The organism is Saccharibacillus endophyticus (assembly GCF_013185185.1).
Lineage (GTDB): Bacteria > Bacillota > Bacilli > Paenibacillales > Paenibacillaceae > Saccharibacillus > Saccharibacillus endophyticus.
The window spans coordinates 345,687-461,029 of record NZ_JAAZWE010000005.1; the positions used below are offsets into that span (position 1 = coordinate 345,687).

Here is a 115,343-nt window from a genome sequence, read left to right on the forward strand (position 1 = left end):
CGGTTCGAAACGGTCTCGCTCCCGGAGGTGGGGTAGTAGAAGGAGGAAAAAATTAAGGGCGAAAGGATAAAATTAAAAGGTCAAAATCAAGTGATAAAAAATAGAGACGTCGAAGATTTAAGTTAGGGATTTTGTCATGATCCAGTCGATCTGTTCGTCATCGCCCATCCAGAAAGAATGTTTGTCTGTCAGGACGAAGCCTTGTTGTTCGTAGAAAAGGACGGCCGAAGTGTTTTTTTCCCAGACGCCTAGCCAGATTTTAGTTTTATGTTGTTGTTCGGCGAGTTCAAAGGCATAGTTCATGAGTTTTTTGCCTAGGCCCATGCGTTTGAACGATCTGCGGACGTAGATGCGTTCGACTTCGAGGCTGTTGTCGCCCATCGGTTCGGATTGTGCGGTGCCGACGTTTACTTTTAGGAATCCGGCTAGCTGGTTGTTATGCGAGATGAAGAAGAAGGAAGAGTTTGGAGTGTTCAGTTCTTGTTGGAGCTTTTTTTCGTCGAATGCCTTTGCTAGGTAGGCGCGCATGTTTTCGGGTTTGTTTTGTGCCGCGAAGGTGTCGTTGAAGGTCTCGATGCCGATGTCGCGGAGGGTTTTCAAATCTTGGATGTCGCATTTTCGGATTGTAGCTGTCATTTTTAGTCTTCCTTTCTGAGCGTGAGAGGGAGCGAGATCGTTTCGACCTGCTCTTCGGTTCTAAACGATCTCGCTCCCGGAGGTTGGGTAGTGTAAAGCGATACTCAGAAATATAGTTTATTTTTATTGCATTTGCAATAAAAATAAACATAAAAAGAACCTGCTGTGGGAAGAAGATGCCAGCGGGTAGGGATGGGTTTAGTTTTATTTATTTCGGCGGTGAATATTCAAAAGCTGCGAGCATGCGGCTTTTTTGAATAGCTTGTGCCTCAAAAAGGCCGATCAAAATATAAACGATAAAGAAGCTAATGCTGGCTGCGTTAAAGCTGGCGATCCAGGCAATGTCCATATAATAAACGCCTCCAATCGGTAATCGGATTCGATACTTGCACGAATCGTCGCATATTGCGGGATTGGACCATGTCCTTCATCTTGGCCCTATCTATAAAGACGCCGAAAACAACCCGGTCCTCACGAAAAAAGCCCTCCCTTGAAAGGGAAGGCTTTAGTTTTACAACTCGAATTTCTAATTACTCCGCCGTCGTTGTTGTGCTTGTCGTAGTCGATGAGCTACTCGATTGCGTACCGCGCGGGCCACGAGTCGAACCGTCGCCCATGCCTCCGCGGCCGAATCCACCCATGCTGCTCGGTCCGGTAGTTACGCCGGACTCGTCGACCCAGGTCGTGGCGTCGCTGGTTGAGAATTCGAACGTCTTATACGTCGTTCCACCGCTATATGTTCCGCCTGTGTACAGCCCGTCAAATTCCGTACCTGTCGACGTGCCGCCGGTCGAAACGGTATACGTTTCGCCTGCTTTCAACGCCGAAGAGCTAACCACGACCGAACTAAACGATTTGGACGGAGCGAAGGTCAGAACGTTGTTGCCCGCCGAGTCTTCCACATGCACAAGCGTTCCTGCACTCAGCGAAGCGGCAAAGGTGATGCCTAGCGAACGTTGGCTCGATGAAGTCGAAGGGGCTTGCGCCATACCCGAGCTTCCGGCTGCGATCAGGGTACCTCCGCTGATTTCGAATGTGCCGTCATAGTCAAGCGGCCCGTTGCCGTTGTCCGTCGGTCCGTTCACGATCACCGTGCCGCCCGTCATATTGACGGAACCGTTGGAATCCAGGCCGTCGCCGCCCGCGTTAACGGTTAGGGTTCCGCCGCTGATATTCAGTTCGGCGTTGCTGGCTTCCATCATACCGCCGCCCATGCCGCCCGGCATCATACCATTGCCTGGCGTCTGCGAAGCGGAAGAAGTTGCGTCCGCCGTGCTCGAAGCTGCGGAATCCGTGCTTGTCGACGCATCGGAAGCCGAAGACGTACTGTTCGTTTCGCCGGACGTCGACGTCGTATCGGTCGTCGCCAGCGTCGGATCGTCGCCCGCCGCATTCACGCCGTCGTCGGAAGCGGTGACGTCGATATCGCCGCCTTTGATATGGATGATAAAGCCTTCCAGCGATTCGTAGCTGTCGGTCACTTCGATCTTGCCGCCGGAGATTTCCAGCACGGCGTCGGCGTGGAAGCCGTCGTCCCCGGTCGCGATATCGAACGTGCCGCCCGTGATATTCACGTTGCCGTTGCTGTGCAAAGCGTCGTCGGCCGCATTGATATGGAAAGTACCTTTGTTGATGACCAATTCCGTACCCGCTTTGAGGGCTTTCATGCTGTCGGACGTCGTTTCTTCCGTCGTCGAGTCATCGCTTGCCGCAGCTGTGCCGGAAGTGTTCCCGGTCGTCGAAGCCGTATTATTTGTCGTCGTGCTTGCAGTCGGAGCGGCAGGCGGCGTCATGGCTGTACCGTCGGTATCCGTCGGAGGCGTCATCGCCGTGCCGTCGGCATTGGTCGGCATCTCGCCCGGCGTCCAGCCTTCCGGCATTTGTCCGCCGAATTCTCCGCCGCCCGGTCCTTCTTCGGTATGCTCCGGTCCGTTTTCGTAACCGCCGCCGGTCACGATGTTGAACGTGCCGCCGTCCACGACGAGCGACGTTTCCGCCTGGATACCGTCGTTGGCCGCCGTGATATTGAACGTGCCGTTCGAGATCGCCACGAAGCCTTTTTCCGTATCGCTGTCGTTGTTGGACTTGATGCCGTCGCCGCCCGCCGTCAGTTTGAACGTGCCGTTTTCGATCACGACGCGGTCTTTGCCGACGATCGCGTCGTCCGCGGCTTTGACCGTGATTTTGCCGTTCACGATATTCAGGTTATCTTTGCTGTGGATGCCGTCTTTATAATTGCCCGTCACGTTCAAAGCGCCCGTACCGTTAATCGTCAAATTCGCTTTGCTGAAAATGGCCGCATCCGGCTCGTCTTCGCCTTCGGCGAACGTATAATCCGAAGCGTCGGTAAACGTGTTGGTGGTTCCTGCCGACAGCGTGACGATCACTTTATCCGCCGATTTCACGTAGAACGGAGACGTCGAATCGTTCGATACCGTCACGCCGCGCAGCACGATATGCACATCGTCCGTATCGGCCGCGTCGACCACGATTTGCCCGTCCGTCAGCTTGCCGCTGATCACGTAAGTACCGGCTTCGGAGATGGTCACCGTGCTGCCCGACGCTTCGGCGCCCGAACCATTGACCGTCGCTTTCGTAGTATTGAGCTTGATTGTCGTATAATCGGTTTTGCTCCATGCGACGTTATAATCCTTCGTTTTCAAAGTTACGAGATCGGATACGCTCAGGTTCGAGACTTTCAGAGCGGAGGCCGTGGACGTGGTGCTTGTTGTCGGAGATGTCGAAGAAGAAGTCGTCGTATTGCTGCCGGTTGCGTTGATCAGATAACCGTTCGAGGCATTCCAGGTCAATCCGGCTGCTGCCGCAGGAACGACGCTCGCCGAGGTCAGCAGCACCGCACCGAGCAGACCGGCTGCCGCCGTTTTTTTGTTGGCCTTAAACTTTTTCGTTTTCGCGACCTTGGTTGCTTTTTTCATGAGAGTTCTCTTCCCTTCTATAGTCGAATATGCCATTGGTTTTAATACTCGGCCGTTACCGGAGGAGCCATCGTCAGCGACAAATCGAGATTGCCGTTGCGGGTCCGGATCGAATCGAGGAATGCTTTTTGGTTGACGCTCTGATCTATCGTGACGGAGTAAACGAGTTCGTACAGGCTGCCGAGTTCGGTGGTGCGGATCTTTTTGAGTTCATGCTGCACGCCGAATTTGCTGAACACTTCTTCGAACGCTTCTTCGTAGCCGAGGTTTTCCGGGATAGTGACTTTGAGCGTTTTTTGCTGCGATTTTTTGACTCCGAATTTGAAGCGGCTGAGCACGAACATCACGACGCAAAGGATTACGGTGAACAGTACCGCGTAGCCGAGCGAGCCGACGCCGCAGGCCAAGCCTGCCGCCATGGTGAACAGGACGTAGGTAATGTCTTTCGGATCGCCCGCCGCGCTGCGGAAGCGAATGATCGAGAACGCGCCGGCCAAGCTGAAAGCGCGGGCTACATTGCTGCCGATCATCAGGATGATGACGGCGACGACGATGGGAAGAACGATCAGCGTGAGGGTAAAGCCTTGCGTATAAGTGGCTTTATTGGTCTTCATATACGTCAGGCTGATGATCAGGCCCAGCACGATCGCCAGGCCGATGGTCACCAGCGCATTGCTTAGAGTCAAGTCGGTAGTACTCGTCGTGGTGCTGTTGAGGATGGAATCAAGCATAAAGCACAGTCTCCTTTTCGGTTGCGCGTTCTATTGTCGGCAGATCGCCGATCGCGTTCAATTGAATATTGGGTTGCAGGTCGGGCATCATTTGTCTGGTTTTCAGCAGCTTTTTGTATTCGTTGCCGTATTTCGAAAAGCTCGTGCGGTACAGTCCGTGCTCGGACAGCATTTTGGACAGCCACGCCGGCACGGTCTTTTCCGCTTTGACTTCCATCAACCATTGACCGGGCTGCATCAACTGCTCGCCGTAATCGCCGCGTTCGAGTTGAACGTCATAGCGTCTGCACCGGATGTTGGTATCGAAGGTGATGCGCAGATCGCGGCTCGTCTTGTCGAACAGTGCTTTGCGGTCGTAAGAGAGATACACTTTCGGGTCCAGGTCGTACAGGCGAAGGAAGTATTCGATCTCGTCCAGCACCTGCGCGTTCATGTAAGGCTGAAATTCCGGCGGTTGTCCGGTGCGGACGAACTCGTAAGCTTCGCTTAGCTTGAGCGCCGTGCGGCGCTTGTTGACCAGTCCGAACACTTTCTTTTTGATTTCAAGATAGACTTTCGCGTCTTCGTTCGGTACGCCGTAAGCCCGTAGGCGAAGTTTTTCCTTGTATTTCGGTTTCGCCAAGCTTTGACGGATTAGCGAATCGTGCGGCGTATCGAAGTACAGATTGCTGATACAATAAAATTCGTTTTTGTTGTATTCGTCTTTCTCCATATATTCCAGCAGCGCCGCGTAAATTTTCTCGTAAGCCGCATGATCCATGAGATACTTGCTCTCGTAACGGTTGAAGACTTCGATTGCCATGTTTCCTCGTTCCTTTCGCGTTGAAGTTGTCGGTGTTCCCTTGCCATGTCTGTATCTTAGGCCCGCAACCTTTAGCGAATCTTAAATAAATCGAGGAGTTTGTAAAATGTCGTTCGGAGTATTTACGCAGAGTTTACAATATAAAAAAAGAACCGGGGTTCCGGTTCTCAGGGTTGTCGATAAAGGCACGTTGGCGAGGGAAGCGAGAAGACTGCGAGAGAAATTCGTTCCGGTCGCATGTTGAAATGGAGAAAAGGAATTAAATTTTAGCGGAATTTTCTCCATTTCAAAGGCGATCGCTATCGCTCCTACACTGAATTTCTCTCTCCGTCTTCTCGCTTCCGGTTACGTTATGCTTTCTAAATACTTTGAGAACTGGATTTTCGGTTCTTTTTTGTTTGGATTGCATTCACTTTGTACAACCCTTGCGCCGATTCAAGTTCGTATTCAACCTCGACGCTCGATTATTTGCCTCTATATTGAAACGAATAGATATGCGTCCTTGTCAGGTCGATGACTTTCTTGATGAAATCTTCCTGCGGCTCCCGGAAATCTCCGGTGATCCAGTTCAGGATCAATCCGTAAAATCCGTACGCCGTGTATCGCTTGAAATAATCCATATCGACGGGGCGGTTATCGATCGTTTCGAAGTCGAATTGTTCCATATAGATTTTCAAAAAGGTCTGCGGGATGGCGGTATGTATGCCGGGCAGGGTATCTTCGTATTTGATCAGTTCGAAAAAGTCGCGATGTTCGTGGATGTAGCTCAGGATATTGAACGAAGGCGCGTCAAGAGCAGCCGAATTTACCCAGTGTCCGGGAACGTACGGCTTGCCGACCGAATCTTCCAAGCCTTGAAGCATCACATGGAGCAAATCTTCCGCCAAACCCGGCTTGTCCGGATATTGAACGTAAAAGGTACTGCGGTTATAAGCAGCCGTGTCAACGATATCCCTCACAGTTACAGCGTGGTATCCTTTGGACTTGATCAGCTTGACCAAAGCCTCTTGAAGATGTTCTTTAGTCCGATTACGGCGAGGAGACGCCGCATTTCGCACTTCCGTCATGATTATTCTCCTTCCGGCAAGACACTTGGGTCGCATCTGTCTATTAATCAGACATTTGCCTTCATATTAATGATTGTTATCGGAAATCATCGGAGTAAACTTAAATTGTGAACAAAAACGCACAATTATAATTTCACTCATTTATTATACGGGAGGCATTCATAATGGGAAAACTACAGAATAAAGTCGCGTTGATTACAGGCGGAGCGTCGGGGATCGGAGCCGCGACCGCGCGCTTGTTCGTGCAGGAAGGCGCCAAAGTCGTACTGGCCGACCTGAACGAGGAAAAAGGCAAAGCGTTCGAAACCGAACTCAAATCGCAGGGTGCCGAGGCCGTATTCGTCAAAGCCAATATCACCAGCGAAGAAGAAGTAGCAAGCCTGTTCAAACAAGCGATCGAAGCGTTCGGCAAAGTGGATATCGTGTTCAACAATGCCGGAATCGGACGCGTGCAGCCTACCCACGAATTGGATTACTCGGAATGGCGCAACACGGTCAACGTCGATCTCGACGGCGTATTCCTCGTTGCCCGAGAATCTATCCGCGAAATGCTCAAAGCCGGCGGCGGCACGATCGTGAACACCGCTTCCATGTACGGCTGGGTCGGCTCGCCCGGATCGGCAGCCTACAACGCAGCCAAAGGCGGCGTCATCAACCTGACCCGCTCCCTGGCGCTGGAGTATGCAGACCAAAACATTCGCGTGAACGCCCTCTGCCCAGGCTTTATCGATACGCCGATCATTCCGGAAGAAAACAAAAAAGAACTGGCTTCGATGACGCCGATGAAACGCCTCGGCCAAGCCGACGAAATGGCGACAGCCGTCCTGTTCCTGGCAAGCGACGATTCTTCCTACATGACCGGCGGCAGCCTGATCGTAGACGGCGGATATACCGCGCAATAATTAAACAGTTCAACATCCAAAATCACTCTACCTTTTCAAAAAAACGCTCTCCAACTGGAGAACGTCAACAGGTTGAGAAACTCCAACGTAGCTAGAAGCGAGAAGACGGAGAGAAAAATTCAGTTCAAGACGCCTTTGAACTTGGAAAATACCATTATAAAATTCCAATCCCTTTTTCCAAGTGAGACAGCGAATTGCGAAGCATTTCGAAGAAATGCACTTCGGGAGCCTACGCTTGCAATTTTTCTCGCAGTCTTCTCGCTTCCCCCGCCAACGTAACTTTCTCGCCCCCGACGTTCTCCCACCGGAGAGCGTCTTTTTTGCGTTTAACCTCGCCGCATCAAAACCTTAAGGTTCATTAAAGCCTTTCCCGATATAATGAAGACAATCGACAAACGAAACTTAAACAGAGGGTGACTATAGACATGCGAATCCTGATCGTGGAAGACGAACTGCATCTGGCGGAAGCCCTGTCTCAAATTTTGAAAAAGAACAATTACTCGGTCGACGTGGTGCACGACGGCGAAGACGGTTTGGATTACGCGCTCAGCGGTATTTACGATCTGCTGCTGCTCGACATCATGCTTCCGGGCATGGACGGCATCAGCATTTTGAAAACCGTACGGAGCAAAGGCATGGCCGTCCCGGTCATCCTGCTGACGGCCAAAGGCGAGATTCCGGACAAAATCGCGGGGCTGGATCACGGGGCGGACGATTACGTGGCGAAGCCTTTTTCCTCGGACGAGCTGCTGGCAAGAATCCGTGCGGCGATGCGGCGAAAAGGCGAAGTGATGCCGGAAGACGCGCTCAAGTTCGGCGATCTGGAGCTAAACGCGACCAATCCGAAGCTGACCGTGCGCGGCAAAGAAATCAAGCTGAATCCGAAAGAAAGCGAACTGCTGGAGCTGCTGATCGTGCGCAAACAAGCGGTAACGTCGAAAGAGCAGATCATCGAAAAGCTGTGGGGATTCGACTCGGAGGCGGAGCATAACAACGTGGAGGTCTATATCTCGTTTTTGCGTAAAAAACTGAACTTCCTCGGCTCGGAAACGCGCATCACCACGATTCGGAGCGTTGGCTACGTGCTGGAGGAGGGCAAAGCGTAATGGGCGGCTTGAATATGAAAGGCATGCCGATGAATCCCCTGTTTAAAAAGCTGCGCAACCGATTCCTTATCGTCAATCTGGTCACGATCGTCATCATCATGCTGGTCGCCTTCGCCACGATTTATACCATTACTTATCGGCAGGTTCACGACGAGATCGGCATGGATCTGGAGCGCACGACGAATATGTACCGCAGCGGATTAAACGGGACGATGCCGGGCAGCGGAAATACGGGCGGCAACGGCTCGGGCTCGCAAAACGGCGGCTTCGATCGGGGCGAGCCTCCGATGAACGGCTTCGGCGGAAATAACGCGCCGGAGCGCTCGGTCTCGTTCATGCTGCTGACCGACGCTTCGGGTGCGCTGATCGATACGGAATCGCGTTTCAGCATGACGGAAGACGACTATGCCCAAGCGCTTGCGCAGGCGGTCGCCGACGGCAAAGACAGCGGCGGCTTCACGCTCAGCAACAGCCGTTGGACGTTCCAAAAGATGCAGACGGAAGACGGAACGATGTACGTATTTATCGACACGACGTCCCGCGAAGAGATTTTGACCACGCTGATCTACGCATTCCTCGCCGTAGGACTGGCGATGTTGGTCGTCTTGTTCTTTTTCAGCCGATTCTTCGCCAACCGCTCGATCGAGCCGGTGCGCGAAGCGTTCGAGAAGCAGAAGCAATTTATCGGAGATGCCTCCCACGAGTTGAAAACGCCGCTTGCGGTCATCAACACCAACGCGGACGTGCTGCTGGCGAACCGGGACGAGACGATCCGCAGTCAGGAAAAGTGGCTGCGTTATATCAAGTCCGAGACGGAACGCATGGCGAAGCTGACAGGCGACCTGCTTTACCTGACCGAGATGGACGATTCCCGCTCGAATATGGTTCAGGCTCGTTTCGATCTGAGCGATGCGGTGGAGAACGTCATGCTGACGATGGAAGCCGTTGTTTTCGAAAAGGATCTGACGCTCGACTACGAAATCGAACCCGCGCTCGGTATCGCGGGCAGCCGCGAGCAGATCGTGCAGGTCACGATGATCCTGCTGGACAACGCGATCAAATACGCGAATGCGCAGGGCCGGATCGACGTATCGCTGAAGCAGGAACACGGCGAAATCGCGTTGTCGGTAAGCAACACGGGCGAAGGCATTCCCGCCGAGCACCTGCCGCGGGTATTCGACCGCTTTTACCGCACCGACCAATCGCGTACCCGCTCGCAGGGCGGACACGGGCTGGGACTTGCGATCGCGCGTTCGATCGTGGAGCAAAACAAAGGCCGGATCTCGGCGAAAAGCACGGTCGGCGAAAAGACGACGTTTACCGTGCAGTTTCCGGCTTGATCGACAACACGGACATATACCGAAAAAGACATCCTCGAAACAAAATGTTGCAAGCCTCATACTCTGCCCCGGTTGCGCGATCAATCCGCAATCCGAGAGGGAACGACGAGAGCTTGCAGCATTTTTTATATCTATTCGGGTACTCGCTGTTTATTCCGCAATCAAACGCGGACTCTTTGTACCTGTTACGGCACCGTTTTTACCCAATACCGCCGACCCGTCACCGTTTGCGGCAAAGTCGAAAGCATAACCGTAGTTTGCAGGCGCCCGGAACGATTCAAGCTGCTCTGCCGTGAATACGCCGGAGATGTACGTGTACTCGACCTTCTCCAGATTGCCTTGATACGTCCAAGCTTGAGCATAATCGATGTCGTAGCCGAGTGACTGGAGACGCTTCAGCTCTGCGGCTCCTTCGGCGCTTTGTTCATCGATCGGTGATCCGTTTTTGAACAGCGTCACCGCAACCTGTACCTTCGTGCTTGGAGCGGTCCGTTCGTCAATCGCCTGCTGCACGCTGCCTGTCGAGAAGAACTTGCCGTTCTCCGGAGCTGCATAAAGACCGGCTGCCGGAGCCGTTATCGGTTGTTCATGCGGCAGCACGTCGATGATTCGTTCATCATTCGAGTTCGCTTGATTCGAAGAACTTTTCTCCAAAAACTCCACCGCGTTGTATAAGATCACGGCTGCTTCCGCTCGTGTAATCTCCTGCGTCGGGTCAAAGTTACGCTCGGAATCCAAATCCGCAATGCCGAATACGATCGCCAACTGTACGGAATCCAGATATGCCGGGTTAAGCTTTTCGCCGTCCGCGATATCTTGGGCAACTACGTCGATAGCCGGCATATTGCCTACAGCTTGAAGACCCGTCATCACGTAATCGATATACTGCTCGCGGGTGATCGTTGCCGACGGACTGACCGACTTCGGGATATCGACGCCGTTGTAGTACGCATAACTGAACGCGTTGGCGTACCAAGCGTTTTCTTTGACAGCCGGGAAAAGGGTATTCAGCGCGATCAACGCATCCGTCAAAGGTTTCTCGTCCAGCTTGAACCCGTTGACGATAAGCTGAAGCGCTTCGGCCTGCGTTAATTTCGACTGCGGCGCGAAGGCGGTTTTACTCACGCCGTTGACGATCTTTTTGTCATGCAGCGCGAGAATCTTGTCGTGACCCGCTACGTTTTGCAAATCGCGGAAGTTCGTAGCAGATGCGGCCGAAGCGGCACCGCCTAGGGAAGCAGCAAGCAGGGAAGCGGACAGGACAGTGGTTGCGATTTTTTTATACATGGGAAGTTCCTCCTTGAAGGGGTTGAATGGGTTTGTTTTTGACGTTCTACCCTACAAGACGGAGATTTTATATTTCGGTTATTCTGGCGACAACATTTTATTTGGTTTTCGCTTTCGATTCGGATCGAACGCCGTTTTCTGCCGGCACGGGCGTGCCGTCAGCGTTGGTCGCGAAGCGGAACGCGTAGCCGTATTCGGACGAAGCCGGGAAGTTCTTCAGCTGCTCCGCCGTTAATAGGCCTGCTGCATACAAATAATCAACCTGTCCGCCTTCGCCTTGATACGTCCACGACTCGGCATAACCCACCTGCAATCCCAGCTCTTGAAGCCGCTTCAACTCGCGATGCGTATCGAAGCTGCCTACATTAAGCGGCGTGTCGTCCGCGAACAGATCGATTGCGACAAAATACTTCGTTCTGGAATCCTTGTTCGTCTCGAATGCGTGCCGAACCGAATCGAAATATACGATTTGACCGTTGCCCGGAGTAACCACACTGCTTGAAGGCTCATTTCCGATTGCCCGGTCGACGACCGGCCCGGATGCCGTATAGGTTACATTGCCATCGCGGTTGAACAAGCCGTCGTTGAAAATCAATAGCAATGCCGCCGCTATCAGAACGGAGGATAGTGCAGCTTGCCATAGTAGCCGCCCCTTGTTCCGGTTTCGATCCGCGCGGCCTGTCGGCTGTTCCGCCATAGCCTGCTCCATTCGCTCCAACAATTCATCGTCGACTTCGCCAATCGCTTGGTACAATCGTTCTTCATTATTCACGGCTGCATCCCTTCTTTCTCCAGATACTCTTTCAATTTGCCCCGGGTGCGGAACAGGCTCGCTTTGATATTGTTCTCCTTCACGCCGAACTTCGCCGCGATCTCGGCCAGCGGCATGCTATGCCAATATCGGGCCAGAAAGAGATTGCAGGCACTCTCGGGCAGCGTGCGCAAAAAGTCGTTGATCACGCGTCCGAGTTCCCGATCCAGCACCAGACTTTCCGTATCCGGGCCGCCGGGAATCGCTTCGCTCAATTCTTCGAGAATAGGCGATATTTCGCCGCCGCGCCGTTTGGCCTTTTTGCTGCGGAATTTATCGAGCGACAGATTGCGTACGATACGGCCGACGAAAAACGACAGATTGCCGGGGCGCTGCGGCGGAATGGCGTTCCAGGTACGCAGCCACGTATCGTTGACGCATTCCTCCGCGTCCTCCGTGCTGCGCAGGATATTATAGGAAATGGAATAGCAGTATCGGCCGTATTCTCGCGAAGCTTCGCCGATCGCCGATTCGCTGCGGTGCCAGAATAAATCAATGATTTTCTCGTCTTGCGATTCGCTGATTGAGCTGGATGGACTGTTCAATGTAAGGCTCCTTTCCGGGATTGCGCTCCCTTTATGATTACAGACGAAAATCTTGAAGATTGGTTATGCGAGGATTCGGAAAAAATCCGGACAGCAAAAAGCCGCCTGAAAGGCGGCTGAGGTGTCAGATCGTTAAAATCCTATTCGTTGGAGAAGCTTGGGCGCTGCGGGAGAAATTCGTTCGAGACGCCTTCTCGCTGAATTTCCTCTCCGCTTAACTGCTTCTGATTTTAAAGCGTACTGCCTTCGACCTGTATGTCCAGCTCGAACACTTCCGGCTCTTCGCCTTCAGCGGCACGCTTCAGGGAACTATTTAACAGATTTCCGTCTTCGTCCGTCGTCAGTACGGCTCCGTCAATCGGCGCCGCTTCGCTTATGCCTTCGGCCAGCGTCGATGCGGCGAACGCCATCAACGGACGCAGAATTTCTTGTTCTTGGAATTCGCCGAAGACGAGGGCACCCCAGAGTCGGTTGGCCAGAGCTTGAAGCAGGCGGCGCTCCGTGGGCAGGAAGCCTTCGCCGTAGCGGGTAAAAGCATGCAGGCTCGCTCCGTCCAGATCGTCCAGGGCGTCTCCGGCGAGTTCCATGAGTTCGGCATCGAGTTCTTCCGAACGCGCTTCGTTTTGCAAACGGTCGTTCAGCGCAGTAACGCGGTTGATATAGTAGCTTCGCGGCGTGAAGGTCGGATCTGCCTTTTTGCGTTCCGCGAACTTCACGGAGTCTGCGAAGGCGATATCTCGATCAATGCAGCACTTCTTGTACTTTTTGCCCGAACCGCAGAAGCACGGGTCGTTTCTTCCGATTTTCAATCGACTCTCTCCTTTTTCAACGATAATCTAGTAGCTTGTCTCGCTTAAATCTAGGGTTTGCGATTGAATGAAACGTGCATGGTTCTAGTACGTTTCAGGCAAGCGTAATCCTACATTAATTCGAGACAAGTCACTGGTACCTTATCAACTCTTAATCATAGGATTATGTTCGCTGGGCATAACCTTGCTTTTAGCGTTGATAAGGTACTATTCCGGCTCGGCACTTTCGACGGTCAATTCTTCCGGGGAGGCGGCATGCTCGTACTCGCTCAGCCGCCCTTCGTAGACCAGCATCATGCGCTCGCTCTGACGAAAATCGTCCGGCGTGACGAGCGCGGGCAGCTTGTTCCAGATCTTGATGCCCGACCGATGCAGAATCTCCGCCACGAATTGCGAACAGAAATACGAGTTGCTGAACTCCACCGGCTCTTTGAACGCCACGCCGACGATGCCGAGCAAATTGTACAGATACTTTTCCCGGCTGCGGATAAAAACGTTCAGCACCCGCTTCATTTTCTCGACCTCGCGCTCCGACACCTTCAGTTCGTAGATGACGCAGGTCGTATTCGGATAGCGGCTGAATGTGCCGGTACGAATGTCTTCGCGCACAAAGCCGCCGTCGATCGGATTGTACGGATTTTTCCGGCCGAAGCTGTACAGCTCCGTCAACTCGCGATCGAACGAGATCGAAGCATGATTGTAAGGCGCACGCGTGTAAACCCGGATCATTCGAGTAAACAGCGTGCCGGTATTGGTCAGTAGAATATACACGGATCGTTGATCCGCCATGGTCAATTTCCCCTTCCGCCTGGGCGCAGGGCTGACGAAATACGGCCTTTTTTTTTCGGGTGCATGGATCGCTTCCGCTTCAATGTTACGAACGATCCGCGCGCCGGGCCAAGTTTCATATTGCGCCTTTTTCAATGATTCCCTTATGATAGCATAGTCAAGCGGTCGCGACTGCTATTTTATCCTTAAGTTGGTGATGATGTGTTCAGTTCATATATCGTGCTTTTGATCGTGCTCGCCGTGCTGATTGCCGCGAATCTGGTGTATGTGTTCGTCAGCCGCAAGCAGCCGGGCAAAGACTACTCCTCGATCGGCACGCGCATGAAAACCTGGTGGGGCATGTTCTTCATTTTCTGCCTCGCCACCTTATTTACGCCTGCCGTCTCGCTCGTCTCCTTGATGCTGCTCTGCTTCTTCGCGCTTCAGGAATATTTCTCCATGATCCGAGGCACGCGCAAAGCGGATCGGCGGCTTTTTCTCTGGGCATACCTCGCGATTCCGGTACAGTTCTACTGGATCTACACGGGCTGGTACGGCATGTTCATCGTGTTCATTCCGCTGTACGTGTTTCTCGTGCTCCCGATTCCGCGTCTTTTGGGCAAAGGAACGTTCGGCTTCCTGCGCAGCGTCAGCTCCACCCAATGGGGCCTCATGCTCATGGTATTCGGTCTCAGCCATTTGGCGTATTTCCAGTTCGCGACCCCGGAGTTCGGCGGCGGGCTGGTGCTGTTTCTCGTCGTGTTGACCCAGATCAACGATGTCGTACATACTCTCGCGTCGCTTTATTTCGGAAAAAGAAAGGTCGTGCCGACCGCCAATCCGCAGTTGACCTGGGAAGGATTCGTATGCGCGTTCATCGTCACGACGGGAGCTTCGCTGGCACTGGCCCCGTATCTGACGCCGTTCAGTCCGACCGCCGCGGCCTGGTTTGGCGCGCTGCTCGCCCTTGCGGGATTTTTCGGCAGCCTGACCGTTTCCGTACTGAAACGCGATCTGCTCGTCGGCGACGAAGACAAAGCCTCGACGCTCAAGAAGAGTTACCTCAGCCAAATCGATAGCCTTACCTATACCGCTCCGGTCTTTTTCCACGTGGTACGCTATTTCTTCGAATTTATGTAAAAGGCAAGCTGCATGCGCATGCGTCCGTGAATGGGCTCATGCGCTTTTTTGCGACCTCCGAATCTGTTGCAAAAGTGCCTATTCGATTCTCTTCACCATTTCGTCACATGTACGCCCCTAAGCTTATGTTGCCGGATGCAGCCTCGTTTTTTGCTTTTCCGCATTTCATATCTCTTGTACCGGACTTCCCTCATTGCGATTTCGGATGAATCATAAGACTTTCCGTCTTCCATGAAAGTTGTCGCTTTTTTGCGACGGATCAAACTTCCGCGTTATCCTGCTGCGCAATCTGAATGTAGCGGACAGAAGAAGGTGGATTGAAGTCCATTTTCAAAAAAATATTCACTTTCTTCTCTGCTTATGCGATACAGTCGCATTTTCGCTACACTTTCGGGGTGGTTTTTTCAAAGCTTCATAAGATATTGACGGTACTTTTTGTTCGCGTTATTCTTCAAGTGAAAGTTTTCACTTAATAACTTTTCGCTTAAAGTGAATTATTTCACATTTTAAACTTAACGTTTTTTCCATTCTTATTAAGGAGTGATTGAATATGTCTAAAGTGATTACGGCGTCGCAAGCAGCAGCATTGATTCAGGACGGAGATACGGTGGCCGCGAGCGGATTCGGGCTTTCCTGCTGGGCGGAAGAGATGGGGATCGCGATCGAGGATCGCTTTATGGAAACTGGCGCGCCGCGCAATCTGACGGTAATCCATGCGAGCGCTGTCGGCAACCGCCGCGAGAAAGGCATGAGCCGCCTCGGGCACGAAGGACTCATCAAGCGCTGGATCGGCGGAATCGCGATTGCGTCGCCGGGCATGGCGAAGCTGATCGAAGAGGACAAGTGCGAAGCGTACAATCTCCCGCAAGGCGTCATCACGCAGCTGTTCCGCGAGATTGCCGCCAAGCGGCCGGGCGTTATTACCAAAGTCGGACTGGAGACCTTCGTTGATCCGCGCCTCGAAGGAGGCCGGATGTCGCCGTCTTCCAAAGAAGATCTGGTCAAGGTGATCGAGCTGGAAGGCGAAGAATGGTTGTTCTATAAGACGTTCCCGATTCAGATTGCCTTGATTCGCGGTACAGTCGCTGACGAGAACGGCAACCTGACGCTGGAAAAAGAAGGTCTGCATATGGAAGTGCTGCCGATCGCCCAAGCCGTGCGCAACTCCGGCGGGATCGTGATCGCTCAGGTAGAGACGGTAGCCAAAAACGGCACGCTCAATCCGAAAGACGTCAAAGTGCCCGGCATCCTGATCGATCATCTGGTCGTCGCCAAGCCGGAGAATCATTTCCAGACGGAGAATACCCTGTACAACCCGGCCTTTTCCGGTCAGATCAAAGTTCCGCTCAAAGATATCGAGACGATTCCGCTTGATGAGCGCAAAGTGATCTCCCGCCGCTCTGCTGCTGAACTGGCTCCGAATACCGTGCTGAATCTCGGCGTCGGCATCCCGGTCAATGTCTCGACGGTTGCAGCGGAAGAAGGCGTAAGCGATCAACTTATCTTGACCACGGAAGCAGGCTCGATCGGCGGCGTTCCGGCGGGACTGAAAGACTTCGGCCACGCTTATAACTCCGAAGCGATCGTGGATCACGATTCGCAATTCGACTTTTACGACGGCGGCGGTATCGACCTCTCCGTGTTGGGTCTGGCACAGACGGATCAGTTCGGCAACGTGAATGTCAGCAAATTCGGCACGCGCGTCGCAGGCTGCGGCGGCTTTATCAATATCTCGCAGGCGGCCAAAAAGCTGGTGTTCGCCGGAACCTTTACCGCAGGCGGCCTTGAAGTGAAAGTCGAAGACGGACAGCTCAAGATCGTACAAGAAGGCAAAGCGAAGAAGTTCCTGAAAAACGTCCAACAGGTGACGTTCAGCGGATCGTATGCGGCCAAAGTCGGACAACCTGTCATCTATGTGACGGAACGCGCCGTTTTCGAACTGGTTGAAGGCGTGATGACTTTAACCGAGATCGCACCGGGCATCGACCTGCAGCGCGACATTTTGGATCAGATGGAATTCGCCCCCGCGATCGCCAAAGACCTGAAATCGATGGACCCCGGCATGTTCCGCGAAACCTGGGGCAGCTTGAAATCCATCATCGAAAAACGCCAAGCCGCACAAATTCAGTCCGAAGAGCCTGTCGCCATCGGCTAGATCGGCTAACGCATCCATTCCCCATTCCGAAGGAGAATATAAGCCATGAATTCATCGACCCAACCCAACTTGAACCGCTGGACGATCCTGATCGTCTCCGTTCTGATCAATATCTGCGTCGGCTCCATTTACGCGTTCAGCGTATTCGCTATGCCGCTCAGCAAAGTGTTCGACGCCACCATGCCGCAGATCATGATGGCCTTCACCATCAACGGCGCGATCTCCCCGATTCCGATGATCCTAGGCGGAAAGCTCGTCGACAAAGGCGGCGCGCGGACCGCGATCTTCCTCGGCGGCGCCATGTTCGGCATCGGCTTCATTTTGTCCGGTCTCGCGACCGCGCCGTGGATGCTTTACCTGACTTACGGCGTCATTACCGGGATCGGCCAAGGGATCGTTTACTCGGCGACCATCGGCAACACCGTGAAGCTTTTCCCCGATAAAAGAGGGCTGGCTGCCGGTCTCGTGACCGCAGGCTACGGCGGCGGTACGATCGTGATCGCGCCGATCGCCAACGCCCTGATTACGGGCTCCGGCGTGCAATCCGCCATGATGATGCTCGGCGTCGCTTTCCTGATTGTCATCCTCGGCTGCGGCCTGCTGGTCAAAGCCGCTCCCGTCGGCTATGCGCCGCTGGGATGGACGCCGCCGGTTACAGCCGGACGGCCGGGCGGAATCAACTTCAACTGGCATGAAATCATTCGCAAACCGATCTTCTACGTCATCGCCTGCCTGTTCCTGATCGGCGCATTGTCCGGCATGATGGTGACGGCCAACGCTTCGGTCATCGGTCAAACGATGTTCGGTCTGACTGCGGCCAGCGCCGCCTTGTTCGTCAGCTTATACTCTCTCAGCAACTGCCTCGGCCGGATCGTCTGGGGCGCGGTGTCCGACCGGATCGGACGCACCAAGTGCTTGATGGCGATCTATCTGGTGATCGCGGTCATGATGCTCACGATCGCCCTCTCGTCTTCCGTTGTCGGCTTCGCCGTCGCAATCATCGGCATCGGGCTGTGCTTCGGCGGCACGATGGGCATCTTCCCTTCCATCGTCGGCGAAAAGTTCGGCATGAAGTATTACGGCGTCAACTACGGCGTGACCTTTATCGGCTATTCCGGCGCTGCTTTCTTCGGTCCTCGCATCGCGGGTTCGGTCGCAGCTGCCAACGGCGGCGCGTTCACCAATGCCTTCTATATTGCGCTTGTCATCGCTCTGGTCGGCTTCGCGTTGACTTTCGTCTTCAAGGCGATGGAGAAAAAGACGGCTGCGGCCCCGGTCACCCCGACTCGCGCGGCGTGATTTTGATCCTCGTGCCTTACGCTTTTCTATCGGTATGCTAAAAGAATCTGGCGTTCGAAGCCTGGGAGTTCTCCCGGTTCGAACGCCGCATGCTCCATCCATATTTCAAAATTTCATTTACTTAATTGGAGGAATTACTCATGACTATCACTGAACTGCTCGGCATCCAATACCCGATCTTCCAAGGCGCCATGGCGCAAATTGCACGCGAACCGCTGGTCAGCGCCGTATCGAACGCAGGCGGTCTCGGTATCATCGGCTCCGGCGGCATGAGCGCGGATGTGCTGCGCGAAGAAATCCGCAAGGTGAAAGCCGCTACGGACAAACCTTTTGCCGTCAACCTCATGCTGATGATGCCGAACATCCCCGAGCTGATCGGCGTCATTTTGGAAGAAGGCGTGAAGATCGTGACCACGGGCGCGGGTACGCCTGCTCCGTACATGCCGATTCTCAAAGAAAACGGCTTGACCCTTATCGCCGTGATCCCGTCCGTGAAGATCGCCAAAAAGATGGAAGCTCTCGGCGTGGACGCCGTAGTCGCCGAAGGCACCGAAGCAGGCGGACACGTCGGCGAAACCACAACGATGGCGCTGGTTCCGCAGGTTGTGAGCGCCGTATCCATTCCGGTCGTTGCCGCCGGCGGCGTGGCAGACGGTCGCGGTATTGCGGCGGCCTTCGCATTGGGTGCGCAAGGCGTGCAAGTCGGAACCCGCTTCCTGACCACCTTCGAATGCCCGACCCACGAGAATTTCAAAAAAGCCGTGTTGGACGCCGACGATACCAGCACAACGGTGACCGGACGCAGCATCGGCGGACCGGTTCGCAGCATCAAAAACAGCATGATCGCGGAATTCCTCAAGTTGGAGAACGAACACGCTTCGCGCGAAGAGTTGGAAAAAATCAGCCTGGGTTCCCTGCGCCGCGCCGTATTCGAAGGCGACACCGATCGCGGTTCGGTCATGGCGGGACAAATCGCCGGGCTGTGCAACGAACTGACCAGCGTCGAAGAAATGATCGCCGGCATGTTCGCCGAAGCGCAGCAGCATCTGGATCGCCTGGGCGCGCTGAGCCTTACGCCTAAAACACCTGTACAGGCTTAACGCTTGTAGTTGGAGTTCACTTCTCGCGTACTCCGTTACTTCCTGACCGGGACGACTTCTTTAGGGAAGTCTTCCCGGCTTTGCTTTTCGGCTAATTGCCGTTAAAAAGCACGCTTTACTCAAGCGATTCGGTTATGATACGTATAATCCGCTCTATTCGCCCGTTTGCTTTCCTATTCCGTTGACCTTCTATCGGACGTAGTCAACGTATCATTTCGAGGTGATCCTGTATGAACCGCAGCCAAGACGGCCTTGCGAACGAATATGCCGGCCTGATCGACGGTCAGTCGCCCGGCACGCTTTTTGTTACTGACGCGCGGGGCAATATCCTCATTTCCAATGAATTCACGGCGCTCACGATCGGCATTCCGCTCGAAGAGCTTTTGAAATATAATGTGCAGGATCTGGTGAAAGCCGGCTATTACAGCGATTCGGTCACCATGAAGGCAATCGGGGCCAAAAAGAAAGTCTCGATGGTCATTCGCACGGTGCAAGGCTTCAACGTGATGTCCACCGCTACCCCGATTCTGAACCAGGACGGCGAGGTGCAGCTCGTCGTCACCAGTTCCAATAGTTACCCCGGCGAAGCCGTGCGGGAAGAAACGCCGCCTTCACCCAACGCCAAGCCGCGACGCGGCGCTGTTCGCCTAGATCCGGACACGGCTTCCGGCATCATCGCCGAAAGCCTGGCCATGAAACAAATCATTCAGGTCTGCAATCAGATTGCCTCCTACGACAGCAAGGTGCTGATCCTCGGCGAATCCGGCACGGGCAAAGAAATTATAGCCAAATATATTCATCGCAAAAGCGCAAGATGGAACGGCCCGTTCATCCCGGTCAACTGCGCCGCAATACCGGTCGACTCGTTCGAATACGAATTATTCGGACGCGAGCCGCAGGCAACCGGACGCGCGGACGGTAAAAAAGGACTGGTCGAGCTGGCCGCAGGCGGCGTGCTTTTCCTCGACGAGATCGCGGAAATGCCGCTCGATATGCAAGCCAAGCTGCTGCATGTCCTTGAAAGCAGCGAGCTGCGCCGAATCGGCGGCACAGAGCCGATCCCTGTTCATTGCCGGGTCGTCTGCGCTACGAACCGCGATCTGTGGAGCATGGTGCAGCAAGGACAGTTCCGCGAAGATCTCTATTACCGGATCAACGTGATTCCGATCCATATCCCTCCGCTGCGCAGCCGCAAGCCGGACCTCGTCGGACTGACCTCGAGCTTTATCGCGCACTTCAACGCCGCCTACGGCAAACGGTATATGCTGGGTGCCGACGAATTCCAACGCATCCTCGATCAGCCCTGGCACGGGAATGCGCGCGAGCTGCGCAATTACATCGAGCGGCTGGTCATCACGGGCAGCGTGCAGAGCGATGAGCGAAGCGGCGAGGAAGGGTTGAACGATGCTTTTGCGCTCGATCATTTTATTTCCCGTAACCGCGGGCGTACCGGTTCGTTAAAAGACTTTGCCGCGATCGCGGAAGGTCGTTACATCAAGCAAATGCTGGCCGAGTGCGGCGGGAATGCGGCAGAAGCCGCCAAGCGTCTGGGCGTGGATCGCTCGGTCGTGTATCGGAAACTGAAAAAGATGGAAGAGGTGTTGGGCGATTAAGCTCAGCACCTTTTTATCCGTCTACCCTAGTAGCTTGGCCAACCTTGATCATAGGTTTACGTTTGGCTGAAACGCACACGCTTTAGGTGCGTTTCAGCCGGGCGTAACCTTACATTTAACTTGGTCAAGCTGCCAGCGTCTTCACCAGCCGAACAATCTTACCCGACGTCATCGCGTTCCAGCTCCGGGCCGACTTATCCGTTCCGGGCACGATCGCATCCACATAATAGCCATGCTGATTGCGCAGCGGATAATTGTCCAACCGATCAAACGAATCGTTCACCAACGCCGGAAATTCCGCCCAAAAGTCGTCCGCCTTTCGCCTCTGCGCAGCAGATAAGCGGAAATTCGCATTCACTGCCGACTCCACGTCGAATTGAAAATACATCGTGCCTTGCCGCATCATCTCGGCAAAAGCCTCACGCTCGCGGATCATCGAGACATCATCTTTCAACACGGGAAAAGGCCCTGCGATCTTCGGCACTTCAACCTCCGAAAGTCGCTCCATGAAGGCGGCGAATTCGGCTTTTTTCGACGGATCAGGCGGCGAGTATTCGTAATAGTCCGGCGCCAATTCGTTCAGCAGTCGCAGCCGTTCCTCATGCGTTGTCTCCGATTCATCGAATGACAAGACCCATTTCGCCGTAGGCTCGAGCTTTTTTAACGCAAGAAACGCTTCGCCACCCCGTTCACTTTGATAATCGATGTCACGCATTATTCGCCTCCTTTTTTCGTACGCCAATGGAGTCATTCCCGTTTTCAACCGATTACAGCGTTCCCCAATACACTTCCGTTTCATAGTCAAAAGAAATCCGTCCGTCCTTCGCGGTCTGATCGAAGATTCGACGCAGTTCCTCCATCATCGGCGCGTAGTTTTCTTGATCCGGCGAAGGCACATAGGAAGAAGAATTCAAGCGGCCGCTGACTCCTTCGAAGTCGAACAACTGATGATTCGGGAACTTGGCTAATGTCATGTTGTTTTTTTCGAAAAACGACTGCAATTCCGCCGTCTCGACGTTGGTCGTGTTCCGATGGTTAACCTTGCTGTAGTCCGTCCCGTACGTCAGCAGCATTTGCTCGTAGGCTTCAAGGAAAGGCGTGCCCGATGTGAGACGGTTGTTCCAAATCAGAATGACGGGACTGCCGGGCTTTAGAATTCGTTTGAACTCGGCATGCGCCGCTTCCCGGTCGAACCAGTGGAAAGCCTGCGCGCATACAATGGCTCCGACGCTCGCGTCCGGCAGTCCGGTATGTTCGGCCGGAGCGGCAAGCGCGCGAAATGCGAGATTACCGCCCAATTCCTTTTCCGCCGCTCCCCGCATGTCGTCGTTCGGTTCGACGGCGATCACCTGACTGCCGCGATCAAGCAATAAACGCGAAAAGATACCGGTTCCTGCTCCGATATCCGCGATTTCGTTTACGCCGTTCAGTCCTACCTCTTCATACAAATAATCCATTGCCGCCTGCGGGTAGTCCGGACGGTATTTGACGTAGGCGTCTACCCGAGCGGAAAAGCGCTGTTTGCTGTCCATGATTTGTTTCCTCCTTTAGTTTTGTTTCACTAAATGAAACTAAGTTTCGTTTTATCATCATTATACAGGAGAAAACCAGCTTACCGCAACGCAATTACAACCAACCCGCTACCGCACTATATGCAAGCATCAGTGCCATAACGGTGTTGAACGCTCGTTCATGCCGCATGAGGAAAGGCTGAAATAACGCGCCAAACGCCGCCCACGATCCGGAAGAAAACAAGGCGATCACCCCAAGCAGCGCCGATACGCCGAGCAGTTGCAGCAGCGAAGGAGCATGCGGCATGACGAACGTCGATACAGCCGTGATCGCGTACAGCAGCAGCTTGGGATTGACGAATTGAAGCCAAAAACCGGCGCGAAGCGAATAGGCCAGACGAATTCCTTTTTCCGTGCCGCTGCCTGTGCTTCGATAAATTTTCCGCGCCAGCCACAACATATATCCGGTTCCGAGCACACCCATCATGATCCGAACGCCGGGAATCCATTGATACAGCGCCAGATTCAGCAGACATGCCAACAACGTAACGCCAAAACAACCGGCCGATACTCCCGTCACAAAAGCGGTCATTCGACGAAATCCCAATCTTCGTGCTCCGTCTAAAGCCATTAGATTGTTAGGCCCTGGCGTAAAGCTGGCCGCAATCGCATATGAAACCAAAGCAAAAAAAGACATCTGCCCACCCCTTTGTATGCTATAATTTAACAAATTGTACGCTTTAACGTACTTTTGTTTTACACTATAGCCTTGTACGCTAAAAAGTTCAATATAGACTTTTTAACGCACAATATAAAAGGAGTGGGTTTCTATTGGAATCGATCAATCTGATCCTGAGCCAAAATCTCAAAAACCTGCGCGCCGAACGCAAACTTAGTCTGGATAAGCTCGCCGAGCTTACCGGAATCAGCAAAACGATGCTCGGCCAAATCGAACGCGGCGAATCCAGCCCGTCGCTTACGACCGTCTGGAAAATCGCGAACGGCCTAAAGGTCTCTTTCACCTCCCTGATCGTCGAACCGCCCGCAGATGCCGTGGTCGTACGCCGCCAAGCCATCCAAGCCTTAGAAGACCCGGAGCGCAAATACCGACTGTATCCCGTATTCCCCTACGACGCCGAACGCGGTTTCGAAGTCTACACCGTCGAGATCGACCCGGGCGGCGAATTAGGATCCGACCCGCACCGCGAAGGAACCGAAGAACTGATTACGCTGTTCGCAGGAACACTGGAACTTGAAATAGCCGGAGAACCCTACACCTTGCAAACCGGCGACGCCATCCGCTTCCGCGCCGACCGCCCCCACCGCTACCGCAACCCGGGACCCGACCCGGTAAAATTGAGCATGACGATCCGTTATCGGGATTAAGGTGAAGCAAGGCAAAATAAGCGAAGACGAAGAATCGTCAAACGCAAAAAAGACAGAAGCGAATAAGATCCGCTCTGCCCCATATTTATCTCTATCGTTATCTTTGCCTTTTCTTTTACCTACCCACCTCCAAGAAAACACCTATTCAATGAGGAGCCCCAGCGGAGGGAGAAATTCAGCGAAAGACGCCTTTGAACATGTAAAGTCGGAGACTTTATATGTGAAACAGCGTCTTCAAGCATTTCGAAGAAATGCACTTCGGAAGCATACGCTGGCAATTTTTCCCGCAGCGCCTCACCGAGCAGGCTTTTTCTTCTCCCTCACACTCAGGATCACGCCAAGAATAACGATACTCCCTCCAATCCAATCCCCCGGCCGCAGCGTCTCGCCCAAAACCGCGATTGACAGTGCCACGCCGAAGATCGGCACGAGATTCATCAGCGCCATCGCCGTTCCCGCCGTCAGTCCCCGCAGCCCGTAATTGTACAGCATGAACGCCGCCACCGAGCAGAACAAGCCCAGGTAGAGCAGCATCCACATCGACTCCGTCGTCGGCATCTGCCATTTGTCTTTTTCGATCAACGCGAGCGGAATAAAAGCAATCGTGCCCGCAATCGTCTGGTAAAAGGACACCGTCACCATCGAGTAGCGGCCGACCACCTTGCGCGTCGCGAAGTTGTACACCGCGAATACGAAGCCCGCAGCGATCAGCAGCAGATTTCCGATCAGCGCATGCTCTCCGCCTTCGCTGCCGCCCCCGCCGGAAATCCGATATACCCCGAAGATCGCCATAGCGATCCCGATTCCGCGCATCCATGAAATCTTCGTCCGGTAAAACATAAATTCCAGCAGCGCCGTAATCGCCGGGTACGAAGCGACAATCAACGCGGCGCTCGACGCCGTCGTCATCTCTACCCCTATATTTTCCAAAGCGAAATACATCGTGGTTCCAAGCAAGCCGCTCAATGCCATCATCCCGAGGTCTTTGGGAGCGGGAAGCGTGAACTCGCGCTGCAGCAGCATGATTCCGCCCAAAATCACCGACGCGATCGCGAATCTCGCGGCGCCCAAGGTCAACGGCGGGAACGAAGCATAAGCGATCTTGGTTCCGACGAATGATGTGCTCCATAACAGAATTGCAATTAACGCGGCAATCAGGTAAAGCGTTCGTGCATGACGAATGCCGGTCTTCGCGCCTGAAATGCGTTTGGGTGTATCGGTCTTTCTATGTTCCTGCGTGATCGTTCCCACTGCTATACCTCCATTTGCGCGATGCATCATCGTTTTTATATAGTCGCTACTTTTGTAGTCACTAGTATACAGATATAACATCGACGCTATACGGTGTCAAGGCAGGTGTGGGATAATACAAGGAAAAGACCGCCGAAAGGCGAGGCTTTCGGGTCGTGATCGCATGACTGCGGCTGCAAAAGAACAGGGAGGTTCACCGATGAAACCCGAAATCGTTAAACTGCTGCAAGATCTGAACTTTACCGAATACGAAGCGAAGGCTTACCTTGCGCTTTTGGATAAATCTCCGCTGTCGGGGTATGCCGTGTCTTTGGGCTCCGGCGTGCCGCGCTCCAAAATTTACGAGGTGCTCGGCGGATTGGTCGATCGCGGGGAGGTATTGGTCAGCCATGAAGAACCTTCGCTGTATACCCCGCTGCCGCCGCAGGAATTGATCCGTTTGAAAAAGCGCCGCGCCGAATCTTCGTTCGAAGCGGCGGAGACGGCGCTGGAGCATTATTCGTTCGTGTCCTCCAATCGGGAAAACATCTGGAATATCACCGGTGCGGACGCCATTATCGAACGGGCCGCCGACGCGATCGAACGCGCGGAGCATCGGGTGCTGCTGGAGATTTGGCCGGAAGAAGCGAAGCTGTTGGAAAAAGATCTGCGCGCCGCCGCGAAACGCGGGCTGGACGTGCTGTTGGTCGTGTACGGAGAGTTGTCGGAATTTGATTTCGCTCAGGTCTATCCGCACGATTCGAGCGACGAGATCACGCAGGAATACGGCGGACGCTGGATCGTGGTCAGCGCGGACGACCGCGAGGTCGTGGCGGGGATCGTGTCGCTCGGTGCGGACAGCCGCGCGGCATGGACGCTGCATCCGGGACTGGTCATGCCGATCACCGAAGTGATCGTGCACGACTTGTACATTTACGAGCTGATGCAGGCGCATCGCGAGACGCTGGAAGCGACCTTCGGACCGAACCTGATCGAACTGCGCAAACGCTACAATGCCGGGCCGAACGGCTACAGCATGGCGGCAAGGTTGGGGCTGGGCGGATAACGCGTTCGCTGGTATACTGACTTCGATTGTACTCTCACAAATTTGAAAGAAAGGATACGTGACTCCCATTTCGCATATCGCCCACAAAAAGGTCACTTGGCTTGAACTTTTTTATGACCTGATCTACGTCGCGGCGATCTCGATCACCGCGCATGTGCTGGTCCATTCCCACCATGGCGCCATTCAAGCCGGGACCGTTATCAAGTATTTCCTGATTTTCGTTCCGCTTTGGTGGGCTTGGACCGGATTTACCGTCTACGTCAACCGCTTCGGCAAAGACGATACGGTACAGCGTGTCGCTTACTTCCTGCAGATGGCTTTCGTCATCGTCATGGCCGCCAGCATCAACGAAGACTTTGACGCTTATTACTTGGCGTTCATGCTCGGTTACGTCGGCATCCGTCTGTCGACCGCATTGATGTACATACGCACCTGGCTGGAAAACGACGGCGAGCCGCGCCGTATCGCCCGCTATCTGGGACTGACGTTTCTCGGGGGCGCGCTGGTCAGCTTCTCTTCCGTCCTGATTCCGGGCGACGCCAAATTTTTCGTGCTGTACCTGGGCATCTTCGCGGATATCCTGCTGCCGCTGCTGGCTCGCAAAAAGGTACTCAGCCACCTGCCGGTGCATCATCCGCATTTGCTCGAACGCTACGGACTGGCGACGATCATCCTGCTCGGCGAGCTGATTCTGGTCATCGTCAACGGACTGCGCGAAGGTCATGTCGGCGTCGAATACATGATAGCTGCCGTACTCGGCTTCGCGACGACCGTCTCGATCTGGTGGCATTACTTCGAATCGTCCGAACACATCGCGGAAGAAGATCGCAAAAGCTCGGGGCAATCGATTATTTACGGCCATCTGCTGACCTTCCTGTCGCTGGGCCTGATCGCCAACGTGCTGCATTACGACTTCCACCAAGAACTGACGGTTCGCAACTTCGGCTGGTTGGCGCTGTCCGGTTTCACGTTGTACGTGATCTCGACCGCCGTCATTTTCCTGCCCGGCAAAAGTCGCCTACATATTCGGCAGACGCTGATCCGCACCGCGGTCTTTATCGCGGTCGCCGCAATCGCGCTGCCGCTGCTGCCTTCGACGACGGCCATCTATGCCGCTCTGTTCCTTCTGTTCGCCGGATTTGCGCTGGCGGAAGGCATCGTTCGGAATCGAGGGAAAAGGTCGGTCGCTTAACAAGATCGCATCAATCGGAAAAAATCAACGAAAAAAAGGCCCGGTCGCTGAGACTTGGGCCTTTTTTTATTAAAATCCGTCACGTCCACGTTCTCGAGCGGACAAGCTATAGCGGCAGTTTCACCTCGACCGCATACGTCCCGCCTTCGGCAACGTCGCGGATCACGCCGCCTTCGATCCGCTCCCCGCCGACGTACACTTCCGTCTCGCTTACGCCGTCTTCCCGCTTGATCGCGATACGGAATTCCGCGCCCCGGAACGTCCGCGTCACGGAGACCTCGTTCCACTCCGCAGGAAGCTGCGGCGATACGCGCAGACCGTCCGGCGTTCCCTGAACCCCGAACAATCCGTCGATCAAGCAGCGGTACACCCACGGCACAGTGCCGGTGTTGAACAGCTGGCTGGAACGTCCCGCCGTTCGCGGGAATTGGCGGTACGCGCCCCGGTAATAGTTCGGAATGAATACCGGAAGCTGGCCGCGTTGACGAATGTCCGCTTCGTCCGCGCCCGGCAGCATTTTGCGCAGCAAACGGTAGGCGTTTTCCTTTTCCCCGACCGCGTACAGCGCATAGATATAAAACGCCGCCGCATGATTGTACACCGCGCCGTTTTCCGCCGAGCCCGGATGCTTCTGGGTCACGCGGCCGACGTCTTCGCGCATCGCGGTGTAAGACGGAGCCAGCTTTTCCACGCCGTACGGACTTTCGAGCTGCTCGGCGACCGAACGAATCAGCCGCTCTTTTTTATCCTCGTCCGCCGCGCCGCTGAGCAGCGACCAACCCTGCGGATTGATGAAGATGCGGCCTTCCTCGTCCGCGCTGATGCCGAACGGCACGCCGTCGTCGGTAATGCCGCGCGCGTACCAGTCGCCGTCCCACAGATGGCGGTTGACCGCGCCGTTGATCTCTTCCGCCTGCTGGCGGTAATCCGCCGCTTCCGACGAACGTCCGCTGCGCTCGCAGATATCCGCCCAGACGAGGCACGAATACGCCGTCGCGATGGTCAGCCAGCCGGATACGCCGCGTCCTTTGTAGCCGACCATGTTCATCGGATCGCACCAATCGCCTTGATTGATATAGTTCAATCCGCGCTCGTCGCGATCTCCGATCAGCCACTGCACGGCCAAGTCGATATGCTCGAATACCGTGCCGGACTTTTCCCCGCCGGCATACGTCACTTCTTCGTCCAGCAGCGCGTAATCGTTGGTCTCGTCGAGATACGTGATCAGGCAGACCGGCAGCCACACGCAGTGGTCGGTATGCGGCACCTGATTGATGTACTTCAGCTCGGCGCCTTCGTACAGCACGATGCCGTCCGGCATCGAACCGTCGGGACGCTGCTGCGACAAAGCGGTCAGAAACGCATTGCGCGTGCTGCGCGGATCGATATAGCTCATGCCCATATGATCCTGCAAATAGTTGCGCGTCTGCGGGTCGGTCGACAATCGGTTGGTCACGCCGTGGTAATACATTTGGCGCGGCAGCCAATGGTTGACGAAGTTGTCGAGGTCTTTGTCCGGCGTGTCGATCGTCAGACTTCCGCGTCCTTCCGCCACGTAAGCCGCGTAGTCGCGGGCGGCCGCGTCGAAACCGTATTCGGAATACGCCTGATGTTCCTCCGATCCGCTCTCCGTACCCTCCCCGGTTCCTTTTTCCCCGTCAAAACCGAAATAGCGTTCCCGAATATCCGCGATTTCCGCTTCGTCCTTCGCCGGCCCGAACACGAACCGATACTCCTGCTCCTCGCCCGCTTCCGGCTGGATGCGGTACTGCATGACGGCCGTCGGCATCTCGTAACGCGCGTCGCCGCAGGCAAGCGTGCCCGATTCCAACGCCGACGGACGCATGATGCCGCCTTCCCCTTCGAACGCCTCCTGGCTGACTTCCCACGCCGACGGTTTCTTTTCCGCAAGCAGATACGTTTTGTCCTTGAGGGTTTTGATCTTCGGGTAATCCTGCACTTTCTGATACGGCGTGACCGCGGAGCAGACGATCGCCCCCAGCTCGTCGACATACTCGCCGGACTGGTTCATCCACGACATATAGCCGACGCTGAAATACGGATACAGGCTGATTTTGCGCTTGCGGCTCCCGGTGTTGGTCACCTTGATGCTCCACAGCTCGGCGGCATGGTCCCTCGGGAGCGTCAGCGTCATCTGTATGCGCAGATCCCAATGTCCCAATGTCCAGACGATATCGTGCTTGCCCGCCGCGAACACGAATTTATCCGGCACTTGGCGGGTCGGTTCGTACGGGGCAGAAAATATGTAACCGCTCTCCTCATCCTTAATAAAAAGAAAACGTCCCGGGTGATGCGCGTAATACGGCTGCTCCGGCTGCATGAACGTCTTGGCTTCCAGGTTGGGCGCGTACGAATATTTGGCGGGCTCGGGCTGCATGAACTGGGCGACGGCATAGCCGCGGCAGTTCATATGGATCATCATCTGATTATTCCACAGGAATCCGGACGCCTTCGGCAGCGCGGTCGGACTGGTCAACTCGTAGTACTGCTGGTCTTCGGTAGGTCTGATCATTGCGGAAAACTCCTCTTTTCGACAAAGATTAGCTGCGGCGCTACGGATTACGCAAACGCTTTCGGAAATGAATAGACGCAGCGGCGTTCATAGCGTTTATTATAAAGCAGTTGGCGAAACAAGTGGGCGAAGTTTGTAAAAAGCGTCAAGAAAAGTACGAATTCGGCTCGGGGCAAGGAGTAACCGATGAGGCACAGAGCCGGTTTTCGACACAGTTAAGGCGCTCGGCGAATACGAATTCGGCGGGGCGAAGCCGCTCTTCGTCGCGATCGACTCCGCCCCGCCGTAGCAAAAACAAACTCAAATCCAAAACCCATAAAACACACATCTAAAAACAAATCCAAACCCGAATCCAAAGCAAATGTTGCAGATGTCCATTATTTTCGCACCGGCAGCTGTTTTCACCTTCCGAATGTTGCAGATATCCATCCTTTTCGCGCAGTTAGGCCGTAAACCAGCCTTTCGGCACCGAAATGATGGACTCTCGCAACATTTCTATGCTGTTCCGCCTTTTTACTCGTCGATTGTTGGATTCTTGCAACATTCGTCAGACGCTCCGGCGGCTCCGCTCGCGTAAGCTCCGGCTCCCGCTTGGCGTCAAGCTCCTTTACTCCTCCCTCACGTCCCGCAGAACGTTCGGTACCCGTTGTCCGCCTCCGGCGGAAGCTGCGCGTATTCCGCCTGATCCGCGGAATGATCGTACGGCCGTGCCAGCACCGCCAGCAGGCGGTGCAGCGGGCCGTAATCGCCGCCCTGCGCGGCGGCCGCGAGCGCTTCTTCCACGCGATGATTGCGCGGAACGACCGCGGGATTGTGCGCGCGCATGCGCTCGCGCACCTCTTCCGGCGTATCCGCCTGGCGTCCCAGGCGTTCCTGCCACCGCTCGCGCCAGACGCGATACTCGCCGCTGGCGAGCAGCGCGTCCGCGCCGGGGAACGCGGTCGGCCGTAAACCGCCGTCCGCTTCTTCTCCCGAAGCCCGCGCGGCTTCGTCCGCGCCCGACCCGCTTTCGCCGCCGAGGCCGGCAAAAGCCTCCTCCGCGTTGCCCGCCTCGTCGCCAGCCTGCGCGACGGCGTCCGCGCCGCCCGCTTCCGTCGGCGCGTCGAAGGTCAACCCCACGAACGTATTGCTGTAATCGGCCCGGAACGCCTTCATCAGATCCAGCAGATCGGCGACCAGCTTCTCGTCTTCTTCTTCGCGGCCGGACAGGCCGAGCTTGGCCCGCATGCCGTCGAACCAGATGTTCAGATACAGGCGTTCAAATCCCGCCAGCGTCTGTTCCGCGATCTCCATGCCGCGATCCGCGTCCTCGTCGAACAGCGGAATTAACGTCTCCGCCAAGCGCGACAGGTTCCACAGCGTGATATACGGCTGGTTGCCGTACGCGTAACGGCCTCCGGTGTCGATCGAACTGAACACCGTCGCCGGATCGTAAGCATCCATAAAGGCGCACGGCCCGTAATCGATCGTCTCGCCGCTGATTGCCACATTGTCGGTATTCATGACGCCGTGAATAAAACCGACCAGCATCCAATTCGCTACAAGCTCGGCCTGACGTTCCACCACGCCTCGCAGGAAGCGGGCATAACGGGCTCCGTTTGCAGCCGAAGGTTCTTCCCCCGCTTCGTCAAGCTCCGGATAATGCCGCGCGATCGCGTAATCCGCGAGCTCGCGCAGCGCGTCCACCCCGCCCCACTGCAGCGCGTATTGGAACGTGCCCACGCGCAGATGGCTGGCCGCGACGCGGGTCAATACCGCTCCCGGCAGCGGCGTCTCGCGCCGGATCTGCTCCCCGGTCGTCGCGACGGCCAAACTGCGCGTGGTCGGAATGCCCAAGCCGTACATGGCTTCGCTGATGATATACTCCCGCAGCATCGGGCCGAGCGCGGCGCGTCCGTCTCCTCCGCGCGAAAACGGCGTGCGCCCCGAACCTTTGAGCTGGATATCCACCCGCCGGCCGGAAGGCGTCAAATGTTCGCCGAGCAGCACCGCGCGCCCGTCGCCAAGTCGGTTGAAATTGCCGAACTGATGCCCCGCATAAGCTTGCGCGATCGGCTTCGCGCCTTCCGGCAGTTTGTTTCCGGCAAATACCGCCGCCGCTTCGGGAGTATGCAGCCATTCGATGTCCACTCCCAGCTCCGCGGCTAATTTTTCGTTCAGAATAACGGCTTTCGGCTCCGCCACGGGTACGGGCGGAAGCGAGCTGTAGAACACTTCGGGCAAACGGGCGTAACTATGATCGAAATTCCATCCGGCGGATACGCCGGACGAACCTTTTTCAGACGATTCAGACATCAGGCAAGCCTCCTTGTTCAAAATGTTCCTCTCCCTTAGAGTAGAGGAGAACGAGAGCGATTTCCAGTTTGGCAACATTCGCGTGACTTTAGGAGGAGAACAAGTTGGAAGGAAATCTTCTGATTATCGAGGACGATGCAGGGATCAGCGACATGATCGCCGATTATATGAAGAAAGAAGGCTACCGTTCCACCGTCGTCCGCGAAGGCAGCAGCGCATTGGACGTCTTCCGAGCCGACCGTTACGATCTGGTGCTGCTCGACCTGATGCTGCCCGGAATCGGCGGCATGGACGTGCTTCAGCAGCTTCGGGGCGTCAGCCGCGTACCGATCCTGATCGTGTCGGCCAAAGACAACGAAGTCGAGAAAGCGCTCGGGCTGCGGTTCGGCGCCGATGATTACATCGCCAAGCCTTTTTCCCTGATCGAACTGTCGGCCCGCATTCAAGCTTCGATCCGCCGGGCCACGCAATATTCGATCCCGGAAGGACAAACGAGCGCGCCGCAAGCCGAACCGCAACTGCTGACCCTAGGCGATCTCGTCGTGGACCCGGACAACTTCATCGTACGCAAGCGCGGCGAAGAAGTACGTTTGACGGCCAAAGAATTTCAAATTCTCAAACTGATGCTTCAGCACCCTTCCCGCGTCTATACGAAGGCCATGTTATACGAGCAGGTATGGAACGAAGAATATTACAACGACGATAACGCGATCAACGTCCATATGCGCAGGCTGCGCGAGAAGATCGAAGACGATCCGTCGAATCCCCGCTATATCGTCACGCTGTGGGGCATCGGCTACCGGCTGGGTGAACGGTAATGGCGGAATTATGGTGGATCGGCCTGCTTCCTGCCGGGGTGCTGCTTGCGCTGTATATCGGGGAAAAACTGCGCGTCCGCAAGCTGCGGCGCGACTTGGCCTACATGAACGAAAAGCTGCCGGCGTTCACGGCTTCCGAGCATATGCCGGGACGCGAGCGCTTGCTTGTCGTGACCGGTGAACCGGAACTGCGGGAACTGCTGCAAAACATCAACCTGCTGCTGGATCGGGCGGCGGAGTCGGCATCCGGTTACGTCCGCACCGAACAGGCCATGCGCCGCATGCTGTCCAACGTGTCCCACGATCTCAAGACCCCGCTGACCGTCGTGATGGGCTACGCCGAAGTGTTGGATCGCAGCCCCGAGCTGACCGATGCGGAGCGGCGCGACATGCTGGGCAAAGTGTACCGCAAAACGGTCGAGGTGCATGAGCGCATCAACGCCTTTTTCGATCTGTCCAAGCTGGAGTCCGACGATTACGATCTGCCGCTGTCCCCGGTCGATGCCGCCGAAGCCTGCCGCCAGCGGATCCTCGGCTATTTCGACCTGCTCGCGGATCGAGGCATCGAAGTGCAGCTTGATCTGCCGCCGAAGCCTGCCTGGATCTACGCCAACGCCGACGCGCTCGACCGCATTTTGGACAATCTGCTCTCCAACGCGGTCCGCTACGGCGCGGACGGCGGTTATCTGGGATTACGGCTAGCTTCTTCGGAAAACAGCGTGATCATCGAAGTCATCGACCGGGGCAAAGGCATTCCGGCGTCCGAACAGCTTCGGGTATTCGAACGCATGTATACGCTGGAAGATTCCCGCAACCGCGGTTTTCAGGGCAGCGGTCTGGGCCTTGCGATCGTCAAGCGACTGACGGAACGGATGGACGGCACGGTCACCTTAACGAGCGAACCGGGCATTCGGACTTGCTTTACGCTTGTTTTCCCGGCTTCCTCTTATATTCCGCCAAGCGCAAGCCGCATAGCCGTGCCGGAATAACGACGTAAGAAATAAGTAAGAATCGCGACAGGGAAAAGACAGCCCCGCCCGATAACATGAAGACATGAAGAAAACAAACGACAAGGAGTGAGCAAGGTTATGACGTACACCATACGCACGCAAATGCTCAGCAAAAGTTATCGGTCGGCGGATGTCGTGTCCAATGTCGGAATGACGGTAAAACGGGGCGAAATCTATGGGTTCCTGGGACCGAACGGAGCGGGCAAATCGACCGTGATGAAAATGCTGCTGGGACTGGTTCGACCGACGGGCGGCGAGATCGAATTGTTCGGCGAAAAACTGGTTCCCGGCCGCAACGAACACCTGAAACGAATCGGCCATCTGATCGAGACGCCTGCCTTTTACGACCGCATGACGGCCCGGGAAAATCTGGAGCTGCATGCCGAATACATGGGCTATCACGGCAAAGGAGCGATCGACGAAGCAATGCGCATGGTGCAGCTCGTCGGAACGGACCGCAAGCCGGTCAAGCAGTTCTCGCTCGGCATGAAGCAGCGTCTGGCGATTGCCCGCGCGATCTCGACCCGTCCCGAACTGCTGCTGCTCGACGAGCCGATCAACGGGCTGGACCCGGAAGGCATTCAGTCGATGCGCGGATTGTTCCGCAGGCTGCGCGACGAATGGGGCATCTCGATCCTGATCTCCAGCCATTTGCTGTCCGAGATCGAGCAGATCGCCGACACGATCGGGGTGATCAACGACGGACGATTGCTGCGCGAAGTGTCGCTGGACGACGTGCGGACATCGACGACCGCTTTCGTGGAAATTTCGACGCCGAACGTGGCATTGGCCGCTTACGTATTGACCGAAAAGCTGGGACTGGATCAATTCAAGCAGATGGACGATCATACGCTGCGCGTCTACGACAATCAGGTTTCGCAGGAGACGTTGTCGAAAACGCTCATTTTGAACGACGTGTCCATCGAGTCGATCAACCGCCGTCACCATTCGCTGGAAGAATACTTTTTCGATATGATCAAAGGAGGCGACGAACATGCTGCATCTCGTCAAGCTGGAGCTTAAAAAAGGCGGCCTTCGCGGATACATCCTCGGAGCGTTGATCGCTTACGCGGCGATAGCGGGTTTGCTGATGCTGATGTACTTCGTGAAAGAAGAACCGACAGGATCCACGTTCAAAAATCAGGCGGATATGCTTTCGGCCGTGAATACGCTCGTCGGCGCGACTTTCATCGTCTACGCGTCCGCCTTATTATCGAAGCTGGTGATCAGCGAGTTCAAAGACCGCACCATGACCTTGTTATTCGCTTATCCGGTTAGCCGCAAGCAGTTGATCTTCGCCAAGCTCTCGATCGTATTCGTATGGTGCTTCGTCGCGATCTTGCTCGGAAACGTGCTGCTGGACGCTTTGATGCTGACCGTGAATCATTTCGTCGGCGACTTGGCTTCCGACCTCGGCGCGACGGATCTGGTGCGTCAATTCGGTCATGTGATCCTCCAAGCGATCGGCGCCGCGGGCATGAGCCTGCTGCCGCTCGTGATCGGGCTGCCGCGCCGCTCGGTCGCCGCCACGATCGTATCGTCGATCTTTATCGTCGCGATCGTGTCGTCGAACAACGCCGGATTTTCGCTCAGTTCGATCATCGCGATTCCGCTGTCGCTCGCCGCGATCGGCATCATCGGCGCTTACCTCAGTTTCCGCAATATCGATCAGGTAGACGTAGCCTGAGCCGCAAGGGATGTAGGGTTGAAAAAGAAAGCCTGGACTCTTCGGCGGTCATTCCGCAGTCGAAGAGTTCCAGGTTTTTTTATTGCGAAAGTTTGGGCGAGACGATGCTCTATCCAAGGAGATTCATTCGCCTGCCTTTAACGCGAATGCCTTATTGAGCAGGAAAGGCCGGAAATACCCGTTCAAGTTCGACAGCGGCAGCACTTCGGGCTTCAACGCAATGCCCAGCACCTTTTCCATATACGCGCGGCGTTCCAGGATACGTGCCCAGACCTCCGGGTAAGCCTCGGCCAGCTCGCGGCGCAGCTCTTCGTCCGCGATCGCCACGCCGTCTTCGGCGCTTGCGCCGCCGTAACCGGGCACGGACGGAATGATGTCCATCTGAAGCAGCATGCCGCTCTGCACCGGAATATCCGACTGCGGATAAAAAGGCGACGACAGCCATTCCTCGCCCGCCGTCAGATGTCCGGGATTCAAGTGCCAATGATAGCGGGACTTGGGCAGCACGGACTCGATCGCTTCGTACATCGTGCCTCCGGTCAGTCCGATCGCCAGCTTTTCATACCAGGTCACCGCTGCCCGGTAGTACGGAATCGCGACCGCATCCAGATAATCGGCGACCTCGTCCGGAAGTTCGTCCGCCGAATTCACAACGTACCCGGAGCGGCTGGTCAGCCCTCCCCGATAACCGAGCGTAGCCGAAAATTTATCCCCGACCCGAACAGCCTTGTCGCGCGGGGCGACGACCGCATTCGTGAACCGGTCGCCCGTCGCGCAGATCGTCTGCACGTTGTTCGGCTGACCGTAGACGGCAAGTTCATGGGCCAACTCCATCTCCGTCAGTCCCGGTTCCAGCTTGTCGAGCAGCCGCAGCACGCGATCCGATGCTTGGGAAGCGCCGAATTCGTAGTGCGCGATCTCGTTGGCGTTCATGCGCACGCGCGCGCCGTGATCCGGATCGATAAACAACCCTGTCGCGTTCAACACTCGCCCATGCATGCCCGTGATGTTTTTGACCGCTTCGACAATGAATGAAGGGACGTCGAATAACTGCGTATTGTCGTCCACGGCGCTCGTAAACAGCTTCCATCCGACGATGCCGACCTGCATGCCCGGCTTCACCCCCGCATCGCCCATAAGTTCGATTAGCGTGCGCGAATTTCCCATCGGCTGATTCGGCAGCGAAAAATGCGGAGTATGCACGACTTCCGCGGAAATTCGGCTGTATTGCGCCATGCGCAGCGATTCATTGCCCAGCATCAGCTTGGCCGTGCCGTCCGCTTGCAGCATGAGCACGGATTCTTCGAACCTCGGCTCGTATCCGGTCAGATAGCCGAAGTTGGTCCCGTGTTCGCGATCCGCGTAGATCGCAAGCAAGTGCAGGCCGGCCGCATTCATCCGCTCCAGAATTTTTTGCTTATGCAGCGCCAGCGTGTCGTCGGTCAGGTCGACCGGAGCCGGGGCCGGACGGGTCATCGGTTTCGGGACTTGCGCATAGGTCACGGTCCCGGATAAAAAATGCCGATTTTCTTCGGTCATACGGTCCTCGCCCTCCGTTAGGTATCTCTAGTGATTTGTATCCAACAGAATCTGTGTAGGGAATCGCCTAGATTTTATCACTCCGGGACGGACGGGACAAATTACGGCCGCCGATCATAGCGTGAAGCAGAAGATCGGCGGCCGCAACGCGATCGGCTTCTTCGAACCTTGAAGAACCCTTGTACCGCCGCTTTTTATTTACGGAACGCGGAATTTCTCAAACGGCACGTTCAGCGCTCTTCCCCGCCGTGCCGGATTCGACCCTGGTTTCCCTGGATACCCGGCACACCAGACGCATCAAGCTCCGATGGGCAGTCGGGAAAATGGCGAAGAATACGTCCATCGTTCTCCGCAGCGGCATCGGGCATATGATCGGGCGATTTCGCTCCAGATCCCGAAGGGCGAGAGCGGCAAATTGCTCGGGACTCATCATTTTCTGCTTCGCCATCTGCGCTTGCACTTTGGACGTATCCATATTGATCCCTTGAGCGGCCGCGAAGATCGGCGTATCGACGAACGAAGGACAAAGCGCGCTTACTTTGACGCCGAACGCTTCGGCCTCGTAATGCAGCGAAGTCGTGAGTCCCAGCACGGCATGTTTGGTCGTCGCGTAAGCGGCGGCTGTCGGCGCGGGGCCCAGCGCGGTAGCGGAAGAGGTATTGGCGATATGTCCGAAGCCCTGCTTTTTCATAAGGGGATACGCGGCCTGCACGCCGTTGATAACGCCCCACAGATTCACGTCCACGATTCGGCGCCAGTGCGCTTCGGTCATATCGTACAGCTCGGCATACAAGGAAATCCCCGCGTTATTGAACATATAATCCAACCGTCCGTATTCGTGATACGCCCCGTACACCGCAGCTTCGACCTCCGCATAATCCGTAACGTCCAATTTCAAAAAGCGGGCTGTACCGCCTGCTGCGGCAATCTCTTCGGCCGCCTGTCGGCCTCCCTTCTCGTCGATATCCGCGATGATGACATCCACGCCGCGCCCGGCAAGCTGCTTCGCGATCGCTTTTCCGATTCAGTCGGCTCTGCCGCACTCTTTTTCCCACTCCGGCCATGATACGATCGGAAGCTCCGGTCTCGGTTCGTCCGGCAGCATCGCCAGCAGTTCGATCGAATGGCCGTCGGGATCTTCGAAATAGATCGAAACGGCCGGCATAAACGGAAATACGCTCAGCGGCGCATCGCTTTCCCCGAAAAAGTTCGTCGCGACGATCCCTCGTTCATGCAGCATGTGCCGGGCAGACTCCAACTCATGCAGCTCCACGCGGAACGCGAAATGCTGGCGCTGCACAAGCGGCGACGGATAGTTTTCCCGGATGCCGAGCATCGCTTCGCCCGGGCGTCCGATCCAATAAAACTTCGACTTCCGCGCGGCATCCTCATGCAGCGGAATCAATCCGGGCAGCCGCTCGTAAAAAGCAGCCGAAGCCTCGTAGTTGCTCACGTTGATATGGGTCTCGAACAGTCCTTTGATCATTTTGTTCTCCTCTCCGTTATTCCAAGATCGACGAATCAAATATTTTATAAAAATAAAGAGTGAGGCCGATCTCCGGATTAGCCGCCTGCTTGAGCGTATCCGCGCCGCCGAGCACCATGCCCTGCTTGAGATAAAAGCGGCAGGCCGCGAGGTTGTCGTCCTGCGCTTCCAGCGATAAGCCGAACAATTCCTGCTCGCGCGCCCAACGTTCCGCCTGCTCCATCAGCATCGCGCTCACTCCGCGTCCGCGATGCGAGCCGCGAACGGCGATATTTTCGATATACGCGTAGCGCGTCCAGTCCCGTACCAGACGAATCTGCCCCACGCATTCCGCGCCGTAAAAAGCAAGGAAAATGACCTTCTCGTCATTCCCGATATACGATTCCCAGTCCAAACGATCTTCCGGGAAACAAATAAAGCTCGTCTTGTCGAACATCTCCTCGGCATGCGTCCAGACCCCGTTATGAAAACCCGGAACCAGTCGGCCGAAGATCGGAAACGTCTCGTTCATATCGTTCACGTAAGGGATATGTTCGATGTCGAAACGAACGATTCGGATGCCTTTTGCCTGATGAGTTTCTTCCATGCGATCTCCCCCTGTTTATGCGTTCTGCGTTCCATTATAGGGCAAAAAGAGATAGGATGCCGACGGCGCGTAAAATCTGCTAAATATTTAACTCAAATTTGATTTAAATAGAATTGTTTATTTTAAAATCGTGATATAAGATTGCGGAAGCTGGCGAGCAATATCCGGCCTTGAGTCTATGTTATATACGTATAGAAAAGAGGGATTATGATGAAAAAGATTCAAAAAGCAATCGCGGCCTCCGTATTCGCGGCCGTGGCTGCGGTAGCAGTCGTCGCTCCGGCTTCGGCAAGTTCGATTACCGGCATTAACGGGACCTCTTCGATCGACATTCGTTCGATGGACCTGGAGAGCGCGATGATGGCCGTTCAGCAGCAGCGCGCGAACCTGTTGGAACAACAACTGAAAGATCAGATGCAATCCGTTCAAGACCGCAACGCGCAGCTCGCCATCTTGAACTCGCAGCTGAACGAAGCTCAAGCCAACGGCGACACGGCAACCGCGGAAGCCCGCAAAGCCCAGATCGACGCATTGAGCAGCACCCAGCAGATGGACATGCTTCGCCTGCAATCGCTGAGCAACAAGCGCAACGAAGCTTTCGATGTGATGACGAACTTCATCAAGAAAATGCAGGATTCGAGATCTTCGATTATCGCGAACATGAGATAGGAGGGCGCTGCGGGGAGGTGTAGGACTGAAGGTCAAAACCTTACTCATCTACGCCTTCTATCAATCGAAGCATCCTTTAAACGAGCGAAGTGTCGGACCTTTAGGTCCCTGCTTCGCTTTTTGTCATGCTTTCGTACAGTCACGCTTGCATATAGCTTCAATATGCAAAAACCAGGTTCCCTATACCAAAGGGAACCTGGTTTACTACCTAAAAGCTTTGCAAGAAAGCGGAGGGAGAAATTCAGTGAAAGACGCCTTTGAAGTCGTAAAGCCATGGGCTTTATGACTGAAACAGCGTCTTGAACGAATTTCTCCCGCAGCCGCTTTATGCGAAGCGGATCGAACTTACGGATACTTTGCCGTTCAGCACGAAGTATGCGTTTTGACGGCCGCTTACGCCGTTCAAAGCAATTTCAACGTCCGTCCATTGCTGCGCGCCGCCTTTTTCGACCGAAGCATGGCCGACCAGTTGGCCGTCCGCGCTGCCGAGACGAACGTCGATCGTGCCGCCTGCTTCGCTGGCTGCGCGGATCGTCACGGATTTTGCGCCTGCGCCGAATTCCGCGTCCTGGAACGCGATCCAACCGGAGTCGCCCGCGACTTCGATCGCTCTGCCGCCTTCGTAGCATTCGCCGAGGAACACGCCTTCGTAAGCGTCGTAATTGACGGCTTTAGTTGATTGAGTCAGATCGCGCGGCGGGATGGTTTCGCCGGATACTTGCAGCTCGGTGCTTAGCGGAAGATCATCCGACGACGAACCGACGGAGAGCGTGTATTTCGCGTTTTCGATCACGAAGCGCTCCTGCGTCACGTCCCATACGGCCAGTTCCGACAGCGGAACGCTGAAGGAGACTTCTTGCGACTGCCCGGCAGCGAGTTTGATGCGGCGGAAAGCCAGCAGCTGCTTGAGCGGACGCTTCACGCGGGATTGTTCCACGCGGCCGTAGAGCTGCACGACTTCTTCGCCGTCCGCGTCGCCCGTGTTCGTTACGGTAACGGTCAGATCAATCTTCGTACCTTCCGCAGCCGTTACGCTTGTATCAGCCAGCTTCAGGGCATCGTAGCCGAATGTGGTGTACGACAGGCCATAGCCGAATGGATACAACGGCTCGCCGTCGAAGTAGCGGTAGGTACGGTTGCCCTGGATGATGTCGTAATCCATGAATTCCGGCAGTTGGTCGACGGATTTGTACCATGTCATGCTGACGCGTCCGGCCGGGTTCTCTTCGCCGAACAGGACGTCGGCTACCGCACGGCCCACTTCTTGGCCGGCGTGCGTCGAGTAAAGCACGGAAGGCACGTTTTCGTTGACCCAGTTCAGCGCGTACGGATAGCTGCCGATGACGACGACCACCGTGTTCGGGTTAACCGCCAGCACTTCCTTGATCAGCTGCTCCTGCGATTCCGGCAGCGTGATGTCCGGACGGTCGACGGTTTCTTTGCCGTTGATCAGCGGGTGGTTGCCGACGAATACGACCGCGACTTCCGCGTTGCGGGCCGCTTCGCGCGCGGCTTCGAACTTGTCGGTCACTTTTTCCACTTCGAACGCGTCCGCTTGCAAAGCTTCCGCCGCCGAGTTGTCGAGCGCCGACGTGCCGCCTGCGTCGATCTCGTTCGAAGTCTCTTCCGCGCGGCCGTCGCCGGACAGCAGTTCGCCGTTTTCTCCGACCGTGACCGGCGTGTCTTTCCACGTCGAGAAGGTTACGGAAGAATCATCGCCGTTTTGCGTGCGGGCCAGGAAGACTTCTTTGGTGAACCATTCCCAGATCCGGTTAGCCGATGCTTTGACGATCCGGTCGTCGGTTGTCAGATACAGACCGTTTTCTTCGGCGATCAGCGTCGCGTTGTCCCAACCCCAATCGGTCAGTTCGAAAACGGAAGCCTGTTCGGCCGAATCGGCTGATGCCGCCAGCGGCGATTCTTCTTTTTGCTGGAGCGCGACGTATTTGCCGTTCTTTTTCGACTTGAGTTTGATACGGTCCGTACCGCCGGAGAAGGTTGCTTGGCCGCCTTTGCCCGCCGCTTCCAGCTTTTGCTGGATGCCCGCCAGCGGCGTGATCGCGTAAGGCAGCTCGCCGCTGTACCAGTCGCGATACACGGTTCCGCCCAGCGGTCCGATGACCGCGACTTTGCTCAGCTTGTCCGCTTGCAGCGGCAGCAGCTTTTTGTCGTTTTTGAGCAGCACGACGGCTTTGCGCGCAGCTTCGCGTGCCAGCTCGGCGTGTTCTTTTTTCATGATCACGGACTCGTCGATCGCGGCGTACGGGTTGCCTTCTTCCGGATCGAATTCGCCCAGGCGGAAACGCACTCTGAACGTATTGCGCAGCGCAACGTCAAGATCCGCTTCCGTGATCTGTCCGTCCTTCAGCGCTTCGCGCAGCGAAGATTTCATCAGTTCGCCGTCGTCGGTGAGGCTGTCGATGCCGCCTTCTTTGACGGAGCGGGCGACCGCTTCCGTATGCGAATCCAGGTAGCCGTGATCGCGCACGGTGCCGGACACGTCGAACGCGTCGCTGACGACGAAGCCGTCCATGCCCCATTCTTCTTTCACGATGCCGTTCACGTCCGGATTCAGGTTGGCCGGTACGCCGTTGACCGCGTTGTACGAGGTCATCATCGACTGCGCGCCGCCTTCTTTGAACGGAATTTCGAACGCTTTGAGGTAGTATTCGCGCATGTTGCGCGGATCGATGCTGACCGAAGCGTCGCCGCGGCCCACTTCGTTATTGTTGGCGATAAAGTGCTTCAAGGTGGCAACCGCTTTCAGATACGTCGGATGATCGCCTTGGATGCCTTTTACCAATGCGGAGGAAAGTTTGCCGGCCAGAATCGGATCTTCGCCGTAAGCTTCTTCCGTACGTCCCCAACGAGGGTCCCGCTCCATATCGACGGTAGGCGCCCACAGCGTCAGGCCATTGATCTCCGGATTGCGTTTGTAAAAGCCGCGGGCTTCGTCGCCGATCGCGCTGCCGATCCGCTCCAGCAGCTCTTCGTCCCAGATGTTCGATAGTCCGATCGGCTGCGGGTAACCCGTCGCTTCGCCCAGCCAAGCCATGCCGTGAGCGGCTTCGGTGCCGTGCTTGTAAGGTTTGACGCCCAGACGCTCGACGGCGGCCTGGTATTGAATCATCAGATCGACTTTCTCCTCCAGCGTGAAGCGGGAAACAAGATCGGTTACGCGCTCCTCGAGCGGAAGCGATGTATTTTGAAACGGATAGTTGGTTTCGACAGACATGGTGATCCTCCTTAGAATACGCTTTCTTCTCTACATTTTAAGATAGATGCCCGTTCGCAAACTACCCGGATAATTGGAGGCGTTTTCATACGAAATTCGGGGATCAAATTGATTTCGCATAAATTTCAAAAGCCGTCCTTTTATTGGACGGCTCGTTTTACTGCTCTGATAAACTCTTTCCTATGTCGTTAAAATTCGCTCAATGCATTCTTCGCATATTTTATACGATTTCGGATTTTTCCCAATGACTTCGATATATTCTTTTTCAATCAGGTAATTTAAAGCCTTTGTTGCCTTATATCTCGACAAATTAGATACTTCCAAAAGCTGTTGTAACGGAAAAACATAATCTTCGTCTATAAAAACACTCACGCTAATAAACAAGTTCAGAAGAGCGCGTTCTTCAAGAAGATTCTCCCAATCAGGATGCTTAAAATAACTTCTTATCTTCTTGTATTTCATTAAATTGAGATCCAAGTCCTCGATAACACTTTGTTGTCCTGCCGACAACAAAGTCAGCATGTCAATCAAATAAAAAGTGATTTCTCCTTGATTGGAGGGAACTGCGATTTCTTCTAAAGCTTTATAATATTTTTTCTTATCTTTATTTATGGCGTATGAAAACGTGATAGCCGAATACTTTTCTAAATATTTAGAAAGATAGCTTCCTACAATTAATCTCCCTGTTCTACCGTTCCCATCGTAAAATGGATGAACATATTCATAATAATAATGAGAAATCATATATTTGTATAAAGGAGGATGAGTTTCATCCTTGAGATAATCAACCAAGGCATCAAGCGACTCTATGATTTTCTCCTCAGACCTTACACCAATATGCGTCGTGCTCATACCATCGTTAATCTCCACATACCCCTTTCTAAATAATTGTCCGTCAGGAGTGTTTTCTGTTCCTACTTCGTCAGACACAAAATTATCGTATAGTTCTCTAAAGTGTTTGATGTCTTCAAAAAGAGGAATCTTGTCGATGTACTTATAAGTCTTCATCATCCCTACGAAACGTTTTTCGGTGTGCTTATTCTTTCCGGATTCCGCCAAAGCTTCTTGCAACTCTTTCTTTGTACTACGTATGCCTTCGATTTCGTTATTGCTCTGAGCTTCGTTCACGATGAGTTTTTGAAAATACAATTCGATGACAAAAGCAGGAAGTTGGCCGATCGATGAAGAAATTTTTGAACTGTTTAATAACACTTGACTGTGCAGATTCATAAGTTCGGGAGTATTAACATAGAACAGCTCGTACGATTCCTTCATCACGCTACCTTTGCGAAAACCGTTAATGCTTAACGAAGTCAAATATGTGCCATAACTGTTACGTCTTTTGTAAAACTCGGCTTTGTAAGCATCTGCATCTAATTTATAGCGAAGCTTAGAAAGTTTATCATAAGGCATATTCTCACTCCTCCACTGTTGATTTTCATTTTTTTAATTATACATTGAATTATGCATCTATTTCACTCTTAAAATTCAATTTTTAAAAAACAGACAGCTTTAACACTCTTTATTCTCACACAGGCCGCTCACCCGCTCGAGCCGCCGCTGCGCGCTGCCTTCTGTCGCGAAATAAGCCAGTGCCAACAGCGGAAGCGCGGCGCCGATCATCATCGCCACCTGCCAGCCGCCCGAAGCGAACGCCCAGCCTCCGATTGCCGAGCCGGCCGCGCCTCCGACGAAGAAGATCGCCATGAACAGGCCGTTCAGGCGGCTGCGCGCTTCGGCGCCGAGCGAGAAGATCGCCCGCTGGCTCAGCACCAGATTGGCGGACACGCCTAGGTCGAGCAGCACGGCGGCGGCAACCAGCAGGCCGACGGTGAAGATCGAGCGGTGGTGGACGAACATCGGCAGGAACGCGGAAGCGGCGACCACACCCAAAGCCAATCCCGTCGCGACGTAACTCCACCCCCGGTCAGCCAGTCGGCCCGCGATCGGAGCCGCCGCCGCGCCAGCTACGCCGACGAGCGCGAAGATCGCGATGCCCGTTTGCGAGAAGCCGAAAGCGGGACTTGCGAGCAGCAGGGGAGCCGTCGTCCAGAACAAGCTGAACGACGCGAACAGCAGGGCATGGTACACGGCGCGGCGGCGCAGGACCGGAGTCGACGTCAGCAGGCGGCGCATCGAGAGCAGCAGCTGCGGATACGTCATGCCGGACTCCGGATGCCGTTTAGGCAGGGCGCGAAGCAGGACGAGTGCCAGCAGCAGAATCAGACCGGCCGATACGAAGAAAATGGAACGCCAGCCGAACCAACCGGCGAGCAGGCTGGACAATGGGCGCGCCAGCATGATGCCGAGCAGCAGTCCGCTCATGACGTTGCCGACGACCCGCCCCCGCGACTCTTCCGAAGCCAAATGCGATGCGTACGGAACGAGAATCTGCGCGGCGACGGAACCGAGTCCGATCAGCAGCGCGGCCAATAGGAACAGCGGCGCGCTTCCGGCGACCGCCGATAACGCCAGCGCCGCGACGGTGAAGAACAGCAGCACCGACACCAGCTTCCGGTTTTCTAAAATGTCGCCGAGCGGCACGAGCAGCAGCAAGCCGGCCGCGTAGCCGATCTGCGTCAGCGTCACGATCAGACCGGCCGAACCTGCGGACAGGCCGATCGCTTGGCGGATCGGTTCGACCAGCGGCTGGGCGTAATACAGATTAGCCACGATGATCCCGCAGGCCGCAGCCAGGAACAGCAATAACCAGCCGGGGATTTGTTTTTCGTTTCGCGATCCCGAATCGGGGCTTACTTTCACGTTCATTGTGTTTGTCATTTTCATTCACTCTCCTTCATATTTCGGAACGATCGTTCCGTAATGACCAAAAAAATAGGCTTCGTGCTCCTATTTTCTTTTTTACAGCATACCCAAGAACGTATCGATCATGCTTTCCGCCCGCTCCCGGCTGTTGTTCAGCTTGGCCGCGACGTTGATCCCGTGATTGATCGTGAGCAGCATGTACGCCAGATCCTCGACATTCCGATCCGCCGCGATCTCGCCCGATTCCTGTCCGCGTCTCAGCAGTTCCAGAAAAGCCACCCGGAGCTCGTCGAAATGCGCCCGCATCAGAACATTGATCTCGTCTCCCGGCGAATCGACGTTCACGATCGTGTTCGTCACCAGACAGCCCATCGGCGTGTCTTCGCGGAACGATCCGTCGATATGACGCTCGAAATACTGACGGATGCCTTCTTTGGCCGACTCGGCTTCCAACAGGAACTTCCGTTTTTCCTGGCTGGTCCGCTTGTACAGCTGCGCCGCTTCCAGATACAAGGAATGCTTGTCGGTAAACGTCTCGTACATGCTCGACCGGCTGATGCCCATCGTCTCCAGCAGATCGGCCATGCTCGTGCCGTCGTACCCTTTTTCCCAGAACAGCAGCATCGCCTTATGGAGCACCTGCGCCCGGTCGAATTCTTTGGTCCGCGCCATCGTCATGCCTCCTTTCCTTTTCTTTCCTGAATCCATCATACTCTTTTCGGAACGATTATTCCAGTATTATTTTTTTAAAAAAATCGCAGCAAAAAAAGACCGCCTTTTTACAAAGCGGCCTTCCCGAAAACTTCACATGAGAAAAATTACTCCAACCCTTCCCAACGCCATTCCGTCACTTCCGGCAGGTCGCGGCCTTCTTCCCGGATGTAGCGCGTGTGCTTGTCCAGCATATCTTCCATCTTCCGCACGATCTCCGCGTAACGCTCGTTGTGCGGCAGGGCGGTCACGGCCGTTTTGACGATGCTGAACCGGTCCATTTGATTCAGCACTCTCATGTCGAACGGAGTGGTGATATCGCCGTTTTCCCGGTAACCGTGCGCGTGCAGGTTGCGGTTGGCATGGTCGAAGAACAGGTCCTTGAGCAGTCCTTCGTAACCGTGGAACGCGTACACGACCGGTTTGTCGACGGTGAAAAAGGCCTGGAACGCGTCTTCCGTCAGCCCTCGCGGATCGCGCTTATGATGGCGCAGCTTCAGCAGGTCGACGACGTTGACGCAGCGGATCTTCAGCTCCGGCAGCTGTTGATGAAGGATCTGGATCGCGGCCAACGCTTCGACCGTCGGCTCCGTGCCGGAAGCGGCGATGACGATATCCGGTTCTTCGCCTTTTGTCGCCGTGCTCGCCCAATCGACGATTTTCAGTCCTTGTTCCACCAATTCCGCCGCTTCTTCCGCGCTGAACCACTGCGGACGCGGATGCTTGGACGAGACGACCACGTTGATCCGCTGGCGGTCGTTGGCGATTTTTTCGAATACGGCCAACAGCGTATTGGCGTCGGCCGGCAGATACTCGCGGACCAGCTCCGGCTTTTTGTCCGCCAGATGGGTCAGGATGCCGGGGTCCTGGTGCGTGTAGCCGTTATGATCCTGCTGGAACACGGTCGACGAGCTGATCAGGTTCAGCGCCGGAATATCCGCGCGCCACGGCAGGTCGGACGCTTTGCGCATCCATTTGAAATGCTGGGTGATCATCGAATCGACGACCCTTAGGAACGCTTCATAGCTGGCGAAAAAGCCGTGTCTGCCGCTCAGCACGTACCCTTCCAGCATGCCTTCCGCCTGATGCTCGGACAGCTGCGAATCGATGACCCGGCCCGAATGCGCCATGTCCTCGTCGTTGACCTCGTCGATCTTCGCCACCCACTGCCGCTTCGTGACCTCGAATACGGCGGACAGCCGGTTGGACATCGTCTCGTCGGGCCCGAAAATACGGAAGTTGCGATTCTCCTCGTTCAGCTTCATCACGTCGCGGACGTATTCGCCGAGCACGTGCATATCCTGATCGTCCTGCGCGCCGGGCTTGTCGATCTTCACGGCGTAATCCGCGAGATTCGGCAGCTTCAAATCCCGGATCAACTTTCCCGCGTTGGTGACGGGATTCATCGCCATGCGGCGTTCTCCCCGCGGCAGGATGTCCGCGATCTCCGACTTTAAGCGCCCGTTTTCGTCGAAAAGCTCCTGCGGGCGATAGCTGTTCATCCATTCCGTCAGCGCCGGCGTGTACTGCATATGCTCGCGGTCGGCCGGAATGGGCACCTGATGCGCTCGGAACGAACCTTCGATCGTTAGGCCGTCCCATTTCTCGGGTCCCGTCCAGCCTTTGGGCGTTCGGCAGATCAAGACCGGCCACGCCGGGCGGGACGGGTCTTGGTCTTCACGGGCATAGCGCTGAATATTCCGGATCCGTTCGATCGCCGTATCCATGGCTCCCGCCATCTGCGGATGCAGGATCGCCGGATCGTCGCCTTCGACGAACAGCGGCTCCCAGCCGAGTCCCCGGAAATACTGCTCCAGCTCCTCGTCCGTCTGCCGGCCCATGATCGTCGGATTGCTGATCTTGAATCCGTTCAGATGCAGGATCGGCAGCACGGCCCCGTCATGGATCGGATTGATGAAGCGGTTCGAGAACCACGAAGCTGCCAGAGGCCCGGTTTCCGCTTCTCCGTCCCCGATCACGACCGCCGCGATCAGATCCGGATTGTCGAGAATGGTACCGACGCCGTGCGACAGCGAATAACCCAGCTCGCCGCCTTCATGGATCGATCCCGGCGTTTCCGGCGCGGCATGCGACGCGACTCCGCCGGGAAACGAAAACTGCTTGAACAGCCGCTGCATGCCGCTTTCGTCCTGCGTGATCTTCGGATAAATCTCGGTGTAGCTGCCGTCCAGGTAAGCGTTCGAGACCATCACTTGTCCCCCGTGGCCCGGCCCTTCGATATAGAACATGTTCAGGTCGTATTTGTTGATGACCCGATTGAGGTGCGCGTAAATAAAGTTCTGCCCCGGCACCGTGCCCCAATGGCCGATCGGATGCACCTTCATGTCCTCGTCTTCGATCGGCCGCCTGAGCAGCGGATTGTCTTTGAGATAAATCTGTCCTACCGACAAATAGTTCGCGGCGCGCCAATACGCGTCCAGCTTGTCCAGGTAAGCGGGCGACGAGTAATCTTGTTCGTTTTGCACAGTCTCCGGTTTCATGTTCTTCTCACTCCTCCTCGGATATCCAGCGCGGCTCTTTTTCTGTCTATTCTGTCCGCTCGGCCGATTTCGGCCCACAGAGCCTTTTACCCACGCCGCCCGCCATTTACCGAGTTCTTTTTTACCTTCGCCGTTTAAGCGACGCGAAAAAGCGGCCTTATTAGGGCCGCTGCCAGTCTGTCGAGAAAATCACGTTTGCGTAGGAAGCGAGAAGACTCCGAGAGAAATTCGTTCCGGTCGCGTGTTGAAATCGGGAAAAAGATTGAATTTTAGTGGTGTTTTCCCGATTTCAAAGGCGATCACTGTCGTTCCTTCATTGAATTTCTCTCTCCGTCTTCTCGCTTCCAGCTACGTTGGAACTTTCTCGACACGTTGGCGGCCTTAATAAGGCCGCATGCTTTTTCTTCCGCTTTGCTCTTCGCTCTTAGATTTTCTCTTTTGCCTACCTTAACCCCTAGAAAAAGGCCTTAGGCGGAGGGGGAGTTCGCGTAGGAGCGCTAGCGTTCGCCTTTGCAATTGGGAAGCTTCCTTGTTGAATTACAATCTAGCTTCCCAATTGCAACACGCGACCTGAAGCCTTTCGAAGAAAGACACCTCGGAAGCATACGCTAACGAACTTTCTCGGAGCCGTCCAGCCTTTTTCATCCACCCGCCTGAATGAAAAACTGCGACTGTACATAGTTGTACGTCACTTTCGAGAAATCGAACGGCTGGCCGTTGGTCAGGTAGAAGATGCTCTCCATGACGAACTTGGGGTCGCCTTTTTGGAGGCCCAGATGTCCGGCTTCTTCGGCGTTCAGCTTATCTACGTGCATGTATTGGTCGGAGAAGCCGACTTTGAGACCCAGACCTCCTTTGACGTACTCGAACACGGACTCTTCCACGATCTCGCGGTTCAGGTAGGTGACGATCGATTTGTTGAAATACGACTCTTCCAAGCACAGCGTCTGCTCGTAGATGTACCGGACGCGCTTCACGTAATACACGTCGTCTTCGACCGTCAGGTTGAGGTTGGAGGCGGCTTCGCGGGTCGGCTTGCGGACGTCCAACTCCAGCACTTTCGAACTGAGCTTGAAGCCTTCCAGATCTTTTTTGAAGCCCTGGTTGGAGGTCAAGCTGATATAGCCTTTGCGCTTGTGCCGCCTGACGAAGATCCCGCTGCCCCGCACCTGGAAAATGACGCCTTTGCGCTCCAGCAGTTCCAAGGCTTTGGTCAGCGTGCTTTTGCTGGCGTCGAAACGCGCGATCCATTCTTCGAGCACCGGAAGTTTGTGCCCCTGCTGCAATCCCCGTTCTTCGATATATTGTTCGATTTCGTCCGCGATCTGCTGGTATTTGAGCATCGGCTTATTGTCCTTTTCGTTGGGGGAGTCCCCTGATTTTACCGAAATTATAGCACACTCTTTTTTCGAAAACGGTACAGAAAACCAATTTGACTCTTTTTATTTAATTGTCTGTTCAATCTTATTTTGTTTGGGTACTAATAAATTATACCGGTACAATTATCAGATTGATATTCAGATCGACGGGAGGAATTCCTTTGGCAGCTAGCGTAAGAGATTATCCGAAATTGGCAAAAGACATACTGGACGCCGTCGGCGGCAGCGACAATATTGTAAGCGCTACGCGATGCGCGACAAGACTCCGGTTGGTACTCAAAGAGTCCGGCCCCGAAGCGAAAGAAAAAGTAGCGGCCATGCCCGGCGTTATTACCGTCGTCGAAAACGGCGGGCAATTCCAGGTCGTCATCGGCCAACATGTCGGCGAAGTGTACGAGTCGTTCGCGGGACTCGCGAACCTTGACGCGAACACGGAAGACGACGCGCCGAAAGGCACGATCCTGAACCGCATAATCGCGACCATGTCGGCCGTATTCGCCCCGTTCGTATACATACTGGCGGCCGCAGGCATCCTGCAAGGTCTGCTGATCGTCGCCAACCTGATTTATCCGGCATTCGGACAGACCGGCACCTACGAAGTATTCAGCTTCATCTCCTGGGCGCCGTTCACGTTCCTGCCGATCTTTATCGCCATCACGGCGTCGAAGCACTTCAAGACCAACACGTTCATCGCCGTCGCCAGCTGCGCCGCGCTCGTCAGCCCGGATTGGGCGGGCATCGCGACCCGTATAGCGGACGGCGAAAACTTCCGCTTTATCGGCATCGCGCTGACCGAGACGACGTACACCTCGTCCGTGCTGCCGCCGCTGTTCCTGGTCTGGATCTTGTCTTATTTGGAAAAGTTCCTGAACAAGATCATGCACGAAGTCATCCGTCCGCTGTTCGTGCCGTTCCTGTGCCTCGTCATCATGGTGCCGCTGACCATCGCGCTGATCGGTCCGCTGTCCACGTGGGGCGCCAACGGCATCGCGAACGGCTACAACTTCCTGGCTGAAAACGTGCCTGCGCTCGCCGGAGCGATCGTCGGCGGCTTCTGGCAGGTCATCGTCATCTTCGGCGTTCACTGGGGCGTCACGCCGATGGTACTCGCCAACTTCGAGCAGTACGGACGCGATTCGTTCCAGGCGTACCAGACGATCGCCATCGTGGCTCAGATCGGCGCCGTACTCGGCGTCATCATCAAGACCCGTTCGCAGGAAACGCGCAAAGTCGGCGTATCCGCGGGCATTACCGGCCTTTTCGGCATTACCGAGCCGGCCATCTACGGCATCACGCTCAAGTTCAAGAAACCGATGATCTACGGCTGCATCTCCGGCGCGATCGGCGCGATCGTCGCCAGCTTTTTCAACCCGTATTACTTCGCGTATGCCGGACTGCCGGGTCCTTTGACCATCGTCAACGGCATCAACGAAGGTTATCCGACGTCCGTCTGGGGCATCCTGGTCGGCTGCGCGATCTCGCTGGTGCTGCCGGTGCTGATGATCCTGTTCCTCGGCTACGGCGAAGACGCGACCGAGAAAGCGTCAGCGTTCGCGGGCGGCGACGCCGAGACCGGCAAAGCTGCCGCACGCGGCGGCGTAACTGCGGCCACGGCTCCGCAAACCGTCGACATGCAGAGCGCGCCTGACGCGTCCGCAACTCAAAAAGCGCTGCTGCTCGACGACGAAGCTGTGTTATCTCCGCTGAAAGGCCGCGTGCTTCCGCTGTCCGAAGTACCGGACGAAGCGTTCAGCACGGGAGCGATGGGACCCGGTATCGCGATCGAGCCGGAAGAAGGCAAGCTGTACGCGCCGTTCGACGGCGTGGTTGCCACGACGACGCCGAGCCGCCACGCGATCGGCCTGCGCTCCGAAAGCGGCGTCGAGCTGTTCGTCCATGTCGGCATGGATACGGTGAAGCTCAAAGGACAACCGTTCACGCTGCATGCCGAAGAAGGCCAAGCGTTCAAGAAAGGCGATCTCCTGCTGGAGTTCGACCGGGAAGCGATCCAAAAAGCCGGTATGCCGACCATCACTCCGGTCTTGGTCACCAATGCTTTTGACTACAAAGACGTGATTATCGAAAAGTTGACCTCCAGCACGCTGAGCACCAAGCTGCTGACGGTCGTCAAATAAGGAGGATTTTCATCTATGACTGCTTCTGATTTCAACGAAAAAAAACGAATGCCGGAAGGCTTCCTGTGGGGCGGCGCTCTCGCCGCCCATCAATTCGAAGGCGGCTGGAACGCCGGCGGCAAAGGCCCGAGCGTCGTCGACGTGCTGACGGCGGGCGAACACGGCGTGCCGCGCCGCATCAGCGACAAGGTCGAAGAAAACGAGTTCTATCCCAACCATGAAGCGATCGACTTTTACCACCGTTATAAAGAAGACGTTGCGCTGTTCGCCGAAATGGGCCTCAAAGCGCTCCGCACTTCCATCGGTTGGAGCCGCATCTTCCCGAACGGCGACGAAGAGCAGCCGAACGAAGAAGGTCTGCAATTTTACGACGACCTGTTCGACGAATTGTTGAAACACGGCATAGAGCCGGTTATCACGCTGTCCCACTTCGAGATGCCGCTGCATCTGGCGCGCGAATACGGCGGTTTCCGCAGCCGCAAAGTGGTGAACTTCTTCGTCAAATTCGCCGAAGTCTGCTTCGACCGCTACAAGGACAAGGTCAAATACTGGATGACGTTCAACGAGATCAACAACAAGATGGACGTCCGCAATCCGCTGTTCCTGTGGACCAATTCCGGCGTGATCGTCGAGGAAGGCGAGAACGCCCGCGAAGTGATGTACCGGGCCGGCCACCACGAGCTGCTCGCCAGCGCCTTGTCCGTGATCAAAGGCAAAGCGATTAATCCGGACTTCCTGATCGGAGCAATGGCGTCCCACGTGCCGATCTATCCGTTCTCCTCGAACCCGGAAGACGTGATGCTGGCCGAAGAATCGATGCGCGAGCGCTACTTCTTCCCGGACGTGCAGGTGCGCGGTTATTATCCGAGCTACGCGCTCAAAGAATTCGAACGCGAAGGCATCTCGATCCCGTTCGAAGACGGCGACGCCGAGATCCTCAAGCGCGGCACCGTCGATTACCTGGGCTTCAGCTACTACATGTCCACGACGGTCAAAAGCGACATGCAGGACGATACCGACGGCAAAGTGTTCAATGGAGGACTTGCGAACAGCGTCGAAAATCCGTACATCAAATCGAGCGACTGGGGCTGGGCGATCGACCCGACGGGCCTGCGCTATACGCTGAACCGTTTCTACGACCGCTATCAAATCCCGCTGTTCATCGTGGAAAACGGCTTCGGCGCGGTCGACAATGTCGAAGACGACGGTTCGATCCACGATCCGCAGCGCATCGACTATCTGCGTTCGCATATCGAAGCCGTGAAGCAAGCGGTCCTCTACGACGGCGTCGACCTGATGGGCTACACGCCGTGGGGCATCATCGATATCGTGTCGTTCACGACCGGCGAGATGAAAAAGCGTTACGGCATGATCTACGTCGACCGCGACAATCAAGGCAACGGCTCGATGCAGCGGATGAAAAAGGATTCGTTCGAATGGTACCGCAAGGTCATCGAATCGAACGGGGAAGAACTATAAATCGAACCTGCGAGCAGGAAAACATTTTGAATACGTAAAACGAAAGAAGCTGCCTCCGACCCGGATTGGGATTTGGAGGCAGCTTCTTGTGAATTCGACCGCGTCTACAGGCCAACTTTATTGAAATAACCGCAACAATCCATTTAATTCTCGCCAAACCGGATCATTTACGAAAATAAATGCATAAATCCAGTTGTTTGAGCTAAACGTACACGATTGCACTCAAAAAGAAAAAATTAAATGGAGATATGCAGTTATTCGTTTTCGCAAACACTCATAACGGTCGTCGTATTAACACAAAGCATCTGCCGGCATCTGTTCCTTTTGCTTGACGCCTTGCAGATCGGCCAACAGCTCGTCGACCTCTTCTTCCGTCGTTCCCCAACTTGTACAGAAACGAACGGCGGTATGCTTCTCGTCTACCTTTTCCCACGTCGTGAACGTGTGCTTGGTTCTCAACTCTTCCAGCAAAGCGTTCGGCAGGATCGGGAACTGTTGGTTGGTCGGCGAGTTGTGCAGGAAGCCGCAGCCCAGTTCTTGCAGGCCGCTGCGAAGTTTCATCGCCAGGCTTACCGCGTGACGCGAAATTTCGAAGTACAGGCCGTCTTCGAACAGCGTTTCGAATTGAATGCCGAGCAAGCGTCCCTTCGCCAGAAGACCGCCGCGCTGCTTGATCAGGTAACGGAAATCGCGCTTGAGCGCTTCGTTCATGATCACGACCGCTTCGCCCATCAGCGCGCCCAGCTTGGTGCCGCCGATGTAGAAGACGTCGGTCAGGCGCGCCAGGTCGGCCAGCGTAACGTCGCTTCCTTCGGCCGCCAGCGCGTAACCGAGACGCGCGCCGTCGACGAACAGCGGAAGTCCGTACTGTCGACAAACGGCGCTGAGGTCTTGCAGTTCCGCCAGATTGTAGATCGTGCCGTTCTCCGTCGATTGCGAGATGTAGACCATGCCGGGCTGCACCAGATGTTCTTTGGCTCCGTCGTTCAGATGCGCCTCGTAAGCTTCCCGCACCTGCTCCGCCGTGATCTTGCCGTTTTGATGCGGAAGCGTCAGCACTTTATGTCCCGTCGACTCGATCGCGCCGGTCTCGTGGCCCGCGATATGCCCGGTATCGGCCGACAATACGCCTTGATGCGGACGCAGCAGCGCGGCGATCACGGTCGTGTTCGTCTGCGTGCCGCCGACGAGGAAATGAACGTCCGCGCGGTCCGCTTCGCAAGCCTGACGGATCAGGCCGCGTGCGCGCTCGCAGTGCTCGTCCGTACCGTAGCCGCTGGTCTGTTCCATATTCGTTTCCAACAGTCGCTGCAAAATGCGCGGGTGCGCGCCTTGAGTATAATCACATTCGAATCGGGTCATGGTTGATCTCTCCATTTTCTGTATAAGTCAAAATCCGTTGCTCCTATCATACTCCGTCCGCAGCGTTTTTTGTATATTTATACGAAAATTTTTAAGAAGAATGTTTTCTACCAGTGGACGAATGAACGAAGAAATGAATCAACCAAACCAACAGTTGAGCGACAAAAAGAAAAACAATTATCCATGCACCGCCATACACCGTCCATACATGAAGGACATCCATCCATCCGGGTGCATGATCGCCGAACAGCTTCGCGGCTTCCCGGCCGAAGAAGTAGAACATGCCCAGCGTGAACAGTCTCGACCACTGCGCCGGAGCATACGCGCCGAGTCCTTTTCGCAAGCCGTACCGACGCACGCGCAGGACGGCCCGCACGATTTCCGCACCTTCGACGAGCAGCAGAAGCAGCAGCGCGAACATCCAGATGCCGATCAATACGCCTGCCGGGAACACCGACGACTTCAGCGCGGCCGCTCCCGTGATGGCGACGGCGCCGTACAGAATGCAGTTGCTTTCCGGCCAATCGTCCGCCAGATTCCAGCCGCGGCGGCGATAACGCAGGAACAACAGCGCGACGCCCGCGAGATAGAACAGGATGCCCAGCAGGATCAGCACGCGATAGACCATGTATTCTTTCGCTCCGAACAGCTCGTGCAGCATCAGGCAGACGGATTGCAGCGCGACGGTCGTCAGCAAAATCACGCCGTGCAGTTTGCCCGTCAACCGCAGGCCCGCGATTTCCCCCGCCGCCAGCGACGCCCCGAACAGGTAGAATATCAGCAGTCCCACGTTCAGGATGCCGAGCGCCACCAGCACCGGATGCAGCTGCGGAATATTCAGATGGGCCGCCGTCAGCGCCGCTCCCGTCCCGGCTACCCATGTCCCGATCGCGAAACGCCCGACGGGATCTTTCCAATGGCGGCTTTTGAAGCTGCCGTCCAGCACAGAACCCAGATAACATGTCAGCAGGAACAGCCAGAGCAGCAGCGTGAAGGCGGCGAAGCCGATCGTCCATGCCGAGCCTTTTCCCGCAAAATGGACCAACACGCCCTGCGTGAAGATCGCGAACGCCATAACGGCGGCTCCGTCGGCGGTCGGCACGGCGGGCATGCGAACGAATTTGGCGCACAACGCGGCGAGCAGCAGCAGGATGATCGCGGAGATGACGAACATGGAAACCCCTCCTTTTCGCGTATTCTTATCTTTATATAGAAAGACCGATGCCGCACAATTGAAACATCCTTCCGCATGCGACAAAAACGGCGACCTTCGATTCGAAGGTCGCCGTTTCCGCGAGCGACGTCAAGACTTCAAAGTTTCGCCGGCGTATGCCCGATTCCGGTCAAAAAGACTTTCCACGCGATCGCCAACGTCTGGTCATAAGCCTGACGCGTCTCGTACACCAACTGAATATCCAACCCGTCCATCATCGTCATGCAGGCCACCATGCACTCTTCCGGAGTCAGACGGCCGACTTTCGCTTTGGCGAATAATGCCGTCAGCTCATTCTTCAGCACGGCCAGGTAGCGACGGTATTCGAATAACACGAAATCCCGAACTTCGAGCGGCGTCGTAAAAGAGAACACGAACATCAGGTGCATGCCGGGGCGCGTGAGGTAACGGTTTTTATGCTCGATCATATAGCCGTGCAGCCGCTCTTCCCAAGCCTTGTTCGACGTCTCGCCGAAGAAACTGCGCACGAACGCGATCTCTTCTTCCACGACTTCCCCGTACAGCTCCGTCAACAGTTCCTTTTTGCTTGCAAAATGGTACGCCATCGATTGCTTGCGGATACCCGCTTCTTCTGCGATCTGCGACATCTTCGTTCCCTCGTAACCATGAAGATTGAACTGCGCGATCGCCGCTTCTTTAATCTTTTCCCTGCTCAATGACAACCCTCCGACGGGCCGGATCAGACCCTCTTTTTCCGATTACGGATCGCGTATCCTCCATACAGCAGCAGATAGGCGACCATGACCGCTATGGCTACATCATACACCAGTTCATAGGAAAACGCCGAGGCCAGCAATCCGAGAATCATGGCGCCGCCGCCGATCCCGAGATCGAAAAAATTGAAAAACGAAGCCATCGCGTTCTCGTGCTCGTGTTCGCCCACCCGATTGACGCACCACGTCTGGATCGCCGGGAATACCGCGCCGAAGCCGAGTCCGTACAGTAATGCGGATAAAAGGAACAGCAGCTCGCTTCCGGCTAGTGTGAGCAGCCAAATTCCCGCGATCATGAAGAACGCCGACGGAACGAGCACCGAACCCGGGCCGAGACGATCGAACATTTTACCGGAAATCAGACGCACCAGGAAGCTGGCCGCCGCCACGATGAAAAAGAACCAGGCTACGGATGCAAATCCTTTTTCCGCGGCGTACAACGCAATGAAAGACATGATCGATCCCGCAGCGATGCCGACCAAAAAAATGAGCAGCGACGGGAACAGCACTTTGCGCTCGATCAGTTTGACCTTGGCCTCTCCATGCACGGCTTCCGACTCGGCATCGGTCTGCGGTTTGCGCGAAATGAATGCGGTCATCAGCACGGCGAGCAGCAAAATGAACGCGCCGCCGAAGAACAGATTGTGGAAGTCGTAACGCATCAGAATGGCAGTGCCGATCAGCGGGCCGACCGACACCGCGACCGTCTCGCCTACGCCGAAGTATCCCAATCCCTCGCCGCGGCGCTCTTTCGGAATGCTCGCCGTCGCCAGCGTCGCGAAATACGTCGTCGCCAAGCCGAAGCCCAGACCGTGCAGCACGCGAAATACGAGAATCATCCCGATGCTCGTCGACAGGTAATAAGCGCCCGTCATCAACGCGCAGATCGCCAAGCCGATTAACAGCAGGTATTTCTTGTCGATTTTCGCAGCGAGCTTGGCCGTGAACGGACGAATCAGAATGGCGGAAAACATGAAGATGCCTGTCACCAGTCCGACTTGCGACGCTCCTCCGCCCAGCTTCGACACGAACAGCGGCAGCGTCGGCAGCATCATCTCGAATACCATGAAAAGCAGCGCGTTCGCGACCATAATAAAAATAAAAGAGCGGCTCCACAACCGGGCCGCCGGGGCCGTCAACGCTTTCGTACTCATCTCTACCTCCGATAATGCTTAAATTTGATATGAGACGAATTTTATCTGACCATAGTCAGTTTGTAAAGATTTTTTTAGCGTATATAAACAAATTGAAAATAAAATAGCTGACTATTGTAAGTTTAAGCTCAAAAATAAAAGCCCAACGAAAAATCGTTCGGCTTCGCTTTCCCCTCTTGACTTAAGTCAAGGCTGTATCGTCAGCGATTCTTTACAATAACGCTATAAAAATGACTTTGTAGAGGAGGCTTATATCCATGAATGTACGCACGCCAAAAAACGACACCCCTCGAAGCGCGGCAATCGCTTCGGGAGTCTCGCTGTTGGTGATGGCCGCAGCCGCGGCTTACAGTTACGGATTTGTGCATGATCGGCTTATCGTACCGGACGATTCCGCGGCCACGGCGGCGAATCTCGGCACCTTTTCCGCCTTGTTCCGCACCGGAATTCTCGGTTGGCTGCTGATTATCGTCTGCGACGTCATCGCGGCCTGGGGCTTGTATCGCTTTTTCGAGTCCGTCAATCGCAGCCTGTCGCTGCTTAGCGGGTGGATGCGTCTCGCCTATACCGCCATACTGGGGATTGCGGTTGCTTTTCTGGCATTGGCGCTGTTATCTGCGGAGCATATGACCCCAAACGATGCGTTGGCTGCCGAATCCATTTGGCTGTCATTGCGCGTCTTCGATTTCGTCTGGTCGGTCGGGCTTGTGATCTTCGGACTGCATCTATGGATTACGGGCATGTTGATTTTTCAAGCGCCGACTGCCCCACGCTGGGTGGGTGTGTTACTGCAAGCTGCCGCACTCTCCTATCTGGGCGTGCATTTGTATAAGATTGCCGTGCCGGAAATGAGCCTATGGTTCAGTACGCTGAAAGCGGTGCTAAGCGTCCCGATGGCGTTAGGCGAGTTGAGCCTTGCTTTCTGGCTGCTCCTAAAAGGAGGACGAGCAGCGCCGCAGCCCTCCTCGATCCCTTCCGATTCCGCAAACGCAGAGCTTAAGGCGTCCGAATCCGCTTCTTGATGCGGCTCAACGATTCCGGCGTCATTCCCAAGTAGCTGGCCAATTGATGCTGCGGTACGCGTTCTGTCAAATTCGGACGCTCCCGCAGCATTTTCCGGTACCGTTCCTCCGGCGCAGCCGCGATAAAGGCAGCAAACTCCCGCTGCATCCGCGCCAAATACTCTTCCATCATGAGTCGCACCATGGACTCCAACTGCGCGTGACGCTCGAACATGCCTTTTTCCGCAGCCAGATCTCCCACGACCAATACGCAATTTTCCAGGCAGGTCAGATACCAATTCGAGCCTTTGTCGGGATCACGCCTGTTCATGCTCGCGACGGCCTGTTATTCGGTGTAAAACTCGGACGTATTTTCATTCCCGTCTTCGTCGATCGCATACTGTCTAACGCACCCTCGCAGGACGAAATAACAAGTCGACGACACTTCTCCTTGTTCGACAAGCGTCGTTCCTTTTACATATTGCCGGATATCCAGTTCACGCAGAATATTTTCCCGTTCTTTTGGCCCAAGCGTGGTGAACCGTTCGAGATATTGATTCAGAAGATCCGTCATGCCCGTCCCTCCGCTTCCTTACAAATACCGCTGCAAGTTATCCCAGACGATCTTGTATCCGTTAGCGAACATGTGGATGCCGTCCATCGTATAGGCTTCGTTCAGGTTTCCGCGTTCATCCGTCAGCCCTTGGTTCGCGTCGACATATTCCAACCCGAGCCGTTCGGCGAGCTGCTGAACAGCTTCATTGGCACGGGCGAGCGTCCCGTTGTTGCGACGCGAGAAAAATTCGGCCGCTCCCGCAGGGTCTACGCCAGGGAACTTCGTTTCCGCGTTGACCGGATAATATTTCATCAGCACAATGCGACAATCAGGCAAATGCTCCTGTACCCGCCGCAGAATCTCCTCGTAACGCTCGATCAGACCGTCAATCGCATAATCCGGTTCGCCGAGATCGTTGGTTCCGATATTGATGAACAAACGCGACGGCGCAAGCTCCAAAATACAGGCATCGAGCGAAGCCAGCAGCTCCCGCGTCACGAATCCGGCGACGCCGCGATTGTATACGGTAAACGGCTTGCCGGATGTCTGCTGAAGCTCGTGAATCGGGAAAAATTCCATCAACGAAGAACCCGCGAACACCGTCTGTCCTTTGGCGGCGTAGCGGTTGAGAATGCGGTAAGCGTCAACTTTGCCTTGCTTGTCGGGCGCAAGTTCCGGGTGATCGGCCGGGAGATTCGAGGTCATGGGGAATTCCTCCTTTTGATAGGGAAAACGGAATGTAGAAACGCTTTTATATTCATATTAGAGGAAGGCGAAGCGAATAACCACTCTGCGCGCAAAAGGCCTAGCATGATCCGAAAATCATTCCTTTAATTAATTTTTAGGTAAATCTCAGATCTTCGCAACCTTTTCCGAAAACGGTTCGTCTGGGTAGGCAAGAACGAGAACATAACGATGTTAATCTACTGATCCCACAGGAGGTTCTATCCATGAAAAAGAAATTCGCAGCTTCCCTGATGTCCGTCTCGATCCTGACTGCTTCGCTCGGCGGTTCGATCTTTGCTGCCGCACCTACGACGTTTAAGGATCTGAAGAACGTAGCCGGACAAGAAAAAATCCAATCGCTGCAAGAGCAAGGCATTATCAAGGGCGTAAACGCAAGTTCGTTCGCTCCGAACTCGTCGGTGACGCAAGCTCAAGCGGTGCAGTTCATCTCTAACGGTCTCGGCCTGGTATCGCTTGAACTGCCGGACGTTGACGCATCGCAGACGGCTCATGACCTGTTCCCGGCCGTGAAGAACGACGCTTGGTACGCGGCAGCTTTCCTTGATGCGGCACAGAGCGGCGCAAGCATCCCGACAGACGTCGATCCAACGGCAAAAATCACGCGCGAAGCGTATGTCGACTACCTGATGGATACGCTCAAAACAGCAGGCAACCTGCCGATGATCAATATCCTCGTACCGGAAATCGCGGACGAAGACCAGTTCGATATCATGTCGCTGGGCTCTACTCAACTGGCAATCGCGCTGGAAATCGTACAATTGGACGCCGACAAAAAGTTCCACCCGCAAGAAGAAATCACGCGTGCCGAAGCAGCCGTCATGCTGTATAACGCGATCGATTACATGAACCAACTGAAGCAGCCGATCACGATTTTGCCGATTGAAGAAGACGGCGAAATGCACATCCTGCCGATCAAAGCCGAGTAATCTTCGTTCGCCATGCGCCGAAGAGCAAGCTTGATCGGCAGCGAATCGAAGAACAAGATCGACCGGCAGCCTCTCCATAGCGCTACAGGAAACGCCCGATGCGACCACCCCACCCTCGCATCGGGCGTTTTTTTGTGCGCGTGTCCGTTTTGACTTAAAATATAGGCACATTCTGCGAAAAGGCGGGTTCTTCATGACAAAAAATCGTTCATCCTCGGCGCTCGGCGAATTTATCAAGTCGCGCCGTCAGCGGCTTCAACCTGAAGATTCCGGCATCGATCCGCTTCCGGGACGTCGCCGCACGCCGGGACTTCGCCGGGAAGAAGTCGCGTATCTGGCCAATATGAGCGTCACCTATTACACCTGGTTGGAACAGGGCAAAGACCTCAATCCGTCTCAAGAGATTCTGCTCAACATCGGCCGCGCGCTGAAGCTTGGCGATTCGGAGCAGAACTACCTTTTTTCATTGGCTGAATCTTCGCTGGCTCCCACGCATGTAGCAGATGCCAGAACCGATATTCCGTTATTGCAGGCATTGACCAACCAACTCGCCTACCCGTGCTTTATTACGAACGACAGCACGGATGTGCTCGCATGGAATCGCTCTGCCGAGCTGTTAATGGCGGACTTCGGCAGCGCTTCCGAGCAGGATCGGCACGTACTGGATATGGTGTTTTTGAATCCGGCGTTTCGGGAACGGCTGCTGAACTGGGAGCCGTTTGCCCGTTACACGGCGGCTTGGGTGCGCACGAACTTCGAGCGCAACAAGCATAATCCGCGATATATGGAGCGATTCGAGCGGTTGAGCCGAGACAGCGAAGAGTTCCGGCGCTGCTGGGATCTGTTCGAGGTCAAAGAAAGCCATGTATATCCCATGCATTTCCGTCTGCCCGACGGTCGGCGGTTGGACTTCGATATTCACTCCGCTTCCCACATCGACCAAGATCCGAGCCTGGTCTGGTCAATTCTCGTTCCTGCGCCCGGTACCGATACCGAGCAGCAGCTGAAAGAACTATTGAGGCAGGACGCCGAGTAACAGGTCTCAAGTGGTCAATAGCGGTTAGCGGACCGCGATCCAATGATCCAATCCTGACAACGTACTGCGACTCAGCCTATCAGTGCCGTTACCCGTATCATCCTGCTCTGGTTGGCTTTTGGATGCGGCGTTATGCTGGACAGGAGTTCAATCACGGGAGGATGATACAGATGCAAACTTGGTTCATCACGGGCGCTTCGGGCGGCTTGGCTATTCATTTGACACGCAAACTGCTGGAGCGGGGCGACCGGGTCGCGGCTACGGTGCGCAAAGCCGGAGTCTTGGATGAGTTAAAACATGCGTACGGAGACCGGCTTTGGTCGGCGCATCTGGATTTGACCGACGCGGCGCAGATCGAAGAAGTGGTCACGCGGGCTTTTGCGGAGCTTGGCGCGGTCGACGTATTCGTCAACAACGCGGCTTACGGATTATACGGCGCGATCGAAGAAGCGAGCGACGCGCAGATCGAGCATGAGTTCGATACCAACGTATTGGGTTCGCTTCGCGCCGCCAGAGCCGCCATGCCTTTCCTGAGAAAACAAGGACACGGGCATTTGGTGCAGCTCTCCAGTTCGGCCGGGCATTACTCGATTCCGGGCATGGGGCTGTATTGTTCGACCAAATGGGCGGTAGAAGGCGCTTTTGAAGCCCTCGCCAAAGAAGCCGCGCCGTTCGGTATCCGTTCGACAATGGTCGAGCCGGGCGGTATCCGTACCGGATTCCTCGGCGGCAATGCCGCATACGGCGAACCGATGGAGGTCTATCGCGAACAGGAAGCCGGACGGTTCACCCGCATGATGAAAGGCGAACTGCCCGGCATGGACACGCCCGAAGCGTTCAACCGCGCCGTCGTCGGCGATCCCGAGAAAATGGCGCAGGCGATTATCGACCGCTCGGATGCCGGCGAAGGCCCGCTGCGCCTTACGCTCGGCAGCGACGCGTACGCGGTGATGCGCGAATCGCTGCTGGCGCGGCTGGCGGCATTGGAAGCGCAGAAGGAATTGGCGTATTCTACGGATGCGGACGATGTCGGGGTGTAAAGCCTAGCCATAAAAATAGAGTAAGCAAAAAGCGACCCAGATCTTTCGGGGTCGCTTTTCTCAATGATCGCCATAATGAGTACGAAAAGCATAAAATTCAATCGAAGATTCGGTCAGTCGATAAACAATACGATTCGTATCATCAATCCGCCGACTCCAATATCCCGACAATTCGCCTTTAAGAGGCTCTGGCTTTCCGATTCCTTCATAACCGCCTCGTTCAATATCTTTAATGAGTTGGTTGATTCTTTTTAGTGTTTTACGATCTTGTGTTTGCCAATAAACATAATCTTCCCACGCATAACTTGAAAAAACCAGATTACGCATGATCAGAAATTTCCAAGTCCTTTAAGGTTTTTGTTACTGTATTTCCTTCTTCGATTTGCTTGATGGATTCCTTTAGTCTTCTTATATTGGCCGGATTATAAAAAGCGTCTGTTTGTGTCGTGATATCAAAAGGAATACCGCCTTGACGGATCGACTGACGGATAAAGATATTGACTGCCGTAGTCATGTTCAACCCAAGTTCAGAGAATAGAAGCTCGGCTTCTTTTTTCACTTCCTCGTCTACCCGAATATTAATATTAGCCTGTGCCATACCTTTCCCTCCTTAAATTCGTTTCACCTGTATTATATCAAACAAAAAATTAAAAAGTAATCAAAAATGCGCACAATGAATATACATTGTGCGCATTTTAATCAAATCTTACAAGAAAATTATAATCCTAGCTCACTCCGCCGCTGCCTCGATATCCGCCAGTGCCCAGTGCCCGGACGGAATATCCGGCCAACGGGAAGCGTCGGGGGCGGTCGGCAGCTTACGACCCAATACCCGGTTGAACACCGCCGCCGCTTCGGCGCGGCTCAGGGCGCGATTCGGTTCGAAACGGCCGTCAGGCAGGCCGAGCAGATAACCGGCTTGGCGCGCGCGTGCAATATCGCCTGCTGCCCAGTGATCGGCCGTATCGGTAAACGCCTCCGATTCAAGCCCGGTGTCGCCTACCGCGTTGAGTCCTTTCCAACGTGCCAGCACCGCAGCCAATTCGGCGCGAGTCACCGGACGATTCGGATCGAACGACTCCGTGCCCGTTCCGCGCATCCAACCTGCTTCGCTGGCGGTTTGCACGGCTTCCGCCGCCCAACTTCCCGCTGCTACATCGCGGTAGGCGCTACTGTTCGCAGGCGCGCTGCCGGAAGCCAGCTCGCGTGCATCTTGATTCGTACCTTCTTCCGCGTTGGTGCTTGTGCCTGCAGCAGCGGGGGTTGGGGTACTGGCGGCAGCCTGCCCGCCGCTCAGACGCAGCAGCATGGAAGCCAACTCTGCCCGCGTCACCGACTTGGCCGGACGGAACGTTCCGTCCGGGTAGCCTTGCATATACGAGATTCCGGCCGTAGCCGGATCTTCGCCGTTCGCGCCGTCTGCATTCGGCGCCTCTTCGCCCGGAGGCGTCGGACTCGGCGGCTGAACCGTCCCGTTATCCGCCGGGTTCGAAGGAGCGGGAACCGCAGGCTGCGGCGTTACAGGCGTCGCGGGCGCCGGATTTTGCGGCACCGAAGGCGTCGGATTAGACGGCGCAGGCGTGTTCCCGCCCGGCGAACCGCCATCCTGTCCGCCTCCCCCCGGAGGAGTCGTCGTCTCCAATCCGCGAACGAACGTCAACGTAAAGTCGTCCAGCGTTCCCCATGCTTTCGCGTTGGCCCGGATCGAAGCGCCAACCGTGAGATCGCCTTTTTCCACGCGGATCTCCGCGATCTTCGGCTCGTTCCACTGCGCCCACCCTTTGACCCCGGTCACGGCTTCGCGTTCCTGCCCGCCGCTCGATGCCAACAGCTTCATCTCGCCCTCCGTCACATCGCCGCCTTGAATGGACATGGACAGGTCGTAATATCCCGGCTCCAGTCCTTCCAGCGTTTGTTGCACCCGGAAGTTCACGCCTTCCGACGAGTAGAAATGCAGCGAATAACTGCCCGATTTGGCGTCAGAGGCTTTATTCTGATAAGCCGTATGCGGCACGCTTCCTTCGCCGTAAGTGATTTTCCACATGCTGCGGACATTGTCTTCGAAGCTGCCGTTCAGCAGCAAATTCCGTTTGCGGATCTCTAGCGCAGCTTGTACCGGAATTCCTCCTTCCGCCAACCCTTCGATGACGTATTGACCGGTTCCTTTTTCCACAGCCGCTTGAAGTGCCGCTTGGTTCCAGTTCACGCCGATCAACTTGGTGCTTCCGTCGTTATAGACCGCTTCAACAACGGCAGGCAGCGTCACGGGTTCGCCCGCATTGACCGTCACGCTGACCGGAGAAATCGCATCGACTTTCAGCGGCGCGGTGGCTCCCGTATTCACGTAATTGAACACATTGAGCGAAGCTAAAGGCTTGCCCGTAAAATCGAACAACGCCTGGTTATCGACCGCGCTGCCGCCGAACCACTGACCGGCGTCATGCGGATCGTATTCGGCGGCGAAACTGGATGCCCAACCCGATCCGTCCTGCTCCCACAACTTCCGGTTACTCGCAAGATCCGAAGCCGGACCGACAGGCAACCAGGCCGGTTCCCAGTAGAACACGCCGATTCCGGCCTCGCCGATTTTAGCGACCGCATCGATAACGTTGCGCACCGACGTGGCTTGGCCTTGCACGCTGATCGGGTAATCCAGCTCTTGGCCCGATGCCTGCGGAGCCGAATTGCCGTGCCCGTCGCCGTCTTCCGCCGTGTACGTGTACGACGTTTCCGCGACCATGACCTTTTTGCCCGTCGCGTCCGCGACCTGCTTCAACACGCTGGTCAAGTTGCTAAGCGTGCCGTGCCAGAAAGGATAATAAGAGCTTGCAAATACGTCATAATCGACGCCGTATTTCGTCAATTCCGCGGCGTAGGCCGCATAACGGCCTGCCGATTCGGGATTGGTAAAATGCAGCGCGACGAGGATCGACGAATCGACGTCCCGTACCGCTTTGCTGCCTTGGCTGAACAACGACGCGATCGAAGCCCAATCTTTTTCCCCGACAAAAAATCCGTTCGTTTCGTTGCCGACCTGAACCATGCCCACGTCGACGCCCGCGCTTCGCAACTGCTCCAGACTGCTTTTCGTGTAGTCGTACAAGGCTTGGCCTTTTTGCTCGACGGTGTAGTTCTTCCAAGCCTTCGGTGCCTGCTGCTTGGCCGGGTCGGCCCAGAAATCGGAGTAATGGAAATCGACCAGCACCTTCATCCCGTTATCGGTGGCACGTTTGCCGATTTGGATGGCTTTGGCAAGGTCGTTGTCGCCGCCGCCGTAACCGCGTCCCTGCGAATCGTAAGGATCGTTCCAGACGCGTACCCGCACATAGTTGACGCCGGATCGTTTGAGCGTGGCGAACAGATCGGCTGGCGCTCCTTGTTCGTCCCGGAACACGACGCCGCTTTTCTCAAGCGCGATCACGCTCGATACGTCGACGCCTTTGATAAAGTCAGTGCCTAATCCCTCGACCTTTTGCACGAAAATATCCGCTGGCACGGGCTGGGACGTATCGCTGCCGAGCCGCGTTAAGCGTACGTCGTCCAGATAGCCCCACGCCGCCGCTTTGCCGCTGATCGAAGCGCCGACGGACAATTCATCGACCGGATCGGGCAGCACGAACTTCACGGATACTTTGCCCCAAGCGTTATACCCCGTCGTCGGGATCGCGGCCGATTGTTCCGTTCCCGCAAACAACGTCACATGACCCGCTTCGTCGCCCCCTCCGCCCATCGACTGAGCCGTCAGCTCGTAGCTGCCTGCCGGAAGCTCGTACACGTTCTGACTGACCGTTACAGACTGCTCCGCGGGAGCCGTATCTTTGATCCAATATTTGAAAGCATGACTGCCTTCGGCCGGATTGATCCAGGTATCGTCCGCGTACGCGAAGCGGCTTGGCTCGACCTGATTCCGATCCGACGCCTCTGCATTCCAAGACTGATCGGCCCAAAAATCCGTCTCGAATCCTCCGTTCGCGATCTGCGGCCCGACCGATGAAATCGCCGAATCGGCCTGCGCATTCGCCGGTTGGAACGGCAGGGTGCCGAGAACCGTGACGACAGCCAAAAGCAGCGGCAAAACCCCTTTTTTTCTTCCCATTTCACTCATCTCCCCTCTATGTATGAAGCGTTTACATTTTGACTGTGACCAATATAACAACTGCCGCGGGGGAGACGATACGGGATTATTGCAACATTTCGTGTGTTTCGGAAAGGGATTGCTTATTTCGGCGAGGATCGCTATAATCGTTCATAATTCATGCTGAAGGAGATGGTCGCCGTGCAGGCAATCTTATCGACCCAACTTCATCATCACAAGCAGCGTTAGCACCCCCGAGCAAAAAATCCGGGGCGGGCTAACGCTTCTCGCGTTGGCCTCCCTGCGGCATAGCAAAACGCGCAGGACCAAGAGGTCCTGCGCGTTTTTTTGTTTTCAAAACTTTACGAAGAGAGAGGATGACGATCATGCAAAACGTAAAAGGTACCTATGATTTTTTCGGAAAAGAACAAACGATACGACGAAAGGTAGAGACGACGCTGCGACAACTGTTCGAAGCGTATGACTTTGACGAGATGAACTCCACGACTCTGAATGAACTGGATCTGCTGGCTTCGAAATACGCGGGCGGCGACGAAATTTTGAAAGAAATGTACCAACTGACCGATCAGGGCGAGCGCAAGCTGGGACTGCGTTACGATCTGACCATTCCTTTTGCCAAAGTCATCGCGCTGAACCCCGGCATCGAATTCCCTTACAAACGCTACGAGATCGGCAAAGTGTTCCGCGACGGCCCGGTCAAAAAAGGACGGCTGCGCGAATTTCTGCAATGCGACGCGGACGTGGTGGGGATCGCCGGACCGCAAGCGGAAGCGGAATTGATGCAGTTGGCCGCCGAAGCATTCCGCAGACTGGAGATTCCGGTGATAATTCGCTGGAACAACCGCAAGCTGCTCGGCGAGACGCTGGAATGCCTCGGGGTACCGACAGAGCTGCGTTCGTCCGTCATGCTGACGCTGGACAAGCTCGACAAGATCGGGCGGGACGGGGTACTGCGGGAGTTGGCGGGCAAAGAACTGGCAGCCTCCGTTGCCGAGTCGATCGTTCGCCTGACCGAAGCGCCTGTCGAGACGTTCGAAGACTGGGTGAAAGCCTGCGGCTCGGAAAACGGCGACGGGGCAAACGAAGCTCGTACGCTCGCCCGACTGCTGGAACGCTTGGGACTGGACTCCGTCTGCCGCTTCGATCCTTTTCTCGCGCGCGGGCTTTCGTTCTATACGGGTACGGTCTACGAAATCTTTGATGCTTCCGGAAGCTTCACATCCAGTCTGGGCGGAGGAGGACGGTATGACAACATCATCGAACAGCTCGTGGAACGACCGGATATCGCCTACCCGACCGTCGGCCTCTCGTTCGGGATGGAGTCGATCATGGCGATGCTGGCCGAGCGCGAAACGGAGATCCCGCAGCCGAAAGTTCTGATCGTGCCGATCGGCGGGGACATGATCGCTCCCGTGCTGGAAACAGCCGCGCTGCTGCGGGCAGGAGGCATTCGAACGGCCGTCGAACCGATCGGGCGAAAGTTGAAAAAAACGCTGGCGTCGGCGTCGGTTCGCGGGATTCGCTGGGTCATTCTGATCGGCGAAAACGAAGCGGCGGCAGGACAGGTGCAGCTCAAGGATATGGCGGAAAAAAGCGAGCAGCTGCTCGCCCCGGCGGAAGCGCTGAAACGGATCAGGGATGCCGATTGAGCCTGATCCCGTGCAAGAGGTACAATGATCGGTAGAAAGCGCGCGTCTATCCCGCTGCAAAGGAGATTCCCATCGAAATGAAAGTGACCCTCCGCATGATCGATCGGCAGCTTAGAGTGAAGGGCATCATCATGACGGCCCTGACGAAAAAATCGACCGAAGCCAAATTCATCGCCTCCGCCAAAAGCGCCAAAAAAGCATTGGAGTCCCGCAAAGGCAAAAATATCGACGGCCTGCGCTGCGACGAACAATGGATTCCGGCTCGCGACGGTCGGCAGATCCGCATACGCATCTATCGCCCACTGCATGAAGCCGCAAATATGCCGGGCATCCTGTGGCTGCACGGCGGCGGTTACGCGCTTGGCATTCCGGAACTGAACACCGATATGTACAAAAATCTGATCGCTACCCGAGATTGTGTAATCATCGCACCCGAGTATCGGTTATCAATCGACGCGCCTTACCCGGCGGCGCTGCATGACGCTTACGATGCGCTGCTTTGGATGAAAAACAACGCTACCGCCTTCGGTATCCGCGACGACCAACTGATGGTCGGCGGCGAAAGCGCGGGCGGCGGTCTGAGCGCAGCACTCGCTCTGTACGCCCGCGATCTCGAAGAAGTGAATCTCTCCTTCCAGATGCCGCTGTACCCGATGATCGACGACCGCATGCAGGGCGAATCGGCCAAGAACAACAATGCCCCGATCTGGAACTCCAACTCCAACGAATGGGCATGGAAACTCTACTTGGGCGAACTGTACGGACGCGAAGACGTACCGCCGTACGCCGCAGTCTCCCGCGCAACCGACTACGCCGGCTTGCCTCCTGCCGTCACCTTCGCCGGAAATCTGGAACCTTTCCGCGACGAGACGATTCGGTACGCAGAAAACTTGCGCGCTGCCGGCGTGGCAGCAGAATTCGAACTGTATCCCGGATGTTATCACGCGTTCGACCTGATGTGTCCGAAAGCGGAAGTAAGCAAAAAAGCGACGGCGTTTTTGATGAAAGCATTCGGAGAAGCCGTAGATCGGTATTTCGCACCGCAGCCGATTGCTGCTATCACCGAAAAGAGTAATTGAACAAGCCGCTAAAACAAGATTCTTCGAAATAACGAAGCCTAATTTCGTCATTGCGATCAATAAATTAAAAAGAGCTTTGATTCCTAATGGAATCAAAGCTCTTAATCTGTCTACAAAACAAAACGTAACTGGAAGCGAGAAGACGGAGAGAAAAATTCAGTGAAAAACGCCTTTGAACTTGGAAAACATCCACTTAAATCTTATTCCAGTTTTCCAAGTGAGACAGCGTTTTAAACGAATTTTTCTCGTAGTCTTCTCGCTTCCCCCACCAAAGCAACTTTCGAATCCAGGTTAACTCCGAACCCCCGCAATCTTCTCCAGCCCAAGCGCCTCCGCCGTCGAATCGAAGATCTGTTTGAACAGCTCCGGCTCGTCCGACAACCGCACGCCGTAGGAAGGAATCATCGCCCGAATCTTCTCCTCCCACTGCGGCATCTGCTGCGGGAAACAGCGCTGCATCACTTCCAGCATGACATGCACCGCAGTCGAAGCCCCCGGCGAAGCGCCGAGCAAAGCCGAGACCGAACCGTCCGACGCGCTGACCACTTCCGTACCGAATTGCAGCGTGCCTTTGCCCTGCGGCGTGTCTTTGATCACCTGCACGCGCTGACCGGCAATCACGACTTCCCAGTCCTCGTCTTTCACGTCCGGGATGAACTCGCGCAGCTCCGCGATCCGCTGGGCGTTCGAGAGCATCAACTGCTGAACCAGATACTTGGTCAGGCCCATCTCTTTCGCTCCGGCCGCCAGCATCGTGAACAGGTTGCTCGGCTTGACCGAACCGATCAAGTCCATGTTGGAGCCGGTCTTCAGGAACTTCGGCGTAAAGCCCGCGAACGGGCCGAACAGCAGCGCTTTTTTTCCGTCGATATAACGCGTATCCAAGTGGGGCACGGACATCGGCGGCGCGCCGAGTTTAGCCTTGCCGTACACCTTCGCATGATGCTTTTCCGCGATCGCCTGATTTTTGCAAACCATAAACACGCCGCTGACCGGGAATCCGCCGATATGCTTGGACTCCGGAATGCCCGTCTTTTGCAGCAAAGGAAGACTAGCGCCCCCTGCCCCGATAAACAAGAAGCGCGCCTCGTGATATTCGACCTGATTGTTGTTCAGGTTCTGCACCTTAATGCGCCAGCCGCCGCCTTGCGCTCGCTTGATATCCTTGACCGCGTAACGGTAGTTCACTTCGACGCCGCGCGTTTTGAGATGGTCGAACATCAGGCGCGTCAGCGCGCCGAAATTCACGTCCGTGCCGGAATCGATCTTGGTCGCCGCGACCTTTTCCGACGGTTCCCGGCCCTGCATCATCAGCGGAATCCATTCCTGAAGCTGACGATGGTCCTCGGAATAGTGCATGCCCTGGAACAACGGATTTTCTGAGAGCGCTTTAAATCGCTTGCTTAAAAATTCGACGTCCTTGTCGCCCGATACCCAGCTCATATGCGGAATCGGACGGATGAACTCGCCCGGATTACGCAGCAAACCCTGATTGACCAGATGCGCCCAGAACTGCCGGGACAGCTGGAACTGCTCGTTGATGTTGACGGCTTTCGTGATATCGATCGAACCGTCCGCTTTTTCCGTCGTGTAATTGAGTTCACATAACGCCGCATGGCCCGTACCCGCGTTGTTCCATTCGTTGGAGCTTTCTTCGCCGGCGCTCGCCAATTTCTCGAACGTCTTGATGGTCCAGTCCGGCGACAATTCTTTCAGCAAGGTTCCGAGCGTCGCGCTCATGACTCCGGCCCCGATTAAGATCACGTCTGTTTTCTTCACTACGCTGCTCATAACAAAACCTGCCTTATCCAGTATATTTGCCAAGGGATCAGGCCTGCTCGTCCGTCGCCGGATCGGATGATCCGCAAACGACAGGGCGGCCTGCACGGATGCTGCAAAATTAAGGCCGTGCGAAAGAATCGTCTTATTTTCAAAAAAATCGTGTCTATGTTTACTATAAACCAAAATCCGACCAAATCCTATTGCTTTACGGTATAATAGTGCGCATTCTCTTCCATTGTACACCATTTTCGTCAGCGCCTTGAACGCAATTCCTTTTCAGCCTCATGAATGAAACCGATAGCCGCCGCGCCGCGTATCAGCAGGATAATATCTTGCAGCCGGTCTCGATCTCATGTAATGGGACAAGCTGCGATCCGAAGGAGACTCCCTGAATGATGTTCAAGAAACACAACCGTTCCATCATCCGTTTCGTACTGGCTGCTATCATGATTGCGGTAGGCATTCTGATGTTGAAAGACAATCTGATCGCGGGCATCTTCAGCTTGGCGGTAGCCACGTACGCGCTGGTCAGCGGCATTTTGTGGCTGCGGGTCGAAAGACGCCCCGAAGGCAGCACTGATCTTAGCAAACCCCCTAAAGGTAAAAAGTAACCCGAATCTGCATCGAACCCTAGCACCCCATACGAAAACCGGACAGGAACGGCGAGCCTTTCGCCGACTCTTGCCCGGTTTTTTTGGGCTGCATCTTTTTCGCTTATCGGTTATATCATTCGGTTACTCGGCCAATCCGAATCGGTCGCCCAGATCCTTGATCGGATACAGATAGCCCCGCGACTCCGGCATTTTGAACGGACGATGCAGGATCAACCTCCACTCGCCGTCGAAAGTGCGGAAGAACATCCCGTGCCCGCTGTCTTCTTTGACAAGCGGATCAAGCTGCTCCCACGGCCCTTCCAGCTTACCGCTTGCAGAACGGGCAATCGTCTGCACGTAGCTGCCGTCTTCATAGCTCGACCAGAGCATGTTCAGGCTGCCGTCGGATGTGCGGTACAACTGGCAGCCGTCCGTCACATAGACGGGCGGCTCGTCACTGACCGACGGCACGCTTTGCTCGGATTCGCTTGCCGTCGCCGATCTGAGCCACGGAGCCGCCGAGCCGCTGAGCAGCAGAATCGGTTCTCCTACCGCGGAAGAGAGGTCGTCGCTCAACCGAACGGCCTCGATCGTACCGTCCAACGTCTGCACCCATTCATGGCAGTACACCATCCACGGCCGGCCTTCCTCATCCAGATACAGCGTCCCGTCCAGCGTCATCTGCTCCGAAGGCACCACCGGACTTTCCAAGTTCAGCAGTTCGAAAGGACCTTCCGGCGAATCGCTCACAGCCGTCGCGGTGCCCCGCCAATGCTTCGCATATCCCTGTACCGGATCGCCTTCGAGCGGACGCCCTTCGTTATGCAGCGTCACGAATAGATAATATCGGCCGTTATACGCATGCACTTCCGGTGCCCACGCCCCGTGCTGCGGGTCCGCCCATGAGTCGTCCGGTATCGCGAACACGACATAAGGCCCTTCCCACTCTTCCAGGTCTTTGCTTTTATATACGAGCACGCCGTGCCGGTCGACTCCGTTCAATCGGGGAGCCGCTCCGCTGTACAGATAGTAGGTGTCGCTGCTTGAATCGGCGAGAACAAACGGGTCATGCACAGGCATATCGGCAAGGCGATGGCCTTCCTGCGGATTCTGCACATCGGAAGCGGCATTGTGGGCGGGCTGGACGGACATGGGATCAACTCCTTCGGATTTTTGTTTGCGCTTACAACTTATCTCCAATATAACGGTGAAGTTTCTCGGGATGCAAGCCGAGGATCCGATGAGAGCTTATTTCCATCACGGTAACAGAAAGCGATCTACGATGATGTTGTGTTTATGAAAAAGAGCCGGCGTTCTCGTAGGAGAGCAACCGGCTGCGCATAGCTCAAGAAAACGTAATATCGGTCGACTTCCGGCAAAACGTCATGTTCGAACACTTGGACGGCTTGACCGTTCGATGTGATCCCGCCCTGCTTCAAAATTTCAAAGAGGATGTGCTTCTTCAACTTCCCTTTGATGTTATCCACAACTTTGCTCGTGACGCCGTGTAGGGGGAGCCTGTTTCTGTCGGTGTGCCGTCTTTATCTTCGATCATCACGATATTCTTGTAAAGGGTTCCCTAATGTGGATAACTTCAGCGGCAAATACGCAATCCACAAGCCCGCCGACTTCATTTTATGTGATCCACATTGTGAATATCAGCTAAGCTTCCCTACCTTCATCCCCAACGCTGCGCAAAAATTACTCCGTCGCTTCCGGCTCAGCCTCTGCTCCCGCGATTTCCGTAATGCTAAACTTGCGACCGCCCGCGAAAACCAGCAAACCGAGCAATGTCACCACGACGCCCGATCCGAGGAACCAGACCTGTACGCCGTACGCTTCGACCACGGGACCCGCGAAGGCCAATCCGATCGGAGAAGCGAGCATGGTTAAGCTGGTGATGAAGGAGATGACGCGGCCGAGCTGTTCCGGACGATACGCCTTCTGGATCATCGCCATGTAAGGGCCGTTGTAGAGCGGAGCCGCAGCCCCCATGAAAAAGGATAAAACGACGAAGATCGTAAAAGCCGTGACCGGCAGCACGCCGCTGAATCCGCAGGTTAAGCCGATCAAAATCAAGCTGAGACCCAGGAAGGTCGTGTCTTTCAGCTTTCCGGCGAAGACCGCAAGCAAAGCTCCTCCCGCAATCATGCCGATGCCGAATCCCGCTTCCACGATGCTGGCCGCATAGCCGCCGAGCCCGAAATGCTGCAAGGTCATCAGCGGGAACAACGTTGCCAGCGGCATGAATACAATACTGAACGCGATCGTGACAAAGCTCAATCGGACGATCGGCTTCACCGTCACGAAAGCGAGCCAGCCGCTTTTAAATTCGCGCATGAACGACGGCGCCTCCGCTTCGGAGGCGTCCCTTTGCTGCTTGGGAATGTTCACGAGCGCCAGCATCAGATTCGCGAACAAAGCTCCGGCCACGTCGAGCAGCAGCACCGCCGCCAGTGAAGAAGACGAATACACGGCAATGCCGAGCGCCGGCCCGGCTATACTCGATGCCGAGAACACCAACTGCTGCCAACCCGCCACGCGCGTAAGTTGATCTTCCGGCGCGATCAGCGGCATCGCCGCTTGGAACGCCGGTGCGTGGAAAGCCGACGCCGCGGAACGGCTCGCCAAAATCGCGAATACGACCGGCAGCGCAGGATCGCCCAGATAGAAGTAAATCCCGAGCAGCAGGCTGAACAGCGCAATCGCGCTGTCCGCGATAATCATCGTAATCTTCCGATTCCAACGGTCGATCCAGACGCCGACGAACGGCCCCAAAATCGCCTGGGGCAAGAACGCCGCCAGCCCCGCAAGCAGCAGCACCGTCGCCGATCCGGTCGTCGCGGTCAAATGCCAAATCACCGCAAACTGTACCATCGCCGAAGTCAAAATCGAAAATAACTGTCCGGTAAAAATAGTAGCGAACGTTTTTTTCCATTGGGTTTGTGTGGTTTTCATAAAGGTTGATCTCCTCTGTCAGCTTCCGGAAAAGTATCGGAAGCTCCGTTTTTTGCGCCTATTCGTACGTGCAGAACGCACAAACAGACCGATCCCATGCGTCTTCGGACAACACGAAGACACCCCAACGCAAAAAAGCGTACGTATTCCTTTTTCAAAAAAGGAATCGATCCGCCGGCGCGGGATGTTCGGTTATCTCAAGCGCATCGAATAGGTCACAGAGAGCACCTCCAGCTAAAGTTGACTCCAGATTAACGGATTGGCTGAGCGTATGCAACAAGCAAAATGAAATACTATGCTACTTAAGTTCGCTAAAAGTTCCTATTCGTTGGAACGGCTTGGGCGCTGAGGGAGAAATTCGTTTAAAGCGCTGTCTCACTCGGAAAACTTGATTAGAATTTAAGTTGAATATTTTCCGAGTTCAAAGGCCAACATACCGTTATATGTTACCGCAGGTTTTCTTCGAAACCCTGTATTTCACTGAATTTCTCCCTCCGCCGGCTTCGCTATTTCAAACGAATAAAGACTTTAGGTCAGCGCCGGTGGTAACTCGACGAACTTTCCGTTTCCTGTCGGATTTCGCAGCGCTTCCAGCACCAGCTGTGCCTGATAGCCGTCGCGGAAATCGTACACGGTCCCTTTTTCACCGTTCAAAATTCGCAGGATCTGTCCCAGGATCGGCAGGTATTCGCCTTCGCCGTCGTGATCTTCGTCCTCCATTACCTTCTTGGGCTCTTCGCCCGCAGCACCGACGAACAGGCTGCCCCAATTCTCCAGCGCGACCGTTCCGCCTGATCCCTGAACGACCAGCGATACGCGTTCTTCGTCTTCCTCGCTTTCGCGCCGATCCGTGCCGGACAAATGAATCTCAAGTCCGCTTTCCAAGCGCAGTACCGCCGTCGTGACCGTCTCGCACAAGTTCTCGTCCGCCGGGAACTCCACCTCGCTGCGTACCGCCACGATCGGGCCGAAGGTTTGCTGGATCATGTTGATCCAATGTATGCCGACTTCCAGCAGGTAGCCGCCTTCGCGGCGGGTACCGATCCAATCGTTTTGCTGCCACGCTCTCGGCCAGCTTGGGAACTCCAGATACAGGTCGGCACGCTCGATGTCTCCGGCGGCGCCCTGCGCGATCAGTTCCCGGAACTTCAATACGGCCGGTTCCAGCGGGAACGAGAAATGGACGACATTCAATCGATCGGTTTGCTCCGCCAACTCCACCATTTCTTTCGCTTCTTCAAGACTGTTCGCCAGCGGCTTTTCGCAAAAGACGTGAATGTTCCGCTCAAAAGCCAGCTTTACCGCTTCGTAGTGCATGGACGGCGGAACCGCGATATAGACCAGATCGGCATCGGTCTCCGCCAGCAGCGTCCGGTAATCCGTGTACAACTTCGGCGCACCGTTTACGGCTTCGCTTTCGCGCCGCAAACTTTCTTCGCTGCTGTCGCACAGCGCGACCAACTCTACCTGCCCCGCATATCGCGGCACGAGCCGATGAATCATATTGCGTCCCATATTGCCGAGGCCGATCACGGCCAGTTTGATTTTTTCCATAATGCCTCCGTTGTTTCAGTCTTCGACCAAAAAACCGGCTTTTTGCAGCGCGGCGCAAGCTTTCTCGATTCGTTCTTCGTCCGGCGCGGAGATCGTATGCAGATGAATGCCGTCCGTCAGTTCCGACAAATACGATGCCCCCGTCGCCGTGATCCGTTCGATAAACTCGTAGACTTCGCTGCGCGTGCTTACGCGAATCAACGCCGTCAGCTGTCCGTACACCGGATGCTCGATGATGACGTCGTCGACGCTGACCCCGTAATCCACCAGCAGCAGCAGCTCCTCTTCCGTGCGGGAAGGATCATGCTTGCAGGCGATGATCCGTTCGGATCGGGGCTCTTTGTTTTCCGTCAGATAAATATAACCTTGGCTGGTCGCCAAAATGGCATGGTTTTTCGCTTTGAGCAGCGTCATGTCCTGAACGATGACCTGCCTGGATACGGACGCCCGGCGCGCCAGCTCGCTTCCGGTCAGCGGCGACGATTCCCGGAGCCAGACCAGCAGCTTTTCGCGCCGTTGTTCGCCCGTCAACTTGATTTCTTCCATAGGGATGAGAGACTCCCTTCTCTATTTGGTTTGCGCAAGCTCATGCAGAGCCTGCACCAGCCGATCCAAATGCTGCGCCGTCGTGTCGGGACCGAAGGAAATGCGGAAAAACGAATGTCCTTCTCCCTCTGACAATCCGAGCGCGGACAAGGTATCGGGAATGGCTTGATGACCCGAGGAACAGGCGCTTCCCGTAGAGATGCAAAGGCCCTTCCGGTTGCATTCCAGCATAACATATTGCCCTTCGTAGCCCAACCCGGCGCAGCCTGCGATATGGGGCAAAATATTCAGCGCGTTGCCAAGCAAACGATCCGTGACCAGATAAGCGGGCAGCTCGCATTCGCGGAAACGTTCCGTCAAATACTTTCGGAGCGAAACATACTGCTCCGTTCGCTGCTCGATCAGCCCGCACGTGTGGACGGCAGCGGCGGCGAATGCCGCGATTGCCGGTACATTGACCGTTCCGGGTCGGAAGCTGCCTTCGTGCAAGGCTTCAGGGTATACCGAAACGTACGAAACGCCGGGCCGAATATACACCGCTCCGACTCCCTTGGGCCCTTGCACCTTATGCGAAGAGATCGATACCGCATCCACTTCCAGCTCCTCGACGGAAAAGCCGACTTTTCCGAAAGACTGAACCGCGTCCGTATGCAGCAAAATCCCTCGTTCATGCAAAAAGGCACCGATTTCAGCCAAAGGCTGGATCAACCCGGTCTCCGAGTTCGCGTGCTGCACCGATACCAACCCCGTATCCGGTCGGAGCAGCGGCTCGATCTGCTCCGGCGTGATCCGTCCCCAGGCATCCGGCCAAACGAGTTCGACTTCATACCCGAGTTCAACCAGCCCGGTTGCGGCAAGCTTGACCGAATGATGCTCCATGGCCGAAACCAGAACATGCCTGCGCTTCTCGGGCAAGCCTCTCGCCAACGCATGGATCGCCAGGATATTCGACTCCGTGCCTCCGCTCGTGAAGTAAAGCCTTTTGGGATCTCCTCCGATCAATCCGGCGACGAACTCCCGGCTTCGTTCCAGAATATGCGCAGCCCGTCCGCCTCCGTCATGCAAACTGCTTGCGTTGGCGTATACGTCCCGGCTCATCGTCATTAACGTTTGCAAAGCTTCCTCGCATAAAGGCGAAGACGCGGCATAATCCAAATAAATCATCCCAAACTCCTTTTCCGGTACAAATCCGGCGAATGTTGTCGATAGACTTGAGTTTAGTTTATGTTTGTGTAAATATAGGTGTCAAGACACCTGTATGTTAATTTGTAAACCTTTCGAAGAAGAGAGTGGATCATCTTGTTCAAACCATCTGTCATCGTCATCGGAGCCGGAGCGGCAGCCCTCTCGCTGATTGCGTCTTTGCCGGAAGGCTGCTCCGTTCGGCTTCTGACCAAAGCTTCCGTGCGAAGCGGCAATTCCATGCTGGCTCAAGGCGGCATTGCCGCTGTCCATTTGCCGGAAGATTCCGTTGCTTCGCATGTCGCAGATACATTGACGGCCGGAGACGGCCATACCGATTTTTCGATCGTGCAGGATCTGTTGATGGAAGGCAGCGCATTCGTGCATCGATTGGCTCAAGACGGCTTTCCGTTCGATCGCGATACGCGGCAGGAAATTCGGCTCGGTCTCGAAGGCGCCCACTCGTTCCACCGGATCTTCCACGCGGGCGGAGACGCGACGGGACGCATGCTGACGGAATATCTGCTTGACCGGGTTCCCGGCGACGCATGCATTCTGGAACAGGCTCATGTTCTGAAACTTATCGTGGCACAAGGCCGCTGCGTCGGAGTCATCGCTCTGCACGAAGGAGAATTGACGACGTTCCGCGCGGACTCCGTCATCATCGCCAGCGGCGGCTGCGGAAGTCTCTATGCCAACCATAGCGGCGATGCCGGCATCACGGGAGACGGACTGATGCTCGCTTATGAAGCCGGAGCGGAATTATGCGATCTGGAATTCATGCAGTTTCATCCGACCTTGTTGGTGAAAAACGGCACAACCTACGGCCTGATTTCCGAAGCGGTGCGTGGAGAAGGCGGGGTACTGCGGGATGAACAAGGCCGCGCGATCATGGAAGGCAAGCATCCGCTCGGCGATCTGGCGCCGCGCGACGTTGTCGCCCGGGCGATTCACGAACAGATCCAAAGCGGTCATGACGTTCACTTGGATATTCGCGGCTGCGCAAACTTTACCGAACGGTTTCCGACGATCACGGGCATTTTGCGAAAAGCGGGCATCGACGTTGAAGCCGGAAAAATACCCGTCGTCCCCGGCATGCACTTCATGATGGGCGGGATCAAAGTGGATGCTCACGGCTCCACCTCCGTTCCCGGCTTGTACGCGATCGGCGAAGCCGCCTGCACGGGTCTGCACGGCGCGAACCGCCTCGCCAGCAACTCGCTGCTCGAAGCTCTTGTTCTGGGCAAAAGGGCGGCGCGGCACAGCTTCGACTACGCGCGGCAAAACGGCTCGGCAAGCCGCGAGCGTGCTGCGTTCAGTGATTTGATAAGCGGCGAAGGGAACGTCTCCGGCGATCCAATGATCGGCAGCTCCCACGTTTCCGACCGTAAGCCGACAGTCAGCGACCTTACGCTGGCCGTTCCGGATACCACGCTCGCCGAGCTTCAGCGGCAGATGAGCCGGCACGCCTGCATCGTTCGCGATGCCGAAGGACTTGAATACTTGAGCGCTTGGTTGAACGACCTGCCGAGCGAAGAGATCCGCTTGTCCGATCTTACCCGCGAACAAGCGGAGTTGGCCCGTCTTTGGCAGCTCGCCCGCCTGGTCGTATCTTCGGCTCTGCTGCGCAAGGAAAGCCGCGGCGCGCATTATCGGCAGGACTATCCGATGCGCTTGGATCCGCAGTGGTCGGGACGCACGATTACCCATACTTTTTCGACAGCTCCCATTTTGAACAACGAAAGGACAACCGAAGCATGCAGCGTATCGCGTTAAGAAAAATGTTGGAACAGTTTTATATGGAAGATATCGGCAGCGGAGATCTGAGCGCGCAGCTGATCTCGGATTGCGATAATCAGCAGGCGCTCATTTATGCCAAGCAGGACGGAATCGTGGCCGGGGTCGAGGTGATTGTCGAAGCTTTTGCCGTGTTGGATGCCGAGGTGCGCGTTTCTTTGCTCAAAAAAGACGGAGACGAGATCGCTTACGGCGAACGCATCGCGACGCTGTCGGGCAATCCTTCGATTCTGCTGACCGGCGAGCGCGTGGTGCTGAATCTGCTTCAGCGCATGTCGGGCATCGCCACCGCGACACGCAGCGCGATCCGGACGCTGAACGATCCGGCGATCCGGATCTGCGACACCCGCAAAACGACGCCCGGGCTGCGCATGTTGGAAAAATACGCGGTCACGGCAGGCGGCGGATACAACCATCGGTTCGGCTTGTACGACGGCATCATGATCAAAGACAACCATATCGCCGCGGAAGGCTCTATCTCGGCGGCCGTCGCCAAAGCGAAAGCCAAGCACGGACATATGGTCAAAATCGAGGTTGAGATCGAGGACGAAAATCAGCTTCGCGAAGCGATTGCCGCAGGCCCGGACATCATCATGTTCGACAACTGCGATCCCGACACCGTGAGACGATTCGCGCAGCTTACGCCGCCGCATATCGTCACGGAAGCTTCCGGGGGGATCGATATGCGTACGCTTCCGACGTACAGAGGGACAGGCGTCCATTACATCTCGCTCGGCTTTTTGACCCATTCGGTGTCCAGCCTGGATATCAGCATGGATATCGTAACCGGTCGCGAACAAGCGCAGACAGCAGAAAGGTAGGAAAACACATGTCGATATTCAATGAAGTCATGCCCCAGTATCCGATGATGCCGGCCGCATATCGGGACATCCCGACGGAAGAAATGGAACGCCGCGTATGGGAGATCAAGCAAAAACACGGCGACGCGCTGCTGATTCCGGGACACCATTATCAGCGCGACGAGGTTGTTCAATTTGCCGATATGACCGGAGATTCGCTGGAGCTGGCCCGCTTGTCCGCCCAAAATACGAAAGCGCGCCATATCGTGTTTTGCGGCGTGCATTTCATGGCCGAGACGTGCGATATTCTGACCCAGCCGCATCAAAAAGTCATTTTGCCCGATATGCGCGCAGGCTGCTCGATGGCGGACATGGCGAATATGACCCAGACCGAAGTCGCTTGGCGCCTGCTGACCGAGCAAGTCGGCGATAGCATTTTGCCGCTGACGTACGTCAATTCCACCGCCGAAATCAAAGCGTTCGTCGGACGTCACGGCGGCGCGACCGTCACGTCGTCCAACGCCCGCCAAGTCATCTCGTGGGCGCTCAAGCAGCGCAAACGCATCCTGTTCCTGCCGGATCAGCATTTGGGACGCAATACGGCGTTTCAACTGGGCATTCCGCTAGACGAGATGGCGGTGTGGGACCCGTATGCGCAGCGCCTGCTGACGGATCGGGACGCTGAAGATATTCGGATTATTTTATGGAAAGGCCACTGCTCGGTGCACGAGAAGTTCACGACCGCGCAGATCGAAGAAACGAAAAGGCTGGATCCCGAAGTGCGCGTCATCGTCCATCCGGAATGCACGCACGACGTGGTAATCGCGGCCGACGATGCAGGTTCCACCAAGTACATCATCGACCGGATCAACGAAGCTCCTCCGGGCAGCAAATGGTCGGTCGGCACCGAAATGAATCTGGTTCGCCGCCTTGCCGCGCAGCACCCGGAGCAGCAGATCGTCTCGCTCAATCCGGACCTTTGCCCGTGCCTGACCATGAACCGGATCGACCTGCCGCATCTGCTCTGGTCGCTGGAGTGCATCGACCGCGGAGAGCCGACAGGCATCATCCAAGTTCCGCAAGCGATCGCCGAAGACGCCAAAAGCGCGCTTGAACGCATGTTCGAGCACGTGTGACGCCTCTGCTCCCGCTTCCGTCACGGATAAAGGGTCAATATTAAACCGCCGCGGTTGTCGCCTGACAAGGCATAGTCGCGGCCTTTTGGTATTTTCAGCTCCGACAGGCGGTCCGGCCCGTAATAGCATACCACGTACTCCCTGCCGTTAACGGTGGTCGAGATCGCTTCTTTCTTCTCCAGCATCGCCAGATATTCTTCCAGCACGAGATTGTTTTTCTGCATCAAAAGGCTGTGCGGCAGGCCGACGTAGCGAAAATGCCACGGCTCGAACGAAATGCCCGTGATCCCCGTTTTATCTGCCGGATAACGCAGCACGAAGCCGTAACGGGCCGCGTTTTTCTCCAACCACTTGCCTTCCTTCGCTTCGGCCATCGGCCCCTCCGTCGAACCGATGTCCAGCGCCAAACCCAGATGATGCTCGCTGTAACCGGGCGGCAGCGCGTAATCCGAACCTTTTTCTTTGTACAAACGGCTCTGCTCCAGTTCGTCGCGATATCCGCTGCTGATCAGAAAATGCTCGATGCCTTCGTTCGCGGCCGCATCGGCCATGACGACGAATTTCATCGCCACGCCGCGAGACAGCCGGATATCGCGATCCAGCAGCGAAGCCGGCCCCGTCAACTCGGAGTGGCCGAACAGTTCCGTGACGTCAGGCTGCGTGCCTTGCGGCCGCATCGGATAGTCGCCGTTCACCAGCAGCAAATCTCCGGCATAAAGCTGATCTTCCGAAGCCTGCAAAGACTGTCCGCTGTTGCGCAGCGCGATCTCCTGAATCAGCCCGTCCGCCGAATCTGCCGAACCGCTTCGTTGCTCCGTCAACTTGAAGACCGCAATAATCAATAGCAATATGATAATTACCGCAGCGAAACCCCGCTTTTTCATGCGTCGAAATCCTCCCCGTTCCTCTTCTCCCTATAAGAATAGAAGGATCGGCTTAAGAAAAAGCATGCACGAATCTAAAGTTTTTCTTAAAACGGCGTGGGATCGGTTTGAGGCTCGCTGCTTGGCAAACGCACTTCGAACGAAGTCCGCACGACGTCGCTTTGCGCGGAAATCTTGCCTTTATGACGCTCCACGATATTTTTGGCGATAAAAAGCCCCAGTCCCGTACCGCCGCCCTGATGGTTCTGCACCCGCGCGCGATCTCCGGTGTAGAACATCTCGAACAGATGCGGCAGCTCGTTTTCCGGAATCGAATTGCCGTAGTTGGTTACGCTCACGACCGCTTCTCGTCCTTCGATCCGGCAGGCGATATCGATAAGCTGACCGTCTTGTCCGTAGCGTGCCGCATTCATCAGCAGATTCTCGAATACCCGCGCCAGCAGTTCGCCGTCGCCTTGTATGATCACGTCCGGCTGGATGTCGGTCCGGGCGGTCAGGCCGTTTTGCTCGAACACCGGATACAGCTCTTCGTTCATCTGCACCAGCAGCTCGCCGAGATCCAGCGTCTGCGTATCGATCGTCAGCATGCCGTAGTTCATCCGCGTAATCTCGAACAGCTCGTCGACCAGCCGCTCCAGCCTTTTGGACTTGGTGAACGCGATGGTGGTGTAATGCTTGATTTGCTCCTGCGTCAGCTCGTCGCTGCGCAAAATGACGTCCAGGTAACCCAGCACCGACGTCAGCGGCGTGCGCAGATCGTGGGCGAGATTCAGTACGAGCTGATCTTTGCTGCTTTCGGCGAAGTCGCCGCGCTCCACGGCTTTCTTGAGCTTTTCGCCCGCCGCGTTCATGTCCGCCGCGATGCTGCCGAACTCGTCGTTGGATTCGATCCGCACCTTGCCCTCGAAGTCGCCGTTCGCGAGCCGATGAATCCCCGTCGAAATTTCGCGGAAATAACGGGAGTACGGCTTGGTCAGGAGAAAGAAAAACAAAATCGCCAGCGGCACGAAAAAGACCAGGAAAAAATTCAGGTCGCCGACATCGCGGATAAAACGCCGAAAATTCGCCATGGGGTCGCCGACTTTGGCATTTTCCACGTAATAAACCTGAAGCGCTTTGTAGACCGCGTAGGTGACGCCGCCGGACAACAGCATGCTCAAGCCCAGCAGCAGGATCATGCGCATGCGGAAACTGCTGGTCAGCCTAGCCATTGAACGCGTACCCGACGCCCCAGACGGTCTTGATCCATTTATTCTTCTCGACGTCTTCGCCCAGCTTGCGGCGCAGCGTGCGGATATGCACCATCACCGTATTGCCGCTCTCGAAATAATCGTCGCCCCAGACATGACGGAAAATATTTTCGGCGCTGAACACTTTTTTCGGATGGCCGGCGAGCAGATAGAGGATATCGAACTCTTTCGGCGTCAACTCGACCACGTTGCCGTACACCTTCACTTCGCGCTGTTCCGGATCGATCGTCAGACCGTTCGCCTCCAGCACGGAGCTGCGTTTTTCCGGCACGTTGAGCTGCGTGGAGCGGCGAATCTGCGCGTTCACCCGGGCAACCAGCTCCATCGGATTGAACGGCTTGGTCATGTAATCGTCCGCGCCGATCACCAGCCCCGTGATTTTATCGAGATCCGACGTTTTGGCGCTGAGAAAAATAATCGGCATCCGGTGCTGCTCCCGGATCTGCCGCGTCACCTCGTACCCGTCCATATGCGGCATCATGATATCCAAAATGACCAGATCGATCGATTGCGACTGCGCGATCCGCACGGCTTCCCTCCCGTCCTGCGTCGTCAGCGTCCGGTAACCTTCCTTTTCCAAATGCAGCGCGACCAGGTCGGCGATTTCTTTCTCGTCGTCCGCGATCAGGATTGTGGCACCTTTCATGGCGTGTTCGTCCTCCTCTCGAATCATAAAAAAATAGAACCCGATCCCCGACTACGCGGTTACGGATTCTATTTTACGCGGAAACCGCGAATGTACCAAAGAAAGCTCGAGCAGCGAAACGAAAAACAGGAAGATTATCGGTCGCGTTCCGACGTTACAACCGTTTGAACGTTCGCCACATTCCTTCTTCTCGCATGTTCGGCCGAGACAAATGTTTTCTCATAAAAGCAAGCATATCGGCATTGTCTCCTTCTACGAAGAATATGCCGTTCTCAAATGTAGGATCATGCAGAAAACGCCGGAATGATTCCGCCATCAGCGCGATTCCTCTTCCTTTTCGACGGTAAGACGCATGGACGAACATCGATTTGAATACGATCGTGTTCGCGTCCAAAGGCTCCACGATCATCCAACCGACGATGCGTTCGCCGTCGCGCAGCAGCAGGCTTCGCTCATCATCCGTGTCTGATCCGTCCATCAGAGGGGACAAGATAGACGGATACCAGTTTTCCTCGCCGGACTGAATATAAGCGTGCTGCTCGGCGGTCAAAGCCGACCATGGCTCTACATGCAGTCCCCGCGGCAACGGCATGCGCCGTACCCACGGCATTTCTTCGAACAACGCCAGCTTGCCGCTCCATACGGCCACGCCGAGCACGGGCGGAGCGAATCCGACAGCTTGAAGAAAAAGGCCGACTTCGCCCGATTCTTCGCACGAAGCCATGTACTCGACCGCCAGAATGCCGATGCCGTTGGATTTCAGCAGATTTCCCAAGCCTGCGAGGATACGCCGCCCGACACCTTCTCGACGGTACTCTTCGACCACGACCAGCGATACGACATGCGCCGTTTCTTCGCCCGCTGCCCGGCGTACGATCGCCAGCCCGATCGGACGTTCCTGCTCCCATGCGCCCACAGCCAAGCAATCGTGTGGAAGTTCGGGCACGATACTGCGTGCTTCGGGAAGCACGCAGTTCATCCAAACCTCCGGCAGCACGTTTTGAAAGGCCTCTAATTTCATGACTTAAGGTCCTTCGGGACCGGCCGCGATATAGAGCGCTGTCTCAGGAGGAATATTGTTGGCGTAATCGCTATAATTGTTTAAGACGACTTTGAACTTACTGCCCGGAGGCAGGGTACCCGTATTACTCAGCCAGGAAGGGCTGATGGTCAGCACCAACTTGTTTCCGTCCAATTCATAGGAAATGATGTTGCCGGTACCGGTGAGCGATTGGTCGTTTCCGTTCCCGAAGAATCCCGTAGAAGAATAAGAAACGGCGTAAGAGCCTCCTAATGTCGATGCAAGCATCTTCTCCGTACTCGAAAGCGTCAGTTTTCCGTCGGCATACGTGCCTCCCGTCCAGGCCGGTGCTTGATGATCCTCCCGGACCGGAACCTCGACCTCCGAGATTTTCGAAGTGCCGTCCGTCAGCGTGAATTTCAGCACAGCCGTCGCATTGTCCGGCAAGCTGTTTTGCGAAACAACGACCTGGCTGTTATTCGATACCACGTTGATTTCAGTCGAAGTGGACGTAACGGTCAATACTCGGCCGGTATCTTGTTGAAGGTCGGAATCCGCATAAATTCGGAATCCTTTTGCGCTCGAATCATAACCGACAAAAGCTTCTTGATTTCCGTTCGATACCCGAACGTAATTCAGAATGCTGCGTTTGGTATATTGATAGGTCGCTTCGCCGTTTTCCAACGCGTCGTCGTTTATTTTCACGTTATCGTCGTCACTTGTGAAGGTATTATTCAAAACGAACTCGGCGTTTGGCACGATCGTCATCGTCAGTTCCGGATTTTTCGCCAGGTTGAACGCTTCGATCGCTTGCTTCAGCGTACTGACGGAGGCGTTTATCTGGGACTGCGTGGAATTCGATCCGCCGTACACGACTTGAGCCGATTGAACGGCCGAACTCAACAAACCATGTTTGTCCGGAACGACTTGACCCGGTTTATAGCCGGACGTCGTATTCGCAAGCACCGAGGAAGCGATATTGATTTCGGCAAGCAGATCCGTTTTGTTAATCGCGATTTTGGACTGATTAAATAGTTCGATCTCTTGAGATAAAGCGATTCGCGCATTTTTGACGGAATCTTTGGTCGCGTTCGAATCATCGGCGATCGTTTTCGCATCCTGTATTTTTGCGGCAAACAGAATTTTGGCTCCGGCCGGCACGTTGCCTTCGGCTTCGCCTTCGACCGCGTTATCCAACAGCGATTGCGCTTCGACGATTTTCTGATTCAGCAGCTGCTTGCTGACGCCGAAGATCGCTTGTTCAAAATCGGACGTCGCCGTATCGAGCGAGTCGGCAGCCTGATCGATTCCGGCTTGACCCGCTTGCGTATCGTTCAACACGCTTTTAGCCGCAAGGATCGCCAGCTCGAACTGTTCGAACGCCTCCTGCGGAGCTTGTCCTTCTTCGCTGCCGATCGTCGTAATACCGATAAGAAGCTCGGCGTCGTTCACTTTGGACTGAAGCACCGCTTTGTCGATCAGCGGAGCCTCCGAAGCTTTTACCGTAAACGCGAAGTCTTTGGTTCCTACCGCGCTTCCCTTGGTCAGCGTAGCTTTCAGCGTAACCGGCGTATCGCTCGACCCGTACACGGAGCGCGTCACCGTGCCGTTTGAAGACAAAACGTCTTCTTTATCGGAAACCCATGAGATGGTCGAACCTTGCATGCCTACAAGCGGAAGAATAATCGAATGTCTCACGTTGTCTGCCGTATCGCCGTCGATAAATCCGATCATCAAATTGGACAAATCTTGTTCGACGGCAAGCACGTTGGGATCGGTCGGTTGAGTGATCACCGGATCGGAAGGAGTTGATGCCGGTGCGGAAACCGGCGTCGAAACCGGAATCGGAGTAAGAGGAAGCACCGTACCCGTCGACGTTACGGCTTGCTTGATCCGCGAACCGGCTTGCGACAGGTTCGCGATGACCGTGCTCGGCGTCGTACTCGCCGGAATCACGATACGGTTGATCTGAACGTTGGGTCCGATCGTGACTTTGGCGTTCGCGTTCGTGATGCGAATTTCATCGAAATTCGCGGTTCCGGTCAAATCGAGCTCCCCGGTATTGTCGATCTGAAGCTGACCGATTTTAGCGTTCAGCTCGATATTCGACGCCGATTTTTGCAGTTTGATCGTCGAAATCGAAGAGCCGTTCACGGCAAGCTGATTTCCCGAAAGCGTCAAGACGCTTGAAGAAGGCAGACCGGAGGCATTGAGTTTCAGTTTTTGCGCGGCGGTACCCGAAGCGACAATCTCCAATTCGCCGATATCGTTCACGCTGTGACGCGCCGATTTGAATTTCAGGACAGCGCCTTCCAGAGCTTGAATATTGTCGTCGGCGAGCAGAAGCTGCTTGAGAGACGGCGTGACAAGAAGCGGTTTATTGTCGATCATGATCGTATCGCCGCTTACTGACGTTACGATTGCCGTCATTTCTTTTTCCGGGAAGATATTGACAAGGAACGGAGCGATATCCGCGCGGGTTACGTTGCCTTTGAGGTTGAGGTTCGTAAACGAAGATTCGACCAACCCGAGACGCGCGGCGGATTCGATCGAATTGCGGGCCCAATCGCTAACAGGTCCGATCGCGGTCGTATCGATCGACAGGCCGCCCGAAACATTTTGTCCGTTTATAGCGCGAACCAGTACGGAAGCCATCTCTTCCCGGGAAACGAACGCTTGCGGACGGAAGTTCGATCCGCTTCCGGTCATCAATCCCGCTTGTCGCGCGGCTTCGATATAAGGCAAGCTCCAGCTTGCGGAATTCACGTCTTTGAATGAAGAGGAGGAAATATTCGAGACCGGCAGATTTAACGCTTTGACCAGCAAAATCGCAAATTCCTGACGGGTCAACGCTTGCTGCGGTCTATATTCGTTATTTGGAAAGCCCGTAATCAATCCGAGACGGGCCGCTTCGCGAATCGCCTCCGTTTGTTCCGGTGAAATGCCTTTCAAGTCAGTAAACGGCGTTTCCGCATTCGGCACCGCCGCCGCGAATGCAGATGTCGTGCCTAATCCAGTTGTTGCCGTCAAAAAGGCGCTCGCAATCAGCCAGGCTTTCCAATTGTTTTCCATTAAGTAGTCTCCTCTAATTATGTCGGATGTTATACACTTTACACATCGGTAAGAGGGTAAGGCGATATAATAAAAAAATCAAATTTTTAATTTTTTTTATTGATTTTGATCTTTTTCGAACCGCTCCGGCCGAAACGCCGTCTGCCACGGCTCCGCCTGGCGGCCTTCGGCCAAGTCCGCGACCAACTTCGCGGTCGCCGGACTGAGCAGGATCCCGTTTCGGTAATGGCCCGCCGCGAAGATGATTCGCTCCGCGCGTTCCAGCCGCCCGATCAGCGGGCGGCCGTCGAGCGTCGCCGGGCGCAGCCCGGCCCAGCGGCGGAACGGCTGCGCCTGCCCGAGCGCGGGCAGCACCCGCTTGTTCCAGCGCAGCAGGCGCGCGATGCCGCGCTCCGTCACGCTGCTGTCGAAGCCCGCGACGTCTTCGGACGCGCCGCAAACCAACGTCCCGTTCGCTTTTTGCACCAGATAGCCCTGGCTGCCGAAGATCATGTGCCGCACCGGCACATGATCTTGCTCTCCGGCGCCCCATTCGTAGGCGCAGATCTGCCCGCGTATCGGCTGCACGGGCAGGCGAAGACCCAGACGGCCGGACAATTTCCCGGCCCAAGCCCCGGTGCAGATCACGAGCCGATCCGCGCGGAATACGGCTTCGCAAGGTCGGCTCGTCCCGTTCTCCGCAGCCGGATCGACGCCTCCGAGCGTTCGATCCTTCCCGCTATCCGCTCTCCGGGCAATCTTTGCCGGACTCTCGGCGTCAAGCCCGCCTTTCCCGCGCACTTCCACCCCGCGTTCCCACTCCGTCGGCTCAAGTTCCCCGAGCCGTTCGCGCACGACAACCCCCGCCTTCAAGCAGGCGGCTTTAAGCGCTTCGACGAAGTCCGGCGCGTAAATATGGCTCTCCTCCGGCGTGCGCAGCGCCGCCACAACTTCGCGCGACAGCCCCGGCTCCGCCGCGAACAGCTCCGCGCCGCGCAGAATCTCGCCGCTCGAACCGTGTTTCCGCTGCCAGCGCAGCCGACTTTCCAGCGCAAGCAGATCCGCTTCGTGGTAAGCGGCGTACAGGCTCCCGCACTCCGTATACTCGAAGTCCATGCCGGACAGCTCCCTGACCCTGCGCTGCCACTGCGGATACAGCTCCAGGCTTTCCCGGCACAGCCGGAAAAATTCGTCCGGATATTCCGGATTCTCCGAATACGGCGCCAGCATCCCCGCCGCCGCGCCGGAAGCTTGCCCGCCGCATTCCCCGGCTTCCAGTACGGTCACTTCCGCGCCGCGCAGCCGCAGTTCCAGCGCGCAGGACAATCCGATGATCCCGCCGCCCAGCACGATAAAAGACTCCTTCATGCGTCCATCCCCCTTTCAAACTTTCGGCCGCTTCACCGATCTTTTGTCCGAAGTTTCCTGCCCTTCCGATCACTTCACTTTTAACGCGTCAAACCCGCTGCTCGCCGACGCATATCTCTTTTTGCCCATCCGCCCCGACAGATACGCGAGTCTTCCGCCTTCGATCGCCAGCTTCATCGCGAGCGCCATGCCGACGGGGTCCTGCGCTTTGGCGACGGGGGTATTCATCAAGATGGCGGCCGCGCCCAGTTCCATCGCCAGTGCCGCATCGCTGGCCGTGCCCAGTCCCGCATCGACGATCACCGGCACGTTCGCTTCTTCGACGATCAGGCCGATATTGTACGGATTGAGAATGCCCAGTCCCGTGCCGATCGGCGCGCCGCCGGGCATGATCGCCGCTGCTCCTGCTTCTTCCAGCTTCCGGCAGATCACGGGATCGTCCGAGATATACGGCAGGACCGTGAAGCCTTCTTTCACCAAAATCTCCGTTGCGCGCAGCGTCTCGATCGGATCGGGCAGCAGCGTGCGCTCGTCGGCGCTGATCTCGACCTTGATCCAATCGCTAAGACCGGATGCCCGCGCCAGCCTCGCGATGCGTACCGCTTCTTCCGCCGTGCGCGAACCCGACGTGTTGGGCAAAAAGCGAAACTTCCCCGGTTCCAAATGCTGAAGGATCGAATCGTCTTCCGCAGACTCCAGATCCACCCGCCGGATCGCGAACGTCAGTACTTCCGCGCCCGAGACGGCGATCGCTTCGTTTTGCACGAACGGATTCGGAAACAGCCCCGTGCCGAGGAAAAAGCGCGAAGCCATTTCCGCGTTTCCGATCCGCCACGTGTCCTCTGTCGTTCCGGCGGCAGCATGACTTGCCCTTACATCGTTTCTTTTTTCGAAATCCATGTTCTTCAACCTCCTCCCACAAAATGAACCAACTCGATCTTCATTCCGCTTTCCACTTGCGTCTCTGCCCATTTTTCCGACGCGACGACTTCACCGTTCACTTCGGCCACGACCGGACGGCCGCCGAGGCCGAGCAGCTCCACGACATCCGCCAGCGTATCGGCATCCAGCTCTTTCCGGCTGCCGTTGATCGTCAATTCCGCCATCTGCTATGCACGCTCCTTCCGCTCCAGCCTGTCGATAAACGCCCGGCACGCGCCGGCGGGATCTTCGCTGCCGACGATCTCGCTGATCGCGCACAGTCTCGTTGCCCCCGCCTCAATCACTTCGTCCGCGTTGCCAAGCTTGATCCCGCCGATCGCCACGAACGGAATGCTAATCCGCCGTGATACCTCGCGGATATAATCCAGCCCTACCGGAGCCACGACATCGAGCTTCGTCCGCGTGGCGTACACCGGTCCGGCGCCGATATAATCGGCACCCTGCTCCTGGGCCGCCAATGCTTCTTCGATCGCGTGCGTGGAGATCCCGATGATCTTGCTGCCCACGATCCGCCGCGCTTCGGCCAGAGGCAGATCGCCCTGCCCCAGATGAATCCCGTCCGCGTCGACTTCAAGCGCCAATTCGACATGGTCGTTCACGATAAAAGGAATGTCGTATCGCCGGGTCAGCTCCCGCAGCGCTTTCGCTTTGCGCAGCAGTTCTTCTTTCCCGCTATGCTTATCCCGGAATTGAATAATATCCGCGCCGCCCAAAATCGCCTGCTCCATCACTTCCGCCAGTCCGCGACCCGGATGAAAATTCTCTCCCGTGATGGCGTACAATCTAAAGTCTTTCATTGCGAATTCGCTCCTTCATGTCGTTTTCGAATGACGCAACTTGACCGTCCTCGGCCATTGCCCGTCATGTCGTTCGCTCTCGCCGGACCTCCCGACCTTCGTCAGTTCCCGATATACCTCGCATACAGGCTTCTGGCGCGAACCGGATCGTCCGTTCCTTGCACCAGCACCCGTCCGTCTTCGAACAGCACCAACCGTCCGCCTTCGGCCAGTTCGGCGCGGATCAAATACGGATTGGCTTTGACCGTTCGGGTTGCCGGAGCGAGCTTTTCCGCCCAAATGGCGAGGTCGAACGGCGCATGTCCGGCGATCTGGATCGACTCCCTTCCGCACAGCGACAGCAGCGTCTCTTCTTCGCGCCGGAGCGCCGGATACGTTTTCAGGCCGCAGCAGGGACAATCCGGCTTTGCCGGAACCGGCTTCAACTCGTGCAGGCGATTATTCCATACGTCGAACGACAGCAGCGTCTCCCGCCGCGATTCCCTGTCTCCGACCAGCCATTTGAGCGCTTCGACCGACTGGTACGACGCGACGATATCGACGACGGGCGAGATCACGCCTACCGTATCGCACGTTTCCCCGCCGGAGTCGGCAGACGGGATCAAGCAGCGCAGGCACGGCGTGCTTCCGGGAACGAATACGGCGCTCATTCCCCGCGAACCGACCGCGCCGCCGTAGATAAACGGAATTCCGGCGCTGTAACAGGCATCGTTCAACAGGAAACGGGTTTGAAAATTATCGGTGCCGTCCAGCACCAGGTCCATTCCCTTCAGCAGACTTTCCGCGTTGCCCGGCGTGACGTCGGCGAATACTTTTTCCAGCGTCACGTCCGAATTGATCTTCTTCAATTTGTTCTCGGACGCCACCACTTTAGGGAGAGACTGCGCGGCATCGTCTTCGTCGTACAGCATCTGCCGCTGCAAATTGCTGCTTTCCACGTAATCCCGGTCGATCAGACGGACCCGGCCGACTCCCGCTCTCACCATATGGCTCGCCAGCACCGTGCCGAGCGCACCCATGCCCACGATGCAAACTGCGCCGTTCGCAAGCTTGCTCTGACCTTCGTCTCCGATCGGAGCGAATAACACTTGTCTCGAATAACGGTCTTCTTGTTCGGTCATCGCTTTTCTCCTTGTTTCCAGATGCCCGCTTTTCCCTACGAGTATGCAAAAAAGCCATTCGAGAATATACGAATGGCTTGAACAATTCGAATGGGATTCTCTACGCCAGCATTACCTGGATCAGATTAACGGTCCGAAAGCACAAGGCTCCCATCTCAGCCGGACTTCATCCAGCACCCGCATTCTTATTCGGTTATAAGATCAGGATAACGAACAATACGGAAAATGGCAACGAAACGGCTAAATTTCCCTACAAGCGGAGCCTTGGAGAAGGCGCTTGCCGACTTTCCTGTTTACTCCAGTCACCTAGCGGTTTATGTAGTGAATACCGCAAAAATACGCAGATTAAGTCTAATAATTCCTGCTTTCTAATCACCTCCCCTAAAAACTCGCGTTTATTATCTAAAATTCGTGGTAATCTGACATTAACCTATTTTTTATTGAACATTTATGTATCCGAGGTGCCGCTATGCTTAAAACGAGTTATGCCGACGTGATGGAGATTTTATCCGAAAAATTGTATGCTTCTGCCGCCCAAATCGTCGATACGGCCAGTAAAGCGATTCCGGCCAATACGTTTTGCATTGCGCTCAGCGACGAAGCGGAGACCAAAGTCCTGAACACGATCAATCGCAGCGCCGTGATTTTACAAGAGGGATTGGTGATCGATCATACGGATTCCTACTGTCATCTCGTGACCGAGAACGGCCCGGAACCGCTCATTATCGATAACAATCTCACCCATCCTCTCACCCGCGATATGGACGTTACGCCGTTCGTCGGGGGTTGTTCGTTTATGGGAGTCACGATCAAAACAAGCGACGGGAAGATCTTCGGCTCCTTATGCGCCTTTGATGATAAGTTTTACACGTACACGCTGCACGATGTCGAAATGCTGACTTCGTTGGCCGCCTTTTTCGAAAATATGCTGGATTTGGAGCGTACGCATCGACTTTGGCGCGCCGCCGAGGAGGAGAGACTGAAAACGCTGGAGCAAAAGTCCAATCTGCTCGCTATTCTCAGTCATGAAATCCGGACGCCGATGAATGCGATTCTGAACGTGGGCGAGATGCTTCAATCGACCGTTCTGACCGATACGCAGCAGCAATACCTGCATCTGATCCACTCCAGCGGCAGTTCCCTCATGACCCTACTGAATCAAATTCTCGACTATTCCAAACTGGATTCCGGCAAAATGGACGTCTCGCGCGAGCCTTTTTCCCTGCGCGGCTGTCTGATTGATCTTACTCAGTTATTCCGCACCGAAGCCCATCGTAAAGGGATCGAGCTGCATGAGATTATTCCGATGAACATGCCGGACCTATGGATCGGGGACGAGAACAAAATCCGTCAAATTCTAGTCAATCTGTTGTCCAACGCATTAAAGTTTACCGATTCGGGCGAAGTTCGGATCGAAGCTTACGTCTCTTCGGGCAGCGAACAAGAACGGACGGATAAACGCAAGCCAAAACAGGGCAGCGAAGATGAAGCTTACCTGACATTTGCCGTAACCGATACCGGAAAAGGAATCTCCGCGGATAAGCAGCCCATGCTGTTTCAGGCTTTCACCCAGCTGCACACCGCCAATTACGTGAACCGGTATGGCGGAACCGGCCTCGGTTTATCCATCTGCAAACAGCTCGTCGAGCTGATGGACGGGAGGCTGAGGTTGGAATATTCATCCGGAACAGGCAGCCGATTTGTGTTCAGTTTGCCCATGACCCTTCCCGAAGCTTCCTGGGGAGATTGAAAAAAGGCTTTTCGCGATTCGGCGAAAAGCCTTTTTTCATATTCCAATAGAAACGTTTCACTTTATATCCAAATATGAAACTATTGAGATAGGACTTTCAACTCAAGTTAAAAGTCCTTATTTTTGTCGAATTTTCGTCGAAAACTCTTTAGAAATTTCAAATTTTACCGATATAACTAGCACAAACCTTGATAAGGAGCCATCGAATTGTGCGCAAAAAATTACGTGTAAAATTGAAGCTGGGTACGAAAATAAATTTGATGTTCCTCGTGTTCATGATTTTGTTCTCTGGAATCGTCGGTCTTTTGGTCCAGCAACAAGTCAGCAAGGGAATCAAAGCGTTCGCGGTCGAAAAGGCAAAAGGCGATTTGGCGTTGGCCTACCGCTACATCGACAGCGCCAATCCGGGCGATTGGATCGTAACCGACGGCAAATTGTACAAAGGCGCGACCCTGATGAACGATAACTTCGATCTGGTGGACTCCATCGGCGCGGACAGCGGCGGCACGGTCACGGTTTTCCAGGGCGACACGCGAATCGCGACCAACGTTCAGGTAGACGGGAAACGCGCGGTGGGCACGAAAGTATCCGATACGGTGAAACAAGCGGTTCTGGATCGCGGCGAACTGTATACGGGCGAAGCCAACGTCGCAGGAAATACATATCAATCCGCCTACATGCCGATTCTCGGCGCAGACGGCCAAGTGATCGGTATTTTTTACGTCGGCGCTCCGCAGAGCATTATCGAGAAGATTTTGTCCGACTTTTTCACCTTGTTCATTATCGTGTTGGCAGGCGTCCTGATCGTATCGACGACAGCCGTATTGCTGTTCACGCGCCGGATCAGAAAACGTCTCGGAGCCGTGGCGGCTTCGCTTAAGCTGGCCGGCGAAGGGGATTTCACGCACCCTGTAGCCGACCATTCCGGCGATGAGTTGACTACGCTCGCGAACAGCTTCAACGATATGACGGACAATCTTCGCAAGCTGTTCAACGAAGTCGTCGACACTTCGCAGCAGGTGGCCGCTTCCTCCGAAGAGCTGTCTGCAAGCGCGGAACAGAGCAGTTTGGCTACGGAAACGATTGCAATGTCCATTCAAGATGTCGCGCAGGGCGCCGAACAATCGTCACACCGTCTGAATGACAGCACGGCCGCTCTGGATGAAGTGGTAACCGGCGTTCGTTCCATCTCCGACAATGCGACAACTGTGCTGGACGTCAGCAATCAGACCATCCGCAAAGCTTCGGAAGGCGATCGCCTGGTCGACGAGACCGTAGTTCAGATTCAAGAGATTGACCGCTCCGTTCATGAAAGCGGCAAAGTCATTCAACTGCTGGACGGTCGTTCGAAAGAAATCGAAGAAATCTCGCAATTTATTTCGTCGATTGCCTCGCAAACCAATCTGCTCGCTTTAAACGCAGCGATTGAAGCAGCCAGAGCCGGCGAACATGGCAGAGGCTTTGCCGTCGTGGCAGACGAAGTTCGGAAGCTGGCCGAGCAATCCCAACAATCTTCCGCTCAAATCTCGGGACTGATCCATGAGATTCAAAACGATATGGAGCGTTCCAACCAATCGATCGAGCAAGTCGGCACGGAAGTCCAAGCCGGACTTGAAGCAGTCAGACGTACGCAAACCAACTTCAAAGAAATTCTGGAGCTGATGACTACGCTCACCACCCGGGTAGATCGGATGTCTTCGGCTACCCAAAACGTATCCTTCCGTGTACAAAATGCCTCCTCTAACCTATCAGGCATTCTGCATATTGCCGGCGATACATCGGATCATTCGCAAAACGTGGCTGCCGCCGCCCAGCAGCAGCTCGCTTCGATGGAAGAGGTCTCTTCCTCCTCGACCGCGCTGTCCCATCTGGCGGACAATTTGCATCGCGTAGTCGGCACTTTCAAGATCTGATGGTCTTTTTGATGCTCTACCGTGATTTTGAACTCCCGTATTGATTCCGGGAGTTCTCAGGCTGTCGAGAAAGTCGCTTCGACGCAGGAAGCGGGAAGACTCCGAGAGAAATTCGTTCAATCCGCTGTCTCACTTAGAAAATTGGAATGAACTTTAAAATGTAGTTTTCTAAGTTCAAAGGCGTCTTTCACTGAATTTCTCTCTCCGTCTTCTCGCTTCCAGTTACGTCGAATTTTCTCGACACATTGCAAACTCCCGGATTAATTCCGGGAGTTCTTTTATTTTCTTCTCCTACTTATCTGAATTTTTTTATGAAAATACATACGTATGCAGATAGGGATTTGAAAGGTTTTCGTTGACAATGGAATACGTTAGTCGATATATTAAATGAAGTTGATAATCATTATCACATCGAATGATATCCGTTTTGTTGCATTTTTATTCATTTCGGATGAAAAGAATGACCAAATATGCTCACGATTTAGAGAGGGGAACATCATGAACGCTAAAAGAAAGTTTTCGCTGCTTAGCATTATCTCGTTGATCCTGATCCTTGCACTTGTCGGCTGCGGCGCGGCAAACACCGCTTCGACCGACACGGCGGCTTCGACCAATTCGGCTGCAACCGAAACGGCACCTGCCGCAGATACGAACACGACGGAAGCTGGAGATGCTGAAGAACCGGCTGCCGAAGCAGACGCGACCGAATATCCGCTTACGATCAAGACGGCACTGGGTGAAGCCGTTCTGGAGAAAAAGCCGGAGCGTATCGTCACGATCCAATGGGGCAACCAGGACGTTGCACTCGCACTGGGCGTAGTGCCGGACGGCTTCTCCGCTGCCAACTTCGGCGTGAGCGAAGAAGACAACGGCCTGCTGCCTTGGACGAAAGCGAAACTTGACGAACTGGGCGCAACGACTCCTAACGTCTTCCAAGACACGGACGGCCTGGACTTCGAAGCGATTTCCGACGCGAACCCGGACGTGATCCTGGCCGCTTACTCGGGCATCACGCAGGAGGACTACGACACCCTGAGCGAAATCGCTCCGGTCGTGGCTTACCCGACGTCCCCTTGGACAACCAAATGGCGCGAACAAATTCAATTGACTGCCGAAGGCATGGGCATGAAGGCCGAAGGCGAACAATTGATCACCGATACGGAAAACCTGATCAGCGAGAAGTTCGATGCTTACCCGCAGCTCAAAGACAAAAAGATCGCTTGGGTAAACTTCTCCGCGGACGACCTGTCCAAGCTGCACATCTACACGCCGGTCGATACCCGCGTATCGTTCCTGGAAGAGATGGGCCTGACTTATCCGGAAAGCATCACTTCGCTGATCACGGACCCGACCAGTTACTCGCTGGAACTGAGTGCCGAAAACGCTCAAGCGCTGAACGATGTCGACATCATTGTCGGCTACGGCGACGACGCGCTGTACGAAGCGCTTAAAGCCGATCCGCTGATCGGCAAAATTCCGGCAATCGAAAGAGGTTCCGTAGCGTTCATCGCGGCGGACACTCCGCTCGTTGCGGCCGGAACGCCGACTCCGCTGTCGATCGCTTACACGATCGACGACTACATGACATTGCTCGGCGCTGCTGCCGACAAAGTGCAATAAGACCGATGAGCAATGTCACGGTCTCGAACGGTCGACGTCCGAGTCCGCACATTCCGAAGCATTTCTATACGGTACTGATCGTAAGCCTGATTTTGCTGGGGACGAGTATACTCGCTTCTCTGGCATTCGGCTCGCGGTCAGTGCCGTTTCATGATTTGATCAACGGTTTGTTTCGCCCCGAGGTCGATACCTACGAGGCGAACATCATTCGCAAACGGATCTCCCGTACGGTATTCAGCTTGTTCTGCGGAGCGGCACTCGGCGTATCCGGCTCGCTGATGCAAGCCGTGACCCGCAATCCGATCGCCGATCCGAGCATCCTCGGCGTAAACACGGGAGCCTCGTTGTTCGTGGTGTGCGGCATGGCCTTTTTCGGTATGACAACGGCAAGTCAATATATCTGGCTGGCAATGCTGGGTGCCGGACTTACCTCGATATTCGTATTCGGCATCGGATCGCTCGGGCGCGGCGGCGCGACGCCGATCAAGCTCGTACTGGCCGGAGCGGCGACCAGCGCGGCCCTCTCTTCGCTGGTGACCGCCATCCTGATTCCCCGATCGCATGTCATGGACCAGTTCCGGTTCTGGCAGGTCGGCAGCGTAGGCGCGGGAACATGGGGCAGCGTGACGACTTTCATTCCGTTCCTGCTTGTCGGATTGTTAATCGGTTTCCTGACCTCGCCGGCGCTCAACGCCTTGGCCCTCGGGGACGAAGCCGCCAAAGGGTTGGGCGTGAAGACGGGAACGCTGCGCCTGATCGCGGCTCTCGCAGGCGTCGTCTTGTGCGGAGCCGCAACCGCGTTGGCCGGGCCGATCGGATTTATCGGCCTGTTGGCCACGCATCTGGTTCGGCTTCTGGTAGGCGCGGATCTGCGCTTCGTCATTCCGCTGTCGGCCGTGGCCGGCGCAGTCATTCTCACCGTATCGGATATTGCCGGACGATTGATCGGCAGTCCGGGCGAGCTTGAGGTCGGCGTGGTGACCGCCTTCGTCGGAGCTCCCATTCTTATTATTCTCGCTATGCGGGCAAAGGTGCGTTCCCTATGACCATGACAACTTCTCGTCCCGATAACGTTTCCTCTTCCGTCGCCTTCATTCGTGCAGGACGTCGCCATCGGCAGCGCCGCTGGATGCTGGTCACCGGCACCATGGCTTTGCTTGCCGCGGCACTCTGCTGCGCCATGCTCATTCTCGGCAACACGATCTACCCGCTCGATCAGGTGCTGCGCGCTTTATTCGGCGAGCAGATCAAGGGCGTGTCCTTCGCCGTCAGCACGCTTCGCCTGCCGCGCATGCTGGCCGGATTGTTTGCCGGTTTCGCTTTCGGCATCGCCGGATACACTTTCCAGACGCTGCTGCGCAATCCGCTTGCCAATCCCAACGTCATCGGGATCACATCGGGTTCCAGCGCCGCCGCGGTATTCTGTTTGACGGTCCTGCAAGCCGGCAACGCGTTTACTTCGGTCGCGGCCGTGGTCGCAGGATTGCTTACCGTTGTCGTGATCTACATCCTGTCCCGCGGCAAAATCTTCTCGATCGGCCGCCTGATTCTGATCGGGATCGGGATTCAGGCCATGCTCGATGCGGTCATCTCTTACCTGCTGCTGATCAGCTCGGAAAAAGACGTCCCGACCGCCATTCAATGGTTGTCCGGCAGCCTGAACGGCTCCAAAATGAACGAGCTGCCGCCTCTCGTCCTCATCGTGTTAATCTTCACGCCGATCCTGATGATCCTGGGCAAGCATCTGCACGTTTTGGAGCTGGGCGAACAATCGGCTTCCTCGCTCGGAGTCAGCACGGACAAAACCCGGATCGCCCTGATCGTGGCGGCGGTATTCATTGTCGCCATCGCGACCGCGACCACGGGGCCGATCGCCTTTGTTTCTTTTCTCGCCGGGCCGATCGCCAAGCGGCTGGTCGGAAACGGTTCGTATAACCTGATTCCGGCCGGTCTGGTCGGCATCAACCTCGTGCTCGCCGCCGACCTGGTGGGACAGTTCGCTTTCGTAACCCGATTTCCCGTAGGGGTCATTACCGGCTTGCTCGGAGCGCCGTATCTGATCTTTCTGTTGATCCGCATGAACCGGAAAGGAGAATTGTGATGAAGCCTAACCATACGTTCACAGCCGAGCAGGTCGTTGCCGGTTACGAAAATAAAACCGTCATTAACGGCGTGGACCTGACCATTCCGAGCAATCGAATCAGCGTTATCGTCGGCTCCAACGGCTGCGGCAAGTCCACGCTGCTCAAAGCGCTGGCACGACTGATCAAGCCGACCTCCGGCAGCATCATGCTGGACGGCAAGCCGATATCGCGCTACCCGTCCAAGCAGCTGGCACGAATCGTCGGCCTCCTGCCGCAGTCCCCGATCGTGCCCGAAGGCATTTCAGTCGCCGATCTGGTCGGACGCGGACGCTTCCCGCACCAATCGCTGCTCGGCGGCTGGTCGAAAAAGGATTACGAAGCCGTGGCCGAGGCGATGGACATGATGGACATTACCGAATTCGCCAACCATAACATCGACGAGTTGTCCGGCGGCCAGCGCCAACGCGTTTGGATCGCCATGGCGATCGCCCAGCAGACCGATATCCTGTTCCTAGACGAACCGACGACGTTCCTCGATATCACGTATCAAATCGAGATTCTGGACCTGCTGACCGACCTGAACCGCAAGCACGGTACGACGATCGTCATGGTCCTCCATGACATCAACCTGTCCGCGCGCTACGCCGACCACATCTTCGCCCTGCAAGAAGGCCGCTTGGTCGCCGAAGGCAATCCGACCGAAGTCATCACCAGCGAACGGGTCAAAGACGTATTCGGCCTGGACTGCGCCGTCATCCCCGACCCGGTCTCCGGCTCTCCGATGATCGTCCCGAAAGGCCGATACCATGCAAGCTAAGATCTTGTGACCCTAACTTGATTGCTTACCCAAACCAAAAAGGCCGCCATTTCCGGCAACCTTCAATAGGTCGAGAAAGCCTAGCGTAGCTGGAAGCTAGAAGACGCAGAAAGAAATTCAGTGAAAGACGCCTTTGAACTTGGAAAACTTCCATTCAAATTTCGTTCCAGTTTTCCAAGTGGGACAGCGTATTGAACGAATTTCTTTCGCAGTATTCTCGCTTCCCGCACCTACGTAACTTTCTCGACACGTATGAAGGCTGCCGTTACCGGCAGCCTTTTTCACCCCTCACACCCTTGTCTCCACTAGCGTCCGATACTCCCCGAACCACTTTTCCCAATTATCCTTACGCGATTCTATCGTTCGTCCGTCCATAAGGGCTTCGATGACATCCAGGCACACATGCCAACCGGCAAGGTCTTTCGGCGTGTGCGAAGTCACCTGGCGCATCGTTTCGACCAATACAAGCCGGCTTCCGTAAGCTTTGGGAGACAATTCGAATCGGATCCGATCTTCTCCCCACGTGTATTCCAGCACGGAACGTTCCTTGAAGCCGACGATTCGCAGTTCTTCAAATGTGCCATCCTGCATATCAAAACGGATGGTTCCGCCCAAATTAAGGTTTTTGACCTGCAATTCGGGGAACCATTTCTTCAAATGCTCGTTGTCCGTCAGATACGTCCAGGCTTGCTCGGCGGGGTGTGTCAGGCGACGTTCGAATCGGGCTTTATATCCGTCTCCGCTTGATTCGATTACGGCTAGCATCGCGTATCTCCTCCTCGTCATTCATTCTAAGAAATGGAACGGGTTTACAGTTCTATATTACCGAACCCAACGCTTTCCGCCAAGCTTGCGAGCAAGGATTGATTCCGCTCTAGGTTAAACTTTTTCTCCTTATGCAAAAAGGCGAACGGAGGCTTGCTTCCCCCGTCGCCTTTCTTTTGCTTTTCTTATGATTTTCCTGAATGCCTCTTACTGCCCGGCTTCGATCTCTCCCAAAAACGCCCGAAGTTCCTTGGCGATTTCCGGCGAATTTTTATGGTGCAGATAATGCCCGCCGTTCATCCCCACCATCTTGCCGTACTCGGCATGCGCAGCCTGCTCTTGATGCAGCTCGGTCCAAGACGCCACCTCGGCATCTTCTTGGTTCACGAACAAAATCAGCGGCAGCGCGGCGGAGAATTTCGCGTCGGCTTCCCGCGCGGCGCGGAAGTTTTCCGAAATATGGCGCATCTCGTTCATCAGGGTCGGGTTATTGCCTACGCGATTCGTGATCATGCGAATCTGCCGGCTCATTTCTGCGTCGTAACCGAGTTTTTCATAGGGATCTCCGCCCAACTTGGTCAGCAGCCTCATCATGCCGGATTCGCGCAAAAAAGTGAACAAGCCTTCCGGCAGTTCCGTATCCATGCCGCCCTGCTTGGGCACGCTCGTATCGATCCCCGCGAAAGCGATGATCTCGTCCGGGTAACGCTGCGCATACTCGATGCCGTACAGCCCTGCGATCGAATGTCCCATCAGCACGTAACGGTCTACGCCCAATTGCCCAAGCGCCTCGTGAACTTCTTCGACGATATTCGCCGTTGTGCGTTCTTTGTCGGTCTCGTCGCTTAACCCGTAGCCGAAAGGTTCCACCGCGATCACGCGATAATCGGACTCCAGCTCGCGGATCAGCAGCTCGAAATCGCGTGCCGGAACCGCCGTTCCGTAGCCGGGGAGCAGCACGATCGTTTCTTCGCCTTCTCCCCGGATCAGCACGTTCATCTTCTTGCCGTCCACCGCTACCGTTTGGCCGTACGGCTGGATTTTGCTTGCTTCCGAACGCGTCGCGATTTGATCTACGGCAAATACGGCAATGAAGAACAAGGCAATGACTCCGACGATAATGCCCAAGGTCCCCAGTAAGACGCGCGGCCATTTTTTCTTCTTTTTATGAAGGGTGTCGACGGTATGTTGAATTTTGTCCATGCCGGTCTCTCCTATTCGCAATAAACTTTTCCCGCTAGTCCCACAGCAGGTACGAGTAAGGATAGCAAGCGATCATGGACACCTCGTGACGACAATATGAACGTAATATGAACTTGAAAAAAAGATCGGCCGGATGCCTATTCCGCCTCCCCTATCGATCCGAAGACGGCTCCGGCGCATCCAGCGGAAGCGTCACCGTAAATGCCGTACCGCTCCCCGGCTCGCTCTCCACTTCGATACTTCCGCGATGCAGCGCCACGATCTGCCGCACGATCGCCAACCCCATGCCGCTGCCTCCGTATTTACGGCTGCGAGAACGATCCGCTTTGAAAAAACGTTCGAATACGCGCTCTTGATCCTCCGTCGCAATTCCGATCCCCTGGTCGGCGATGCGGACGGCAGCGTTCACGACGTCCCGGGAAAGGGTCACCGCGATCTCCCCGTTATCCGGCGAAAACTTGATCGCGTTGCCGATAATATTCGTCCATACCTGCCCCAATTGATCCGGATCGCCGATTATGCGCACAACGGGCAAATCCAATTCAAAACGAATGCCTTTCACGGACCACTGCGGTTGCAGCGCGATAATGATCCTGCGAATCTGCTCGTCCAGTTGCAGCTCGGAGCGATGCAAATGCGGCTTCGATTCCAATAAACTCAGCTTCAGCAAACTATCGCTCATCCGGGACATGCGGTTCGCCTCGGCGGTGATGATATCGAGATACCGGCTGCGCTGATCCTCCGAAAGATTGGACTGCTTGAGCGCCAGCGCATACCCGGAGATCGAGGTAAGCGGCGATTGCACCTCGTGCGACACGTTCGATACGAAGTCGCGCCGCATCTCCTCCGACCGCTGCAAATCGCTCGACATCGCTTCGAAGCTGCGTGCCAACTCGCCCAATTCGCCTTTTTGCCGGATATCCAGCTTCACGTTGAAGTCGCCCGCCGCAATATGCCGCGTTGCTCGCGTAAGCTGCTTGATCGGCCTTACGACAAAAGCCGCCGCTCCCAAAAAGACCAAGCTTCCGGCAATCAGCGCGTACGTCGCGAAATTCAGCAGCCACTTGATGACGAACGGCGCGGAAGCCGATCCGACAGGCTCGATAAACAAGGCTTGAACGCCTTCGTCCGTACGGAACGGCATCCCGATCAATTCGATGGTGATGCCGTTGGTGTTCACCCGGACCGATTCTCCCGCTAACACTCGCCGGACCAGCTCTTCGTCGATTCCGAACTCTTTAAGCGAAGGCTGGCCGTAAGCACGGAACTTGTCCGGCGTTTCGTACATGCGGACGTAGTACGAACCCAACTGATTCATTCCGCTGACGAATTCGTTCGCCTGTTCGGTCGGCATCTCTTCGTACAGGCGTCCGATATCCTGCGCGAACTGGGTCAGCGGAATTTGCAGATTCTCGTTCATCTGATCGCGAAAAGCCCAAGTCGCGATAAAGAACGCCAGCATCGTCCCTCCGATCACCGACACGAGGAAGATCAACACAACCCGCGTGTACAACGAACGAATCATTCGTCGGCCTCCAATCGGTACCCCAGTCCGCGTACCGTCTCGATCGCAAACCCGCCTACATCGGAAAAACGCTCCCGCAGGCGCTTGATATGCACATCCACCGTCCGATTGTCTCCGCCGTAATCCAGTCCCCAGATCCGCTCGATCAACTGCTCCCGCGTGTAGACCTGCCCCGGCGTTCCCGCCAGCGTGTACAGCAGTTCAAACTCCTTGAGCGGCAAGGTAAAAGATTCCGTTCCGACGGTGACTTTATACGTGTTCCGATCAAGCGCCAGACCGCCGATTCGCACCGCTTTGTCCGCACCGATTCGGGATCGTTTGAGCAGCGCGCGAACGCGTACCGTCAGTTCCAACGGATCAAAAGGCTTGGTCAGATAATCGTCTGCGCCCAGCTCGAATCCTTTGACCTTTTCCCAAGTCTCGCCCCGTGCCGTCAGCATCAACAGCGGAAGCTCCGCGCTCCGCCGGCGCAGCTCCCGGCATAAGGCCCAACCATCGATGCCCGGCATCATGATATCCAGCACAACCAGATCGATCGATTGGCTTGCATGCACATCCAGCGCCTCCTGTCCGTCGGAAGCTTCCGCCGTCGCGAACCCGTCATTATGTAAAAACAGGCAGACCAACTCGCGAATATTCGCATCGTCATCGGCCACCAGTATTGTCGGCATGCGTCTCATTCTCCTTGTCATCTCGTTTTGTCGGCCAAACCTCTTCTTTCATTATAGAGCAAAACGGCAGACCCGCGCTTTGTCGGCGTCGACACAAAAAAGCCGATGCCGTTTTGTGACGGCATCGGTTTTTTCGGTATCGGGACGGGGTGCGAAATCCGCTTCCTTCTTAGCTTGCGCGCATGCTCCGGCAGCGGACTGCGCGCGGGTTACACTTGCTCGGCAGTCGGCTTGGGCTTATAGATGGACTCCGCTTCATGCGGCTGCCCGTCTTTTTCCGCCGAAGCCGCCGGATCGGGATCGGCCGGGAAATCGGCGACGGTTCCTTTTCCGCTCAGAACGTGCAGGGCACGTTCGCGATCGAACAAGCCTTCCCAGCGGGCCACGACGAAGGTCGCCACGACATAGCCGATAATATTGATCGTCGTGCGGTAGTTGCCCATGATCCGGTCCGGGGCGAGCATCAACGCCACCGCGGCGACCGGGATCGACCCGGTACTGGCCGCCGTCGCGGACAAAGCGACGAATGCCGAACCCGGAATGCCCGCCATGCCTTTGGAAGTCAGCAGCAGCACACCCAGCAGGATCAACTGCTCGGTCAAGCTCAGGTCCACGCCGGTGGCTTGCGCGAGAAAAACCAGCGCCAGCGCAAGATAGATGGACGCTCCGTCCAGATTGAACGAATAGCCGGTCGGAACGACCAAGCCCACGACCGAACGGTGACAGCCGGCTTTTTCCAGCTTGGTCATGATTTGCGGCATTACGGCTTCTGTCGAACCCGTAGCGAAAGCGAACATGATCTCCTCGCGAACGAGCTTGATCGCTTTCCACAGCCCGATTCCGACGAAGACGCGCATGATGACTTCCAGCACCAGCAGGAACAACAGGCAGGCGACGGTCATGGCCAGGAACAATTTGCCGAAGCCCAACAGCGTCTGCATGCCATACTGGCTGACGGTAAACGCCATAGCGCCGAATGTCGCGATAGCAGTCAGCTTCATGATAAAGCCCATGATTTGGAAGATGACGTGGCTGATATGATCGAACGCTTCGATCAGGAATTCCGACGTTCGCCCGCCGACTTTGACCAGCGCGAAGCCGAACAAGCAGGAGACGAGCAGCACCTGAAGCATCGTGTTGGTCGCGAACGCCGATACGACGCTTTCCGGGATGATATTCATGAAGAAATCGACGCCGTGCGGCAGTTCCGCGTTTTTCGTGACGCTGCCGACCGCATCGGTCGACAGTGTCGCAGGGTCCACTTTCATTCCCGCGCCCGGCTTCATCACGTTGGCGACGACGAGGCCGATGATCAGCGCGATCGTCGTAACGGCTTCGAAATACAGCAGCGCTTTGCCCCCGATCCGGCCGACCGTTTTCATATTGCCGACTTTGGCGATGCCAAGCACCACGACCACGAAAACGAGCGGCGAGATAATCATCTTGATCAGCTTGATGAATCCGTCTCCGAGCGGTTTGAGCGCGATGCCCACCGTCGGCCACAAATAGCCCACCAAGATCCCCAGCACGATCGAAGCGATGATTTGAACGAACAGATTTTTGTACAACGGCTGTTTCGGCTTGGCTGTTTGTTCCATGTTTGTTGTCCCCCTTTTACTAATTTGCATTAAAGCAATAAAGCAAAATCGCATCAGACATGTTTAAGAAAGCGATACGGTGAAGATCGTCGCTTTACGTTCTTCATTCGGAGATGAAAACTGTTTTGATTTTTATTTATGTAAGGTTTTATTACCTTTTTTAGCTTTCTTTATGTTTATCGTCATTATAAAAGAGCAATTCTTTATGTTCATTAGTCAACACGTACAAATCCCTTTTTATTTTTTGGGACCTTTGACTAATAAACAGGATTTTTTTCGATTCTAGCACTTTCTAAAGTGAGCTTTTCTTCCATAGGCAAACAAAAAGAAAAGTCCGCCTGGGCAGACGGACTCGGATACTAATAGTGAAAGCATGGCTTTTTTAAAAGGCGCCGAGCATCAAGCCGATTTTTATTGCGCGGCGGCCGCGGAGTCGTATAGGCTCAGATCCGCATTGTCGATAAAAGGAGTCGGATCCGCGATGCAGAACAGAGTCAAACGGTGCATCGCCCGGGTGCAAGCCGTATAGAACAGCTTGCGCTCGGACTCGCGGTTGTAGGCGTTAGCGGACGCGTCGTAGATCAGTACGGCATCGAACTCGACGCCTTTGGCGAGATAGACGGGGAGGATCAGCGTTCCCTTTTTAAACTCGGGAGTGGTCTTGGTGATCTCTTTCAGGTCTTGGCATCCCAAGGCGGCGAGCTGTTCCAGCGCTTCGCGGGCTTCGGCGGCGGTGCGCGTGACAATGCCGATCGAGTCGAAGCCTTCGGCTTGAAGCTGCTTGAGATGCGCGGCGATAAGTTCGGCTTTTTGCTTGGGAGATTCAGCCCCGATCAGCAGCGGCTTCGCGCCTTCGCGGTCGAAAGGTTCGATATCCGCGGCTTCCGGCAATAGAGCCTTCGTGAACCCCACGATCTCCCGTGTCGAACGGTAACTGCGATTGAGGCGGAATACGCGGGTATCCGCGGCTCCGTACAAGTGAACGAGCGGAGAGTCGGGACCGGATAGCTCCGTGGACTGCGTAAAGATCGCCTGGCTGAAGTCGCCGAGCACGGTCATGCGGGCGCTCGGGAACATCTTTTTGAAAAACGCGTATTGGAACGCGGAATAATCTTGGCCTTCATCCACGAACACCTGCCGGATATCCGAGCTGCTGCGCAGTCCTTCGACCATTTCCTTCAGATACAGATAAGGAGTGGCGTCTTCGCAGTACAGTTCGCCGCGTTCAAGCTTCGCTCGGGTTTGGCGGCCGATCTCGTTCCAGCAAGGCGGCAGTGCGGAGGCTCCGGCTTCACTGGAAACCCGATCGGATTCGGGACTTTGCTCCTGATCAAACAACTGCATGTACAACGCGGTCACGTCGACGAACGTCATTCGCTTCACGCCGCGCTTCAACGGTTCGAACGCTTCTCTCGCCAGATCTTTGCGCAGCCAGGCTTCTTGACGTTCGGAGAAGTCGAAATCGCCTTCGTCCAAACGTCTCGTACCGTTCAATCTCGCTCTGGCCGCCGCATACTGCTCGGAAAATTCGAACACATGCCGCTCCTGATGCAGCTCGCCGTACGCTTCTTCGTACTGCTCGGTATCGATGTAGTTCAACCCTTCATCGACCCACTTTGCATACCGTTCCTCGCGCTCCAGCCGCTTTACTTCAGCCAGCAGCCACTCCTGAAGCTTCGCTAACCGATTGGCCGTGCGCAGCGAAGCATTGTAGCCGTAGAACAGCTCCCGCATCCGCTCGGCACTCACCAGTTCGCGGCCTCGGAAGGTCAGCGCACGGAACTTCATGCCGCCGCGCTCCAAGCCTTCGACGTACCGCTGCATCTCCTGCAAAAAGCCGGAAGACGCTTTATAGCGAATCCCGCTCAGTCGGGCTTCGTAACCGGGATCGGACGATTGCGACAGCACATACTCCATCTGATCGAACGGATCTTCGAGCGCGAACGCCTGCCCCAAGCGGCGCTCCAAATATTCCTGAAACGTGGTCTGCTTCATATTCTCCTCGCCGAGCTCCGGCAGAACCGTGGAGACGTAACCGTTGAACATCGGATTGGGCGAAAAAAGCACCACTTGATCCGCGCGCAGACGATCCCGCTGACTGTAAAGCAGATAAGCGACCCGCTGGAGCGCCGCCGACGTCTTGCCGCTGCCCGCCGCGCCCTGCACGATGACCATCCGGCTTTTATCCTCGCGAATGATCGCATTCTGCTCTTTTTGGATCGTGGCCACGATGCTTTTCATTCGATTGTCCGCCGCGCCGCCGAGCACCTGCTGGAGCAGCTCGTCGCCGATCGTATCGCTCGTATCGAACACGTTCAAAATTTGTCGATCCCGGATCTGATACTGCCGCTTCAGTTCCATCTTGCCGGAGATGCTGCCGTTCGGCGTCTCGTAATCCGCGCGTCCCGGCGAATGATCGTAATACAGGCTGGCAATCGGCGTCCGCCAATCGTAGATCAGGAACTCCAGGCCGTCGTTATCCACGAACGAAGACACTCCGATATAGACCGACTCCGCGAATCCGGTTCCGTCTTCCCGAAAATCGATCCGCCCGAAATACGGAGACTCCGATAATCGTTTCAGCTTATGATATTTCCGCACTTTGTTCTGATGACTTCGCTCGCGCTCCGACAACAACGCTTCCTGCTGCTCGATGCTGTAGACGCTCTCTTCGAAGTCTTCGTTCGTGCTCGTGCTGACGCTGACCTCTTCCCAGAACTTGCGCCGAATATCGACAGCCTGCTCGTTCAGCCCTTCGATCTCCGGTTCGATCTCCCCGATTCTGTCTTCCAGCTTGGCACTGACTTCGCTCAATCGTTCCTGCTCTTGTTCCCACTCTCTGGCTTCGATCATTTCCCCGTCCACTCCCTTATTCGATTTTGGAGAAAAACCGTTTGACAACCCGCCGGAACCCATGCTAGAATTAAAGTATAGATAAGATGTAATAATTATGTCTTCATAAAAGTGTTCACAGCGGTTCTCCCATCGTATCACAGGAAATCGCGATGTTCAATATCTATTTCAACTACGACCCCCCGGCCAAAAGCCGGGGGTTTTTAATTTTATAATGCTTTTAAAACAAGAAAAACCCGTCATCGTTGACGGGCTCAGGCTGCCGAGAAAGTTACGTTTGCGAAGGAAGCGAGAAGACTCCAAAAAAAATTCGTTCAAAACGCTGTCTCACTTGGAAAACTGGAATGAAATTAGTATGGAAGTTTTCCGAGTTCAAAGGCGTCAACATATCGCTGAATGTTACCGCAGGTTTTCTTCGAAACCCTGTATTTCACTGAATTTTTCTCTCCGTCTTCTCGCTTCCAGCTACGTTTGATTTTCTCGACACATTCAGCCCGCCATAATCGACGGGCTTTTCTTTTTTAAGATTTTCTTTTGTAACTTTCTCTTTCTACCCACCCAAAAGAGCGAGAAGTTCGCCCTTAACAGCTACAAGAGAAGCTATCCGAAATTAAAAATCTTCCACTTGAGCGAAGCCCAAGCGGAGGGGGAAATTCAGTTCAATACGCCTTTGAACTCGGAAAACCTCAACTAAAAATTCCAATCCAGTTTTCCGAGTGAGACAGCGTCTTGTAAAGCATTTCGAAGAAATGCACTTCGGAAGCATATGCTGGCAATTTCCCCCGCAGCGCCGCCAAGCTTCACCAACAAATAGATTTTTAATTACTTCTTCTCGCTCAACGCCAGCACGATTTTTCCGCTCTCGTATTTTAACTTCGCGCTATAATCCCCCGACATTCCTACGACTTCGAGCTTATCGAACTTGCCTTCGATCGATCCGCCCGTAATCAGCGTCAGATCGCGTTTCTCGAATTCGTAGCCATCGACGAAGTTCACGCGCAGCGTTCCGCCCGCTTGCAGTTTGCCTGCAACTTCGATGCCGTCGTCCGCTCCGGTTACGCCGATCTCCAGTACGCTATTCGCAGCTTGCGTGAAGTCTCCGCCGATCGTCAGCAGACGCGGGCCTTCGACGCTCTCGATGATCGTGCCGCCGTTTACCACATTGCCCATACCGAACGCCGCTGCCGATTGCGCTTCAAGCGTACCTGCCGCAAGCTCCGTTCCGCCCGTGTAGGTGCTGTTGCCTGCCAGTGCCAGCTTGCCGCTGCCTTGCTTGATCAGCTTGCCCGCGCCCGAGATGTCGTTGCGCCACAGGTCTTCCGCGTTGAATCCGCCTTGAGCCGCATCCATGTTCACCGTTACGTTGCCGCTGAATGCGCCGTAGCCGTTTGCCGCTTCGAACAGGTTCAGGCGTCCCCAGCCTTCCGGATCGTCCAGCAGCGGGTAGCCCGATTCCAGACCTGTCGTTGCCAGCACTTCGCGGCGCTGTTCGTCGCTCAGGTAAGGAAGGCGAGTCTCCAGCAATACTTCCGCATCTTGAGGCACGATCATCGGTTTGGTCGTATCGCCGATTTGCTTGAAGCCGTAGGTCAGGCGCTGCATGTAATCGGCTTTGTTTTGCTCGTAGTCGGCGAAGCGGTCTTCGGCCGTGCCGGTTTCTTTTAACAGGATATCATGCGCTTGATCGTACGCCTGCCGCTTCAGTTCGGCATTGTCCGGATCAGCCAGCGTCGCCGCAGCCAAGGCTGTCGCCAGTACGCGTCCGCCCATAACGTCCAGCGGCGAGTGCATACCGGATACGATCCGGCTGTCGCCCATTTCCGAAGCGCGGGTCAGCAGTTCTTGGTAACGTTCAGGCACGGCATACGCCAGCGACAATGAAGCGAGGTAAGACGCATTCGTGTGGCCGCTCGGGAAACCGCCGTCTTTTTCGGGAGTGGTGCTGATCGCGGGAACCAGCGTCGGAACGACGATCCGGTTATCGTTCGTGCCTTCCTGCATGTTCACCCAACGATACGGACGCATATATTGGAAAAACGTCTTGGACGGGTTCGTGGATGCGTAGTTGCCGCGAACCACGCCGATCAGATCGACCATTTTGCCCAGGGACGATTCGGAATCGCCGCCTTTGTTGGTGCTGTCTTCGTCATCGTATTTTTTCGTCGTTGCATCTGCGGCTACGCCGTCGATCGACGTTGTCGTTTTGCTCAGCTCGCGGTAGACGTCGGTCAGTGCGCCCAATCCTTCGACTGCACTGTAGGTTTGTCCGCGACGGTCAACCAGGTAGGCCAGTTCTTCGTCGGCCGCCGTGCGTGTTGCCGCCAGGTCGACGACGTATTGAATATTATAGTTAAGTACGTCTTCTTGCAGCTTCGTTCCGTTGTTCCACGTGCTGCCCGGCGTCCATAGTTTCAAAAATTCCGACAGCGTGCCGAGCGCGGCGTTGCTTTCGACGCTTTGGTTGTCGCCGCTGTTCGTTTTGTACGAATCGGCGAAATACCCCCAAGCAGGCTGCGACGGAACTTGGATTTCATAAGCATCCGCAGCCGCGATAGCGGGATGCACGACTGCGGTATTGGACAGGATGGCGAAGCCCATTGCGACGACCAGCATTTGTTTTAGGGTTCTTTTTTTCACGGTAAAGTTGCTCCTCTTCGTTTAGGTATTCGCTTGTGCTTTCGATTCGAATCGCAGCAAATGTAGCATCCGGCAGCGATTTTGGGCAATGGAACGATTTCGCCTTTATAGCATTTTGGGAGGTTTTCGGCGGAAATCAGTCGAATTTTATTCATTTAACAATCCCCTTACAAAAATCCCGAACAACTCTGCAACCTTGCCTGTATAATCCCACGCGGGAGGAGAGTGTACGATGAAAAAACGAAATTCCGTCTGGGCCCGTCTGGCCGTATCTTATCTGTCCGTCGTGCTGGTCATCGTCCTCTCGCTATGTTCGGTGTTTTATATCTATTCCTCCAATCGATACATGTCGGAATTGCAGGATCGCAATCAAGCTACCCTCGCGAACACGGCAAAAACGATCGATTCCGAAGTGTTCCAGCGGGTGCAGCAAGTCGTTCTCGGGCTTGCGCTGGACCGGACGTCGGATCTGCGGCAGTTCCAGGGCGACTCGTGGAAAAATCATCCGTCCCGCCTGTTGGAGCTGCAGCAATTGCTGAAGTCCGAGGTGTCTGCCCAGCCTGATCTGATCGAAGCGATTCATCTTTATGACCCGCAAAGCGGCGCGATGCTGTCTTCGCTGCACGGACTGGTTGACCGGAATCATCGCGAACGCAGTATGCCGCAGCAGGCCGACTGGATCGAAAGCATGTCGATATCGGAAGCCAGCGGAATGTGGACCGGCTCTCGCGTCGTTCCTGAGGATGCGTTTTCGGAATTTCCGGACAGCGGCGGGCAAAAGCTGATGACGTACGCGCACAGCTATCCTTTTCAATCTTCCGGCGCGGATAGCGATCTGATCGTGGCCGTGGATGTCAAAGAAAAAGCCGTACAAACGATTATCCGCAACATGATGCCTTTTCAATATGAAGAAACGTGGTCGCTGGGCGCTTCGGGAGAGCCGGCAATCGGGACGGAAAGCTCGGCGGATAGGCGTCAGCAAGCCGGACAAGCCGAAGTCTCAGCCGGAATGCCGATCGACAGCGATGCGTATACGATATTTCATGAGCCGCTGCCAACAACGGGATGGACGCTTTACAGCGCAACGCCGCATAGCTTTTTCCAAGAACAATCGCTGGCCGTGCAACGGCTTGTGCTGGCGATCTCCGCGGTGGCTTTGCTGATCGGGCTGCTGCTGTCCGGGATGATGACCAAGCTGATCTACAGTCCGCTCAAACGCCTCGTCGCCAATATTCGCCAGCTGACCGGACAGTCCGATACGGAGGCGAACGAATACGGGATGATCAACACGGCCGTGCATCATCTGAACGAAAAGGTCAGCACGTTGGAAGAGAACCTTCGAGCCACCGGACCGATCGTGAAGCGCAATATGATCTTGCGGCTGCTTCAAGGCGAACAGACGGAACAATCGATTAAGGAACGGACGCTGGTCGAACAACTATTCGGCGAAGCCGACGGATTCCGTTGTTTGCTGCTGCATGTCCATAGAAGACCGGGAGCTCGCGAAAAGTTGGAACACGGGGCGGCGACCACTCGCGCAGACATTGCCTTAATGCTGGAACGCATGCGGCTGCCCGGAATTTTGATCGTGGCGGAAGAGCTTCCGGACAAGAAGATTGCGGCTA

The 115,343-nt window shown here is 55.4% G+C and carries 93 protein-coding genes, 1 pseudogene and 1 riboswitch (1 of these 95 only partly in view); of the genes and pseudogenes, 35 read left to right on the top strand and 59 right to left on the bottom strand.

Features of this window, described 5'->3' with window-relative positions; translation table 11 throughout:
• Positions 1-117: 117 nt before the first annotated feature.
• The 6 genes from paiA to HRQ63_RS18925 all read right to left on the bottom strand — a co-directional run bounded on the left by paiA (position 118) and on the right by HRQ63_RS18925 (position 6,172).
• Entirely contained in the window at positions 118-636 is a 519-nt protein-coding gene (paiA, locus tag HRQ63_RS18900) for a spermidine/spermine N(1)-acetyltransferase (protein ID WP_172246663.1), read from the bottom strand.
• A gap of 208 nt (positions 637-844) precedes the next feature.
• Positions 845-985: a hypothetical protein gene (locus HRQ63_RS18905; RefSeq protein ID WP_172246665.1), complete on the bottom strand. Its 141-nt coding sequence runs from the start codon at positions 983-985 to the stop codon at positions 845-847.
• Positions 986-1,166: 181 nt separating this feature from the next.
• A complete protein-coding gene (locus HRQ63_RS18910; protein ID WP_172246667.1) occupies positions 1,167-3,572 on the bottom strand; it encodes a carbohydrate-binding domain-containing protein in 2,406 nt (801 codons plus the stop codon).
• 41 nt (positions 3,573-3,613) lie between these two features.
• The gene (locus HRQ63_RS18915; protein ID WP_172246669.1) at positions 3,614-4,303 is read right to left on the bottom strand and encodes a DUF4956 domain-containing protein; all 690 of its coding nucleotides are present in this window, start codon (positions 4,301-4,303) and stop codon (positions 3,614-3,616) included.
• Complete coding sequence (locus tag HRQ63_RS18920; RefSeq protein ID WP_172246671.1) at positions 4,296-5,105, bottom strand: polyphosphate polymerase domain-containing protein; 810 nt, start codon at positions 5,103-5,105, stop codon at positions 4,296-4,298. The genes HRQ63_RS18915 and HRQ63_RS18920 overlap by 8 nt, the downstream gene beginning before the upstream one ends.
• Before the next feature lie 464 nt (positions 5,106-5,569).
• Entirely contained in the window at positions 5,570-6,172 is a 603-nt protein-coding gene (locus tag HRQ63_RS18925; RefSeq protein ID WP_172246673.1) for a TetR/AcrR family transcriptional regulator, read from the bottom strand.
• Between the two features lie 164 nt (positions 6,173-6,336).
• On the opposite strand from HRQ63_RS18925, the gene HRQ63_RS18930 reads away from it, so the two are divergent.
• From HRQ63_RS18930 to HRQ63_RS18940, 3 genes are all read left to right on the top strand, one after another.
• Positions 6,337-7,074 carry an SDR family NAD(P)-dependent oxidoreductase gene (locus tag HRQ63_RS18930; protein ID WP_172246675.1) on the top strand — a complete coding sequence of 246 codons (738 nt, stop codon included), beginning with the start codon at positions 6,337-6,339 and terminating at the stop codon, positions 7,072-7,074.
• Between the two features lie 425 nt (positions 7,075-7,499).
• On the top strand, positions 7,500-8,180 hold the full coding sequence (locus HRQ63_RS18935) for a response regulator transcription factor (protein ID WP_172246677.1): 681 nt from the start codon (positions 7,500-7,502) through the stop codon (positions 8,178-8,180).
• 38 nt (positions 8,181-8,218) lie between these two features.
• Positions 8,219-9,520 carry a sensor histidine kinase gene (locus HRQ63_RS18940; RefSeq protein WP_172246913.1) on the top strand — a complete coding sequence of 434 codons (1,302 nt, stop codon included), beginning with the start codon at positions 8,219-8,221 and terminating at the stop codon, positions 9,518-9,520.
• 150 nt (positions 9,521-9,670) lie between these two features.
• Here HRQ63_RS18940 and HRQ63_RS18945 read toward each other — a convergent pair whose 3' ends face one another.
• From HRQ63_RS18945 to HRQ63_RS18965, 5 genes are all read right to left on the bottom strand, one after another.
• On the bottom strand, positions 9,671-10,807 hold the full coding sequence (locus HRQ63_RS18945) for an S-layer homology domain-containing protein (protein WP_172246679.1): 1,137 nt from the start codon (positions 10,805-10,807) through the stop codon (positions 9,671-9,673).
• A 97-nt stretch (positions 10,808-10,904) separates the two neighbouring features.
• Entirely contained in the window at positions 10,905-11,579 is a 675-nt protein-coding gene (locus tag HRQ63_RS18950; RefSeq protein ID WP_172246681.1) for a hypothetical protein, read from the bottom strand.
• Positions 11,576-12,163, bottom strand: coding sequence for an RNA polymerase sigma factor (locus HRQ63_RS18955; RefSeq protein ID WP_216673990.1), 588 nt, complete (start codon positions 12,161-12,163; stop codon positions 11,576-11,578). The genes HRQ63_RS18950 and HRQ63_RS18955 overlap by 4 nt, the downstream gene beginning before the upstream one ends.
• A gap of 230 nt (positions 12,164-12,393) precedes the next feature.
• Positions 12,394-12,972 (bottom strand): SEC-C metal-binding domain-containing protein, encoded by a 579-nt coding sequence (locus HRQ63_RS26045; protein WP_229714305.1) that lies wholly within the window; start codon positions 12,970-12,972, stop codon positions 12,394-12,396.
• 207 nt (positions 12,973-13,179) lie between these two features.
• Entirely contained in the window at positions 13,180-13,761 is a 582-nt protein-coding gene (locus tag HRQ63_RS18965; RefSeq protein WP_172246683.1) for a hypothetical protein, read from the bottom strand.
• Between the two features lie 321 nt (positions 13,762-14,082).
• Here HRQ63_RS18965 and HRQ63_RS18970 point away from each other — a divergent pair, with 321 nt between their 5' ends.
• From HRQ63_RS18970 to HRQ63_RS18990, 5 genes are all read left to right on the top strand, one after another.
• Positions 14,083-14,880: a phosphatidate cytidylyltransferase gene (locus HRQ63_RS18970; RefSeq protein WP_244966335.1), complete on the top strand. Its 798-nt coding sequence runs from the start codon at positions 14,083-14,085 to the stop codon at positions 14,878-14,880.
• Between the two features lie 550 nt (positions 14,881-15,430).
• Complete coding sequence (locus HRQ63_RS18975) at positions 15,431-17,035, top strand: acyl CoA:acetate/3-ketoacid CoA transferase (protein WP_172246687.1); 1,605 nt, start codon at positions 15,431-15,433, stop codon at positions 17,033-17,035.
• Between the two features lie 45 nt (positions 17,036-17,080).
• Positions 17,081-18,334, top strand: coding sequence for an L-lactate MFS transporter (locus HRQ63_RS18980; protein WP_172246689.1), 1,254 nt, complete (start codon positions 17,081-17,083; stop codon positions 18,332-18,334).
• Between the two features lie 140 nt (positions 18,335-18,474).
• Positions 18,475-19,434 carry a DUF561 domain-containing protein gene (locus HRQ63_RS18985; protein WP_172246691.1) on the top strand — a complete coding sequence of 320 codons (960 nt, stop codon included), beginning with the start codon at positions 18,475-18,477 and terminating at the stop codon, positions 19,432-19,434.
• Between the two features lie 230 nt (positions 19,435-19,664).
• The gene (locus HRQ63_RS18990; RefSeq protein ID WP_172246693.1) at positions 19,665-21,047 is read left to right on the top strand and encodes a sigma-54 interaction domain-containing protein; all 1,383 of its coding nucleotides are present in this window, start codon (positions 19,665-19,667) and stop codon (positions 21,045-21,047) included.
• Between the two features lie 124 nt (positions 21,048-21,171).
• Here HRQ63_RS18990 and HRQ63_RS18995 read toward each other — a convergent pair whose 3' ends face one another.
• The 3 genes from HRQ63_RS18995 to HRQ63_RS19005 form a co-directional block, all read right to left on the bottom strand.
• The gene (locus HRQ63_RS18995; protein ID WP_172246695.1) at positions 21,172-21,762 is read right to left on the bottom strand and encodes a hypothetical protein; all 591 of its coding nucleotides are present in this window, start codon (positions 21,760-21,762) and stop codon (positions 21,172-21,174) included.
• A gap of 52 nt (positions 21,763-21,814) precedes the next feature.
• The gene (locus tag HRQ63_RS19000) at positions 21,815-22,579 is read right to left on the bottom strand and encodes a class I SAM-dependent methyltransferase (protein WP_172246697.1); all 765 of its coding nucleotides are present in this window, start codon (positions 22,577-22,579) and stop codon (positions 21,815-21,817) included.
• 94 nt (positions 22,580-22,673) lie between these two features.
• Positions 22,674-23,255, bottom strand: a complete 582-nt coding sequence (locus HRQ63_RS19005; protein ID WP_172246699.1) for a LysE family transporter — start codon at positions 23,253-23,255, stop codon at positions 22,674-22,676.
• Positions 23,256-23,389: 134 nt separating this feature from the next.
• Between HRQ63_RS19005 and HRQ63_RS19010 the strand changes: the two genes are divergently transcribed.
• Complete coding sequence (locus tag HRQ63_RS19010; protein WP_172246701.1) at positions 23,390-23,944, top strand: helix-turn-helix domain-containing protein; 555 nt, start codon at positions 23,390-23,392, stop codon at positions 23,942-23,944.
• A gap of 294 nt (positions 23,945-24,238) precedes the next feature.
• On the opposite strand, the gene HRQ63_RS19015 is transcribed toward HRQ63_RS19010, so the two are convergent.
• A complete protein-coding gene (locus HRQ63_RS19015; protein ID WP_229714317.1) occupies positions 24,239-25,147 on the bottom strand; it encodes a DMT family transporter in 909 nt (302 codons plus the stop codon).
• A gap of 247 nt (positions 25,148-25,394) precedes the next feature.
• On the opposite strand from HRQ63_RS19015, the gene HRQ63_RS19020 reads away from it, so the two are divergent.
• Both HRQ63_RS19020 and HRQ63_RS19025 read left to right on the top strand, forming a co-directional pair.
• A complete protein-coding gene (locus HRQ63_RS19020) occupies positions 25,395-26,240 on the top strand; it encodes a TrmB family transcriptional regulator (protein ID WP_172246703.1) in 846 nt (281 codons plus the stop codon).
• A gap of 58 nt (positions 26,241-26,298) precedes the next feature.
• The gene (locus tag HRQ63_RS19025) at positions 26,299-27,432 is read left to right on the top strand and encodes a low temperature requirement protein A (RefSeq protein ID WP_172246705.1); all 1,134 of its coding nucleotides are present in this window, start codon (positions 26,299-26,301) and stop codon (positions 27,430-27,432) included.
• 106 nt (positions 27,433-27,538) lie between these two features.
• Here the strand turns inward: HRQ63_RS19025 and HRQ63_RS19030 are convergent, their stop codons facing one another.
• Together HRQ63_RS19030 and HRQ63_RS19035 are read right to left on the bottom strand one after the other, a co-directional pair.
• A complete protein-coding gene (locus HRQ63_RS19030; RefSeq protein ID WP_172246707.1) occupies positions 27,539-29,965 on the bottom strand; it encodes a GH36-type glycosyl hydrolase domain-containing protein in 2,427 nt (808 codons plus the stop codon).
• Positions 29,966-30,583: 618 nt separating this feature from the next.
• Positions 30,584-32,260 (bottom strand): protein adenylyltransferase SelO, encoded by a 1,677-nt coding sequence (locus HRQ63_RS19035; protein WP_172246709.1) that lies wholly within the window; start codon positions 32,258-32,260, stop codon positions 30,584-30,586.
• Between the two features lie 104 nt (positions 32,261-32,364).
• On the opposite strand from HRQ63_RS19035, the gene HRQ63_RS19040 reads away from it, so the two are divergent.
• The 4 genes from HRQ63_RS19040 to HRQ63_RS19055 all read left to right on the top strand — a co-directional run bounded on the left by HRQ63_RS19040 (position 32,365) and on the right by HRQ63_RS19055 (position 35,775).
• Entirely contained in the window at positions 32,365-33,078 is a 714-nt protein-coding gene (locus tag HRQ63_RS19040) for a response regulator transcription factor (protein WP_280529321.1), read from the top strand.
• Positions 33,078-34,067 carry a sensor histidine kinase gene (locus tag HRQ63_RS19045; RefSeq protein WP_172246711.1) on the top strand — a complete coding sequence of 330 codons (990 nt, stop codon included), beginning with the start codon at positions 33,078-33,080 and terminating at the stop codon, positions 34,065-34,067. The genes HRQ63_RS19040 and HRQ63_RS19045 overlap by 1 nt, the downstream gene beginning before the upstream one ends.
• A 99-nt stretch (positions 34,068-34,166) precedes the next feature.
• Complete coding sequence (locus HRQ63_RS19050) at positions 34,167-35,111, top strand: ABC transporter ATP-binding protein (RefSeq protein WP_172246713.1); 945 nt, start codon at positions 34,167-34,169, stop codon at positions 35,109-35,111.
• A complete protein-coding gene (locus HRQ63_RS19055; protein WP_172246715.1) occupies positions 35,083-35,775 on the top strand; it encodes an ABC transporter permease in 693 nt (230 codons plus the stop codon). Before HRQ63_RS19050 ends, HRQ63_RS19055 begins: the two co-directional genes overlap by 29 nt.
• Before the next feature lie 123 nt (positions 35,776-35,898).
• Here HRQ63_RS19055 and HRQ63_RS19060 read toward each other — a convergent pair whose 3' ends face one another.
• The 4 genes from HRQ63_RS19060 to HRQ63_RS19075 form a co-directional block, all read right to left on the bottom strand.
• Positions 35,899-37,314: a M24 family metallopeptidase gene (locus HRQ63_RS19060; RefSeq protein ID WP_229714303.1), complete on the bottom strand. Its 1,416-nt coding sequence runs from the start codon at positions 37,312-37,314 to the stop codon at positions 35,899-35,901.
• 217 nt (positions 37,315-37,531) lie between these two features.
• Positions 37,532-38,338 (bottom strand): SDR family NAD(P)-dependent oxidoreductase, encoded by an 807-nt coding sequence (locus tag HRQ63_RS19065; RefSeq protein ID WP_172246918.1) that lies wholly within the window; start codon positions 38,336-38,338, stop codon positions 37,532-37,534.
• Positions 38,339-38,800, bottom strand: a complete 462-nt coding sequence (locus HRQ63_RS19070; RefSeq protein ID WP_172246717.1) for a VOC family protein — start codon at positions 38,798-38,800, stop codon at positions 38,339-38,341. It abuts the gene before it with no gap.
• Between the two features lie 16 nt (positions 38,801-38,816).
• Positions 38,817-39,386, bottom strand: coding sequence for a GNAT family N-acetyltransferase (locus HRQ63_RS19075; protein ID WP_172246719.1), 570 nt, complete (start codon positions 39,384-39,386; stop codon positions 38,817-38,819).
• 210 nt (positions 39,387-39,596) lie between these two features.
• Here HRQ63_RS19075 and HRQ63_RS19080 point away from each other — a divergent pair, with 210 nt between their 5' ends.
• Complete coding sequence (locus HRQ63_RS19080; RefSeq protein WP_280529322.1) at positions 39,597-40,055, top strand: hypothetical protein; 459 nt, start codon at positions 39,597-39,599, stop codon at positions 40,053-40,055.
• A 325-nt stretch (positions 40,056-40,380) separates the two neighbouring features.
• Here the strand turns inward: HRQ63_RS19080 and HRQ63_RS19085 are convergent, their stop codons facing one another.
• The 6 genes from HRQ63_RS19085 to HRQ63_RS19110 all read right to left on the bottom strand — a co-directional run bounded on the left by HRQ63_RS19085 (position 40,381) and on the right by HRQ63_RS19110 (position 50,611).
• Positions 40,381-43,290, bottom strand: a complete 2,910-nt coding sequence (locus HRQ63_RS19085; protein WP_172246721.1) for a glycoside hydrolase family 3 protein — start codon at positions 43,288-43,290, stop codon at positions 40,381-40,383.
• Positions 43,291-43,470: 180 nt separating this feature from the next.
• Positions 43,471-44,703, bottom strand: coding sequence for a Fic family protein (locus HRQ63_RS19090; RefSeq protein WP_172246723.1), 1,233 nt, complete (start codon positions 44,701-44,703; stop codon positions 43,471-43,473).
• Between the two features lie 99 nt (positions 44,704-44,802).
• Entirely contained in the window at positions 44,803-46,071 is a 1,269-nt protein-coding gene (locus HRQ63_RS19095; RefSeq protein WP_229714301.1) for an MFS transporter, read from the bottom strand.
• Positions 46,072-46,152: 81 nt separating this feature from the next.
• Positions 46,153-46,728: a TetR/AcrR family transcriptional regulator gene (locus HRQ63_RS19100; RefSeq protein WP_172246725.1), complete on the bottom strand. Its 576-nt coding sequence runs from the start codon at positions 46,726-46,728 to the stop codon at positions 46,153-46,155.
• 146 nt (positions 46,729-46,874) lie between these two features.
• Positions 46,875-49,268 (bottom strand): phosphoketolase family protein, encoded by a 2,394-nt coding sequence (locus HRQ63_RS19105; protein WP_172246727.1) that lies wholly within the window; start codon positions 49,266-49,268, stop codon positions 46,875-46,877.
• 641 nt (positions 49,269-49,909) lie between these two features.
• The gene (locus HRQ63_RS19110) at positions 49,910-50,611 is read right to left on the bottom strand and encodes a GntR family transcriptional regulator (protein WP_172246729.1); all 702 of its coding nucleotides are present in this window, start codon (positions 50,609-50,611) and stop codon (positions 49,910-49,912) included.
• Between the two features lie 197 nt (positions 50,612-50,808).
• On the opposite strand from HRQ63_RS19110, the gene HRQ63_RS19115 reads away from it, so the two are divergent.
• Both HRQ63_RS19115 and bglA read left to right on the top strand, forming a co-directional pair.
• Positions 50,809-52,782 (top strand): beta-glucoside-specific PTS transporter subunit IIABC, encoded by a 1,974-nt coding sequence (locus HRQ63_RS19115; protein ID WP_172246731.1) that lies wholly within the window; start codon positions 50,809-50,811, stop codon positions 52,780-52,782.
• Positions 52,783-52,830: 48 nt separating this feature from the next.
• On the top strand, positions 52,831-54,261 hold the full coding sequence (gene bglA, locus HRQ63_RS19120) for a 6-phospho-beta-glucosidase BglA (RefSeq protein ID WP_172246921.1): 1,431 nt from the start codon (positions 52,831-52,833) through the stop codon (positions 54,259-54,261).
• Between the two features lie 291 nt (positions 54,262-54,552).
• Here bglA and HRQ63_RS19125 read toward each other — a convergent pair whose 3' ends face one another.
• The 4 genes from HRQ63_RS19125 to HRQ63_RS19140 form a co-directional block, all read right to left on the bottom strand.
• A complete protein-coding gene (locus tag HRQ63_RS19125; protein WP_172246733.1) occupies positions 54,553-55,623 on the bottom strand; it encodes a threonine aldolase family protein in 1,071 nt (356 codons plus the stop codon).
• Between the two features lie 91 nt (positions 55,624-55,714).
• Positions 55,715-56,797, bottom strand: coding sequence for a hypothetical protein (locus tag HRQ63_RS19130; protein ID WP_172246735.1), 1,083 nt, complete (start codon positions 56,795-56,797; stop codon positions 55,715-55,717).
• A gap of 137 nt (positions 56,798-56,934) precedes the next feature.
• Positions 56,935-57,513: a TetR/AcrR family transcriptional regulator gene (locus HRQ63_RS19135; RefSeq protein WP_172246737.1), complete on the bottom strand. Its 579-nt coding sequence runs from the start codon at positions 57,511-57,513 to the stop codon at positions 56,935-56,937.
• Between the two features lie 23 nt (positions 57,514-57,536).
• Positions 57,537-58,724, bottom strand: a complete 1,188-nt coding sequence (locus HRQ63_RS19140; protein WP_172246739.1) for an MFS transporter — start codon at positions 58,722-58,724, stop codon at positions 57,537-57,539.
• A 257-nt stretch (positions 58,725-58,981) separates the two neighbouring features.
• Here HRQ63_RS19140 and HRQ63_RS19145 point away from each other — a divergent pair, with 257 nt between their 5' ends.
• Positions 58,982-59,746: a DUF4386 domain-containing protein gene (locus HRQ63_RS19145; RefSeq protein ID WP_172246741.1), complete on the top strand. Its 765-nt coding sequence runs from the start codon at positions 58,982-58,984 to the stop codon at positions 59,744-59,746.
• Here HRQ63_RS19145 and HRQ63_RS19150 read toward each other — a convergent pair.
• Positions 59,721-60,299 (bottom strand): annotated as a pseudogene (locus HRQ63_RS19150) (Crp/Fnr family transcriptional regulator). The gene HRQ63_RS19145 and the pseudogene HRQ63_RS19150 sit on opposite strands and share 26 nt — an antisense overlap.
• A gap of 18 nt (positions 60,300-60,317) precedes the next feature.
• The gene (locus HRQ63_RS19155; RefSeq protein WP_172246743.1) at positions 60,318-60,986 is read right to left on the bottom strand and encodes a GDSL-type esterase/lipase family protein; all 669 of its coding nucleotides are present in this window, start codon (positions 60,984-60,986) and stop codon (positions 60,318-60,320) included.
• A 245-nt stretch (positions 60,987-61,231) separates the two neighbouring features.
• On the opposite strand from HRQ63_RS19155, the gene HRQ63_RS19160 reads away from it, so the two are divergent.
• From HRQ63_RS19160 to HRQ63_RS19170, 3 genes are all read left to right on the top strand, one after another.
• The gene (locus HRQ63_RS19160) at positions 61,232-61,954 is read left to right on the top strand and encodes an S-layer homology domain-containing protein (protein WP_172246745.1); all 723 of its coding nucleotides are present in this window, start codon (positions 61,232-61,234) and stop codon (positions 61,952-61,954) included.
• Between the two features lie 193 nt (positions 61,955-62,147).
• Positions 62,148-62,990 carry a helix-turn-helix transcriptional regulator gene (locus tag HRQ63_RS19165; protein WP_172246747.1) on the top strand — a complete coding sequence of 281 codons (843 nt, stop codon included), beginning with the start codon at positions 62,148-62,150 and terminating at the stop codon, positions 62,988-62,990.
• Between the two features lie 170 nt (positions 62,991-63,160).
• A complete protein-coding gene (locus HRQ63_RS19170) occupies positions 63,161-64,030 on the top strand; it encodes an SDR family oxidoreductase (RefSeq protein ID WP_172246749.1) in 870 nt (289 codons plus the stop codon).
• A gap of 60 nt (positions 64,031-64,090) precedes the next feature.
• Here HRQ63_RS19170 and HRQ63_RS19175 read toward each other — a convergent pair whose 3' ends face one another.
• The 3 genes from HRQ63_RS19175 to HRQ63_RS19185 form a co-directional block, all read right to left on the bottom strand.
• Positions 64,091-64,357: a Txe/YoeB family addiction module toxin gene (locus HRQ63_RS19175; RefSeq protein WP_172246751.1), complete on the bottom strand. Its 267-nt coding sequence runs from the start codon at positions 64,355-64,357 to the stop codon at positions 64,091-64,093.
• Entirely contained in the window at positions 64,350-64,628 is a 279-nt protein-coding gene (locus HRQ63_RS19180; protein WP_172246753.1) for a type II toxin-antitoxin system RelB/DinJ family antitoxin, read from the bottom strand. The genes HRQ63_RS19175 and HRQ63_RS19180 overlap by 8 nt, the downstream gene beginning before the upstream one ends.
• Positions 64,629-64,760: 132 nt before the next feature.
• The gene (locus HRQ63_RS19185; RefSeq protein WP_172246755.1) at positions 64,761-68,126 is read right to left on the bottom strand and encodes a glycosyl hydrolase 53 family protein; all 3,366 of its coding nucleotides are present in this window, start codon (positions 68,124-68,126) and stop codon (positions 64,761-64,763) included.
• 365 nt (positions 68,127-68,491) lie between these two features.
• On the opposite strand from HRQ63_RS19185, the gene HRQ63_RS19190 reads away from it, so the two are divergent.
• On the top strand, positions 68,492-69,775 hold the full coding sequence (locus tag HRQ63_RS19190) for a histidine--tRNA ligase (RefSeq protein ID WP_172246757.1): 1,284 nt from the start codon (positions 68,492-68,494) through the stop codon (positions 69,773-69,775).
• A 77-nt stretch (positions 69,776-69,852) separates the two neighbouring features.
• Positions 69,853-70,854: an alpha/beta hydrolase gene (locus tag HRQ63_RS19195; RefSeq protein WP_172246759.1), complete on the top strand. Its 1,002-nt coding sequence runs from the start codon at positions 69,853-69,855 to the stop codon at positions 70,852-70,854.
• Between the two features lie 291 nt (positions 70,855-71,145).
• On the opposite strand, the gene HRQ63_RS19200 is transcribed toward HRQ63_RS19195, so the two are convergent.
• Entirely contained in the window at positions 71,146-72,645 is a 1,500-nt protein-coding gene (locus tag HRQ63_RS19200; RefSeq protein WP_172246761.1) for a malate:quinone oxidoreductase, read from the bottom strand.
• A 383-nt stretch (positions 72,646-73,028) separates the two neighbouring features.
• Here HRQ63_RS19200 and HRQ63_RS19205 point away from each other — a divergent pair, with 383 nt between their 5' ends.
• The gene (locus HRQ63_RS19205) at positions 73,029-73,247 is read left to right on the top strand and encodes a hypothetical protein (protein WP_172246763.1); all 219 of its coding nucleotides are present in this window, start codon (positions 73,029-73,031) and stop codon (positions 73,245-73,247) included.
• 123 nt (positions 73,248-73,370) lie between these two features.
• On the opposite strand, the gene HRQ63_RS19210 is transcribed toward HRQ63_RS19205, so the two are convergent.
• From HRQ63_RS19210 to HRQ63_RS19230, 5 genes are all read right to left on the bottom strand, one after another.
• Positions 73,371-74,381, bottom strand: coding sequence for a glycoside hydrolase family 43 protein (locus HRQ63_RS19210; protein WP_172246765.1), 1,011 nt, complete (start codon positions 74,379-74,381; stop codon positions 73,371-73,373).
• Positions 74,382-74,930: 549 nt separating this feature from the next.
• Positions 74,931-76,187, bottom strand: a complete 1,257-nt coding sequence (locus HRQ63_RS19215; protein WP_172246767.1) for an MFS transporter — start codon at positions 76,185-76,187, stop codon at positions 74,931-74,933.
• A gap of 528 nt (positions 76,188-76,715) precedes the next feature.
• A complete protein-coding gene (locus HRQ63_RS19220) occupies positions 76,716-77,741 on the bottom strand; it encodes a Gfo/Idh/MocA family protein (RefSeq protein WP_172246769.1) in 1,026 nt (341 codons plus the stop codon).
• A 15-nt stretch (positions 77,742-77,756) separates the two neighbouring features.
• Positions 77,757-78,287 carry a transcription repressor NadR gene (locus HRQ63_RS19225; protein WP_172246771.1) on the bottom strand — a complete coding sequence of 177 codons (531 nt, stop codon included), beginning with the start codon at positions 78,285-78,287 and terminating at the stop codon, positions 77,757-77,759.
• A 21-nt stretch (positions 78,288-78,308) separates the two neighbouring features.
• Positions 78,309-79,451: an IscS subfamily cysteine desulfurase gene (locus tag HRQ63_RS19230; RefSeq protein WP_172246773.1), complete on the bottom strand. Its 1,143-nt coding sequence runs from the start codon at positions 79,449-79,451 to the stop codon at positions 78,309-78,311.
• A gap of 135 nt (positions 79,452-79,586) precedes the next feature.
• Here HRQ63_RS19230 and nadB point away from each other — a divergent pair, with 135 nt between their 5' ends.
• Genes nadB through nadA form a run of 3 tightly spaced genes read left to right on the top strand, consistent with a single transcriptional unit; the run spans position 79,587 to position 83,202 of the window.
• A complete protein-coding gene (gene nadB / locus HRQ63_RS19235; protein ID WP_172246775.1) occupies positions 79,587-81,245 on the top strand; it encodes an L-aspartate oxidase in 1,659 nt (552 codons plus the stop codon).
• Positions 81,227-82,087 carry a carboxylating nicotinate-nucleotide diphosphorylase gene (gene nadC / locus HRQ63_RS19240; RefSeq protein ID WP_172246777.1) on the top strand — a complete coding sequence of 287 codons (861 nt, stop codon included), beginning with the start codon at positions 81,227-81,229 and terminating at the stop codon, positions 82,085-82,087. The genes nadB and nadC overlap by 19 nt, the downstream gene beginning before the upstream one ends.
• An 8-nt stretch (positions 82,088-82,095) precedes the next feature.
• A complete protein-coding gene (gene nadA / locus HRQ63_RS19245) occupies positions 82,096-83,202 on the top strand; it encodes a quinolinate synthase NadA (protein WP_172246779.1) in 1,107 nt (368 codons plus the stop codon).
• A 20-nt stretch (positions 83,203-83,222) separates the two neighbouring features.
• On the opposite strand, the gene HRQ63_RS19250 is transcribed toward nadA, so the two are convergent.
• From HRQ63_RS19250 to HRQ63_RS19295, 10 genes are all read right to left on the bottom strand, one after another.
• Positions 83,223-84,086: a M15 family metallopeptidase gene (locus tag HRQ63_RS19250; RefSeq protein ID WP_172246781.1), complete on the bottom strand. Its 864-nt coding sequence runs from the start codon at positions 84,084-84,086 to the stop codon at positions 83,223-83,225.
• 86 nt (positions 84,087-84,172) lie between these two features.
• On the bottom strand, positions 84,173-85,297 hold the full coding sequence (locus tag HRQ63_RS19255; RefSeq protein ID WP_172246783.1) for a sensor histidine kinase: 1,125 nt from the start codon (positions 85,295-85,297) through the stop codon (positions 84,173-84,175).
• Positions 85,290-85,982, bottom strand: coding sequence for a response regulator transcription factor (locus tag HRQ63_RS19260; RefSeq protein ID WP_172246785.1), 693 nt, complete (start codon positions 85,980-85,982; stop codon positions 85,290-85,292). Before HRQ63_RS19260 ends, HRQ63_RS19255 begins: the two co-directional genes overlap by 8 nt.
• A 154-nt stretch (positions 85,983-86,136) precedes the next feature.
• Positions 86,137-87,003, bottom strand: coding sequence for a GNAT family N-acetyltransferase (locus HRQ63_RS19265; RefSeq protein WP_172246787.1), 867 nt, complete (start codon positions 87,001-87,003; stop codon positions 86,137-86,139).
• A gap of 3 nt (positions 87,004-87,006) precedes the next feature.
• Complete coding sequence (locus tag HRQ63_RS19270) at positions 87,007-90,075, bottom strand: S-layer homology domain-containing protein (RefSeq protein ID WP_172246789.1); 3,069 nt, start codon at positions 90,073-90,075, stop codon at positions 87,007-87,009.
• 96 nt (positions 90,076-90,171) lie between these two features.
• The gene (locus HRQ63_RS19275) at positions 90,172-91,422 is read right to left on the bottom strand and encodes an FAD-dependent oxidoreductase (RefSeq protein WP_172246791.1); all 1,251 of its coding nucleotides are present in this window, start codon (positions 91,420-91,422) and stop codon (positions 90,172-90,174) included.
• A gap of 69 nt (positions 91,423-91,491) precedes the next feature.
• Entirely contained in the window at positions 91,492-92,322 is an 831-nt protein-coding gene (locus HRQ63_RS19280; protein WP_268239521.1) for a thiazole synthase, read from the bottom strand.
• Positions 92,323-92,327: 5 nt separating this feature from the next.
• A complete protein-coding gene (gene thiS / locus HRQ63_RS19285) occupies positions 92,328-92,528 on the bottom strand; it encodes a sulfur carrier protein ThiS (RefSeq protein ID WP_172246793.1) in 201 nt (66 codons plus the stop codon).
• A 3-nt stretch (positions 92,529-92,531) separates the two neighbouring features.
• Positions 92,532-93,161, bottom strand: a complete 630-nt coding sequence (gene thiE, locus HRQ63_RS19290) for a thiamine phosphate synthase (protein ID WP_172246795.1) — start codon at positions 93,159-93,161, stop codon at positions 92,532-92,534.
• Between the two features lie 101 nt (positions 93,162-93,262).
• Positions 93,263-94,282 (bottom strand): ThiF family adenylyltransferase, encoded by a 1,020-nt coding sequence (locus tag HRQ63_RS19295; RefSeq protein WP_172246797.1) that lies wholly within the window; start codon positions 94,280-94,282, stop codon positions 93,263-93,265.
• Positions 94,283-94,362: 80 nt separating this feature from the next.
• A riboswitch (TPP riboswitch) is annotated at positions 94,363-94,473 on the bottom strand.
• A gap of 278 nt (positions 94,474-94,751) precedes the next feature.
• Between HRQ63_RS19295 and HRQ63_RS19300 the strand changes: the two genes are divergently transcribed.
• From HRQ63_RS19300 to HRQ63_RS19325, 6 genes are all read left to right on the top strand, one after another.
• Complete coding sequence (locus HRQ63_RS19300; protein WP_172246799.1) at positions 94,752-96,032, top strand: sensor histidine kinase; 1,281 nt, start codon at positions 94,752-94,754, stop codon at positions 96,030-96,032.
• 209 nt (positions 96,033-96,241) lie between these two features.
• Positions 96,242-97,945: a methyl-accepting chemotaxis protein gene (locus HRQ63_RS19305; protein ID WP_172246800.1), complete on the top strand. Its 1,704-nt coding sequence runs from the start codon at positions 96,242-96,244 to the stop codon at positions 97,943-97,945.
• A gap of 498 nt (positions 97,946-98,443) precedes the next feature.
• Positions 98,444-99,565 carry an iron-siderophore ABC transporter substrate-binding protein gene (locus HRQ63_RS19310; RefSeq protein ID WP_172246802.1) on the top strand — a complete coding sequence of 374 codons (1,122 nt, stop codon included), beginning with the start codon at positions 98,444-98,446 and terminating at the stop codon, positions 99,563-99,565.
• A gap of 5 nt (positions 99,566-99,570) precedes the next feature.
• A complete protein-coding gene (locus tag HRQ63_RS19315; protein WP_172246803.1) occupies positions 99,571-100,611 on the top strand; it encodes a FecCD family ABC transporter permease in 1,041 nt (346 codons plus the stop codon).
• A complete protein-coding gene (locus HRQ63_RS19320) occupies positions 100,608-101,666 on the top strand; it encodes a FecCD family ABC transporter permease (protein ID WP_229714300.1) in 1,059 nt (352 codons plus the stop codon). Before HRQ63_RS19315 ends, HRQ63_RS19320 begins: the two co-directional genes overlap by 4 nt.
• Positions 101,666-102,466 (top strand): ABC transporter ATP-binding protein, encoded by an 801-nt coding sequence (locus HRQ63_RS19325; RefSeq protein WP_172246804.1) that lies wholly within the window; start codon positions 101,666-101,668, stop codon positions 102,464-102,466. The genes HRQ63_RS19320 and HRQ63_RS19325 overlap by 1 nt, the downstream gene beginning before the upstream one ends.
• Before the next feature lie 288 nt (positions 102,467-102,754).
• Here HRQ63_RS19325 and HRQ63_RS19330 read toward each other — a convergent pair whose 3' ends face one another.
• From HRQ63_RS19330 to HRQ63_RS19360, 7 genes are all read right to left on the bottom strand, one after another.
• Entirely contained in the window at positions 102,755-103,231 is a 477-nt protein-coding gene (locus tag HRQ63_RS19330; RefSeq protein ID WP_172246805.1) for an SRPBCC family protein, read from the bottom strand.
• Between the two features lie 207 nt (positions 103,232-103,438).
• Positions 103,439-104,434 (bottom strand): alpha/beta hydrolase, encoded by a 996-nt coding sequence (locus HRQ63_RS19335; protein WP_172246806.1) that lies wholly within the window; start codon positions 104,432-104,434, stop codon positions 103,439-103,441.
• Positions 104,435-104,585: 151 nt separating this feature from the next.
• Positions 104,586-105,959 (bottom strand): sensor histidine kinase, encoded by a 1,374-nt coding sequence (locus tag HRQ63_RS19340; RefSeq protein ID WP_172246807.1) that lies wholly within the window; start codon positions 105,957-105,959, stop codon positions 104,586-104,588.
• Positions 105,956-106,630: a response regulator transcription factor gene (locus HRQ63_RS19345; RefSeq protein WP_172246808.1), complete on the bottom strand. Its 675-nt coding sequence runs from the start codon at positions 106,628-106,630 to the stop codon at positions 105,956-105,958. Before HRQ63_RS19345 ends, HRQ63_RS19340 begins: the two co-directional genes overlap by 4 nt.
• Before the next feature lie 209 nt (positions 106,631-106,839).
• Positions 106,840-108,228 carry a C4-dicarboxylate transporter DctA gene (dctA, locus tag HRQ63_RS19350; protein WP_172246809.1) on the bottom strand — a complete coding sequence of 463 codons (1,389 nt, stop codon included), beginning with the start codon at positions 108,226-108,228 and terminating at the stop codon, positions 106,840-106,842.
• Positions 108,229-108,639: 411 nt separating this feature from the next.
• Complete coding sequence (gene helD / locus HRQ63_RS19355; protein ID WP_172246810.1) at positions 108,640-111,081, bottom strand: RNA polymerase recycling motor HelD; 2,442 nt, start codon at positions 111,079-111,081, stop codon at positions 108,640-108,642.
• Between the two features lie 822 nt (positions 111,082-111,903).
• Positions 111,904-113,679 (bottom strand): acid phosphatase, encoded by a 1,776-nt coding sequence (locus tag HRQ63_RS19360; RefSeq protein ID WP_229714316.1) that lies wholly within the window; start codon positions 113,677-113,679, stop codon positions 111,904-111,906.
• A 271-nt stretch (positions 113,680-113,950) separates the two neighbouring features.
• Here HRQ63_RS19360 and HRQ63_RS19365 point away from each other — a divergent pair, with 271 nt between their 5' ends.
• A protein-coding gene (locus HRQ63_RS19365; protein ID WP_172246811.1) for a helix-turn-helix transcriptional regulator crosses the window boundary here: on the top strand, positions 113,951-115,343 show its 5' portion. 935 nt of this gene lie beyond the right edge of the window; the window shows 1,393 of its 2,328 coding nt (coding positions 1-1,393); it begins with the start codon at positions 113,951-113,953; its stop codon lies beyond the right edge, outside the window.

What these genes read in the sequence shown, in the direction of transcription:
- HRQ63_RS19265 (WP_172246787.1), bottom strand. Translation starts at nt 87,003, where the DNA reads ATGAAATTAGAGGCCTTTCAAAACGTGCTGCCGGAGGTTTGGATGAAC.
- HRQ63_RS19220 (WP_172246769.1), bottom strand. Translation starts at nt 77,741, where the DNA reads ATGGAAAAAATCAAACTGGCCGTGATCGGCCTCGGCAATATGGGACGC.
- HRQ63_RS19100 (WP_172246725.1), bottom strand. Translation starts at nt 46,728, where the DNA reads ATGGCGCGGACCAAAGAATTCGACCGGGCGCAGGTGCTCCATAAGGCG.
- HRQ63_RS19005 (WP_172246699.1), bottom strand. Translation starts at nt 23,255, where the DNA reads ATGTCTTTTTTTGCTTTGGTTTCATATGCGATTGCGGCCAGCTTTACG.
- HRQ63_RS19215 (WP_172246767.1), bottom strand. Translation starts at nt 76,187, where the DNA reads ATGAAAACCACACAAACCCAATGGAAAAAAACGTTCGCTACTATTTTT.
- dctA (WP_172246809.1), bottom strand. Translation starts at nt 108,228, where the DNA reads ATGGAACAAACAGCCAAGCCGAAACAGCCGTTGTACAAAAATCTGTTC.
- HRQ63_RS19020 (WP_172246703.1), top strand. Translation starts at nt 25,395, where the DNA reads ATGAAACCCGAAATCGTTAAACTGCTGCAAGATCTGAACTTTACCGAA.
- HRQ63_RS18975 (WP_172246687.1), top strand. Translation starts at nt 15,431, where the DNA reads ATGTCTAAAGTGATTACGGCGTCGCAAGCAGCAGCATTGATTCAGGAC.
- HRQ63_RS19325 (WP_172246804.1), top strand. Translation starts at nt 101,666, where the DNA reads ATGAAGCCTAACCATACGTTCACAGCCGAGCAGGTCGTTGCCGGTTAC.
- HRQ63_RS19185 (WP_172246755.1), bottom strand. Translation starts at nt 68,126, where the DNA reads ATGGGAAGAAAAAAAGGGGTTTTGCCGCTGCTTTTGGCTGTCGTCACG.
- HRQ63_RS18910 (WP_172246667.1), bottom strand. Translation starts at nt 3,572, where the DNA reads ATGAAAAAAGCAACCAAGGTCGCGAAAACGAAAAAGTTTAAGGCCAAC.
- HRQ63_RS18945 (WP_172246679.1), bottom strand. Translation starts at nt 10,807, where the DNA reads ATGTATAAAAAAATCGCAACCACTGTCCTGTCCGCTTCCCTGCTTGCT.
- HRQ63_RS19180 (WP_172246753.1), bottom strand. Translation starts at nt 64,628, where the DNA reads ATGGCACAGGCTAATATTAATATTCGGGTAGACGAGGAAGTGAAAAAA.
- paiA (WP_172246663.1), bottom strand. Translation starts at nt 636, where the DNA reads ATGACAGCTACAATCCGAAAATGCGACATCCAAGATTTGAAAACCCTC.
- HRQ63_RS19125 (WP_172246733.1), bottom strand. Translation starts at nt 55,623, where the DNA reads ATGACCCGATTCGAATGTGATTATACTCAAGGCGCGCACCCGCGCATT.
- HRQ63_RS18980 (WP_172246689.1), top strand. Translation starts at nt 17,081, where the DNA reads ATGAATTCATCGACCCAACCCAACTTGAACCGCTGGACGATCCTGATC.
- HRQ63_RS19080 (WP_280529322.1), top strand. Translation starts at nt 39,597, where the DNA reads ATGAAAAAGATTCAAAAAGCAATCGCGGCCTCCGTATTCGCGGCCGTG.
- HRQ63_RS19145 (WP_172246741.1), top strand. Translation starts at nt 58,982, where the DNA reads ATGAATGTACGCACGCCAAAAAACGACACCCCTCGAAGCGCGGCAATC.
- HRQ63_RS19195 (WP_172246759.1), top strand. Translation starts at nt 69,853, where the DNA reads ATGAAAGTGACCCTCCGCATGATCGATCGGCAGCTTAGAGTGAAGGGC.
- HRQ63_RS19260 (WP_172246785.1), bottom strand. Translation starts at nt 85,982, where the DNA reads ATGAAAGGTGCCACAATCCTGATCGCGGACGACGAGAAAGAAATCGCC.
- HRQ63_RS19155 (WP_172246743.1), bottom strand. Translation starts at nt 60,986, where the DNA reads ATGACCTCGAATCTCCCGGCCGATCACCCGGAACTTGCGCCCGACAAG.
- HRQ63_RS19060 (WP_229714303.1), bottom strand. Translation starts at nt 37,314, where the DNA reads ATGACCGAAGAAAATCGGCATTTTTTATCCGGGACCGTGACCTATGCG.
- HRQ63_RS19335 (WP_172246806.1), bottom strand. Translation starts at nt 104,434, where the DNA reads ATGGACAAAATTCAACATACCGTCGACACCCTTCATAAAAAGAAGAAA.
- HRQ63_RS18965 (WP_172246683.1), bottom strand. Translation starts at nt 13,761, where the DNA reads ATGGCGGATCAACGATCCGTGTATATTCTACTGACCAATACCGGCACG.
- HRQ63_RS19170 (WP_172246749.1), top strand. Translation starts at nt 63,161, where the DNA reads ATGCAAACTTGGTTCATCACGGGCGCTTCGGGCGGCTTGGCTATTCAT.
- thiS (WP_172246793.1), bottom strand. Translation starts at nt 92,528, where the DNA reads ATGGCGGAATTGACGATCAACGGCAGCCGGAAAGAGCTGGATGCCGAT.
- HRQ63_RS19095 (WP_229714301.1), bottom strand. Translation starts at nt 46,071, where the DNA reads ATGACAAACACAATGAACGTGAAAGTAAGCCCCGATTCGGGATCGCGA.
- HRQ63_RS19340 (WP_172246807.1), bottom strand. Translation starts at nt 105,959, where the DNA reads ATGATTCGTTCGTTGTACACGCGGGTTGTGTTGATCTTCCTCGTGTCG.
- HRQ63_RS19230 (WP_172246773.1), bottom strand. Translation starts at nt 79,451, where the DNA reads ATGATTTATTTGGATTATGCCGCGTCTTCGCCTTTATGCGAGGAAGCT.
- HRQ63_RS19360 (WP_229714316.1), bottom strand. Translation starts at nt 113,679, where the DNA reads ATGGGCTTCGCCATCCTGTCCAATACCGCAGTCGTGCATCCCGCTATC.
- HRQ63_RS19165 (WP_172246747.1), top strand. Translation starts at nt 62,148, where the DNA reads ATGACAAAAAATCGTTCATCCTCGGCGCTCGGCGAATTTATCAAGTCG.
- HRQ63_RS19345 (WP_172246808.1), bottom strand. Translation starts at nt 106,630, where the DNA reads ATGCCGACAATACTGGTGGCCGATGACGATGCGAATATTCGCGAGTTG.
- HRQ63_RS18935 (WP_172246677.1), top strand. Translation starts at nt 7,500, where the DNA reads ATGCGAATCCTGATCGTGGAAGACGAACTGCATCTGGCGGAAGCCCTG.
- HRQ63_RS19270 (WP_172246789.1), bottom strand. Translation starts at nt 90,075, where the DNA reads ATGGAAAACAATTGGAAAGCCTGGCTGATTGCGAGCGCCTTTTTGACG.
- HRQ63_RS18915 (WP_172246669.1), bottom strand. Translation starts at nt 4,303, where the DNA reads ATGCTTGATTCCATCCTCAACAGCACCACGACGAGTACTACCGACTTG.
- HRQ63_RS19295 (WP_172246797.1), bottom strand. Translation starts at nt 94,282, where the DNA reads ATGACCGAACAAGAAGACCGTTATTCGAGACAAGTGTTATTCGCTCCG.
- HRQ63_RS19250 (WP_172246781.1), bottom strand. Translation starts at nt 84,086, where the DNA reads ATGAAAAAGCGGGGTTTCGCTGCGGTAATTATCATATTGCTATTGATT.
- HRQ63_RS19280 (WP_268239521.1), bottom strand. Translation starts at nt 92,322, where the DNA reads ATGGATTTCGAAAAAAGAAACGATGTAAGGGCAAGTCATGCTGCCGCC.
- HRQ63_RS19255 (WP_172246783.1), bottom strand. Translation starts at nt 85,297, where the DNA reads ATGGCTAGGCTGACCAGCAGTTTCCGCATGCGCATGATCCTGCTGCTG.
- HRQ63_RS19050 (WP_172246713.1), top strand. Translation starts at nt 34,167, where the DNA reads ATGACGTACACCATACGCACGCAAATGCTCAGCAAAAGTTATCGGTCG.
- HRQ63_RS19225 (WP_172246771.1), bottom strand. Translation starts at nt 78,287, where the DNA reads ATGGAAGAAATCAAGTTGACGGGCGAACAACGGCGCGAAAAGCTGCTG.
- HRQ63_RS19110 (WP_172246729.1), bottom strand. Translation starts at nt 50,611, where the DNA reads ATGCTCAAATACCAGCAGATCGCGGACGAAATCGAACAATATATCGAA.
- HRQ63_RS19210 (WP_172246765.1), bottom strand. Translation starts at nt 74,381, where the DNA reads ATGTCCGTCCAGCCCGCCCACAATGCCGCTTCCGATGTGCAGAATCCG.
- HRQ63_RS19315 (WP_172246803.1), top strand. Translation starts at nt 99,571, where the DNA reads ATGAGCAATGTCACGGTCTCGAACGGTCGACGTCCGAGTCCGCACATT.
- HRQ63_RS19320 (WP_229714300.1), top strand. Translation starts at nt 100,608, where the DNA reads ATGACCATGACAACTTCTCGTCCCGATAACGTTTCCTCTTCCGTCGCC.
- HRQ63_RS19105 (WP_172246727.1), bottom strand. Translation starts at nt 49,268, where the DNA reads ATGAAACCGGAGACTGTGCAAAACGAACAAGATTACTCGTCGCCCGCT.
- HRQ63_RS18995 (WP_172246695.1), bottom strand. Translation starts at nt 21,762, where the DNA reads ATGCGTGACATCGATTATCAAAGTGAACGGGGTGGCGAAGCGTTTCTT.
- HRQ63_RS19190 (WP_172246757.1), top strand. Translation starts at nt 68,492, where the DNA reads ATGCAAAACGTAAAAGGTACCTATGATTTTTTCGGAAAAGAACAAACG.
- HRQ63_RS19130 (WP_172246735.1), bottom strand. Translation starts at nt 56,797, where the DNA reads ATGTTCGTCATCTCCGCGATCATCCTGCTGCTGCTCGCCGCGTTGTGC.
- HRQ63_RS19070 (WP_172246717.1), bottom strand. Translation starts at nt 38,800, where the DNA reads ATGATCAAAGGACTGTTCGAGACCCATATCAACGTGAGCAACTACGAG.
- HRQ63_RS19055 (WP_172246715.1), top strand. Translation starts at nt 35,083, where the DNA reads ATGCTGCATCTCGTCAAGCTGGAGCTTAAAAAAGGCGGCCTTCGCGGA.
- HRQ63_RS18905 (WP_172246665.1), bottom strand. Translation starts at nt 985, where the DNA reads ATGGACATTGCCTGGATCGCCAGCTTTAACGCAGCCAGCATTAGCTTC.
- HRQ63_RS19075 (WP_172246719.1), bottom strand. Translation starts at nt 39,386, where the DNA reads ATGGAAGAAACTCATCAGGCAAAAGGCATCCGAATCGTTCGTTTCGAC.
- helD (WP_172246810.1), bottom strand. Translation starts at nt 111,081, where the DNA reads ATGATCGAAGCCAGAGAGTGGGAACAAGAGCAGGAACGATTGAGCGAA.
- HRQ63_RS19085 (WP_172246721.1), bottom strand. Translation starts at nt 43,290, where the DNA reads ATGTCTGTCGAAACCAACTATCCGTTTCAAAATACATCGCTTCCGCTC.
- nadC (WP_172246777.1), top strand. Translation starts at nt 81,227, where the DNA reads ATGCAGCGTATCGCGTTAAGAAAAATGTTGGAACAGTTTTATATGGAA.
- HRQ63_RS19035 (WP_172246709.1), bottom strand. Translation starts at nt 32,260, where the DNA reads ATGTCTGAATCGTCTGAAAAAGGTTCGTCCGGCGTATCCGCCGGATGG.
- HRQ63_RS19200 (WP_172246761.1), bottom strand. Translation starts at nt 72,645, where the DNA reads ATGAGCAGCGTAGTGAAGAAAACAGACGTGATCTTAATCGGGGCCGGA.
- nadA (WP_172246779.1), top strand. Translation starts at nt 82,096, where the DNA reads ATGTCGATATTCAATGAAGTCATGCCCCAGTATCCGATGATGCCGGCC.
- HRQ63_RS19300 (WP_172246799.1), top strand. Translation starts at nt 94,752, where the DNA reads ATGCTTAAAACGAGTTATGCCGACGTGATGGAGATTTTATCCGAAAAA.
- HRQ63_RS18930 (WP_172246675.1), top strand. Translation starts at nt 6,337, where the DNA reads ATGGGAAAACTACAGAATAAAGTCGCGTTGATTACAGGCGGAGCGTCG.
- HRQ63_RS19275 (WP_172246791.1), bottom strand. Translation starts at nt 91,422, where the DNA reads ATGAAGGAGTCTTTTATCGTGCTGGGCGGCGGGATCATCGGATTGTCC.
- HRQ63_RS18985 (WP_172246691.1), top strand. Translation starts at nt 18,475, where the DNA reads ATGACTATCACTGAACTGCTCGGCATCCAATACCCGATCTTCCAAGGC.
- HRQ63_RS18970 (WP_244966335.1), top strand. Translation starts at nt 14,083, where the DNA reads ATGAAAACCTGGTGGGGCATGTTCTTCATTTTCTGCCTCGCCACCTTA.
- HRQ63_RS19045 (WP_172246711.1), top strand. Translation starts at nt 33,078, where the DNA reads ATGGCGGAATTATGGTGGATCGGCCTGCTTCCTGCCGGGGTGCTGCTT.
- HRQ63_RS18925 (WP_172246673.1), bottom strand. Translation starts at nt 6,172, where the DNA reads ATGACGGAAGTGCGAAATGCGGCGTCTCCTCGCCGTAATCGGACTAAA.
- HRQ63_RS19160 (WP_172246745.1), top strand. Translation starts at nt 61,232, where the DNA reads ATGAAAAAGAAATTCGCAGCTTCCCTGATGTCCGTCTCGATCCTGACT.
- HRQ63_RS19330 (WP_172246805.1), bottom strand. Translation starts at nt 103,231, where the DNA reads ATGCTAGCCGTAATCGAATCAAGCGGAGACGGATATAAAGCCCGATTC.
- bglA (WP_172246921.1), top strand. Translation starts at nt 52,831, where the DNA reads ATGCCGGAAGGCTTCCTGTGGGGCGGCGCTCTCGCCGCCCATCAATTC.
- thiE (WP_172246795.1), bottom strand. Translation starts at nt 93,161, where the DNA reads ATGAAAGACTTTAGATTGTACGCCATCACGGGAGAGAATTTTCATCCG.
- HRQ63_RS18990 (WP_172246693.1), top strand. Translation starts at nt 19,665, where the DNA reads ATGAACCGCAGCCAAGACGGCCTTGCGAACGAATATGCCGGCCTGATC.
- HRQ63_RS19140 (WP_172246739.1), bottom strand. Translation starts at nt 58,724, where the DNA reads ATGAGTACGAAAGCGTTGACGGCCCCGGCGGCCCGGTTGTGGAGCCGC.
- HRQ63_RS19175 (WP_172246751.1), bottom strand. Translation starts at nt 64,357, where the DNA reads ATGCGTAATCTGGTTTTTTCAAGTTATGCGTGGGAAGATTATGTTTAT.
- HRQ63_RS19000 (WP_172246697.1), bottom strand. Translation starts at nt 22,579, where the DNA reads ATGGACAGCAAACAGCGCTTTTCCGCTCGGGTAGACGCCTACGTCAAA.
- HRQ63_RS19310 (WP_172246802.1), top strand. Translation starts at nt 98,444, where the DNA reads ATGAACGCTAAAAGAAAGTTTTCGCTGCTTAGCATTATCTCGTTGATC.
- HRQ63_RS18920 (WP_172246671.1), bottom strand. Translation starts at nt 5,105, where the DNA reads ATGGCAATCGAAGTCTTCAACCGTTACGAGAGCAAGTATCTCATGGAT.
- HRQ63_RS19030 (WP_172246707.1), bottom strand. Translation starts at nt 29,965, where the DNA reads ATGATCAGACCTACCGAAGACCAGCAGTACTACGAGTTGACCAGTCCG.
- HRQ63_RS19205 (WP_172246763.1), top strand. Translation starts at nt 73,029, where the DNA reads ATGATGTTCAAGAAACACAACCGTTCCATCATCCGTTTCGTACTGGCT.
- HRQ63_RS19090 (WP_172246723.1), bottom strand. Translation starts at nt 44,703, where the DNA reads ATGCCTTATGATAAACTTTCTAAGCTTCGCTATAAATTAGATGCAGAT.